The sequence below is a fragment of the Corallococcus sp. Z5C101001 genome (assembly GCF_007352635.1).
Taxonomy (GTDB): Bacteria; Myxococcota; Myxococcia; order Myxococcales; family Myxococcaceae; genus Corallococcus; species Corallococcus silvisoli.
The window spans coordinates 738,091-849,089 of the sequence record NZ_VKLU01000001.1; the positions used below are offsets into that span (position 1 = coordinate 738,091).

General features: G+C 70.8%; 104 protein-coding genes (1 of these 104 running past the window's edge). 38 read left to right on the forward strand and 66 right to left on the reverse strand.

Features of this window, described 5'->3' with window-relative positions; genetic code table 11:
* Together cysK and epsC are read right to left on the reverse strand one after the other, a co-directional pair.
* A protein-coding gene (gene cysK, locus FOF48_RS03095; RefSeq protein WP_143898555.1) for a cysteine synthase A crosses the window boundary here: on the reverse strand, positions 1-892 show its 5' portion. It extends 29 nt beyond the left edge of the window; only the first 892 of its 921 coding nucleotides appear in the window; it begins with the start codon at positions 890-892; its stop codon lies beyond the left edge, outside the window.
* Positions 893-934: 42 nt separating this feature from the next.
* Positions 935-1,780 (reverse strand): serine O-acetyltransferase EpsC, encoded by an 846-nt coding sequence (gene epsC / locus FOF48_RS03100; protein WP_143898557.1) that lies wholly within the window; start codon positions 1,778-1,780, stop codon positions 935-937.
* A 265-nt stretch (positions 1,781-2,045) separates the two neighbouring features.
* Here epsC and FOF48_RS03105 point away from each other — a divergent pair, with 265 nt between their 5' ends.
* Complete coding sequence (locus FOF48_RS03105; protein ID WP_143898559.1) at positions 2,046-3,689, forward strand: AMP-binding protein; 1,644 nt, start codon at positions 2,046-2,048, stop codon at positions 3,687-3,689.
* Here FOF48_RS03105 and FOF48_RS03110 read toward each other — a convergent pair.
* Together FOF48_RS03110 and FOF48_RS03115 are read right to left on the reverse strand one after the other, a co-directional pair.
* The gene (locus FOF48_RS03110; protein ID WP_143898561.1) at positions 3,676-4,191 is read right to left on the reverse strand and encodes a TfoX/Sxy family protein; all 516 of its coding nucleotides are present in this window, start codon (positions 4,189-4,191) and stop codon (positions 3,676-3,678) included. The two genes, FOF48_RS03105 and FOF48_RS03110, sit on opposite strands and share 14 nt — an antisense overlap.
* Positions 4,192-4,200: 9 nt before the next feature.
* Positions 4,201-6,201, reverse strand: a complete 2,001-nt coding sequence (locus FOF48_RS03115) for a PAS domain-containing sensor histidine kinase (RefSeq protein WP_143898563.1) — start codon at positions 6,199-6,201, stop codon at positions 4,201-4,203.
* Positions 6,202-6,392: 191 nt separating this feature from the next.
* Between FOF48_RS03115 and FOF48_RS03120 the strand changes: the two genes are divergently transcribed.
* Positions 6,393-7,766 carry an MFS transporter gene (locus tag FOF48_RS03120; RefSeq protein WP_143898565.1) on the forward strand — a complete coding sequence of 458 codons (1,374 nt, stop codon included), beginning with the start codon at positions 6,393-6,395 and terminating at the stop codon, positions 7,764-7,766.
* A gap of 20 nt (positions 7,767-7,786) precedes the next feature.
* On the opposite strand, the gene FOF48_RS03125 is transcribed toward FOF48_RS03120, so the two are convergent.
* The 5 genes from FOF48_RS03125 to FOF48_RS03145 form a co-directional block, all read right to left on the reverse strand.
* Entirely contained in the window at positions 7,787-10,024 is a 2,238-nt protein-coding gene (locus FOF48_RS03125) for a DPP IV N-terminal domain-containing protein (protein WP_143898566.1), read from the reverse strand.
* Positions 10,025-10,058: 34 nt separating this feature from the next.
* Complete coding sequence (locus tag FOF48_RS03130) at positions 10,059-11,450, reverse strand: PLP-dependent aminotransferase family protein (RefSeq protein ID WP_143898568.1); 1,392 nt, start codon at positions 11,448-11,450, stop codon at positions 10,059-10,061.
* A 102-nt stretch (positions 11,451-11,552) separates the two neighbouring features.
* Positions 11,553-12,125 (reverse strand): imm11 family protein, encoded by a 573-nt coding sequence (locus FOF48_RS03135; protein WP_143898570.1) that lies wholly within the window; start codon positions 12,123-12,125, stop codon positions 11,553-11,555.
* A gap of 11 nt (positions 12,126-12,136) precedes the next feature.
* Complete coding sequence (locus FOF48_RS03140; protein WP_143898572.1) at positions 12,137-13,468, reverse strand: AHH domain-containing protein; 1,332 nt, start codon at positions 13,466-13,468, stop codon at positions 12,137-12,139.
* 45 nt (positions 13,469-13,513) lie between these two features.
* On the reverse strand, positions 13,514-14,836 hold the full coding sequence (locus tag FOF48_RS03145) for a putative sensor domain DACNV-containing protein (RefSeq protein ID WP_143898574.1): 1,323 nt from the start codon (positions 14,834-14,836) through the stop codon (positions 13,514-13,516).
* Between the two features lie 210 nt (positions 14,837-15,046).
* On the opposite strand from FOF48_RS03145, the gene FOF48_RS03150 reads away from it, so the two are divergent.
* Positions 15,047-16,423: an amidohydrolase family protein gene (locus tag FOF48_RS03150; RefSeq protein WP_143898575.1), complete on the forward strand. Its 1,377-nt coding sequence runs from the start codon at positions 15,047-15,049 to the stop codon at positions 16,421-16,423.
* Between the two features lie 5 nt (positions 16,424-16,428).
* On the opposite strand, the gene FOF48_RS03155 is transcribed toward FOF48_RS03150, so the two are convergent.
* Positions 16,429-16,731, reverse strand: coding sequence for a hypothetical protein (locus tag FOF48_RS03155; RefSeq protein WP_143898577.1), 303 nt, complete (start codon positions 16,729-16,731; stop codon positions 16,429-16,431).
* Positions 16,732-16,933: 202 nt separating this feature from the next.
* On the opposite strand from FOF48_RS03155, the gene FOF48_RS03160 reads away from it, so the two are divergent.
* Positions 16,934-17,407: a YqaA family protein gene (locus tag FOF48_RS03160; RefSeq protein ID WP_143898579.1), complete on the forward strand. Its 474-nt coding sequence runs from the start codon at positions 16,934-16,936 to the stop codon at positions 17,405-17,407.
* Between the two features lie 184 nt (positions 17,408-17,591).
* On the forward strand, positions 17,592-19,307 hold the full coding sequence (locus FOF48_RS03165; protein ID WP_201755871.1) for a lamin tail domain-containing protein: 1,716 nt from the start codon (positions 17,592-17,594) through the stop codon (positions 19,305-19,307).
* 209 nt (positions 19,308-19,516) lie between these two features.
* Here FOF48_RS03165 and FOF48_RS03170 read toward each other — a convergent pair whose 3' ends face one another.
* The gene (locus FOF48_RS03170; RefSeq protein WP_143898583.1) at positions 19,517-21,262 is read right to left on the reverse strand and encodes a S28 family serine protease; all 1,746 of its coding nucleotides are present in this window, start codon (positions 21,260-21,262) and stop codon (positions 19,517-19,519) included.
* 148 nt (positions 21,263-21,410) lie between these two features.
* Between FOF48_RS03170 and FOF48_RS03175 the strand changes: the two genes are divergently transcribed.
* Entirely contained in the window at positions 21,411-23,573 is a 2,163-nt protein-coding gene (locus tag FOF48_RS03175; protein ID WP_143898585.1) for a peptidase, read from the forward strand.
* Between the two features lie 6 nt (positions 23,574-23,579).
* Here the strand turns inward: FOF48_RS03175 and FOF48_RS03180 are convergent, their stop codons facing one another.
* Positions 23,580-24,758 carry an AI-2E family transporter gene (locus FOF48_RS03180; RefSeq protein ID WP_143898587.1) on the reverse strand — a complete coding sequence of 393 codons (1,179 nt, stop codon included), beginning with the start codon at positions 24,756-24,758 and terminating at the stop codon, positions 23,580-23,582.
* Between the two features lie 139 nt (positions 24,759-24,897).
* Between FOF48_RS03180 and FOF48_RS03185 the strand changes: the two genes are divergently transcribed.
* Entirely contained in the window at positions 24,898-25,314 is a 417-nt protein-coding gene (locus FOF48_RS03185) for a DoxX family protein (RefSeq protein WP_143898589.1), read from the forward strand.
* A 6-nt stretch (positions 25,315-25,320) separates the two neighbouring features.
* Here FOF48_RS03185 and FOF48_RS03190 read toward each other — a convergent pair whose 3' ends face one another.
* Positions 25,321-26,604 (reverse strand): threonine/serine exporter ThrE family protein, encoded by a 1,284-nt coding sequence (locus tag FOF48_RS03190; RefSeq protein ID WP_143898591.1) that lies wholly within the window; start codon positions 26,602-26,604, stop codon positions 25,321-25,323.
* A gap of 209 nt (positions 26,605-26,813) precedes the next feature.
* Here FOF48_RS03190 and FOF48_RS03195 point away from each other — a divergent pair, with 209 nt between their 5' ends.
* Complete coding sequence (locus tag FOF48_RS03195; protein WP_143898593.1) at positions 26,814-27,626, forward strand: pseudouridine synthase; 813 nt, start codon at positions 26,814-26,816, stop codon at positions 27,624-27,626.
* A gap of 22 nt (positions 27,627-27,648) precedes the next feature.
* Here the strand turns inward: FOF48_RS03195 and FOF48_RS03200 are convergent, their stop codons facing one another.
* Positions 27,649-29,901, reverse strand: a complete 2,253-nt coding sequence (locus FOF48_RS03200) for a serine/threonine-protein kinase (RefSeq protein ID WP_143898595.1) — start codon at positions 29,899-29,901, stop codon at positions 27,649-27,651.
* A 189-nt stretch (positions 29,902-30,090) separates the two neighbouring features.
* On the opposite strand from FOF48_RS03200, the gene FOF48_RS37680 reads away from it, so the two are divergent.
* Positions 30,091-30,543, forward strand: coding sequence for a transposase (locus FOF48_RS37680; protein WP_143898597.1), 453 nt, complete (start codon positions 30,091-30,093; stop codon positions 30,541-30,543).
* Between the two features lie 168 nt (positions 30,544-30,711).
* On the opposite strand, the gene FOF48_RS03210 is transcribed toward FOF48_RS37680, so the two are convergent.
* On the reverse strand, positions 30,712-31,347 hold the full coding sequence (locus tag FOF48_RS03210; protein ID WP_143898599.1) for a TetR/AcrR family transcriptional regulator: 636 nt from the start codon (positions 31,345-31,347) through the stop codon (positions 30,712-30,714).
* 126 nt (positions 31,348-31,473) lie between these two features.
* Between FOF48_RS03210 and FOF48_RS03215 the strand changes: the two genes are divergently transcribed.
* On the forward strand, positions 31,474-32,445 hold the full coding sequence (locus FOF48_RS03215; RefSeq protein WP_143898601.1) for an SDR family NAD(P)-dependent oxidoreductase: 972 nt from the start codon (positions 31,474-31,476) through the stop codon (positions 32,443-32,445).
* Between the two features lie 56 nt (positions 32,446-32,501).
* Positions 32,502-32,618: a LysM peptidoglycan-binding domain-containing protein gene (locus FOF48_RS03220; RefSeq protein ID WP_255441839.1), complete on the forward strand. Its 117-nt coding sequence runs from the start codon at positions 32,502-32,504 to the stop codon at positions 32,616-32,618.
* Between the two features lie 57 nt (positions 32,619-32,675).
* On the opposite strand, the gene FOF48_RS03225 is transcribed toward FOF48_RS03220, so the two are convergent.
* Positions 32,676-33,071 (reverse strand): hypothetical protein, encoded by a 396-nt coding sequence (locus tag FOF48_RS03225; protein ID WP_143898602.1) that lies wholly within the window; start codon positions 33,069-33,071, stop codon positions 32,676-32,678.
* A 361-nt stretch (positions 33,072-33,432) separates the two neighbouring features.
* On the opposite strand from FOF48_RS03225, the gene FOF48_RS03230 reads away from it, so the two are divergent.
* Both FOF48_RS03230 and FOF48_RS03235 read left to right on the forward strand, forming a co-directional pair.
* The gene (locus tag FOF48_RS03230) at positions 33,433-33,726 is read left to right on the forward strand and encodes a transposase (RefSeq protein ID WP_143898604.1); all 294 of its coding nucleotides are present in this window, start codon (positions 33,433-33,435) and stop codon (positions 33,724-33,726) included.
* A gap of 90 nt (positions 33,727-33,816) precedes the next feature.
* Entirely contained in the window at positions 33,817-34,239 is a 423-nt protein-coding gene (locus FOF48_RS03235) for a transposase (RefSeq protein WP_186001744.1), read from the forward strand.
* 10 nt (positions 34,240-34,249) lie between these two features.
* Here FOF48_RS03235 and FOF48_RS03240 read toward each other — a convergent pair whose 3' ends face one another.
* From FOF48_RS03240 to FOF48_RS03255, 4 genes are all read right to left on the reverse strand, one after another.
* On the reverse strand, positions 34,250-36,217 hold the full coding sequence (locus FOF48_RS03240) for a serine/threonine-protein kinase (protein ID WP_143898608.1): 1,968 nt from the start codon (positions 36,215-36,217) through the stop codon (positions 34,250-34,252).
* 126 nt (positions 36,218-36,343) lie between these two features.
* A complete protein-coding gene (locus tag FOF48_RS03245) occupies positions 36,344-37,243 on the reverse strand; it encodes a glycoside hydrolase family protein (RefSeq protein ID WP_255441840.1) in 900 nt (299 codons plus the stop codon).
* Positions 37,244-37,303: 60 nt separating this feature from the next.
* Positions 37,304-38,374 carry an MBL fold metallo-hydrolase gene (locus tag FOF48_RS03250; protein WP_255441841.1) on the reverse strand — a complete coding sequence of 357 codons (1,071 nt, stop codon included), beginning with the start codon at positions 38,372-38,374 and terminating at the stop codon, positions 37,304-37,306.
* Between the two features lie 115 nt (positions 38,375-38,489).
* The gene (locus FOF48_RS03255; protein WP_255441842.1) at positions 38,490-40,010 is read right to left on the reverse strand and encodes an ELWxxDGT repeat protein; all 1,521 of its coding nucleotides are present in this window, start codon (positions 40,008-40,010) and stop codon (positions 38,490-38,492) included.
* Positions 40,011-40,185: 175 nt separating this feature from the next.
* Between FOF48_RS03255 and FOF48_RS03260 the strand changes: the two genes are divergently transcribed.
* Positions 40,186-41,556, forward strand: a complete 1,371-nt coding sequence (locus tag FOF48_RS03260; protein WP_143898614.1) for a TAXI family TRAP transporter solute-binding subunit — start codon at positions 40,186-40,188, stop codon at positions 41,554-41,556.
* Between the two features lies 1 nt (position 41,557).
* Here FOF48_RS03260 and FOF48_RS03265 read toward each other — a convergent pair whose 3' ends face one another.
* The gene (locus FOF48_RS03265; RefSeq protein WP_143898616.1) at positions 41,558-41,899 is read right to left on the reverse strand and encodes a TerB family tellurite resistance protein; all 342 of its coding nucleotides are present in this window, start codon (positions 41,897-41,899) and stop codon (positions 41,558-41,560) included.
* A gap of 240 nt (positions 41,900-42,139) precedes the next feature.
* On the opposite strand from FOF48_RS03265, the gene FOF48_RS03270 reads away from it, so the two are divergent.
* The gene (locus FOF48_RS03270; RefSeq protein WP_186001745.1) at positions 42,140-43,171 is read left to right on the forward strand and encodes a helix-turn-helix transcriptional regulator; all 1,032 of its coding nucleotides are present in this window, start codon (positions 42,140-42,142) and stop codon (positions 43,169-43,171) included.
* On the opposite strand, the gene FOF48_RS03275 is transcribed toward FOF48_RS03270, so the two are convergent.
* Positions 43,166-44,047, reverse strand: coding sequence for an alpha/beta hydrolase (locus tag FOF48_RS03275; RefSeq protein WP_255441843.1), 882 nt, complete (start codon positions 44,045-44,047; stop codon positions 43,166-43,168). The genes FOF48_RS03270 and FOF48_RS03275 overlap by 6 nt on opposite strands.
* 2 nt (positions 44,048-44,049) lie before the next feature.
* Complete coding sequence (locus FOF48_RS03280) at positions 44,050-45,009, reverse strand: TIGR01777 family oxidoreductase (protein WP_143898622.1); 960 nt, start codon at positions 45,007-45,009, stop codon at positions 44,050-44,052.
* 276 nt (positions 45,010-45,285) lie between these two features.
* Here FOF48_RS03280 and FOF48_RS03285 point away from each other — a divergent pair, with 276 nt between their 5' ends.
* Together FOF48_RS03285 and FOF48_RS03290 are read left to right on the forward strand one after the other, a co-directional pair.
* Positions 45,286-46,140, forward strand: coding sequence for an endonuclease I family protein (locus tag FOF48_RS03285; protein ID WP_143898624.1), 855 nt, complete (start codon positions 45,286-45,288; stop codon positions 46,138-46,140).
* A gap of 10 nt (positions 46,141-46,150) precedes the next feature.
* Positions 46,151-46,801 (forward strand): hypothetical protein, encoded by a 651-nt coding sequence (locus tag FOF48_RS03290; RefSeq protein WP_143898626.1) that lies wholly within the window; start codon positions 46,151-46,153, stop codon positions 46,799-46,801.
* Positions 46,802-46,811: 10 nt separating this feature from the next.
* On the opposite strand, the gene FOF48_RS36840 is transcribed toward FOF48_RS03290, so the two are convergent.
* The 7 genes from FOF48_RS36840 to FOF48_RS03325 form a co-directional block, all read right to left on the reverse strand.
* Positions 46,812-47,411, reverse strand: coding sequence for a hypothetical protein (locus FOF48_RS36840; RefSeq protein WP_255441844.1), 600 nt, complete (start codon positions 47,409-47,411; stop codon positions 46,812-46,814).
* The gene (locus tag FOF48_RS03300) at positions 47,408-48,430 is read right to left on the reverse strand and encodes a hypothetical protein (RefSeq protein ID WP_143898628.1); all 1,023 of its coding nucleotides are present in this window, start codon (positions 48,428-48,430) and stop codon (positions 47,408-47,410) included. The genes FOF48_RS36840 and FOF48_RS03300 overlap by 4 nt, the downstream gene beginning before the upstream one ends.
* A 4-nt stretch (positions 48,431-48,434) precedes the next feature.
* The gene (locus FOF48_RS03305; protein ID WP_143898630.1) at positions 48,435-48,866 is read right to left on the reverse strand and encodes a DUF2089 domain-containing protein; all 432 of its coding nucleotides are present in this window, start codon (positions 48,864-48,866) and stop codon (positions 48,435-48,437) included.
* A gap of 41 nt (positions 48,867-48,907) precedes the next feature.
* Positions 48,908-49,648: a YqjF family protein gene (locus FOF48_RS03310; protein ID WP_143898632.1), complete on the reverse strand. Its 741-nt coding sequence runs from the start codon at positions 49,646-49,648 to the stop codon at positions 48,908-48,910.
* Positions 49,649-49,732: 84 nt separating this feature from the next.
* Positions 49,733-50,881 (reverse strand): acyltransferase, encoded by a 1,149-nt coding sequence (locus tag FOF48_RS03315; protein WP_328700778.1) that lies wholly within the window; start codon positions 50,879-50,881, stop codon positions 49,733-49,735.
* A gap of 115 nt (positions 50,882-50,996) precedes the next feature.
* Positions 50,997-52,709 (reverse strand): fatty acyl-AMP ligase, encoded by a 1,713-nt coding sequence (locus FOF48_RS03320; protein ID WP_235685306.1) that lies wholly within the window; start codon positions 52,707-52,709, stop codon positions 50,997-50,999.
* Position 52,710: 1 nt separating this feature from the next.
* Positions 52,711-53,328 (reverse strand): outer membrane beta-barrel protein, encoded by a 618-nt coding sequence (locus tag FOF48_RS03325; RefSeq protein ID WP_143898636.1) that lies wholly within the window; start codon positions 53,326-53,328, stop codon positions 52,711-52,713.
* A 247-nt stretch (positions 53,329-53,575) separates the two neighbouring features.
* Between FOF48_RS03325 and FOF48_RS03330 the strand changes: the two genes are divergently transcribed.
* A complete protein-coding gene (locus FOF48_RS03330) occupies positions 53,576-54,904 on the forward strand; it encodes an amidohydrolase (RefSeq protein ID WP_143898638.1) in 1,329 nt (442 codons plus the stop codon).
* A 110-nt stretch (positions 54,905-55,014) separates the two neighbouring features.
* Positions 55,015-55,530: a hypothetical protein gene (locus tag FOF48_RS03335; protein WP_143898640.1), complete on the forward strand. Its 516-nt coding sequence runs from the start codon at positions 55,015-55,017 to the stop codon at positions 55,528-55,530.
* 6 nt (positions 55,531-55,536) lie between these two features.
* Here FOF48_RS03335 and FOF48_RS03340 read toward each other — a convergent pair whose 3' ends face one another.
* On the reverse strand, positions 55,537-55,995 hold the full coding sequence (locus FOF48_RS03340; protein WP_143898641.1) for a YaiI/YqxD family protein: 459 nt from the start codon (positions 55,993-55,995) through the stop codon (positions 55,537-55,539).
* Positions 55,996-56,091: 96 nt separating this feature from the next.
* On the opposite strand from FOF48_RS03340, the gene FOF48_RS03345 reads away from it, so the two are divergent.
* From FOF48_RS03345 to FOF48_RS03385, 9 genes are all read left to right on the forward strand, one after another.
* On the forward strand, positions 56,092-57,474 hold the full coding sequence (locus FOF48_RS03345; RefSeq protein WP_143898643.1) for a hypothetical protein: 1,383 nt from the start codon (positions 56,092-56,094) through the stop codon (positions 57,472-57,474).
* Between the two features lie 94 nt (positions 57,475-57,568).
* Positions 57,569-58,531 (forward strand): metallophosphoesterase, encoded by a 963-nt coding sequence (locus FOF48_RS03350; RefSeq protein ID WP_143898645.1) that lies wholly within the window; start codon positions 57,569-57,571, stop codon positions 58,529-58,531.
* Positions 58,532-58,638: 107 nt separating this feature from the next.
* Positions 58,639-58,833 (forward strand): hypothetical protein, encoded by a 195-nt coding sequence (locus tag FOF48_RS03355; protein ID WP_143898647.1) that lies wholly within the window; start codon positions 58,639-58,641, stop codon positions 58,831-58,833.
* Positions 58,834-58,965: 132 nt separating this feature from the next.
* Complete coding sequence (locus FOF48_RS03360) at positions 58,966-60,969, forward strand: TonB-dependent siderophore receptor (RefSeq protein ID WP_143898649.1); 2,004 nt, start codon at positions 58,966-58,968, stop codon at positions 60,967-60,969.
* Positions 60,970-61,000: 31 nt separating this feature from the next.
* A complete protein-coding gene (locus FOF48_RS03365) occupies positions 61,001-61,657 on the forward strand; it encodes an HmuY family protein (protein WP_143898651.1) in 657 nt (218 codons plus the stop codon).
* Positions 61,657-62,739, forward strand: a complete 1,083-nt coding sequence (locus FOF48_RS03370) for a hemin-degrading factor (RefSeq protein WP_143898653.1) — start codon at positions 61,657-61,659, stop codon at positions 62,737-62,739. Before FOF48_RS03365 ends, FOF48_RS03370 begins: the two co-directional genes overlap by 1 nt.
* Entirely contained in the window at positions 62,736-63,605 is an 870-nt protein-coding gene (locus FOF48_RS03375; protein WP_143898655.1) for a hemin ABC transporter substrate-binding protein, read from the forward strand. The genes FOF48_RS03370 and FOF48_RS03375 overlap by 4 nt, the downstream gene beginning before the upstream one ends.
* Positions 63,602-64,687, forward strand: coding sequence for an iron ABC transporter permease (locus tag FOF48_RS03380; RefSeq protein WP_143898657.1), 1,086 nt, complete (start codon positions 63,602-63,604; stop codon positions 64,685-64,687). The genes FOF48_RS03375 and FOF48_RS03380 overlap by 4 nt, the downstream gene beginning before the upstream one ends.
* Positions 64,684-65,487: a heme ABC transporter ATP-binding protein gene (locus FOF48_RS03385; protein WP_143898659.1), complete on the forward strand. Its 804-nt coding sequence runs from the start codon at positions 64,684-64,686 to the stop codon at positions 65,485-65,487. The genes FOF48_RS03380 and FOF48_RS03385 overlap by 4 nt, the downstream gene beginning before the upstream one ends.
* 103 nt (positions 65,488-65,590) lie before the next feature.
* On the opposite strand, the gene FOF48_RS03390 is transcribed toward FOF48_RS03385, so the two are convergent.
* On the reverse strand, positions 65,591-66,262 hold the full coding sequence (locus FOF48_RS03390) for a TetR/AcrR family transcriptional regulator (protein ID WP_186001746.1): 672 nt from the start codon (positions 66,260-66,262) through the stop codon (positions 65,591-65,593).
* Positions 66,263-66,332: 70 nt separating this feature from the next.
* Here FOF48_RS03390 and FOF48_RS03395 point away from each other — a divergent pair, with 70 nt between their 5' ends.
* Complete coding sequence (locus FOF48_RS03395) at positions 66,333-67,220, forward strand: SDR family oxidoreductase (RefSeq protein ID WP_143898663.1); 888 nt, start codon at positions 66,333-66,335, stop codon at positions 67,218-67,220.
* Positions 67,221-67,229: 9 nt separating this feature from the next.
* Here FOF48_RS03395 and FOF48_RS03400 read toward each other — a convergent pair whose 3' ends face one another.
* From FOF48_RS03400 to FOF48_RS03410, 3 genes are all read right to left on the reverse strand, one after another.
* The gene (locus tag FOF48_RS03400) at positions 67,230-67,934 is read right to left on the reverse strand and encodes a VOC family protein (protein ID WP_143898665.1); all 705 of its coding nucleotides are present in this window, start codon (positions 67,932-67,934) and stop codon (positions 67,230-67,232) included.
* Positions 67,935-68,004: 70 nt separating this feature from the next.
* Positions 68,005-68,832: an alpha/beta hydrolase gene (locus tag FOF48_RS03405; protein WP_143898667.1), complete on the reverse strand. Its 828-nt coding sequence runs from the start codon at positions 68,830-68,832 to the stop codon at positions 68,005-68,007.
* A gap of 34 nt (positions 68,833-68,866) precedes the next feature.
* Positions 68,867-69,574 carry a hypothetical protein gene (locus FOF48_RS03410; protein WP_143898668.1) on the reverse strand — a complete coding sequence of 236 codons (708 nt, stop codon included), beginning with the start codon at positions 69,572-69,574 and terminating at the stop codon, positions 68,867-68,869.
* Between the two features lie 92 nt (positions 69,575-69,666).
* On the opposite strand from FOF48_RS03410, the gene FOF48_RS03415 reads away from it, so the two are divergent.
* Positions 69,667-70,404, forward strand: coding sequence for a tetratricopeptide repeat protein (locus FOF48_RS03415; protein WP_143898669.1), 738 nt, complete (start codon positions 69,667-69,669; stop codon positions 70,402-70,404).
* Here the strand turns inward: FOF48_RS03415 and FOF48_RS03420 are convergent.
* The 15 genes from FOF48_RS03420 to FOF48_RS03485 form a co-directional block, all read right to left on the reverse strand.
* On the reverse strand, positions 70,401-70,868 hold the full coding sequence (locus FOF48_RS03420) for a carbonic anhydrase (RefSeq protein WP_143898670.1): 468 nt from the start codon (positions 70,866-70,868) through the stop codon (positions 70,401-70,403). The genes FOF48_RS03415 and FOF48_RS03420 overlap by 4 nt on opposite strands.
* Before the next feature lie 91 nt (positions 70,869-70,959).
* Entirely contained in the window at positions 70,960-71,784 is an 825-nt protein-coding gene (locus FOF48_RS03425) for an aminotransferase class IV (RefSeq protein WP_143898671.1), read from the reverse strand.
* A 2-nt stretch (positions 71,785-71,786) separates the two neighbouring features.
* On the reverse strand, positions 71,787-72,224 hold the full coding sequence (locus FOF48_RS03430; RefSeq protein WP_143898672.1) for a hypothetical protein: 438 nt from the start codon (positions 72,222-72,224) through the stop codon (positions 71,787-71,789).
* A gap of 58 nt (positions 72,225-72,282) precedes the next feature.
* Positions 72,283-72,441, reverse strand: coding sequence for a hypothetical protein (locus tag FOF48_RS36295; protein ID WP_186001747.1), 159 nt, complete (start codon positions 72,439-72,441; stop codon positions 72,283-72,285).
* Between the two features lie 337 nt (positions 72,442-72,778).
* On the reverse strand, positions 72,779-73,795 hold the full coding sequence (locus FOF48_RS03435) for a mechanosensitive ion channel family protein (RefSeq protein WP_143898673.1): 1,017 nt from the start codon (positions 73,793-73,795) through the stop codon (positions 72,779-72,781).
* A gap of 9 nt (positions 73,796-73,804) precedes the next feature.
* On the reverse strand, positions 73,805-74,611 hold the full coding sequence (locus tag FOF48_RS03440) for a MetQ/NlpA family ABC transporter substrate-binding protein (RefSeq protein ID WP_143898674.1): 807 nt from the start codon (positions 74,609-74,611) through the stop codon (positions 73,805-73,807).
* Positions 74,612-74,680: 69 nt separating this feature from the next.
* Positions 74,681-75,346 carry a methionine ABC transporter permease gene (locus FOF48_RS03445; protein WP_143898675.1) on the reverse strand — a complete coding sequence of 222 codons (666 nt, stop codon included), beginning with the start codon at positions 75,344-75,346 and terminating at the stop codon, positions 74,681-74,683.
* Positions 75,327-76,370, reverse strand: a complete 1,044-nt coding sequence (locus tag FOF48_RS03450) for a methionine ABC transporter ATP-binding protein (RefSeq protein WP_255441845.1) — start codon at positions 76,368-76,370, stop codon at positions 75,327-75,329. The genes FOF48_RS03445 and FOF48_RS03450 overlap by 20 nt, the downstream gene beginning before the upstream one ends.
* A 375-nt stretch (positions 76,371-76,745) precedes the next feature.
* A complete protein-coding gene (locus FOF48_RS03455) occupies positions 76,746-77,252 on the reverse strand; it encodes a hypothetical protein (RefSeq protein WP_143898677.1) in 507 nt (168 codons plus the stop codon).
* 196 nt (positions 77,253-77,448) lie between these two features.
* Positions 77,449-80,682, reverse strand: a complete 3,234-nt coding sequence (locus tag FOF48_RS03460) for a helicase HerA domain-containing protein (RefSeq protein ID WP_143898678.1) — start codon at positions 80,680-80,682, stop codon at positions 77,449-77,451.
* 23 nt (positions 80,683-80,705) lie between these two features.
* Positions 80,706-81,722 (reverse strand): hypothetical protein, encoded by a 1,017-nt coding sequence (locus FOF48_RS03465; RefSeq protein WP_143898679.1) that lies wholly within the window; start codon positions 81,720-81,722, stop codon positions 80,706-80,708.
* Position 81,723: 1 nt separating this feature from the next.
* Positions 81,724-82,920, reverse strand: coding sequence for an endonuclease domain-containing protein (locus FOF48_RS37485; RefSeq protein WP_143898680.1), 1,197 nt, complete (start codon positions 82,918-82,920; stop codon positions 81,724-81,726).
* 137 nt (positions 82,921-83,057) lie between these two features.
* On the reverse strand, positions 83,058-84,293 hold the full coding sequence (locus FOF48_RS03475; RefSeq protein WP_143898681.1) for an MFS transporter: 1,236 nt from the start codon (positions 84,291-84,293) through the stop codon (positions 83,058-83,060).
* Positions 84,283-85,224, reverse strand: coding sequence for an SDR family oxidoreductase (locus FOF48_RS03480; RefSeq protein WP_143898682.1), 942 nt, complete (start codon positions 85,222-85,224; stop codon positions 84,283-84,285). The genes FOF48_RS03475 and FOF48_RS03480 overlap by 11 nt, the downstream gene beginning before the upstream one ends.
* The gene (locus FOF48_RS03485) at positions 85,221-86,093 is read right to left on the reverse strand and encodes a lysophospholipid acyltransferase family protein (RefSeq protein ID WP_235685307.1); all 873 of its coding nucleotides are present in this window, start codon (positions 86,091-86,093) and stop codon (positions 85,221-85,223) included. Before FOF48_RS03485 ends, FOF48_RS03480 begins: the two co-directional genes overlap by 4 nt.
* Before the next feature lie 55 nt (positions 86,094-86,148).
* Here FOF48_RS03485 and FOF48_RS03490 point away from each other — a divergent pair, with 55 nt between their 5' ends.
* Positions 86,149-86,784, forward strand: a complete 636-nt coding sequence (locus FOF48_RS03490) for a hypothetical protein (RefSeq protein WP_143898684.1) — start codon at positions 86,149-86,151, stop codon at positions 86,782-86,784.
* 4 nt (positions 86,785-86,788) lie between these two features.
* Here FOF48_RS03490 and FOF48_RS03495 read toward each other — a convergent pair whose 3' ends face one another.
* Entirely contained in the window at positions 86,789-87,178 is a 390-nt protein-coding gene (locus FOF48_RS03495; RefSeq protein WP_143898685.1) for a VOC family protein, read from the reverse strand.
* 460 nt (positions 87,179-87,638) lie between these two features.
* Between FOF48_RS03495 and FOF48_RS03500 the strand changes: the two genes are divergently transcribed.
* On the forward strand, positions 87,639-88,544 hold the full coding sequence (locus FOF48_RS03500; RefSeq protein WP_143898686.1) for a hypothetical protein: 906 nt from the start codon (positions 87,639-87,641) through the stop codon (positions 88,542-88,544).
* A gap of 59 nt (positions 88,545-88,603) precedes the next feature.
* Here the strand turns inward: FOF48_RS03500 and FOF48_RS03505 are convergent, their stop codons facing one another.
* From FOF48_RS03505 to FOF48_RS03525, 5 genes are all read right to left on the reverse strand, one after another.
* Entirely contained in the window at positions 88,604-89,092 is a 489-nt protein-coding gene (locus FOF48_RS03505) for an SRPBCC family protein (RefSeq protein WP_143898687.1), read from the reverse strand.
* Complete coding sequence (locus FOF48_RS03510) at positions 89,089-89,424, reverse strand: helix-turn-helix transcriptional regulator (protein ID WP_143898688.1); 336 nt, start codon at positions 89,422-89,424, stop codon at positions 89,089-89,091. The genes FOF48_RS03505 and FOF48_RS03510 overlap by 4 nt, the downstream gene beginning before the upstream one ends.
* A gap of 95 nt (positions 89,425-89,519) precedes the next feature.
* On the reverse strand, positions 89,520-90,494 hold the full coding sequence (locus FOF48_RS03515; protein ID WP_143898689.1) for a 4-hydroxy-3-methylbut-2-enyl diphosphate reductase: 975 nt from the start codon (positions 90,492-90,494) through the stop codon (positions 89,520-89,522).
* An 89-nt stretch (positions 90,495-90,583) separates the two neighbouring features.
* The gene (locus tag FOF48_RS03520; protein WP_143898690.1) at positions 90,584-92,542 is read right to left on the reverse strand and encodes a M56 family metallopeptidase; all 1,959 of its coding nucleotides are present in this window, start codon (positions 92,540-92,542) and stop codon (positions 90,584-90,586) included.
* Entirely contained in the window at positions 92,542-92,925 is a 384-nt protein-coding gene (locus tag FOF48_RS03525; protein WP_143898691.1) for a BlaI/MecI/CopY family transcriptional regulator, read from the reverse strand. The genes FOF48_RS03520 and FOF48_RS03525 overlap by 1 nt, the downstream gene beginning before the upstream one ends.
* A 246-nt stretch (positions 92,926-93,171) precedes the next feature.
* Between FOF48_RS03525 and FOF48_RS03530 the strand changes: the two genes are divergently transcribed.
* Positions 93,172-93,777: a hypothetical protein gene (locus tag FOF48_RS03530; protein ID WP_143898692.1), complete on the forward strand. Its 606-nt coding sequence runs from the start codon at positions 93,172-93,174 to the stop codon at positions 93,775-93,777.
* An 8-nt stretch (positions 93,778-93,785) separates the two neighbouring features.
* Positions 93,786-95,048: a trans-acting enoyl reductase family protein gene (locus tag FOF48_RS03535; protein ID WP_143898693.1), complete on the forward strand. Its 1,263-nt coding sequence runs from the start codon at positions 93,786-93,788 to the stop codon at positions 95,046-95,048.
* 20 nt (positions 95,049-95,068) lie between these two features.
* Here the strand turns inward: FOF48_RS03535 and FOF48_RS03540 are convergent, their stop codons facing one another.
* A complete protein-coding gene (locus tag FOF48_RS03540) occupies positions 95,069-96,256 on the reverse strand; it encodes a bifunctional methionine sulfoxide reductase B/A protein (RefSeq protein ID WP_143898694.1) in 1,188 nt (395 codons plus the stop codon).
* Positions 96,257-96,440: 184 nt separating this feature from the next.
* On the opposite strand from FOF48_RS03540, the gene FOF48_RS03545 reads away from it, so the two are divergent.
* Positions 96,441-96,776 (forward strand): hypothetical protein, encoded by a 336-nt coding sequence (locus FOF48_RS03545; protein ID WP_143898695.1) that lies wholly within the window; start codon positions 96,441-96,443, stop codon positions 96,774-96,776.
* A 12-nt stretch (positions 96,777-96,788) separates the two neighbouring features.
* Here the strand turns inward: FOF48_RS03545 and FOF48_RS03550 are convergent, their stop codons facing one another.
* Positions 96,789-98,000 (reverse strand): VCBS repeat-containing protein, encoded by a 1,212-nt coding sequence (locus FOF48_RS03550; protein WP_143898696.1) that lies wholly within the window; start codon positions 97,998-98,000, stop codon positions 96,789-96,791.
* A gap of 194 nt (positions 98,001-98,194) precedes the next feature.
* On the opposite strand from FOF48_RS03550, the gene FOF48_RS03555 reads away from it, so the two are divergent.
* A complete protein-coding gene (locus tag FOF48_RS03555; protein ID WP_143898697.1) occupies positions 98,195-99,010 on the forward strand; it encodes a class I SAM-dependent methyltransferase in 816 nt (271 codons plus the stop codon).
* Positions 99,011-99,013: 3 nt separating this feature from the next.
* Here the strand turns inward: FOF48_RS03555 and FOF48_RS03560 are convergent, their stop codons facing one another.
* From FOF48_RS03560 to FOF48_RS03585, 6 genes are all read right to left on the reverse strand, one after another.
* Complete coding sequence (locus FOF48_RS03560) at positions 99,014-100,555, reverse strand: hypothetical protein (protein WP_143898698.1); 1,542 nt, start codon at positions 100,553-100,555, stop codon at positions 99,014-99,016.
* Between the two features lie 12 nt (positions 100,556-100,567).
* On the reverse strand, positions 100,568-101,227 hold the full coding sequence (locus FOF48_RS03565; protein ID WP_255441848.1) for a hypothetical protein: 660 nt from the start codon (positions 101,225-101,227) through the stop codon (positions 100,568-100,570).
* Entirely contained in the window at positions 101,217-102,644 is a 1,428-nt protein-coding gene (locus FOF48_RS03570) for a hypothetical protein (protein WP_143898699.1), read from the reverse strand. The genes FOF48_RS03565 and FOF48_RS03570 overlap by 11 nt, the downstream gene beginning before the upstream one ends.
* 99 nt (positions 102,645-102,743) lie before the next feature.
* Entirely contained in the window at positions 102,744-103,601 is an 858-nt protein-coding gene (locus FOF48_RS03575; protein ID WP_143898700.1) for a family 16 glycosylhydrolase, read from the reverse strand.
* Between the two features lie 45 nt (positions 103,602-103,646).
* On the reverse strand, positions 103,647-104,393 hold the full coding sequence (locus FOF48_RS03580) for a Type 1 glutamine amidotransferase-like domain-containing protein (protein ID WP_143898701.1): 747 nt from the start codon (positions 104,391-104,393) through the stop codon (positions 103,647-103,649).
* Positions 104,394-104,402: 9 nt separating this feature from the next.
* Positions 104,403-105,719 carry a family 16 glycosylhydrolase gene (locus tag FOF48_RS03585; RefSeq protein WP_143898702.1) on the reverse strand — a complete coding sequence of 439 codons (1,317 nt, stop codon included), beginning with the start codon at positions 105,717-105,719 and terminating at the stop codon, positions 104,403-104,405.
* Positions 105,720-105,832: 113 nt separating this feature from the next.
* Between FOF48_RS03585 and FOF48_RS03590 the strand changes: the two genes are divergently transcribed.
* On the forward strand, positions 105,833-108,421 hold the full coding sequence (locus FOF48_RS03590) for a LamG domain-containing protein (protein WP_143898703.1): 2,589 nt from the start codon (positions 105,833-105,835) through the stop codon (positions 108,419-108,421).
* A 60-nt stretch (positions 108,422-108,481) separates the two neighbouring features.
* On the opposite strand, the gene FOF48_RS03595 is transcribed toward FOF48_RS03590, so the two are convergent.
* Positions 108,482-108,916, reverse strand: coding sequence for a tautomerase family protein (locus FOF48_RS03595; protein ID WP_143898704.1), 435 nt, complete (start codon positions 108,914-108,916; stop codon positions 108,482-108,484).
* A gap of 85 nt (positions 108,917-109,001) precedes the next feature.
* On the opposite strand from FOF48_RS03595, the gene FOF48_RS03600 reads away from it, so the two are divergent.
* On the forward strand, positions 109,002-109,634 hold the full coding sequence (locus FOF48_RS03600) for a TetR/AcrR family transcriptional regulator (RefSeq protein WP_255441849.1): 633 nt from the start codon (positions 109,002-109,004) through the stop codon (positions 109,632-109,634).
* 3 nt (positions 109,635-109,637) lie between these two features.
* Here the strand turns inward: FOF48_RS03600 and FOF48_RS03605 are convergent, their stop codons facing one another.
* Positions 109,638-110,939: an MgtC/SapB family protein gene (locus tag FOF48_RS03605; protein WP_143898705.1), complete on the reverse strand. Its 1,302-nt coding sequence runs from the start codon at positions 110,937-110,939 to the stop codon at positions 109,638-109,640.
* Positions 110,940-110,999 lie beyond the last annotated feature (60 nt).

Sequence of the window (110,999 nt, forward strand, 5' to 3'; positions counted from 1 at the left end):
AGAGGTAGCGCTCGCCGGTGTCGTAGCAGAAGGTGAGCACGCGGCTGCCGTCCGGCATCTCCGCCAGCTTCTGGTTCACCGCGGACAGCGCGGCGCCGGAGGACACGCCCACGAAGATGCCCTCCTCGCGCGCGGCGCGGCGGGCGAACTCGAAGGCGTCCTTCTCATCCACCTGGATGGTGCCGTCGAGGATTTCGGTGTGGAGGTTCTTCGGGATGAAGCCCGCGCCGATGCCCTGGATGGGGTGCGGGCCCGGCTGGCCGCCGCTGATGACGGGCGACTTCACCGGCTCCACCGCGAACACCTTCAGCCTGGGCCACTTCGCCTTGAGGATCTCCCCGCACGCGGTGATGTGGCCGCCGGTGCCCACGCCCGTGATGAGGTAGTCCAGCCCGTCCGGGAAGTCGTTGAGGATCTCCTGCGCGGTGGTGCGCTTGTGGACCTCGATGTTGGACTCGTTCTCGAACTGCTGCGGCATCCACGCGCCGGACGTCTGGGAGACGAGCTCCGTGGCGCGGGCGATGGCGCCCTTCATGCCCAGCGCGCGCGGCGTCAGGTCGAAGGAGGCGCCGTAGGCGGCCAGCACGCGGCGGCGCTCGATGCTCATGGACTCCGGCATCACCAGGATGAGCTTGTAGCCCTTCACCGCGGCCACCATGGCCAGACCGATGCCGGTGTTGCCGCTGGTGGGCTCGATGATGACGCTGCCCTCCTTGAGGAGGCCCCGCTTCTCCGCGTCCTCAATCATGGCCAGGCCGATGCGGTCCTTGATGCTGCCGCCCGGGTTGGCGCGCTCCAGCTTCATGTGCACCGACACGCGCGAGGGGTACAGCCGGTTGATGCGCACGTGCGGCGTGTTGCCAATGGTCTGCAGGATGTTGTCGACCTTCATGGCGTCTCCGGTGTGGGGAACGGGCACTGCGTGAGGGAAAACTCAAATCTGGTAGTCGAGGACGTCCAGGCCTTCGTCGCCCTGTCGCGCCCGCACCTCGCTGCGGCGGGTGACGACGGACTGGGCGGGCACGCTCTGCGTGAGCCACGCGTTGCCGGCGATGATGCTGCCCCGGCCCACCACCGTCCCGCCCCCGAGGATGGTGGCGTTGGCGTACACCACCACGTCGTCCTCGATGGTCGGGTGGCGCTTCTTGTCCGCCAGGGCCTTCTCCACCATCAGCGCGCCCAGGGTGACGCCCTGGTAGATCTTCACGTTGTCGCCAATCACCGTCGTCTCACCGATGACGACCCCCGTGCCGTGGTCGATGACGAACTTGCGGCCAATGGTGGCGCCCGGGTGGATGTCCACGCCGGTGCGCTGGTGGGCGTATTCGGTGAGCAGGCGCGGCAGCAGCGGGAAGTTCAGCCGGTGCAGCGCGTTCGCCACGCGGTAGATGGCGATGGCGTAGAAGCCCGGGTAGGTGAGCACCACCTCGTCCACGCTGCGCGCGGCGGGGTCCGCCTCGAAGATGGCGCGAGCGTCCTGCTGGAGCCAGTCGTAGAGGTCCGGCAGCTTCGCCATGAAGCGCCCGGACATGCCCGCGTCCGTGACGGGGTAGTGCGGCGAGAGCAGGGCCTGGATGCGCTGGAGGCTCGCCTCCACGGCGGTGACGTCCCGGCGCACCGCGGCGGCGTTGCACTCCAGCCGCTCCGCGAAGTGGGGGAAGAGCAGCCCCAGCACCTGCGCGACGAACTCCGGCGCCGCCTTGCGGACGTCCGGGGGGAAGCAGTGGCGCTGTCGCGCCTCCAGCAGGGTGGCAACCAGTCGGGCGTTCGGATCGTCCATGGGGCGTTGCGTCAGAATAGCGTGCCGGTGCGGCGTTTTCCTTGTTTCCCGTGCTGGAACGACAGCGGAGGGCCCGGTGGGGGTTCTTCTGGGCGCCCGGGGCATCGCGACGGGGTTCCGGACGTGGATGCGGTCGCCGGGAAAACGTCGCGGTCGCTCGGCGGGCTGGGGTGGGGCTGCGCTCTGGGAGGCGGGCGGTCAGCCGGGGAACTCCCCGTCACGCTGGCGCTTGCCGGCGCGGGGCGGCCCTGGGGACGATGGGGGCATGACGACCGCCCTCTCCTACGCTCATGGCACCAGCGCCACCCCGCTGCTGGGGGAAACCATCGGTCAGAACCTGCGCCGCACCGTCGAGCGGTACGGCGAGCGCGAGGCCCTGGTGGTGGCCTCGCAGAACTACCGTGTCACGTGGCGCCAGTTCTGGGACGCGACGACGGAGGTGGCGAAGGGACTGCTGGCCCTGGGGGTCCAGAAGGGGGACCGCGTGGGCCTCTGGTCGCCCAACCGCTTCGAGTGGACGGTGGCGCAGTACGCGCTGGCGCGCACGGGCGCCATCCTCGTCAACCTGAACCCGGCCTATCGCACGTCGGAGCTGGAGTACGCGCTCAACCAGGCCGGCGTGAGCGTCCTGCTGCTGGCGAAGGGCTTCCGGCAGACGGACTACACGCGGATGCTGGAGGAGGTCCGGCCCCGCTGCGCGGGACTGCGCGAGGCGCTGGTGTTGGACACGGACTGGGACCGGCTGGTGCGGGCCGGAGCGAGCGTGGGGGACGACGTGCTGGAGGCGCGCGAGCAGTCGCTCCAGTTCGATGACCCCATCAACATCCAGTACACGTCCGGCACCACGGGCTTCCCCAAGGGCGCGACGCTGTCGCACCACAACGTGCTCAACAACGGCTTCTTCGTGGGGGAGGTGCTTCGCTACACGCCGGAGGACCGGGTGTGCATCCCGGTGCCCTTCTACCACTGCTTCGGCATGGTGATGGGCAACCTGGCCTGCACGTCCCATGGCTCGACGATGGTGATTCCGGGGGAGGCGTTCGAGCCGCTGGCGGTGCTCCAGACCGTGCAGGCCGAACGCTGCACGTCGCTCTATGGCGTGCCCACGATGTTCATCGCGGAGTTGGATCACCCGCGCTTTGGCGAGTTCGACCTGAAGTCGCTGCGCACCGGCATCATGGCGGGCTCGCCGTGTCCGGTGGAGGTGATGAAGCAGGTGCAGTCGCGCATGCACATGCGGGAGGTCACCATCTGCTACGGCATGACGGAGACGTCGCCCGTGTCCACGCAGAACCCCCTGGATGACACGCTGGAGAAGCGCGTGGCCACGGTGGGCCGCGTGCACCCGCACCTGGAGGTGAAGGTCGTGGATCCGGAGACCGGCGCGGTGGTGCCGCAGGGGCAGCCCGGGGAGCTGTGCACGCGGGGCTACAGCGTGATGCTCGGGTACTGGGACAACCCACAGGCCACCGCGGCGGCCATCGACCGGGCCGGGTGGATGCACACGGGCGACCTGGCGACGATGGACGCGGACGGCTACGTGAAGATCGTCGGCCGCATCAAGGACATGATCATCCGGGGCGGGGAGAACGTGTACCCGCGCGAGGTGGAGGAGTTCCTCCACACGCACCCGGAGGTCAGCGAGGCGCAGGTCATCGGCGTGCCCAGCGCGAAGTACGGCGAGGAGGTGATGGCGTGGGTGCGCCTGAAGTCCGGCGCCACGCTGTCCGCGGAGGTCCTGACGGCCTTCTGCTCCGGCCGCATCTCCACCTTCAAGATTCCCCGCCACTGGAAGTTCGTGGACAGCTTCCCGATGACGGTGACGGGCAAGGTGCAGAAGTTCCGCATGCGCGAGGTCTCCATCGCCGAGCTGGGGCTCGGCGAGGTGGCCGCCATCAAGACCGCCTGACGCGCGGCTGCTTCTTCGCCGCGGGTGGCTTCTTCGCGGCGGGCTGCTTCTTCGCCGCGGGCGCCTTCTTCGCGGCGGGCTGCTTCTTCGCCGCAGGTGGCTTCTTCGCGGCGGGCTGCTTCGTCGCGGCGGGCTGCTTCTTCGCCGCGGGTGCCTTCTTCGCGGCCTTCTTCATCGCGGCGCGCTGGGCGGCGTCCACGGCTCGGCGGGCCCAGGGCAGCAGCCTGCGGCCGTCGTCCTCCGCGTCCGTGGGGGGCGTCCAGTAGCCCAGTTGTTGGGCCTTGCCATGACTCTCGTAGACGAAGGGCCGGCATCCTTCGGCTTCGAAGGCGGGGCGGGTGACGTCATCCACCTTGAGGTAGAGCTGGCCCTGGATGATGAGCGCGAACATCCGGCCGCCGAAGTACAGGCCCCAGCCGCCGAACATGGCGCGCGCCTGCACCGGGCCGAGCGGCTCCATCAACTCCACCGTGTACTCCACGAAGCTGTCCATGCGGGGCATGCGGCCCTTCTAATCCAGTGGCAGCTCGAAGCTGAAGGTGGCACCGCGGCCGGGCTCGCTTTCGACCGCGATGGTCCCCCCGTGGCCCTGGATGATCTGCTTCGCGATGTAGAGGCCGAGCCCCAGCCCGCTGGCCTCGCTCGCGGACGTCGCCCGCTCGAACCGGACGAAGATGCGCTCGTGGTGCTCCGCGGAGATGCCCTGGCCTTCGTCCCGCAGGCTGACCCGGACGCGCCGCGCCCTGCGTTCGACCCTCGCGTGCACGGGCTTGCCGGGCGCGTACTTGATGGCGTTGATGATGAAGTTCGCCATCACCTGCTCGATGCGCGTGGCGTCGAGTGGGGCCACGATGCCACCTTCGATGTCCCGCTCCAGCGTGATTCCGGCCCCCTCCAATTGTGGGGCGAAGCGCTCCAGCACCTCCGGGACCAGCGCGGAGAGGTCCGTCCGCACGCGCGTCATGGACAGCTTCCCGGAGCTGATGCGGGACACATCCAGCATGTCGTTGACCAGGCGCCCCAACCGCTCCACCTGGAGCAGGGTGCTGTCGAGCAGCTTCTTGATCCGCGCCGGGCTGAACGCCTCCGCGCCCTGGCTGTCGAAGAGCCGCTGGCTCAGCTGCATCTGCAACTTGAGCGTGGTCAGGGGGGTGTTGAGTTCGTGCGAGGCGACGCCCAGGAACGTGTCCCGCGACACGATGGCCGCGCGGAGATTCTCCGCGAGCTGTTCGAACTCCTTCTGTTCGTTGACCTGATCGGTCACTTCGTAGATGACCACCAGGATGCCGTCGATGCGCCCGCACGGGTCGCGCTTCGCCTGGTAGGTGAAGTTGACGAACATCTCCCGCTCGGTTCCGTCGGCCTGGACAATGGAGGCGCGCTGCTTGGCGCCGTGGAAGCTCTTGCCCGTCTGGTACACGCTGTCGAGGAGCTCGTGATAGCCCTGGCCCTCCAGCTCCGGCAGCGCTTCGCGCACGGTCCGGTTCAGGAGGTCCTCCGCGGGACGGCCCCCGAACAGCATGGACATGAAGGGGGCGTTCGCGAAGGTGTAGACGTGGCGCGGACCGCTGAGGAGGGCGATGCCGAGTGGGGCCTGCATGAGGAAGCTCTGCAGCTCCTGTCGCGCGCGCCGGCCCTCTTCCTCGGCCCGCTTGCGCTCACTGATGTCGAGCGCCGTTCCGACGAACTGGAGGGCCTTGCCGTCCGCGTCGAAGGTCACCTGCCCGCGTGCCTCGACCCAGCAGGCGTGGGCGCCTGGCGCCGTCACCACCCGGTGCTCCATGAAGTAGCGGCCCTGGGGCCCTCCCGCGAGCGTGGCGTCGATGGCCCCGCGCAGGGCGTCGCGCTCATCGGGATGGACGCGCTCGAGCACCCGCCCGAGGTCGAATCCACCGGCCCGGGGGAGTCCGAAGATCAGGGCCATCCGCTCATCCACGTGCATCTGGCCGGAGCGGACCTCCAGCTCCCAGGTGCCTGCCCCGGAAGCCTCCACGACGCGGCGAAGGCGCTCCTCGCTCCGCTGGAGGGCCTGTCGGCTGAGGATTCGCGGGGTGGTTTCGGTGCAGACCACCAGCGTGCCGTGAATCGCGCCGGCATCGTCGAAGGCCGGCGAGTAGCCATAGGTCCAGTAGACGTCCTCGATGCGGCCGTTGCGGAAGATGGGGACGAGCTGGTCTTCGTTCCAGCTGGCCCTCCCCTCGCGCATCACGTCTTCGATCTGCGGTCCGATGATGGGCCAGATCTCCGGCCAGCACTCGCGGCCGGGCATCCCCAGCGCCTCGGGGTGCTTCCCCCGGCCGAAGCTGGGCACGTAGGCATCGTTGTAGAGCTGGATGAGCTGGGGCCCCCACCAAAGGAACATCGGGTGGCGCGAGTGGATCATCGTCCGCACCAGGGTCCGCAGCGAGACGGGCCAGCCCTCCACGGGCCCCAGCGGCGTGGCCGCCCAGTCCTTCGCGCGCATCCGGGCGGCCATCTCCCCCGCGCCGCTGAACAGCTCGTCCGCCTTCACGTGGTCCGGCCTCCAGCGCGCGCTTCGCGAGTCGTGTCTTAGGTGAAGCCCCGGCCTGGGGGAAGCGCCCGGGAATCACCTGCCCAGAGCCTGACTGCCTACCCGGAGCCAGGCGCGGGCCTCGGAGGCGAGGGGCGCGCGCGGCGACGAGGCGGTTTCCGTGGGGCCCTCCGGGGCGTATGGAAGAGACCATGGATGGAAGCGGTGGGACGGTGGACGCGGGCCGCAGGATGCCGCCCGGTGGGGCACGGCGAGTGGCCACGGGGGCGGTGTTGCTGGCCCTGGTGGTGAGCGCCTTCGAGGGCACGGTGGTGACGAGCGCCATGCCCACCATCACGCGGGAGCTGGGCGGGGACTCGCTCTACTCGTGGGTGTTCTCCGCGTTCCTCTTCGCGTCGACGGTGGGGGTGCTGGTGAGCGGCAAGCTGGCGGACCGCCTGGGCCGCAAGCCGGTGTTCTTCGCGGGGATGGGGTTGTTCCTGGTGGGCTCGGCGCTGTGTGGACTGGCGACGTCCGTTCCGGCGCTGGTGGGGTTCCGGGTCCTGCAGGGGCTGGGCGCGGGAGCGTTGCAGCCCACCACGCTGACCATCAGCGCGGACCTCTACACGCTGCGCGAGCGAGCGGCCATCCAGGGCATGTTCACCGGAGCGTGGGGCGCGGCGAACGCCCTGGGGCCGCTGATCGGCGGCTGGCTGGTGATGCACGCCTCGTGGCGGTGGGTGTTCCTGGTGAACCTGCCGGTGGGCGTGCTGTCCGCGCTGCTGTTGCACCTGTCGTACCGGGACCCGTCGCGGCACGGCGCGACGGCGCTGGATGCCTGGGGACCGGTGCTCGCGGGGAGCACGGTGGCGCTGCTGCTCTTCGCGCTGGAGCCGGGAGCGGCCCAGGCGCGCGGGGTGTGCGCGCTGGGGGCGGTGGGGATGGCGGCGCTGTTCGTGTGGCAGCAGCGCAGGACGGCGGCGCCGCTGTTGCCGGGAGCCCTGGTGATGGACCGGACGGTGGTCAGCGGCATCGCGGGAGGGCTGTTCGCGGGCGCGCTGCTGTACACGCTGTCCGCGTGGGTGCCGCTGTGGATGACGGAGCGGGGCGGCTATTCGCCCATCGGGGCGGGGCTGGCGCTGGTGCCGATGTTGCTGGGCTGGTCGGTGGGGTCGACGTTCGGGGTGAAGGTGCTGGTGCGGGGCGGCATGCGCGCGAGCGTGGGGCTGGGCTTCGCGCTGGCGGCGACGGGCGCGGGGCTGCTGTCGGTGGCGGCGCTGCGAGGGTGGGGCGTCCCAGCCACGTTCGCGGCGCTGGCGTTGGTGGGGATGGGCGTGGGCCCGGCGGCCAGCAGCTCGCTGTTGGGGCCGCAGTCGCGAGCCCCGTGGCAGTACCGGGGCATCGTGACGAGCACGCTCTATTCGATGCGGCTCCTGGGCGGTTCGCTGGCGGTGGCGGCGCTGTCGCTGGCGCGTGGGCACTTCGCCGTCCAGTTCGCCATCGCCGCGGGGCTCACGGCGCTGGCCGCGCTGGGCATGGCGCTGGGCGCGCCGGGGTTGGAAGGCAACGTCACGCGCGAGGGGTGACGCTGCCTCCCGGGGGCTCGTCAGCGGGGCTCGCCCAGCTCCCGCAGGAAGAACCGGCGCACGTCGTCCAGGAAGTACCGGCTGGCGGGCGGGCGGGGGCTGTGTGCCTCTCCGGGCAGGATGAGCAGGTCGAAGTGCTTGTTCGCGCGCACCAGCGCCTGGGCCATCCGCATCGTCGTGGACAGGGAGGCGTTCACGTCGCTCGTCCCGTGCATCAGCTTGAGCGCTCCCTGGAGCTTGTCCGCCAGCGCCTCGTTGGACCCCGCCGCGTAGCCCCGCGGGTTCTCCGTGAGCAGGCCCATGTTCGGCTCGTTGATGATGGCTTCCTCCGTCAGCGCCCCAGGCGCTCCCGCATAGCCGGCCTTGAAGAACTCCGGCGCGGTCAGCATCCCCCTCAGCGCGAAGTAGCCGCCCCAGGAGCTCCCCTGGATGCCCACGCGCTCCAGGTCCATGTACGGCCGGCTCGCGCCCGCCTGCTTGAGCGCCGCGACGTGGTCCGGAATCTCCGTCTGCCCCACGCGGCCGTAGTTCACGTCCTGGAACGCCTTGCTCCGTCCCGGAGTGCCCCGCGCGTCCAGCACCATGACGATGAAGCCCAGCTGCGCCAGCGAGTGCGCGACGAGCGACTCCGTCGTGCCCACGTAGGACCAGGGCACCACCGTGGTGAACGGTCCCGCGTAGATGACATCGATGACGGGGTAGCGCTTCTTCGGATCGAGGTCCCAGGGCTTGTACAGCACGCCGTAGAGGGGCGTGGTGCCGTCCGCCGCCTGGACCGTGAGGGGCTCCGGCGGCGTGTAGTGCAGCTCCGCCAGGGCGCGGGTGTCCGCCTTCGCGTAGCGGAAGGTCTGCCGCCCGTCCGCGGACACCACGTCCCAGACCCTCGGCTGCTCGCGCGAGGAGTGCCCATCCACGAAGTACCGCGTGGATGGTGACAGCACGGGCCGGTGCATCCCGGGCCCGGCGGACACCTGCTTCAGGGCGCCGCCCTCCAGCGAGGCCCGGTACACGTGGCGTTCATACGGGGCCCCGGGCTCCGCGGACGCGAGCACGAAGAAGACGTCCGCCTTCGGCGAGACGCCGGCCACCGCGTGGACCGGAAACGCGCCCCGGGTGAGCTGGCGCACGAGCTTGCCTGAATAGTCATAAAGATAGACGTGCCGCCAGCCGTCGCGCTCGGACATCCAGAGGAAGTGCCGGTTGTCGGGCAGCGGCGTCACCTGCCGGGACCACCCCTCCACCGCGAAGTCCAGCGCCCCCACGAAGGTCTCCTGGCGCTCCTCGCGCAGCACGCGGCGGTGCTTGCCCGTCGCCGGGTCCACCGCCACCAGGTCCAGCCGCTTGCCATCCCGGGAGAGCTGGAGCACCAGCGCCTCGCTGCCATCCGGACGCCAGCCCGCGAGCCAGTCGTAGCGCTCCGTCGCGTCACCGGGCGCGGCCGTCACCTGTCCCGTCGCCACCGTGACGAAGTTCAGCTCCGAGCGCATCAGCGGCGTCCCCGTCTTGGAGTAGGGCGCCCATGTCACCTGCTCCAGCGCGGTGCCGTAGTCGACCAGCGGAATCCGGTGCACGCCCCGCGTGTCCTCGCGCCAGACGGCGAGGAAGCGGCCTTGGGGAGACCACGCCGACGCGGGCAGCTTCCAGGTGGAGTCCTCCTCGCCGGTGCGCTCCATCCGGGTCACGCCCTGGGCGTCGACCACCTTGACGCCCGTGTCCCCTTGCACCGCGATCGCCCCGCCCTCCGGAGCGAGGAGGTTGTCGGGCCGGAGCGACAGCGCGACCGGATCCGTGGCGGGCCGCTCCACGACGCGGCGGTCCGTCAGCCCCAGCGTGAACGCCCGGCCCTGGACGGAGAAGACGATCCCCTTCGCATCCGGCGTGAGCGTGAAGGGCATGACGCCGGACACCGCGACCGGCTTGCCGAACAGCTGCGTGAGCTGGGACCTCAGGGACTCCGCGTCCAGCAGGGGCTGTTGGGTGCGCCGCCGCGCATCCACCAGGACCCAGGTCTCGCGATAGGGCTCGACCATGGACCAGTACACGAACCGTTCGCCCTCGGGCAGCCACCGGGGTGGAGTGAGGGTGTCTCGGATGCGCGTCGGCCAACGGAAGGAGGCGTCCGAGAAGTCGAGGCGTTGCTGGAGCGGGTCCCCGGCTTCCGCTCCCGTCGCCATCCAGGGAACGGTCAGCCCCATGAGGAGCAGCGCCAGGCGTGCTCGCGACAGGCGTCCACCACGGCGGGACAGAAGAGACGTCATGGGCACATCCAGGATGGAGGTGAGGGGTGATGCGTCAGACCAGTCGCCGCGGCGTCGGGGACGTGGCGCCAAGCAGGCTTGCCAGCGTCTTCAGCCCGCGCTCCAGCTCCGCGCGCGAGCTGGCCGCGCCGAGCGACACCCGGAGCGCATTGGGGGCCTGGCCCGGCCGGGCCGCGAACAGGTGCGAGGGGCCGATCAGCACGTCGTGCGCGGCGGCCTGTTCCACCAGCTCCGTGGCGCGGCGATGCCCGGGCAGGGGCATCCACAGGAAGTAGGCGCGGTCGTGCGCGACGTACGGGTGCCCCTTCAACACGCGGGCCGCCAGGGCCTGCCGCGCCGTGGCCTCGACCCGCCGCGCGTCGCGCAGGGACTCGGCGGTGCCATCCGTCACCCACTGCGTGGCGATCTCCGTCAGCAGCGCAGAGCCCGACCAGACCGTCGCCGCGGCCGCGTGCTCCAGCGCCTTCCGGGATTCGACGGGCGCCCGGATGTAGCCGACGCGCAGCGCGGGCAGCACGGCCTTCGACAGGCTTCCCAGGTGGTACGTCCGCTCGGGGGCCAGGGCCGCGAGCGGCGGCGGGGCCTTGTCGACGAGCGGCGCCAGCGCTCCGTTCTCGACGATCGTGACGTCGAACTCGCGGCAGACCTCCACCAGGGCCTGCCGTCGCTTCAACGGCATGATGGTCGTGGTGGGGTTGTGGTTCGTGGGGGTGCAGTAGAGCACCCGGGCCTCGCTCTTCCGGCAAGCCTCCGCGAGCGCCTCGGGAATGAGCCCCTCCGCGTCGAGCGCGACCGGATGGGTGGGCAGCCGCAGCCACTCCGCGGTGGCGAGGACCCCCGGATAGGTGATGTCCTCCACCAGCAATCCGCCCGGATTCGCGAGCAGGGACAGCACCATCAAGGTGGCGTGCTGGGCGCCGCCGCACACGGTGACTTCCTCGGTCGTGGCCGCGACCCCCGCGAGTGACAGCCAGCGGGCCCCCGCGCTCCGCTGGGCCTCGGTGCCCGCGTGCGCCTGGTAGCCACTGAGCCCGGTGAGGTCCGCGCGCTCCCCCAGTCGTCGGAGCGCGGCGGCGAGCGCGAGGTGCCCCAGGTCCCCGGGCACGAGGGGCGCGGCCGTGGGTCCCAGGTCGATGCGCAGCCGGTCGGGTTGGGGTGAGTAATGGTCTCCTTCCCGGAGGTTCTTCACGAACGTGCCGTTGCCCACCTGGCTCCAGATGAGTCCCCGCCGCTCCGCCTCCGCGTAGGCCCGCGTCACGGTCCCGAGCGAGGCCCCGGTCGTGCTCGCCAGCTCCCGGTGCGTGGGCAGCCGGTCCCCCGCGCGAAGCCGCCCCGAGCTGATGTCCGCGGAGAGCGCGTCGACGAGCGCCGCGTACAAGGGACCGCCGGACCGCTTCAGACGTGGCTTCCAGGTGGAGCGGGACATGCCCCAGATTGTATCATGACAATCTGGAGATTGTACCGGGACCTGAGGCGGAAGCTTGGGCCGGACGCAGGGCAGGGAGGCGATCGCGCGCGAGAGGGGGGCCTACACTTCGGTGAAGTGCATGCCGGTGGCGCCCGTGCGCTCCAGGGCGGTCTTGATGTCGTCGGAGACGATGAGGGCGATGGACCAGCCCCAGGTCCGGAAGACCTTGGCGTCGCCCACCTGCGACGGGTCGATGCGCATGCCGTAGACGGAACGGTACTGCCCGAGCTTTTCCGGCCGCCCGTCCTCGGGCTCCCAGTACCGGGCTTCCTCAGACGCATGAACATCAATGCAGCGGATCAATCGAGTGGCTACGAGCATGCTGAACTGTTCGGGCTGTCCCTGGATGTCCACCGAGAGCAGCTGGACGTCGTTGGGCGCAAGGGTCGCGAAAATGGTGGCCAGCTTGACGTGTAGGATGGGCGCCTGACCGATGCCGGCAGCCGAAAAGTCGAGGGGCCTCCCCGGCTCATCGATGGGTATCCGGAGGCGAGTTGGCACATGCACGGGTTTGCCGGCTCGGAACATCCAGGGGTCTTCGACCTCGACCCCTTGTTCATGGACGGGATCCCCCAGGTACCAGCGGCCTGGAATCTCAACGTCCTCTGACAAGTCAAAGTAGCGCTTCGCCATGGTCCGTTCCGTCAGCGCCCCTGGGTGAGCAGTCGGTTGATGACGGAGCCTTGAGTGGTTGCTTCGTTCGCCAGGGTCCGCAGTTCGATGGTCAGGGCCTTTCGGCATGCTTCCATGGTGCGGCAGCCAGCGGTGGCTTCGTTCAAACGGCGATAGACTCGTTCATGATACGCCCTGGGATGTGGGCCCCGGTGGCCGGGGATTTCGACGATGTTCTCCGGGTCCTTTAGCTCCATGCCCGCCTGCTTGAAGATGCGCCGGAAGAGCGGGGTCCAGGGTCCACCTTGTTTCGCGGACTTCTCATTCCGGATGGTGGCCAGGTGGTGGCGTTGGGCGCCACCGGGGCGCGATGACATCGCGACCGCGTTGGGCGCGAGCGCGACGGTGAAGCCCTCCGCGGTCATCGCCACGGAGCGTACGCTACCCATGGCTGCATATTGGAATCCCGCTTGGGTCTCCACCGCCAACGCGGCCTGCGCGGAGCCCGGCAGTGTCGGCGCCTTCATCGCGAGCCCCACCGTATTGCCCAGGGCCGCGGTTGCCAGCATCACGAAGATCCGCGCGGCGTTCCGTCCCAGCACCTCGCCGTATGCCTCACCCGCGTCATGGACCTGCATGAACGTGGTGGCCTGATCCACGTGGCGGACCAGCGCCACCCAGCCATCCAGCAGCGTCCAGACGGTGTCCACACCCAGGTACGCAATTGCCGTGGCGGTGAGGAGGGCGGCGAGCCCCTTGGACACTGGCTCTGGGAGTGCCCAGAGCAACAGGTACATCGTCACGGTGGACGTCACCGTGGCCATGAGGGCCTGGGAGTTCGTGATGCCTTCCAGGGCTTCGGCCGTCTCGTGCCAGACGGAGTCCATCGCGACGGCCATCGCCAGGGCGTACCGCCCGTCGCTTCCCAGCAACGGGCCTTCGTCCAACAGGCGCAGGCAATCACCGGCCTGCTCGCGCTTCTTCGCGCACCATTGTTTGTAGCCGCGCGTCAGGTCGTCCGATGCGTCAAGGAGGCGCAGTTCGCGGGATTCCGCCTCTCCGAGCGGGATGATTTGACGGGTCCGTTCCCGGAACCCGAACACGCCGCTGCGCTCCGGCAGGCCAAACAGCTCGCGCGCACCCCTCAATGGCTGGGCGAACGGCCGCACGTCCCGGGCGAGCGTCTTCACGGCGGCCGCGAACTCGTCTTCCTCCAGGCGCGTCGCGGAGAGTGACGCGCCTTCCCCTTCGTGAGGCGTGATGATGGCCCGTTCGCCGTCGTCGATCTCCAGACGCACGCCTCGGGTCGTCGCGCAGCCCGACACGAGCACTCCCAGCAGCAGCACCCACCCCAGCCGCTTCATGCCTGCCTCCCGGTCGCGCGCACGGTAGCAGGGCCGCCCGCACGCTCAGTCCTCCGTCAGCAGGAGGCTCCAGAGCAGCACCTTCTTCTTGCCAGGGGGCCGGTGCAGGCAGCGGAGCGGGCCGTCCTGGGACGCGACGAACACGATGGCGCCGGAGTGCTGGTTGGCGAAGACGGCCGCGGCGCGGTGGCGCGAGCCGTGCTGGCTGATGGGGTAGTGCGGCCCGGGCCTCCCCTGGAGCGTGCGCGCCTCGAACACCTGGGGCGGACCGCTGCGCGGGATGGCGATCTGATAGCCCGCGCACAGCACCTCCAGCTCCGGCCCCATCACCAGCGCGTTGTCCACCGCGGTGAACTGCCCGATGCTCTCCACCAACGCCTGGAAGTCGCTCTCGGTCGCCTTGTCGTCGTGCTCCGCGGCGGCCTTCTTCAGCTCCGGATCCTCTTGCTCCTCCTGCGACGCGGCCTTGCCGGCCTCCGCTCGCCACGCGCCGTTGATGAGGTCCGCTCTCGCCTGGACGAACCGCTGGAGCCGCTCCCGTAGGAGCGAGCCTTGCTCCTGTGGCAGGACGTACTTGCCGCGCGTGCGGAAGCGCTCCACGTCATGCTGCTTGGGCAGGAACGCGATGAGCCCCCCGTGGTGCAGCGCCCCCATCTTCCGGATGAGCCCCTGCACCGCGTTGGACACGTACCACTCGCGGTTGCCGCCCATCAGCGGCTGCACCCTGGGCAGGGACTCCACCAGCGACGAGCACATCTCCATCAGCGCCGCGCGCACCGCGCTGTCCTCGTGGAACAGCAGGTCGTGCAGCGCCACGCGCCGGCCCGGCGGCACCGGCGCGCCCTGCTCGTAGCGGAACACCTCGCGCCCCTGCGTGCTCACCACCAGGTGTCCCGGCTCCGGCGCGTAGAGGATGAAGACGTCCTCCTCGCCCTCGGCGTGGAACTCCGTGTACTCCACCCGGCGCGCCAGCCCCTGGATGCGCAGCTTGCCGTCGCGCGGGCCCACCACCACCGCCGTGCGCGGCAGGTACGCCGCGGGCGCGATCTTCACCAGCGCCTCCACGCTGAAGTCGGTGATGCTCGACTTGGGCTCCAGGGGCAGCGTCTCCCACGCCTGCCGCTTGCCCTTCGCGCCGCCAATGAAGACCGTCTCCCGCACCGCCTGGAGGCCCTGCAAGCCCTGCGCGTGGTAGGCGATGCGCACGCGCGTGGCCTCGCCTTCCTCCCGGCCCAGGCTCGCGAAGAACACCGTGTCCGCCAGGACGACCAGCAGGCGCAGCGTCGGTTCGGCCACGGGTGTCTTGGCGAACTGACGCAGCCAGCTGCGCAGGGCTTCTCCGGGATATTGCAGGCCGGGTTCATCCATCGGGCGCGCAGCATAATCACGGCGCCGTGCTTCTCGGAGGAAGTCATGAAATCGCCGCGATGCGCCGTCCTCTCCTCCTCGGGGCCGGCGCGAGCACCCGGCCTGTAGCACCGCCGCGTCCTGGACGCCTCGCACGTCAGCCCCGGCAGGGAAGGGTTGTCGCGAGCGCGGGCCGCTCCTAGGGTTCTTGGCCATCCTTTCGGAGACTTCATGCGCTCGCGCTTCCTGCCCGCCGCCCTGCTCGCCCTCGCGCTGATGCCGTCCGCCCACGCGGCGCCCCCCGCTCCCCGCACGCAGGTCTTCCGGGGCGGGACGGTGCTGGACGGCTCCGGGGGCACGCCGCTGGAGGAGGCCGCGGTGGTGGTGCGCGACGGGCGCATCGTCTCCGTGGGGCTCGCCATCCACATCCCCGTCCCCAAGGGCGCGGAGGTCATCGACTTCCAGGGCAGGACGCTCCTGCCCGGCCTCATCTCCGACCACAGCCACGTGGGACAGAGCGTGGGCACGTCCGTGGGGCCGGAGCACTACACGCGCGAGAACATCGAGCGGCAGCTGCGCCTGTACGCGGCCTACGGCGTCACCACCGTCACGGCGCTGGGCATGAACCGGCCGCTGTTCAACGAGCTCCGCAAGGAGGCGCACGCGGACACCTTCAGCGGCGCGGACCTGTTCGGCGCGGGGCAGGGCATCGGCGTGCCGGAGGGCGGGCCGCCCCAGGCGATGACGCGCAGCGCGCCGGATCAGCTCTTCCGCCCCGCCACCGTGGAGGAGGCCCGCGCGGCGGTGCGCACCCTGGCGAAGAACCGCGTGGACCTGGTGAAGATCTGGGTGGACAGCTTCCTGGGCAAGCTCCCGAAGATGCAGCCGGACATCTACAAGGCCGTCATCGACGAGTCCCACAAGCAGGGCCTGCGCGTCGCCGCCCACATCCACGACCTGGAGGACGCCCGCGCCGTGGTGGAGGCGGGCGTGGACATCCTCGCGCACGGCGTGCGCGACCAGCCCGTGGACGCGGCCTTCATCCAGGCGATGAAGAAGCGCGGCGTCTGGTACGTGCCCACGCTCGAACTGGACGAGGCCACCGTCGTCTACGCGGACCAGCCCCTGCTCGTGGGCGACCCCGTGCTGCGCCCCGCGCTGACCCCCGACCTGCGCGCGCAGTTCCAGGACGACGCGTGGCGGACGAAGACGCTCCAGGACCCCAAGGCCGCGGAGGCGCGCCACGCCCTCTCCACCAACCAGGCCAACCTGAAGGCGCTGTACGACGCGGGCGTGAAGGTGGGCTTTGGCACCGACTCCGGCGCCACGCCGCTGCGCATCCCCGGCTACGCGGAGCACCGGGAGCTGAAGCTGCTGGTCGGCGCGGGCCTCACGCCGGTGCAGGCGCTGGCCCTGGCCACCGGGAGCGCGGCGGACCTGCTGAAGCTCAAGGACCGGGGCCGCATCAAGCCGGGCCTCCGGGCGGACTTCTTCATCGTGGAAGGCGACCCCGCGGCCAGCATCGTCGCCGTGGACCGCATCACCGGCGTCTGGCGCCAGGGCCGCCAGGTGGCGGGGCCCCTGAGCGCGGCGGCCTCCGCGCCCTGACCCGGCTACTCCTCGATGGGCGGCTGGAGCGTGCCGAACCGCTCCACGCCCCGGTCCAGCGCGGAGCGCACCGCGTGGAGCACGGCGCCATCCGACATCCGCCGCACCAGGACGACGCCGGTCGCCACGAAGGACGGCGCGCCCCCCAGCCGCGCCTCCAGCGCCTCCAGGGTGTGCACGGTGAGCACGAAGCGGCGCCCGTCGCGCAGCCGCACCGCCACGTCCCTGGCCCCATCCGAGGGCGGCGCCGGGTCGTCGGCGATGAGCAGGGACGCGATTCGTTCGTCCTCGGTGTCGATGGACCGCATGCCTGTCCGCTCCCGGGTGGGTCGTCGCATGGCGGGGACGATGGGGACCCCTACCCACGCCTACAAGCCCCCTGGCGGTCGCGGCCCCTGAGTCCCCCGGCGCCGGACACCCGCTGGCCCTGAAGGGCAGGGCGGCGGGCGCGGCCAGGACACGGCGGACAAGACGCGCGGCCGGTCCTGGGTGTATGGCCCCAGGCCTCCCATGACCGCCGAGCCGTCCACCCTGTCCACCTGGGGCCTCCCCGGGATGTTCTTCGTCGCGATGCTGGCGGGCTCCGTGGTGCCGGTGCCCTCCGAGGCGATGCTCGCCGCGCTCATCTACAACGGCTCGCCGCCGGTGACGGCCACCGTGGTGGCCACCGTGGGCAACGTGCTGGGCGCGGTGACGCTCTACATCCTGGGCCAGTGGGTATCCCGCGGAGGCGGCGGGGCCGTGGGCCGCTGGGTGGCGCGCAGGCGGGAGAAGGAAGGCCCCCGCATGGCGCGCGTGGAGGCGAACCTGCGCACCTGGGGCGCCCCCGCGCTGCTCATGTCGTGGCTGCCCATCCTGGGGGACGCGTTCGTGCTCGCCGGCGGCTTCGTCGGCGTGCGCCCCGTGCCGTTTGTCTTCTTCGTCACCCTGGGCAAGGGCCTGCGCTACGCCTTCGTCGCCCTGTCCACCACGGCCGCGATGTAACAATGCGTAACAGACGGGCCGGCGCGCGGGCCGGGGACCGTCGTCACGCAACGTTTCGAGGAATGTGACGGATAAACGGCGGAGGCGTCGTGTACGCGGAATACTGCGTACGCGGCCCTGCCGTGACGTCCCTGAACCTCTATGGCTCCTGGGCTTCCCGGGAGCAGGATGAAACATCGTGAACCTGAAACAAGACCTCTTCCGGCGGCCTTCCGCCTCCTTGCGGGCGTGGTCCTTCACGCTGGCGTTCGCGGTGCTGGGCGCCTGCGGGGGTCCGGCGGAGCTGGACGACGGCGCGACGGCGCCCGAGCTCGTCGCTCGCGAGGATGGGCTGGCCAACGTGCGGCTGCGCCTGATGGCGGCGAACCTGAGCAGCGGCAACGGGCAGGACTATGACCCCGGGCACGGCATCCGCATCTTCCAGGGCACCAACCCGGACGTCGTGATGATCCAGGAGTTCAACTACAAGACGGACTCCGCGGCGGACATCCGCAGCTTCGTGGACACGGCCTTCGGCACGGGCTTCTCGTACTACCGTGAGGGGGGCGCGCAGATCCCCAACGGCATCATCAGCCGCTACCCCATCATCGCGTCCGGTGAGTGGGACGACACGCAGGTGTCCAACCGGGACTTCGCGTGGGCGCGCATCGACATCCCGGGGCCCAAGGACCTGTGGGCCATCAGCGTGCACCTGCTGACGACCAACGCCAGCGTCCGCAACACGGAGGCCACCAACCTGGTGAAGTTCATCAACGCCAACGTGCCGGCGGGGGACTACCTGGTCATTGGCGGTGACTTCAACACCAGCAGCCGCAGCGAGGCGGCGCTGAGCACCTTCTCCCAGGTGGTGAACACGGCGTCGCCGTACCCGGCGGACCGCAACGGCAACACCAACACCAACGCGGGCCGCAGCTCGCCGTACGACCACGTGCTGGTGGACAGCGACCTGCGCCCCTACCAGACGTCCGTCGTCATCGGCTCCAGCACCTTCGCCAGCGGGCTGGTGGTGGACACGCGCGTGTACTCGCCCATCTCGGAGATTTCGCCGGCGGTGGCGGGTGACAGCGGCGCGACCGGCATGCAGCACATGGGCGTCATCAAGGACTTCCTCATCCCGGGGGACGCCGTCTCCAGCTCCGTGACGGTGCTGTCGCCCAATGGCGGTGAGAGCTGGGTGGGCGGCTCGGCGCACACCATCACCTGGACGGCGTCCGGCATCTCCAACGTGAAGGTGGAGTACTCGCTGAACGGCTCCTCTTGGACGACGGTGACGTCCAGCACGAGCGCGTCCGCGGGCAGCGTGGCGTGGACGGTGCCCGGCAGCGCCAGCACCAACGCCTGGGTGCGGGTGAGCGATGCGAGCGATGCCTCCGTCAGCGACCTGAACAACGGGGCCTTCACCATCACCACGGGGGGCGGCTCGGGCGGTACGGGCACCCTGTTCATCAACGAGGTGCTGCTGAACGAGCCGGGCTCGGACGTGAGCGGCGAGTTCGTGGAGCTAGTCAACAGCGGCACCGCGGCGGTGGACGTGAGCGGCTGGACGGTGTCCGACAGCACGAACGTGCGGCACACCTTCGCCAGCGGCACCACGGTGGCCGCGGGCAAGGCGGTGGTGGTGTTCGGGGGCGCGTCCGGCATCCCGGCGGGCACGGTGGGCGCGGTGGCCGCGTCCACGGGGACGCTGGGCCTGTCCAACAGCGGGGACACCGTCACGGTGAAGAACAGCGCGGGCACCACGGTGGACTCGGTGGTGTTCGCGTCGTCGCTCGCGAGCACGGACGGCGTGTCCGCCAACCGCAGCCCGGACGTGAGCGCCACGGGCAGCTTCGTGCTGCACACGTCGCTGGCCAGCACGGGCAGCTCGCCCGGCAAGCGCGCCAACGGCACCGCGTTCTAGGCGGCGTCGCCGGGACGCGCTCCGCGTTCCGGCCGCCCGCGCCCGGCCCGGAAGTCCGCCTCTCGGGGCGGCCTTCCGGAGCCTTGGGGGCGGTCCCTGGCTGAGCCTCCTCCGCCCAGGCCGCGACGGCGCGGGGGCGGCTTCCAGGCTCTGGGCCGCTGACCCCGACGGGCCGCCCCGGCGTCATCCCGGGACGGCCTTGGGGCCGCTTACGGCTGCGAGCCCGCGCGCAGCCGGGGCGGCAGGCGCGGCGCGAAGAGGGGCGGCTCGTCCTCGAGCGACACCTTGGGGGCGCGCTTGAGCGGGGAGACGCCCATCCAGCGGTTGAGGGTGGCCTTCGCCTCCGTCTGCTGCTGCGCGGGGAGCTGGCTGATGCGCGCGCCGTGATTCCCGCCCTGCACGGTGTAGTAGTAGGAGTCCTGCGCGCTCCCCAGCGAGTAGGCCGCCGCCGTCCAGGGATCCAGGCTGCCGTAGATGAACATCAGGCGGTTGCCCTGGGTGGACACCCAGTCCTGGATGTCCGGCATGGCCTGGGGACGGAAGACGAACGGGATGCCGGGCGGCGAGTACACCTCGCCGGTGTCCGTGCCCGGGAAGTGGATGAGCGCGCCCAGGTGCGCCTCGTAGGGCTGGGGCCAGCCCAGCTCCAGGGCGGACTGGTAGTAGTAGGCCGCGTAGGGCGCGATGCCCGAGTCCGCGAAGGAGCCCATGCCCACCTCGTAGTCCATCGCGTCGAACAGCTCCTGATCCGTGGCATCGGTGCCGGGGATGTTCTGGACGCAGCGCGAGGGGGCGTCGTACTGCCAGAAGGCGAAGTACGTCTCGATGGCGGCGTGCTCCAGCACCAGCTCCCGGCCCAGCTGCGTGTACGTCAGCCCCTCCGTGCGGGCGTAGTCGTCCACGAGGGCGAGCATCCGCTCCCGCCGCGAGAGCACCTCGCGCTGGAAGGCCCACAGCCGCTCGCGGCAGGCGGCCTGCGCGGCTCCGCCCACGGTGTCCTGGAAGGCCGGGAAGCGCTCGTCATCGCGGCGGGCGATGGGCGCCACGTACGCCACCGTGGCGTCCACGTCATCCGGGTAGAAGCGGCGGAAGAACACCACCGTCTCACCGCCCTTGCTGCCGCCGGTGGACACCCACTTGCCGGTGTAGATGGGCTTGAGCGCCTGGGTGATGCGGTGGAAGTCATCCGCGGACTGGCGGATGGTGAGGTGGCTCCAGTCCGCGGGGGTCGGGATGCTGGGCGGGAAGAAGCGGTGCTCCAGGGCGATCTGGTTGCCTGCCAGCAGCTGTGCGGGCTCCGAGCGGCCGGTCCCCACCGAGACATTGTAGCCACCCGTGTAGAGCACCATCGGCTTCGCGTCCGACGTGTGCATCAGCGTCACGCGCTGTTCGAAGCGCTGGCATTCCGGGTGCGCGTGGTCCGCGGGCTGGTTGTACTTCATGACGAAGAGGCGGTAGCCCGTGGGCACGTTCACGCCGTTGGGGTTCTCCTGCACGGCGAGGCCCGGGATGGCGCGAAGCCGGACCAGGATGTCGAGCGACCGGTTGGTGATGACGCCCAGGTCCGCCGGCTCATCCACCCAGCCGCTCGGGGTGCACGCCACACCACCGTCGGTGCCCGCGTCCGCCTCCGTCCCCGTGCCCGCGTCGGTGCCGGCGTCCAGCTCCGTCCCCGCGTCCGACTCCGCGCCCGCGTCGATGCCGGCGTCCGACTCCGTGCCCGCGTCGATGCCGGCGTCCAGCTCCGGGCCCGCGTCGGCGCCCGCGTCCGTCTCCGCGCCAGGGCCTGCGTCATGACCCGCGTCGATGCCGGCATCCGTGCCCGCGTCCACGGTGTGGGAGCCGCTGTCGGGGGTGGGGGTGGTCGGCTCATCGTCGCCACAGGCCACCGTGCCGAGCAGCGTCAACAGGGGAAGCAACAACACCAGCCGGGGCAAGCGAGAAACACGCACCATGATGTCTCCAAGAGAAGGGCGCCCATCCTAGGACAGGGGGACCCCCCAACGGGCACTCTGTCCAGCCGCGGCGGGCTCGGCCGCGCGCCGCTTGAGTCCACCTCCCGCGCGCGGTAGCCACGACCCGTCACGTCTCCCTGGAGCCTTCATGAAGCCCCTGCTGCTGGCCGCCGTCCTCGCCGCCGCGCCCTCCACCCCACCCGATGCAGGACTCGCCCAGACCGCGCAGCCCACCCTCACGGTCCCTGGCGGAAGGTTCCTCCGGGCCCGCTCCGGAAACACCGCCGTCGCCCAGATGTTCGCGCCGGGCGTCGCGGAGCTGTCGCTCGCGGAGAAGCGCGTGGCGTGGTCCCTCACGCTCGCGGCGCACGCGGGGGAGGACATCGCGTATGACCAGCTGGGTTGGAAGCTGGTGCCGGCCAAGCAGCTGCTGGAGGGCGTCTGGCTGTTCGGCCGGGATGCGCAGAGCGCCGCGTCCGGCTTCGACGCGAAGCTGGCGGACTACCTGCTGCGCTTCTACGGGCACGGCGGCAACCACGACAGCACCACCGGCCAGAAGTTCGTCCCGGCCTTCACCGCCGAGCAGCTTGCCGCGGGCGCCTCCCGCGCCCTCGCGGCCGGCGCGCCCTGGACGGTGAAGGACGAGGCGGGGCTCCAGGCCTGGCTCCAGGAGCTGAAGCCCACCCTCTTCGACGCGGCCTTCGAGCCGCAGCTCACCTCCAAGGCCCCGCCGCCGGGCCAGGACCTGCTCACCGCCTCCTCCAACACCGCCTATGGCCCCGGCGTGACGGAGAAGGACCTGGTGGGCTTCCGGGAGAAGTACCCGCTCAACTCGCGCGTGGTGAAGCAGAACGGCAAGCTGGTGGAGCAGGTGTTCCGCGCGGGCACGCCGGACGGCAAGGTCAAGCCGGGCCTGTACGCGAAGGAGCTCTCGCGCGTCATCGCCCACCTCCAGGAGGCGATGAAGTCCGCGGAGCCCGCGCAGAAGGTCGCGCTGGGCAAGCTCGTGCGCTACTTCCAGACGGGCAGCCCGCAGGACTGGGACGCCTACAACATCGCGTGGCTCAAGGTGGACCCCAAGGTGGACGCCAACCTGGGCTTCATCGAGACGTACGTCGACCCCCGCGGCCACAAGGGGCAGTGGGAGGCGCTCGTCAACTACCGCGACGCGAAGGAGAACCAGATCATGGAGCTCATGGGCCGCAAGGCCCAGTACTTCGAGGACCGGCTGCCCTGGCCCGAGAAGTACCGCCGCAAGAAGGTCGCGCCGCCCGTCGCCAAGGCCATCAACCTCATCACGTCCAACCCGGAGCCGCCCGCGGGCATCAACCTGCCCAACGAGCAGCACATCCGGGAGAAGTACGGCAGCAAGAGCGTGATGATCACCAACGTCATGGACGCGGCCTCCGCCGTGACGCGGCTGCCCCTGGCGCTGGAGTTCTCCCGCACGGCCGAGGACCGCGAGCAGGCGCAGAAGTACTCCGTCACCGCGCGCAAGTGGCTGGTGGCCTTCCATGAGGTGCTGGGCCATGCCTCCGGGCAGGTGGACCCGAAGCTCAAGGGCCAGTCCCCGTCCGTCTTCCTCAAGGAGTACGACAACACGCTGGAGGAGGCGCGGGCGGACCTGGTGGCGCTGTGGCACGCCTTCGACCCGGCGCTCGCGGAGCTGTCGCCGGACCACGAGGCCATCGCGCGGCAGATGTACCGGGACTTCCTGGTGGAGGGGCTCACCAACCTGCGCCGCGTGGAGACGGGCAACGCCTTCGAGGAGGACCACCAGCGCGGCCACCAGATGACGGTGACGTTCCTGGAGGAGCAGGGCGCGGTGAAGCCGGTGGTGGAGAACGGCCGCACGTACCTGACGGTGCCGGACTTCGCGAAGATGCGCGAGGCGGTGGGCGCGCTGCTGTCCCGCCTGATGGTCATCAAGGCCACCGGTGACTACGAGGGCATCCGCGCGCTGGTCCAGGAGAAGGGCATCCACTTCGACCCGAAGCTGCGCGACGAGGTCGCCCGCCGCGTGAAGGCCGCGGATGTGCCCACAGTGCTGCTGCTCAACTCTCCGCGCGTGGTGCCGGTGCTGGACGCGAAGGGCGACATGGTGGACCTGAAGGAGGACACCACCCAGGCCTTCGTGGATCAGCACCTGGAGCGCAGCCTGCTGGGACGGCTGTCGCCCGCGGAGGCCCGCCGCGTCGCCGCGAAGGTGGCGGCCTCTCCGGAGGGGGTGCGCGACGCGTTCCGGGAGCTGGGCCCGGAAGCCGCTCCGGCGCCCGCGAAGGGGACCGCGCCGAGGAAGTCCGCGCCCTGACGGCGGTCAATGCTCGGGCGGCACGTCCACGTCGGCAAGGGGCTCGCCGGACTCCGAGGTGAGCACGGCGCGATGGCCGCCCGGCTCCACCGGCGGCCCGCCCGGCGTGGACGGGTCGCCCACCCGGCCGTTGGGCCGGCCGTAGTCGCGCTCGTAGATGCGGACCACGGAGAGGAAGAAGGCGACGATGAGCGGGCCCAGCAGCAGGCCCACGGCGCCGAACGCCGCCAGGCCGCCCAGCAAGGCGAAGAAGATGATGGCGCCGTGCAGGTTCATGCCCTTGCGGGCCAGCAACGGCTTCACGATGTTGTCCACGAGCCCCACCACGACGACGCCCCAGATGGCCAGGAAGAGCGCGGCCCAGGGGTGGCCGCTGAGGAACATCAGGCCCGCGGTGAACAGCACCACCACCGCGGCGCCCACGGCGGGGACGAGGGCGAAGAAGAACGTGAGGCCCGTGAAGAACACGGCCGCGGGCACGCCCACGATGAGGAATCCGATGAGCGCCGCCGCGGCCTGGACCCCCGCGGTGGCCACGGTGGAGACGAGCACCGACACGGACGTGTTCTTGAACTCGCGCAGCAGCTCCTGCGTCTGTCCGCGCCGCAGCGGTGACACGCTCTCCAGCCATTGCACCAGCCGCGCGCCGTCGGTGAGGAAGAAGTAGAGGGCGATGAGCATCAGCGTCGTCTGGAGGATGAGCGTGCCCGTGGCCGCCACCGCTCCCGTCACGGCCTTGGCCGCCGTGCCGCCCTGGCTCGTGACCTGCTCCTGGAGCTTCTGGTCCAGCTGGGCCTGCTCCAGCGGCAGCCGTTGGAGCAGCTTGCTCACCGGGGCCTGGAGGCCGTCGGGGAGCTTGCCCACCAGCCCCTCCACGCCGCTCTCCTGCACGGTCTGCGTCACGAACCGGGCGCCCGCGGACACCTCGGCGACAACGAACGCGGTGAGGCCGCCCAGGGGCAGCAGCAGCGCCAGCAGGACGCCGGTGACGATGACGCCCGCGGACACGGAGCCGTGGCCGCGCACCCGCCGCTTGAGCCGGGTGTAGAGGCCATGGAAGGCGCCCGCCAGCACGGCCGCCAGGAAGAGCGCCTCCGCGAACGGCCGGATGACCAGGCACAGCAGGAGGATGGACAGCAGGATGAGGCCGACGAAGACGCGTCGCGCAACCTGATCGGAAGCCATGGCCCCGGCAAGTTAGGGAGCCGGACCGCTCACCGGGAGCCCGCCTGGTCGGAATGTCACAAGGGAGATTCCCTGAAGGTCGGCCGGCTGGCTGCTCACCGGACTTGGGAGCGGCTTGGGCGAGGGTAGAGTGCGCGCCATGCCGCCTCTCGACTCCGCCCGCTTCACCCTCTGGCTCCCCCAGCTGCTGTGCGCCACCTTCCTGGCCATCCTCTTCCTCCAGTCCGGTCTGGACAAGGTCGTGGACTGGCAGGGGAACCTGGGCTGGCTGACGGGCCACTTCTCCAAGTCGCCCCTGAAGGGCGTGGTGACGCCGATGCTGGGGGTCATCACGCTGATGGAGCTGGCGGCGGGGGCGCTGAGCGCCGCGGGCGCGGTGGCGCTGCTGGTGAATGGCAGCCCCTTCCTCGCCTACCTGGGCGCGGTGCTCTCCGCGCTGTCCCTGCTGGCGCTCTTCTTCGGCCAGCGCATGGCGAAGGAGTACGCGGGGGCGGCGGTGCTGGTGCCGTACTTCGGGGTGGCCGTCGCGAGCGTGTATCTGCTGCGCCTGACGTAGCGGCGCTCAGAGCACCTTGCGCGGGGGCATGATGGCGTTGGCGGACAGCAGGCCCGCCGCCAGCGCCACCGCGACGAGCAGCATGGAGAAGGCCGTGTCCACGCCGGCCACCACGTCGCGCTCCAGCAGCGACGCGAGGCTGCGGAAGCCGACGCTGCCGGGGACGAGCAACATCAGCCCGGGGACGACGGTGGTGACGGACGGCCGGTTGCGAAGCCGCGCCAGCGCGTTGCTGCCAATGCCCAGCAGCAGCGCGCCCGCGAAGGCGCCCAGCTGCGGCCCCAGCAGCAGCGTCCCCAGGCGGGCGCCCCCGAACGCGGCGGCGCCGGCCAGGGCAATCCATCCCCAGTCGCGCGGCCGGGCGCGGAAGAGCACCGCGATGGCGAAGCCCGCGACGATGAGCGCGGCGACGGCGAGCTCCGTCGAAATCACCGAGGGCAGGGGGCCCGCGGGAACCGGCGGCAGCACCGTGGCGACGCGGCTGCCCAGCGCCGCGCCAAAGCCCAACTGGAGGAACACCAGCGCGGCGTGGGTGAGGCGCGACGTGCCGGAGATGAGGTTGCGCGTGGCCACCTCGTTGACGGCGATGGTGAGCGTGAGGCCGGGCAGCAGGACGATGAGGCCCGCGAGCGTGGCGACCTCCCCGTGCAGGGGGCCGAAGAAGTGGGCGGCGAGGCCCGCGAACGCGGCGGACAGCACGGCCGCCACGGGCTCCAGCACCCGCGCGGTGGTGGGCTGCTTGCGCGTCACCAGGTCCACCAGGCCAATGGCCAGGCTGCTGACGCCCGCGACGAGCATCTCCTTCCAACCCCCGCCGAACAGCAGGGCCGCGGAGCCGCCCGCCAGCATCCAGCAGAACAGCTGAAGGACGGGGCCGTAGCGCTGGGGCTGGGCGAGGATGGCCTCCACGCGGGTGGCGCCCTGCGACGGCGTGAGCCGCCCCTGGATGACGTCGTCCGCGAGCATGTCCAGGAGGATGAGGCGCTCCAGGTCCATGTCGCCGGGCTCCACGCGGATGAGGCTGGTGCGCAGGTCCTCGGGGGGGCCGAAGGAGGCGAAGATGGAGGTGGGCGTGGAGAAGAAGCGGGCCTCCAGGCCCAGCCGCTCGCTCACCCGCTGCATCAGCCCTTCCAGGCGGTGGGCGGGCGTGCCGTGGCGGTGCAGGGCATGGCCCAGGCGCAGCACGAAGGCCACCGCGGGGCCAGGAGGCGGCGGCGCGAGCGCGGCGAGGAGTTCAGGCGGGGCTTCGGCGGATTCGGAGGGACGCGTGGACACGGCGGGCGCGCACATGCGCAGAGCCGCCCGGACGAGTCAAACAGCGCGAGGTCGCCCCGCAAGGCCCCCTGCTTGCTCCCATGCGGCCGGTGTCTCGGGAGTCCGTGTCGTCACGCCGCTGATACAGCAACGACCTCCAGCGGTTCCGGGAACGAGTGCTCGCGGTCCCGGGAATCCTTGCCGTCACGCATCTGATACAGCGGCCGGGAACGCAGGGAGGATGCATGGCGCGCAAGCAGAAGACGCCGCGATGGCTGGAGGCCGCGAGGCGCAAGGGCCCGGAGGCCCCGGTGGGCCCGCGCGCGGACTGGCTGGCGCGCGCGCTGGGCCGGGCCGGGGTGTTGCCGCGCGCCGGAGCGGAGCAGGCGATCCGCGATGGCCGGGTGGAGGTGGACGGCCGGGTGGAGAAGGAGCCCTTCGCGCCCGTGGGGGCGGGGACGCGGGTACGCGTGGACGGCGTGGAGCACGCGCTGACGCGGCGGGTGTGGGTGCTGATGTTCCACAAGCCCGCGGGGCCGGTGGTGCACGGCTCGGACCCCGAGGGCGTGGGCACCGTCTTCGAGCGGCTGCGCGCGGTGATGCCTCCGGAGCTTCAAGGGTTCGAGTGGTACGCGGTGGGCCGGTTGGACCGGGACACCACGGGGCTGCTGCTCTTCACCAACGACGAACGCCTGGTGCGGCATGCGACGGAGCCCCGGACGCACCTGCCCAAGCGGTACGTGGCGCGCGTGGAGGGGCTGCCGTCGGAGGCGGCGCTGGCGCGGCTGCGGGAAGGGGTGCTGCTGGAGGACGGCCCCACGCGTCCGGCGGAGGCGGTGCTCCGGTCGCCCGGCGTGGTGGTGCTCACGCTCACGGAGGGACGGCACCATCAGGTGAAGCGGATGCTCGCGGCGGTGGGGCACCCGGTGCTCGCGCTGCACCGGGAGGGGGTGGGGCGGGTGGCGCTGGATGTGGCGGAGGGGGCCTTCCGGAGGCTCACGGACGCGGAGGTGACGCAGGGGCTGGGGTTCCCGTCGGGCGAGGACCTGCCGGAGTAGGACGACAGGAGGCTTCGCCGCTTCAGAAGTCCCGGAGCAGCTCTCGGGCCTTCTGCGGGCTCGAGTAGTTCCTGCGAATGAAGAGCTGCGCCCGGTCGTTGGCGCGCTTGGCCTTGGCGGGCTCGCCAATCAACGTATAGGCGGTCTCCAAGCCCACCCAGGCCCTCCGGTTGCTGGGGTTCTGACGGGTGACGTCCTCGAGGAGCCTCACGGCCTGCTTGCGCTCGGACGGGGTCGCCTTCTGGAGCTTGATGAGTGTCAGGCCCAACTCGAGCTTGGTATCGGCCGAGCCGGGCCTCATCGCGAGCGCGTTCCGGTAGGCGGTGGCCGCCTCCGGGTACCGCTCGTTGCTGAAGGCCGTGCGGCCGGCTTCCATCATGTCCGCGAAGGTCTCTGGCTTCGCGATCCGGCCCGTGGCCGACGACAGGGCGTCCGCCTCGTCGAGGATCTTCACCACCTTCTTGCGGCTGGGGTGAGTGGCGGGAGCGAACTCCAGGAAGCGTTGATAGTGGTTCACGCTGGTGCGGGTGTCATTGGCGCGCGCATACAGCGCCCCCAGCAGGAGCTGACACTCGGCCTCGCGCGGGAACCGCGTCCCGCATTGATGCGCCAGCGTCAAGGCGGCCGGGAGGTCGCCTTGCACCGTCAGCTCCTGGATGCGGCTTCGCAGTTCGTCCAGGGAGGGTTCGGAGGGCTGGGAGGCTGCCTCCACGGGAGGCGCGGTATCGCCTTCGAGGGCCCTCAGCTCGGCCGCCACCGAGGCCCTTCGGGAGTCCTCCGGCGGCATGAGGCTCAGGACGGCCCGGTAGTGGAACGCGGCCAGCGCGGTGTTCTGGCGCAGGGCGTGGGTGCTCGCGAGCATCCAATGGCAGTCGGGGCTCTGGGGCAGGGCGTTGAAGCACCGGGTCGAAAGCTGCAATGCCTCCTCCAGGTGTTGCTCCTTCTGGAGTTGAGTCACGGTCCACCGAGCCTTCGCGATCCCAGCTTCGTCCCATGTCTCCATGGGAGGCGCCTGGAGGGCTCCGGGTGGGCGCTCCATGGGGCGTCCCCCTCCGTGCGTGGCGGGGGGCGGGCTGGTCGACGTGAGCAGCCAGAAGCAACCGGCCCCCACGGTCAGGAGGGCGGTGCTCAACCCCACGGCCAGCTTCCTCGAACCAGGGGGCGCGAGCGCGTCAGGAGGGTCCGCCTCGGGCCCGGGCTCGGCGCGGGGGGACCTCCGGGTATTGCCCCGGACGTGGGAAGGCGTGGGCTTCCGGGCGAGCGCCGCCCCTGGTTCCCGCCAGGACCGCATCTCATCCAGGAAGGCATTGGGGATGGAGAGGTCCCGGCCCTGTTGCGTCAGGTCGTCCCGGAACATCACCCGCAGCAGGTGCGCGAGGCTGAGCGAGGAGAAGCGGGGGTGGTGGGCGTACAGGAACTCCGCCAGGGCTTCTCCAAACGCATGGCTGGACTCGAAGCGCTGGGACCGCTCGGGATGCAAGGCCTTGAGGACGATGGCGTTGAGCGCGGCCGGCAGGTCCGGCCGTAACTCCCCTGGGGGAGGAACCTCGCCATGGGCCACGCGCGTCATCACGACGTGGGGCGGTCCTTCCACGGGGAGCCTGCCGCAGAGCAGTTCATACAGCACGACGCCGGTGGCCCAGACATCGGTGCGAGCATCCACGTCTTCGCCGCGCGCCTGTTCCGGGGAGAAGAAGAGGTACTTGCCCTTCACCACGCCCGGCGCCGTCTTGAAGCCTCGCAAGAGCTGCGCCTTGGCGATGCCGAAGTCGACGATCTTGACCTGGCCTTCGTAGCTCACCAACACGTTGTCGGGAGAGATGTCCCGGTGGACGATGCCCAGGGGCGTTCCGCTGCCGTCCGTGCGCGTATGGGCGTAGTGAAGGCCGCGGCACATCTCCATCGCGATGAAGACAGCGACGGGGAAGGGCAGCGCGGGCATGCCCTCGCGCATCGCGCGCTTGAGGATGCGGTGGAGGGGCTGTCCGTCCACGAACTCCATGGCGAGGAAGTACTCCCCGTCCACGCGGCCGAAGTCGAAGACCTGGGCGACGTTGCCATGGGACAGCGTGGCGGAGATGCGCGCCTCGCTGATGAACATGGAGATGAAGGCTTCGTCGTTGGCGTACTCGGGGAGGACCTTCTTGATGAGGACAGGCTTGGTCACGCCCGCATCCCCTACCAACTGGGCGCGCCACGTCTCCGCCATGCCGCCCCGGCCCAGCCAGGACACCAGCTCATACCGCCCGAAGGTGTCGCCCGCTTGGAGTGCCATGGACTGGCATCCTATTGCCAGATTTCCATGGGGAGAAATGGCGGAATGCCTGACGGGAATGAGGGCCGCGGTAGGCGGATCCGGGAGGGGCCGGGGGCTAGAGTTGGTATAAATTTAATGAGCAGGCATGAAGGCGCAGGCCGGGCCGCTGATCGACATGGAGGGGATGGCCATGTTCGAAGCTGACCGGTGGACCTGACGAATGACCAGTCGAGCCTGATTGAGCCGCGCCTGCCCGCGCGGAGGTTGAAGCGCGAGGACCGGCCCGGGCGAACGCCCACGCCCTCACGGGCGCTGTGGGACGGCATCCTGTGGATTCTGCGGACCGGCGCGCAGTGGAGCGAGTTGCCGCGGGAGAAGTACCCGCCCTACAAGACGGTCCACCGCTGGTTTCAGGGCTGGGTGAGGGACGGTACTTTCAGGCTGCGGGCGAAAACCTCGCCGGCCTCTACGCGCTGGTGGCCACCTGCGTTGCAAGCCGCTGGACTGAGTGCTTGGGCAGCCCCAAGATTCCGAGGATGGATGACGAGTTGCCATCTGCTGACCTTGTTCGACGCTTGGCCACGGGCTCACAGTTGGAGTGCATCGAAGCCGCAAAGGAACTCGCCCGCAGGAAGGATCGTACGGTGCTTTCCGAAGTGACCAACGTCCTGCAACGAGGCGATTCCAGGCATGGCCGGGGGGGGGCCGCGTGGCTGCGTAAGAACTCGCCGTGCCCCCTTCCAGCGCGTGCCGACCGGGCCGGAGCGCGCAGGACGGTCGGCGGTCAGTCGAGGCTCTTCGGCAAACGGCACGCGCGCTGTGGGTAGCTCAGGCTCCTTTCGGCCTGCGCGTCTTCGATGGTAGCTGGAGCAGCAAGTCGGCCGCTTCCTCAGCATCTTTGAGGAGCGTCTTGCGCGGCGTGCCTATCCGCGCACGCACAGTCAGTCCACGCGCAAAATCCGTGACCTGGATCGCGCGCACGGCTACCGGAAAGTCAGGCGGGATGTCTCCCGCGCTGATCCCGTCCCGGAAACGGCGCTCCACCAACGCCGCGCCGCCAGCGACCGTGCTTTGCAGGAATTGCTGAACCTCGGCGTCGTTCACAAGCGGCGCGACGCACACCACAAGGCAGCCCTGGGCCGACCCTTGCTGGGTCGCACTTTCGACGGCGTGCCTCAGAAAGCCAGCGATCGAGTCCCGAAGACTCTGTGGCGAGAGGAGTGCCTTCGCGGCTGATCCGCCCTTCCGTTCTGCGTACGCCCTAAGGACGCGCAAGAATATCGCCCGCTTGTCCCCGAAGACGGCATACAGGCTCGGCCGTCCCACGCCCATCCCGGCGACGAGGTCGTCAATCGTCACTCCGTCGTAGCCTTTCGACCAGAACACCTGAGTCGCCTTTTCCAGCGCCCCCGTCTCATCGAAGCTGCGAGGTCGACCCCTCGGCCTGGCGGTATTTTGAATCATTTAGTTCAGAACTCGTTGACTGTGGTGTTGTCCTAATATATAACCGAACAGTTCATAAATGCCAACCGGGCCCTAGCTGAGCTGGGCCCCACGACTCGACTTTACCTCTCCACCACGGAGCCGCCCTTGAAACATTCGATCGCTCTCGTCACCGGCGCCACCTCGGGGCTCGGTCATGCGGCAGCCCGCCTTCTTGCCGAAGAGGGCTGGGGGGAGACCATCGTCACTGGGCGCAGCCTCGCTCGGGTCAAGGAAACGGCCGCTCAACTCGCGACTGAAACCAGGAAGCAGGTCTTCACACCGCTGGAGCTGGAGTTGGACGCACCATCCAGCGTTCAGTCCGCCCTCGCTACGTTGGTCAAGCGAGGTCAACCGATCGATTTCCTGCTGCTCAATGCAGGACTGGTTCCCTTCAAGAAGCGAGTCCTTACTGCGGACGGAGTCGAGGCTTCCCAAGCTCCTCTCATCGGCCATCATCAACTGACCGTCGGCTTGCTCCGCGCTAACTTGCTGAGCCCCGACGCACGGATCGTTATCGCGGGTGCAGAACCTGCTCGAGGGGGCGTACCCATGTTCAAATACACCGACCTGCCTGCCTTCGCGGACAAGTACCACCAAGGTGATCGAACCGCTGCTGTTGAAGCCCTTATCCACAACGGGCCGAACGTAAAGTACGTGCCGAACAATGCGTATGCCGATGCCAAGCTCATCATCGCGTGGTGGACCGCGGCGCTGGCCCGCCGGCTGCCCTCCGGCATGGCCGTGTACGCCGTGTCGCCCGGGGGCGCAACCGCCACCAAGGTGGTGCGAAGCGCGGGCTGGGCGTTGCGGCATATATTTATCCCAATCGTGAACCTCATTCCCGGCATGAATCAGACCCCGGAGACCGCGGCTCGTCGCTACCTCCAGGCATCGGAATTTGGGACGGACGTTTCAGGGCAATTCTTCGCCTCGGCACAAGGGAAATTCTCGGGCCCAATTGAGGTGCAGCGCCACCCACACCTCCACGACCGCGCTAGCCAGGAAGCCGCGTGGCAGGCCGTCGTTAAGGTTTCTGGCGTTGATTTCACCTCTCTCAAACCCGCGTCGCAGCCATAAGCTCCGCCGATAAAAACCAGCCCATAGGCAAGCTCGCCAAGGACATCTACGGAGACATGAAGCTGTACACGAAGATCTTCGAGGCCAACAAGGATCAGCTCAAGGACCCGGACCACATCAAGGTGGGCCAGGTCCTCAAGCTGCCGCCGAAGACGATCGCCCACCGCGCCTGAGCCGTCAGCGCTCGACGTACCGGTGGACCGCTTTCACGCGGCCCGCCGGCCTCAGGCTCAAGGGCAGTACGGGGAGTCCACCGTTGCCTCGAGCGAGTCGTAGACGAGGCAGTTCTGGTCCGCGGCGCTGTCGTTCTTCTGCTGGCAGCGGTAGTTCCACACGGACGCGCACTGCGTGTAGACCTGTGCGTCGCCGGTGGGCCCCTGGTACGTGGGCGTGCAGGTGCCGCCCGAGCTTCCACCCGACACGGTGCAGGTGTTGGGGTCGGTGTTGCTCGTGCACTTCATGCCGGAGCAGCTGGTGCCTTTGCCCATCCACTTGCCCGAACAGCTGGACGCACTGGTGCGCTGCTCACAGAGCACGCGGTTCAGGTTCCCGTCGTAGTAGGCGCACGCGCCGCTGCCGCTTCCGCCCCCCCGCTCGGGCCGCCAGAGGGCGTTCCCCAGCTCCACTCCGGCGTCCTCGGCTCGGAGAAGCTGTTCAGCGACACCTCGGAGAAGCCCACGTCCTCGCACGAGTCGCCGTCGAAGTAGCCGCAGTAGGCCCAGCCGTCGCACCAGAAGTCGCGGCACTCGTCCTCGGTGTCCTCATTGCAGAAGTAGATGGACGAGCCATGGACGCAGGCGCCCTGGACAGGGAATCACCCTGGCAGCACGAGGCCCACGGCGAGGGACAGGAGGACGGCGGACACAACGCCCGGGAGCCGACGACGGGATGGGGCCATGCCGCCGGATGGTAACGGCAAGTAGGTGACGAATTCACCAAGGGTGGCAGGCCCTCGGGCCTAATATGTGGCGGCCATGAGCCACGGTCGTGATGACACCCGCGCAGCTCAAGAAGCTGGATGCGGCGCTGGGCGCCTACCTTGAGGAGATGGTCGTCGGCATGGGGCGGCTGGAGCGCAGGCGCGCCATGGAGGCCTACGTGACGGGCCTGCTGCTCGTCGCGGTGCCGGGGCAGCACAAGGTATGGCCTCCGGGTGCGACGCCGCACCTTCCGGTGAAGAAGGCGGGAGCGTACGGACGTCCCCGGACACGCTTCGTCGACGACAGCGGCGCGCAGCCCTGGACGATTGAAGAGCTGGCGCTCCAACTCTCCGAGGATTAGTACCGCCGCATCAGCTGGCGCGAGGGCAGCCGCGGTACGCAGTCCTCCACCTTCGCCGCCGTGAGAAACCAGGTCGCTGAAGGCCATGTCGTGCGCAAGGCGCCCGGCGCTCCCGAGTGGCTGCTGTGTGAGTGGCCGCCGGGCGAGGCCGCGCCAACGACGTACTACCTCTCGTCTCTGCCGGAAGACACGCCTCTCAAGCGCCTCGTCACCCTGGCGAAGCTGCGCTGGCGCGTCGAGCGCGACTCCCAGGAGATGAAGGGCGAAGTCGGCCTGGACCACTTCGAGGGCCGCACCTGGAGAGGCTTTCACCACCACGCCACGCTGTGCATGGTGGCCCATGGATTCCTCGCGCTCCGTCGAGCGCTTTTCCCCCGGAGGAAGACACCGTGGACACTGCCCCAAGTGCGCCAGCGGCTTCAGTATCTGCTGCTACGCCGCATCGGCCATTGTCCGCTGTGCCTCCGCAGACTCGGTGCTCGCGCTCCTCCTCGAGGACCGTCGCGCATCTGATCAAGTAGTACTACCGGGATGTCTTCTTGGTGCTGCCGAGGATGTTGATGACGCGCGCACGTTTGGGATGGTCGATGGGGGCGATTCCCAAGAACTTCTCGTAGTGCTGTTCGCTCTGCTGGGCGTTGCCTAGCTTTGAGTGGATGTAGCCCAGGGAAAACTCGCAGTCCGCGAACGTGGGGTCGGCTTGGATGCAAAGCTCGGCTTTCGCGAGCGCGGCAACGTACTTCTGCTTCGTGGTCAGGTCGTCGGCTTGTTGGCGCAGGTTCGCGGACGCCTGGAGGGGGCTTCCGGTGGGAGCTTGGGGAGGGCTCGTATCCGCCGCTCTGCCTTCGACTTCGAGTTTGCTCAGGGCTTTGATGACGAGGTCCCTTTTCGGGTAGCCGTTCGGTGTGAGTTCCACGAACTTCATGTAGTGCGCGTGTGATTCCTTGAAGTCCTTGAGGACGGCATTGACGACGCCCAGCATCAGATGGCACTCGGGTGTCTGTGGATAGCGCCTCAAGCAGTCATTCGCGAGCTCCTGTGCCCTGGGTACCTCATGCTCGCGAAGTGCCAGACGGACCGCTTCTTGAACCTCCTGGAGATACGTGGGGGGCGCTTGAGGGGAGGCCTTCGCGACGACTGTCTTTTCGTCGAAAAGCGGCGGTCTGGCAGGAGCTGGCTCGGCGACCTTCGTCTCGGTGGGCGGCTCGACCTTGACGGTGGGGAGGATGGGACGGGGCGGGGGAGCCGCGGACTCGATCCGCGATGGGTGCGGCTCCATCAGGATCAGGAACCACAGGCACGCCCCCACGGTCAGCAGTCCTCCCGCGCTCAGTCCGTAGATCAGCCGGCGCGAAGCACCGGACGAGGCTTCGAGGGCGTGGGGCTCCGTCGTCTCGGTGGGGACGGGCGGACTGACAGCCTTCAGTCGCCGGGTCTGCCGCTCGCTCACGGGCGGCAGTGGGGGCGCGGGCTCGGGCAGGGGCGTGGGCTCGCGCCAGGACTTCATCTCCTCCAGGAAGGAGCCCGGGACGGACAGCTCCCGGCCTTCCTGCACCAGGTCTCCGCGGAACAGCACCCGCAGCAGGTGCGCGATGCTCATGGAGGAGAAGCGCGGGAAGTTCGAATACAGGAACCCGGCCAGCGCATCCCCGAACGCATGGCTGGATTCAAAGCGCAGCTCCCGGTCCGGAGTCAGCGCCCGCATCACGATGTCATTCAACTCCTGCGGCAGGTCCGGTCGGAGCACGCTGGGCGCGGGAATCTCTCCGCGACCCAGGCGCATCATCACGACATGGGGAGCCCCCTCCACCGGGAGCTTTCCGCACAGCAACTCGTAAAGCACGACGCCGGTGGCCCAGACATCCGTGCGCGCATCCACGTCTTCGCCGCGCGCCTGCTCCGGGGAGAAGAAGAGGTACTTGCCCTTCACCACGCCCGGCGCCGTCTTGAAGCCTCGCAAGAGCTGCGCCTTGGCGATGCCGAAGTCGACGATCTTGATCTGACCTTCGTAGCCCAGCAGCACGTTGTCCGGAGAGATGTCCCGGTGGACGATGCCCAGGGGTGTTCCACTGCCGTTCGTGCGGGTGTGCGCGTAGTGCAGCCCCCGGCACATCTCCAGCGCGATGAAGACGGCGACGGGGATGGGCAGCGCGCTCATGCCACTCTTCACGGCGCGCTTGAGGACGCGGTGGAGGGGCTGTCCGTCCACGAACTCCATGGCGAGGAAGTACTCGCCATCCACGCGGCCAAAGTCGAAGACCTGGGCGACGTTGCCATGGGACAGCGTGGCGGAGATGCGCGCCTCGCTGATGAACATGGAGATGAAGGCCTCGTCGTTGGCGTACTCGGGGAGGACCTTCTTGATGAGGACGGGCTTCGTCACGCCCGCATCCCCTACCAGCTGGGCACGCCACGTCTCCGCCATGCCGCCCCGGCCCAGCCAGGACACCAGCTCATACCGCCCGAAGACGTCTCCCGCTTGGAGTGCCATGGGCTGGCATCTTAAGCCAATATTTCAAGGAGCCCACGAAACGCCGAATAGTCTCCTTCGCGTCTGTTTAAACCCGGAGGATTGCCCTTGTGCCCACGGGGCCGTGTGGGGCGGAGACTCACCCCGTCAAGGGGACGGCTTGGAGCCATTCGCGGCCAGCGTGACGTACAGGTGTCCCAGCTCCGTCAGCACCCCGGAGGCGCCCAGCAGGTTGATGGAGGGGATCTCGTTGTTGCGTCCGGAGAACCACGCATAGCGCTCGATGGCGGGCTCCGACTCCAGATACTCAATGGCAGTCACCATGTACTGCTTCTGCACTTCGACGGTGATTTCATTGTGGGGGCGGTCGCCGCAGGCGAACTCCGTCAGCCACAGGGGCTTGTTGTACTTCTTGAACTGGCCCACGTACCACTTGAGGGCGCCCACGTCGCACGCGTACCAGTGGATGGCGATGGCATCCACCTGGCAGTTCGCGCAGGCCTTGAAGAAGGCATCCAGGTACACGACCGGGTCGGTGAAGGTGACGCCATCCTCCGAGACGCAGTCGCCGCAGTAGTTCACCGCCGGGGACACCAGCTTCAGTCCCTTGCGGCGGGCCACCTCCTCCAGGACGGGCCAGAGCGCCGCGGCCTGCCGGGGCGTCTTGTTCGCTTGGAACTTGAAGTTGGGCTCGTTGAAGCCCAGCAGGTGCGTGGCGCCGGCTGGAATCTCCGACTCGAGCTGGGCCACCGTGGGCGTGCCGCCCCAGGCCATGGGCACGAAGGAGACGTTCTGGGAGGAATAGACGCTCGCCGCGCCGTCCTCGGGCCGGGGCGACCAGTTGTACCACCAGCTCATCCCGGGGGAGAGCGCCTTCAGGTCCGCCGCCGAGTGATAGCCATACGCGATGCCCCGCTTCGAGCTCTTCGCGACGCTGGCGGGTGGCGTCTGCGTCTGGGGTTGCGCTTCCGACGCGGGGTCGCATCCCATGAACGAAGACAGCAGGACGGCCAATGGCAGCGCGAGGACCAGCCGGGAGCGGTTCATGGCGCGGACTCTACGCCCCCGCGACGGGTGGGCGTCGAGTCCTCTCCCTGTCGCCAGCCTTCAAGGGGCTGGCTGCGCCACCAGCCGCGGCTCGCCCACATCGCGCCACCACGGCGTCACGCCCTCCACGCGCGCGGGCTCCAGGCTCCGGCCCAGGCCGGGCGTGAACAGGCGCACCTGCTGCTCCGTGGCCAGCTTCACCAGCGTCTCCGCGGGCTCGTCCCACGCATGCAGCGCCAGGTTGAAGGTGCCCCAGTGCACCGGCATCAAGACGCCGCTGCCCAGCATCGCGTGCGCCTTGAGCGCGTTCTCCGGGCCCAGGTGGATGCCGCCCCAGCTCGGGTGGAACGCGCCCACCTCCATCATCACGAGGTCGAAGGGGCCGTGACGGCGGCCAATCTCCTCGAACTCGGAGGTGAGGCCGGTGTCTCCGCTGAAGAACAGCCGGTGCTTGTCGGTGGTGAGGACCCAGGACGCCCACAGCGTCGTGTTGCGGTCGCCCAGGCCGCGGCCGGAGAAGTGCTGAGAGGGCGTCGCGGTGAAGCCCACCAGGCCCACGCGGTGCTCCTCCCACCAGTCCAGCTCGGTGATGAGCTCCGGCGCCACGCCGAACGCCTCCAGGTGGCGCCCCACGCCCAGCGCGGTGATGAAGGGCACCCGCCGCTTCGCCAGCGCGTGGATGGTGCTCCGGCACAGGTGGTCGTAGTGGTCGTGGGACACCAGCACCGCGTCCAGGTCCGGCAGCGCTTCGACGGGCACGGGCGTGGCGTGGAAGCGCCGGGGACCCGCGAAGGACAGGGGCGAGGCCCGCTCGCCGAAGACGGGGTCGGTGAGCACACGCGCCCCGTCCACCTCCAGCAGCATCGTGCTGTGGCCCAGCCAGGTGACGCGCAGGCCCGTGTCTGGCGCGCGGGCCCAGGTGCCGCGCGGGTCGTCCACGGGCAGGGGGCCGGGCGGGGTGCGCTGCGTGCCGCCGAAGAAGTACTCGCCCAACAGGGGCAGCGGGTTGCCCTGGAGGCCGGCCGCCACCGGGGCGGTGTTGCGGAAGCCGTGGCCTTCGAACTGGCGGGAGGCCCGGCTGCGCTCCTGTCGGAGTCCCGCGCGGCGTGCACTGTCACTGGGAGTCGGCATGCGCGTGTGTCTAACACCCATGTGTCCTCCCGGCACGGTCACTCGCCTGGAGCCCCGGCGGGTGGGGCACCGTCCCATCGTCCGGCGTGGGACGGCGCGAAGAGGCAGCAGGTGCCTAGTGTGCGTCCTTGGCCCTCACGCACCCGGTCCGCATCGTGGCGGACCAGAGCTGGCCGGCCAGGGTGTCGTCGTAGGCGCTGAAGTAGACGCGGGTGCCCAGCAGGAAGTACTCGCGCGGGTAGGAGGACGGATCGAAGCCCTGCGTGCTGATGTTCTTGAGGCGGTAGGTCCCGGAGGGCGTGCCGTTGCTCACCCAGGGCTCGATGCCAAACTTGCCCCCCTCGTCCGAGCTGAAATAGACGAGGTTGTCCGCCACGGCGAGCAGCGGCGAGCCGTACTCGTCCGACAGGCTCAGCGGCCTGCGCAGCAGCGTGGTGCCCCCGGCGGTGCCATCCGTCACCCAGAGCTGCGTGTCGCGGGGCGCCGGACCTTCGCTGCCGATGTTGACGGCGAAGTAGAGCTTCGTGCCCCCCGGGGCGATGCTCACGGCGTCGATGCTGGGGAGCGCCACGCCCTTCGTGGCGTAGTCATTGGGCAGCGTGACGACGGGCGTGGGATTGCCGCCCGTGAGCGGCACCCGATAGATGACCATGTACTGGGTGCTGTAGGAGGTCGACGTGAAGTACGCGAACCCGCCCAACTCACCCAGCACGCGCACCGCGCGCGTGGGACCGAAGGACGCCAGCCGCACCGTCCCACCCTCGGTGCCGTCCGACTTCCACAGCTCCGTCAGGGTGCTGTTCTCGTCCAGCGTGAAGAGGGCGAGCGTGCCCGAGCTGCGCACCTCGGAAGGGTAGGTGTAAGGGCCCGCGTCCAGCCGCTTCAGCTGGAAGGTGCCCCCGGCGGTGCCGTCCGTCCTCCACAGGAGGGTAGCGCCGCCGCTCTCCCGCACGAAGAGCAGCCGCGCGTTGCCCACCTTCGTGTCCGCGAAGCTCACGTATACGTTGGAGCCGAAGTCGCGCAGCAGCTGCGTGCCCGCGCTGGTGCCGTCCGACTTCCACAGCTCGAAGCGGGGAGAGGACGTCGCGGGGTCGGGCCGCTCCCTCACGAACACCAGGGTGTTGCCCACCGCGGACAGGTCCGCCAGCGTCGAGTCCTGCGGGCCCGGCGTCAGGTCCTTGACGAGCCGGGTGCCCGCCGTCGTTCCGTCACTCACCCACAGCTCGCTGCCGGTCGCCGTGTCCGTCGCCTGGAAGAAGAGCTGGGTGGAGGTGGGGGTGAGGTGCGCCAAGAAGGGCGTGAAGTTGCCCGCCGTCGCCGGGAAGGCCCTCACCTGCGTGGTGCCCGCGTCCGTGCCGGTGCTCCGCCACAGGGCGCCGCGGCCGTCCTCGTAGTTCACCGCGAAGTGCAGCGTCCCCTGGAAGTTCACGAAGCTGCTCGGCCCCAGCGCATAGCGCGGGAGGCCAATCTGCGAGGGCGGGAGGATGGTCTTCACCCGCTGGGTGTTCGCGGCGGTGGGGGCGCAGTACGCCTGCGCCTCCACTCCTGGCTCGGAGGTGGGCTCCTGTACGAGGCCGTCCTCCGCCCCGTCCGGAATCGGGCCCCCGCAGCCCACCCCCACCACCAGCAAAGACATCACCCACCCGCCGCGCCACCCCATGCGACACCCCTTCAAGAAAGGCCTGGGAGGGAGGGTGTGTCGTGAAGTCGGAGGCGCCAAGTGCCCCCGGGTCGGGACGTGCTCGCCTGCCTGGGCCGACGCGGCGTGTGGCGCGGCCTCGCACGGCGCGGTCGCTATACTGCGCATCCCCATGAAGACGGACACGCTGAAAACGCAGCTCAAGCGCACGCTGCGGCGCGACCTGTGGTTCGCCATCGCCCCCGCGGTGCTCGTCATCGCGGCCGCGTTCGCGGTGACGTTCTACTTCGTCAAACCGGCGCCGCCCAAGACGCTGGTGATGGCGCTGGCGCCGGACGAGGGCGGCTTCAACTACATGGCGAAGCGCTACCAGAAGTTCCTCGCGCAGCACGGGGTGACGCTGGAGCTGCGCACCACGCAGGGGTCGGTGGGCAGCGTGGCCCAGCTGAACGCGGAGGACAGCGGGGTGGACATCGCCTTCGCGCAGAGCGGCACCACCGGCGGCAAGGGGCAGGAGGCCCCGGAGCACGTGGTGTCGCTGGGCAGCCTCTCCTACGTGCCGCTGTGGGTCTTCTACCGGGGCGAGCCCCTGGACGACGTGCGCGGCCTCGCGGGCAAGCGCGTCGCGGTGGGCCCGGAGGAGAGCGGCACGCGCGCGCTGGCGATGACGCTCCTGAAGGCGAACCGCGCGGACGCGGCGCCCACGGAGCTGCTGCCGTTGGACCGGGACGCCGCCATCGACGCGCTGACGCAGGGGAAGATCGACGCGGTGTTCCTGGTGGCCCCGGCGGAGTCGCCGCGCATCCAGAAGCTGGCCGCGGTGAAGGACGTGCGCCTGCTCAGCTTCACGCGCGCGGAGGCGTACACGCGCCGCTACCCGTACCTGTCGCGCCACGTGCTGCCCCGGGGCGTGTTCGACTTCGCGCAGGACGTGCCCGGACAGGACGTGGTGCTGCTCGCGCCCAACGCGCTGCTGCTGGCGCGGGACTCCCTGCACCCCGCGCTCGCGTACCTGCTCATGCGCGCCGCCAGCGAAATCCATGGCACGGCGGGCCTCCTGGACAAGACGGGGGAGTTCCCCGCGCCGCTCGCGGCGGGCTTCCCCTTGAGCAGCGAGGCGAAGCGCTACTACGCGTCCGGCGTGCCGCTGCTCCAGCGCTACCTGCCGTTCTGGGCGGCGAACCTGGTGGACCGGCTGTGGGTGATGCTGGTGCCCATCATCGCGGTGGTGGTGCCGCTGGGGCGCGCGGTGCCCGCGGCGTTCCTCTGGCGGGTGCGCTCGCGCATCCATCGTTGGTACGCGCGGCTGAAGGAGATTGAAATCCAGCTGGAGGAGGACCCGGACCAGGAGATGCTCCAGGCCATGCTCAAGCGGCTGGAGGAGGCCGAGCGCGAGGTGAACCGCATCGCGGTGCCGCTCGCCTACGCGGAGAACCTGTACTTCTTCCGCGAGCACGTGGACGTCGTGCGCCGCCGGCTCACCCGCAGGCTGGCGGGCGCGCCCGAGCACAAGGACGCGCCGCCGCTGCAGGTGACGGGCTGACTCAGGGCACGAGGCCGAGCATCTGGCGCAGCTGCCGGACCATCTCGATCTCGGCTTCGTGCACGTGGCCGTCCTTGGTGATGAGGGCGTGGACGGCTTCGAGCACGGCCTTCGGGTCCTCGCGCAGCACGCCCAGGTTCGGGGGCGGGAGGGGCAGGCCGTCCTGGAGGCAGCGGGTGAGGGCGCTGAGCTCCGTCAGGGGGACGCTGAAGCCACGCGCGGTGTCGATGATTTGATCGATCTCCTCGCGGGTGACGCGGTCGTCGCTGGTGGCCACCTGGAGCAGCAGCTTGATGACCTCGATGTGGAAGTGGTGGGTGTCAGGGGACGACGGGGTGGCCATGTGGGTTGGATCCTCCAGGGCGGTCCAGGCTGACCTGCCTGGGGGGGACACGTCCAGGGGGAGATAAGGGCGCCGCCCGCCCGGGGAAAGGGGTGAGGGCCCCGGGGTCGCCGCTGACATACCTCCTTGGGGGGATGGGCATGGGGGCCATGCGTGTCATGCTCACGAGGTAGGGATTGCGACTCGGGGGAGGTACCCAACATGGCCAGGGCACGGAGATTCACAGCGCAAGACGATGCCTTGCGCTTCGCGATGTACCAGGACCTCATCGGCGTCCGGACCTACGAAGACATCCATGTCGCCATCGAGAGCCGGATTGCCCAGCTGTGCCGGGCGGATCACCTCGCGGTGGGGTTCGCCAACCTGGATGGCTCCGTGGGGCTGGAATGGAAGACAACCACCGCCATGCCCTTGCTCAAGGACTACAGCGAGTGGGCCCCCAGGGACTTCGTCTTCCAGTCCACGGTGACGCAGCCCAACATCGTGCTCAATGACACGCAGATGCTCCGGGGGCTGCCGTTGGAGCGCACGGAGACCTATCAACGCAGCCGGGACGCGAGGCTCCGGCTCGAGCATGTGATGGCGGCCCTGCTCTTCGAGGACCAGCAGGGGCTCAAGGGCGGCCTCGCCGTCTACAGCGAGTCCCGGCCCTTCTCCGAGCTGGAGCAGTCGAAGCTCCAGGCGCTCATCCCGGTCATCAAGGCCGCCGTGACCTCGGTGCAGCACCAGTACGCCGTCCGCTTCGAACGGGACCTCATGAAGGCTCTGTCACTTGAACTGGGCGCCGCGATGGTGCTGACGGCCATGGGGCGGGAGCTGGTCCGGACGGAGGCGGCCACGCGGCGGGTGTCGAAGTGGTTCGCCCCCAGCGAGCTGGGCGCGGGGGGCGTGCCGGAAGAGTGGGCGACCCGCGTGAAGAGGCTGTCGAGCATGGACGGCCCGCCGGAGCCGGAGTGGACCCACTCCGTGAAGAATGGCAACGGCGAACAGCTGTTCGTGACGTTCACCCCGTCCACGGTGCTCTATGGCGGGCGCCTGACCTGGCAGCTGCGCATCGAGGAGCGCGTCGTGTCTGTCTTGCAGGGGTGGCGCGAGAGCCTGACGCCCAAGGAGCGCGAAGTGGCGGAGTGTCTGCTCAAGGGCCTGGCCAACAAGGACATCGCCGGCTCGGTCGAGTGCAGCGAGCAGACGGTGAAGAAGCACGTGGCCAGCATCTTCCGGAAGGTGGGCGTCGGCTCGCGGGCGGAGTTCATCGCCCTGGCCCTCTCATAGCGCCGGGTCGAAGAACTCGCGCAGGTGCCGGGCGTAGCCCTCGGGGTCCTTCTGGGCGTACTCCCCGTGGGCCGCCTCCGGCACCACCCACTGCCGCCGGGGCTCGCAGGCGGCGCGGTAGAGGCTGCCGTCCTTCTTCAGGGGGCCGTCGGGGTCGCTGCCCCCGTTGATGAGCAGGAGCGGCCGCCCCTCCAGCCGGCACATGCCGTCCACGGGCCGCACCGCCCCCACGTCGATGCCCGCCCGGCGCAGCCCCCACAGCACCGCCCAGGTGCTCAGGCCGTAGTGCGAGCCCATGTCCCCCGCGAGGTCCGGGAACGCGCCCGCCACCGCCACCGCCTTCACGCGCGGGTCCTCCTGGGCCACCAGCAGGGCCGTGGTGCCCCCCAGGGAGAAGCCGAACAGGCCCACCCGGCCAGGGGTCACGTCCGGCCGGGCCCGCACGAAGGCCAGCGCCGCGCGCACGTCCTCGCGCTCGCTGTCTCCCCAGCCAATCGCGTCGCCTTCGCTCTCTCCCTGGCCGTGCAGGTCGAAGAGCAGCACCCCGTGCCCCGAGCCCGCCAGCACGCGCGCTTCGAAGAGCAGCCGCGTGCGGTTGTCCGCGAAGCCGTGCACCAGCACCACCGCCGTCCCGTCGCGCGACGGCCGGTACCACCCGCGAAGCTGGCGCCCCGCCGCCGGGAAAGACACCTCCTCCAGGTCCGTCAGCGCGTCCGGGCCGGAGGGCCGTGTCACCGGGAGGCATGCCGGGTGCACCAGTCCCCGCGCGATGCGCAGGCCCCGCACCGCCGTGAACCCTCCCACGCCCACCGCGCCGACGACGAGCGCCAGCGCCAGCAGGCGGACCCAATGGACGCGGTACTTCCTCGAGGACACGGTCAGCTCCGGACGGCCCCGCCGCCCCGCCAGCGCTCGACGAGGTTTCGCACGGCGGCTCCCCATTCGGGGTACTCGAAGGCGAAGCCCGCGTCCAGCAGGCGCCCGGGCACCACGCGGCGGCTCTTCAAGAGCAGCTCCGTGTCCGTGCGCATGAAGAACGCGCCCACCTCCAGCATCCACTTCGTGGCGGGCAGGCCCACGCTCACGTTCGCCGCCTCGCGCAGCCTCGACATCAGCTCCCGCTGGGGCAGGGGATTCGGGGCCGCCAGGTTCACCGGCCCGTCCAGGTCGTCCCGCTCCAGCAGCAGCTGCACCGCGCGCACGAAGTCCTGGTCGTGGATCCACGACACGTACTGCCTGCCGCTGCCCGCCGTGCCGCCCAGCCCCCGGCGCGTCAGCCCCAGCAGCACGTCGAAGATGCCCTCCCGGTCCGGGCTCATCACCATCGCCGAGCGCAGCGCCACCCTGCGCGTCTGGGGCGTGGCCGCCTCCATCAACGTGCGCTCCCAGGCCCGCGCGATGTCGATGCTGCGCTTCCAGTACGCCGGCACGCCCGGCTCGTCCCCGCCAATGAGCCCCGTGGCCTCGTCGTTGGGCGCGTCCAGCCGGTGCGCGTACAGCGTCGCGGTGCTCATCTGCAGCCAGACGCGCGGCGGGCGCGCGGCCCGCTGGATGGCCTCGCCCACCACCCGCGTGGAGTCCACCCGCGAGTCCATCATCTGGCGCAGGTTCTCCTCCGTGTAGCGGCAGTTCACGTTGCGCCCCGCCAGGTTGATGACCGCGTCGGCGCCGTCCACCTCCTTCGCCCAGTCTCCCAGCGTCTTCCCATCCCAGGGCACCGTGCGCGCCTCACCCCGGCCTCCCCGGCTGAGCAGGACCACGTCATCCCCCCGCGCGACGAGCGCCCTCGCCAGCAGCGCGCCCACCTGCCCCGTGCCACCCGGAATCACGACCTTCACGGACGAACCCCCTCGTTCAGCGTGTCGCCGGAAGCCATAGCGCGCCCCGCGCCCGCGCCGCCCGGCGCCAGAATCCAGGCCCCCCGCTCGTCCTGGTCCCGCCGATGAGCCCTGCTTTTCCGGCCTCCAAGGGCCCGGTGATGGGCGTTTCCCGGGATGTCACGGGTTGGATGGAGGAAACCAACCGCCGCGGAGGGAAAATGCGACGCGTCACGCAACTGGGGACCCGTCCCGTCGAAAATGGGTCATCCCCCACCTCGAATCATGAGGGCCGTCATGATCATCTCGTCCCGCCCGCTCTCCGCGCCCCGTACCTCGACGGCGTCCTCGTCGGCCTCCAACTCCGCGACTCGCACCCCGACGGGAGCCTCGTCGGTCTCCAGCTTCGAGGCGCGCGCCCCGGCGAAGACGAAGACGCCCCCGACGAAGACGCCTCCGACGAAGACGCCCCCCGCGCCTCAGGGGCCGGTGGAGACGCCGACGCCGGAGCCCACGCCGTCGACCGGCTCGGATCCGCGCTACGACGGGCTGAAGGACCAGGCGCTGATCAACGCGCTGCACGACGCGGTCTCCAAGCACAAGGACCTGGGCTACAACCAGGCGCGGAAGATCATCTTCACCACCCTGGACAACCACGACGGCATCGTGAAGTGCGTCTACACGGGCAAGGAAACGAAGACGAACAAGATTCCCAGCAGCAACGTGATGAACACCGAGCACACCTGGCCCCAGTCCAAGGGCGCCACGGGCGCGGCGAAGGCGGACCTGCACCACCTGTTCCCCACCGACAGCAAGGCGAACTCCGTCCGGGGCAACTACCCGTTCGGCACGGTGAAGAACGTGAAGTGGGAGGAGAACGGCGCCAAGTTCGGCACCGACGAGAAGGGCCGCACCGTCTTCGAGCCGCCGGATTCGCACAAGGGCAACGTGGCGCGGGCGCTGTTCTACTTCTCCACCGTCTACAACAAGCACATCCCGGCGGACGACGAGGCCGTGCTCAAGCAGTGGAACAAGCTGGACAAGGTCGACGCCGCGGAAGTGCAGCGCAACGACGCCATCGAGACCTACCAGCAGAACCGCAACCCCTTCGTGGACGATCCGACGCTGGCCGACCGCATCGCGGACTTCTAGAGTCCGCGGCATGTCCCCACCGTTCGTGCCCTTGTGGGCGCTCGTTCCTGGCCTCACCGGCGTGCCCCTCTTGAAGGTGGGGGGGACGCCTGACGCGCCGGGGCCCCTGGAGTGGCCGGCCTGCGCGATGTGCGGCGGGCCGCAGCGCTTCCTCTTCCAGCTCCCGCACGTGGAGGGGCGGCTGGACCTGGCGCCGTACGCGTCGGTCCACGTCTTCCAGTGCGAGAACCCCGACACCGTCTGCTTCCGCTGGGACCCCGAGGAGGGCGCCAACGCCGCGGTGCCGGTGACGGCCGGGGCGCCTTCCGTGAGCGCGCCCCCGGCGCCGGTGAAGCCGTACGCGGAGTGGACGCTCGGCTTCGAGCCCGCCACCGAGGACACCGAGGCCCTGTCGGTGGACGTCAACGAGGCCACCGACGAACAGCTGGCCGAACTGGACCGCGCGCAGGCGGAGGCCCCGGAGAGCAAGGTGGGCGGCGTGCCCGGCTGGCTCAACGGCGAGGCGACCCCCGAGTGCTGTGACGCCCCCATGCGCTTCGTCGCGCAGCTCTCCGCGATGCCGTATGGCCTGGACTTCGGGGACAACGGCCGGGGCTATCTCTTCCGGTGCACCCGGGAGGACTGCGCGCGCCCCTTCCGCTTCCTGACCCAGGGGGCCTGAGCGCGCGCGGTCAGCGGAGGTCCTTCAGGCGCTTCGCCATCAGCGTCGACGAGTCCTCCAGCCACTGGATGCAGAACTCCGCGTTCACCCAGATGCCCTGGGCCACTACCTCGACAAAGGCAGGCGGCACCCAGGCGATGAGGTAGTCCTCCGACTGGGTGGGCGACTCCGGATCCTCGCGGAACATGCCGACCCAGGTGTCCCAGGGCGGCACGTTGTCCACGTCGAAGTAGCCGCCCGTCGCGAGCTCGGCGGCGCCGTCACAGGTGTTGTCGTCCGGGAAGTACACGAGCAGCCTGCCGCCCTGGAGCAGGCCCTCCGTCCGGGGCGGCTCGGACGGCGCCGGCATGCCGCGCAGGGCATGGCACCGCTCGTCGATGACCCGCTCCATCATCTTGAAGCGGTTTTCATCCACCATCACCCTGGGCTGGAAGGTGTTCGTGCGCAGACAGGTGGCCGCCGCTTCCGGCTTGGCCTTGGGGCCGCACCAGCGGATCGTCTCCGCCAGCACCTTCAGCAGGGCGTCCTGGCCCCACGCGCCATCGGGGATGTCGTACAGCAGGCGTGATGGACCGGGCTCCCGTCCCGGGGGACGCGCGAGAAACCTCATCGCTGCATCGCCTTCAGCAGCTTCTGGGCATCCTCGGCGCTGAGCTTCCCGGCTTCCACCAGGTCCAGCACGCGGCGCATCTCGTCGTCGGGGATGCCTCGGGGCGGCGCGGGGGGCTGGGGCGGCATGGGCGGCTGGGGCCGGCCGCCGGGGTTCGCCCAGGGCGGAGCGCCCCACGAGTTCGCCCACGCGTGCGCCCACCGGTTCGCGTGGCGCTCGGCGCGGCGCTGCCAGCGCTCCGCCTGCCGCTGCCAGCGCAGCGAGTCCTCCTCCCACGACTCCGCCTCGTCCTGGCGCGAGCGTCCCGACTCGCGGACGCGCACCGAGCCCAGCTCCGTCTCCAGCACCAGCGTGGTGGCCGCGCGCGGGTTGGAGGGGTAGCGCGTCTGCTCCGAGCCCAGCTGCGTGCGGGCCGTGATGTGCACGTCCAGCCCCGGCACCAGCCGCAGCTCCACCGCGCCCACCTGCGTCCGGATGCGGTGCTCGCCCTCGTCCAGCGCGTCCACGTCCACCTTCACCACGCCCGCATGGGCCTCGATGTCGAGCGTGCCGCCCATGCGCTCACCGAGGATGCGGCCCGCGCCCGTGCGCAGGCGGAGCTTCCCGTGGACGTCGCGCAGGTTCGCCGTGCCTGCGTCGGTGGACAGCTCCAACTGGCAGTCCTTCAGGCCGGAGACCCGCACCGCTCCCGCGTCCAACTGGAGCTTCGCGCGGACGTTGGCCGGCACGAACAGCTCCGCGTGGCCGTCCTGACGCCAGAACATGGACAGGAAGCCCGCCTCGCGCGGCACCAGCTCCACCTTCGTCAGCCGGCCGTGCTCGTGGATGCGCGCCTCCACCCGCCCGTGCGTGACCAGGTAGGGCTTCTCTCCCTCCGGCAGCGGCGACACGACGAGCGCCGCGGCCGTGGCGTGCAGCTCCAGCTCCGCGTGCTGTCCCCAGGGGATCGCGTGGCGCTGGGCGCCGTCTCGCGGAGGGGCGGAAGGGTCGGAGGACGGCGTGACTTCAGGGTCCATCATGGGGTTACTCCCGTGTCTTCTTGAGACGTTGGGCGGCCTCGTCCGCGTCGATGAGCCCGGCCGCGAGGTCATCGAGAATCTGCGCCCGGCGCGAGGAACCCCGCTCGCGGGCCGGAGGCGGCGGGGGCGGCGGAGCCGGAGGCGGCGGCCCGCCGGGCGCGTGTCCCAGGGCCTCCACCACGTCGTCCAGCCGCGCCACCACCGTCGGATAGGAGAGGCCCAGCGCCTGCTCCACGTCCTTGATCTTCCCCCGGCAGCCCATGAACACCCGCACGAACGCGAGCTGCTCGGGCGACAGCTGCTGCACCCAGCCCGTCGTGAAGCGCCCCTCCACCGCGCAGGCGCACCCGTCGCAGCGCACCCGTTCGATGACGGTGCCTCCTCCACAAACGGGACAGCGGGTCGGTACGGGCCAGGTGGGCTTGGAAGTCGTCATGGGGTTCAGAAAATCAATTCGTGAATTGAGAATATTGATTTCTACGGGCTTGGCAAGGGCGAGAATTCATTCCCAGGAAGAACGGACACTTCCGAGCCGGTGGCCACGAAGGCGGACGAGGGCGTGCCCTGGAGGACTCCGGCGAACGTGGGGCCGTAGAAGCGGGCCACGTCGCAGTCGAAGGCGGTGTCCGTGGCCTGCCAGACGCTCCAGCGCGGGTGCTCCACGCGGTACTCGGCGCAGCCGCCATCGCGCTGGGCGGTGTAGCCCCAGTAGTGCTCGGTGATGAACTCCTCCTGGGAGCCGGGCTCGCTCTGGGCCGGAGCGCCGAGCGTCCGGGCGGACAGTTGGTGCCAGCGGCCGTGGGCCTTCCAGGCGTACTCGACGTGGCCGGGGGCGCCCGTGTCCGCGCCGTCCATGGCCACGGTGTGGCGCATGGGGTGCGCGACGTAGGGCTCGTTGTAGAGGACGCGCGCCACGGTGGCGATGGCGAGCCGGGGGACGACCTCCCGCACGAACACGACGCCCCGCCGCCAGCCGTCGGGGCCCCGCCGGCGCACGTAGAAGCGCAGGTTCACTTCATCGAAGTCCCGGTGGAGCGGCACCGCGAACCCTCGCACGCGCGTGTCGAGGAAGCGGAAGCCGACCATGCTCGCGAACGTGTGGCCCTGCCACGTGTCGAGCTCGGTGCCCCGGGGCACGAGGGGCCGGAGCACCGCCGGATCCACCTCGTAGTTGAGCATCAGGAGGTACCGCCACGTCGCCGTCAGGAAGGGGCGCATGCGCGACGTTTAGCGCGCGCGCGCCCCCAAGGCCCAGGCCGTGCCCCCTCCGCGGCTTCTGTCGCGCAGAAGCGCGGCGTGCCTTCAGGAGGTGGCGGACCGCAGCGGCCGCGGTTCGCGCACGAGCCGCCGCTCCAGCCGCTCGCGCCACTTCAGCGCGGGCTTCTCCACCCCCTGGTGCAGCGCGAGCGAGGCGAGCAGCACCGCCACGACGCCCCCCACCAACGTGACGGGATGGAACGCGTCCATGCCGTGGGGCTCCAGCCAGACGCGCACCCCGTGCTGCATGGCCTTGTGCGTGAGGTAGACGGTGAAGCTCAGGACCGCGAAGGTCCGCACGCCCGGGATGCGGGCGCAGACGCGGGAGACCGCCGGGCCCGCCATGGGCATCAGCAGGGCCGCGTAGCCGAGCGCGGCCAGGGGGAACGCCAGCACGGCGTAGGGCAGGTACCGGAAGTGCTCTTCGTTGAGGTACGTCACCCCGCCCAGGCACGCGAGCCCGGCGAGCCCCAACCCCAGCGCGGCGCGGCCTCGCGTCCAGCGCTCCCACGCCTGGGGCCGGAAGGCGCGCAGGGCCGCGATCAGCACGCCGCACGTCAACCCATCGAGCCGCGCGTACGTCGGGTAGTACAGGAGCATGTCGTAGTCGCGCCAGCCCGCGTCGTCCGGACCCAGGGCGCCGAAGTAGCGCAGCCACAGGCCGCCCCGCAGCAGCATGCCGGCCAGCAGCAGGGCCACCGCGCCCGCGATGAGGTGCGGCGCCCGGATGCGCCCGCGCAGCGCGAGCACGGTGAGCGGCAGCACCAGGTAGAAGTGCTCCTCCACGCACAGCGACCACGCGTGGGAGAAGCCATTGATGCGCAGGCCGAAGTTCTGCGTGAAGGTGAGGAAGCGCCACGCGGCGGTTTCGACGGGGCGCTCGCTCCAGGCCGGGACGAACAGGTACAGGCCCAGGACGATGAGGAAGGGCGGCAGGATGCGCAGCGACCGCCGCAGGTAGAAGCGCCGCAGCGACGGGGTCTCGCCTCGCGCCACCTGCTCCAGGAGCTGCGAGCCGATGAGGAAGCCGCTGAGCACGAAGAAGAGCTCCACGCCCGTCCAACCGAAGTTGGCGATCATCCGGTAGGTCTCGTGACCCTCCGGACGCGGGTAGTGGAAGAGCATGACGGTGACGATGGCCAGGCACCGGAGCAGGTCCAGGCCGGCGAGGTGGCGCGGTTCGGTGGCGTTCAGCGGAGTGGGCTTTCAGCGGGGGGATGGAGCGGATGCTAGCAGCGCCCGGCGCTTCCGCCAGGGCGCCTCCGCGCTCCCTTCCGTGCGACTTCAGCGACTCGCTGACGGTTGCTTGCTAGGCGTGGATTTCACGAAGCCCACCGGAGAGGAACGCCTCGCGCGTGGCCTGTCGTTGGACCTTTCCGCTGGAGGTCTTGGGCAGGCTCCCCGGTTCGATGAGCACCACCGCGTGGGGCCGCACATCATGCGTCGCCGCGAGCCTCCCCCGGATGGCGCTCAGCACCGGCGCCGCCAGGCCGTCCCACCTGCTGGGGTCCACCTCCTGCACCACGACGAGCTGCTCCTGGCTCTCCAGCTCCACGCCGAAGGCCACGCCGCAGCCGGGGCGCAGCGCGGGGTGGCTCTCCTCCACCACGATCTCCAGGTCCTGTGGGTACAGGTTCCGGCCCCGCACGATGATCAAATCCTTCGACCGTCCCGTGACGTACAGCTCCCCGGCGTCCAGGAAGCCCAGGTCCCCGGTCCTCAGGAAGGGCCCGTCCCCCGTGGCGGTCCTCGCGCCGAACACCCGCACGGACTCCTCCTCCCGCCGCCAGTAGCCCCGCGCCACGCTGGGCCCCTTCACCCAGACCTCGCCCACCTCGCCCGGTGGCAGCACGCGGCCGGTGTCCGGCTCCACGATGCACAGGGATTGATCCGCCAGCGTCACGCCGGAGCCCACCAGCGTCCGGGGCCGCTGCTCGGGGGCTCGGGCCTGGCCCGCCTCCAGGGCGGCGACATCCACGTCGCGCAAGCGAGGGGCCGCCTCCTTCGCGCCGCCGGACACGATGAGCGTGCCTTCCGCCAGGCCGTAGCACGGGTAGAACGCCTCGCGCCGGAAGCCGCACGGCCCGAAGGCCTCCGTGAACCGCGCCAGCGTGTCCGGGCGGATGGGCTCCGCGCCGCAGAACGCCACCTCCCAGCGGCTCAGGTCCAGGCCCTGCCGTTCATCCGGCGGAATCCTCCGCACGCACAGGTCGAACGCGAAGTTGGGGCCGCCGCTGATGGTGCCGCCAAAGCGGGTCAACGCCTCCAGCCAGGCGCGGGGCCGCTTGAGGAACGCCAGCGGTGACATCAAGGCCGTGTGGAACCGCTGGGCCAGGGGCACCAGCACGCCTCCGATGAGCCCCATGTCGTGGTACGGCGGGAGCCAGATGACGCCCACGCTGTCGTCGCGCGTCTGGAAGGCGCGGCGGATGGCGTCCAGGTTGTGCAGCAGGTTGCCGTGGCTGAGCATCACGCCCCGAGGCGTGCCGGTGCTGCCGGACGTGTACTGGAGGAAGGCCAGGGAGTCCGCCGTCACGTCCGGCCGCCTCCACGCGGACGCATCCCCTGGCTCCAGCGCGTCCGTCGCCAGCCACTTCAGCTCGCGCAGCTCGGGGGCGTCCGTGAAGAGGAACTCCGCCATCGACAGGAGGGTGGACGTGGTGAGCACCACCGTGGCCCCCGAATCCGCGATGAGCGCTCGCAGGCGGGGCAGGGTGCGCTCCAGCCGCGACGGCACGGGCGGATAGGCCGGCACCGCCACCAGCCCCGAGCAGACGCAGCCGAAGAAGCCGGTCAGGTAGTCCACGCCGGGCGGATAGAGCAGGACCGCGCGCTCGCCCTGGGGGGCGAGCCCCTGGAGCGCGGTGGCGATGCGCCGGGCGCGGGTGGCCAGCTCCCCGCGCGTGAGCGTCACCTCCGTGTCGTCCTCCTCCAGGAAGGTGTAGAGGCGCGGTTCCGGCCCCGGGCCGCCAGGGGCTTCGAGCAGGTCGATGAGTGTGTGGGGCATGGTCGTGGTGGGCATGTCAGTAGCTGCCGCCAATCATCAGCAGGCCCGTGTAGCGGCCGTCGCCCGCGCCCAGGTTCCGCGCGGGCGCGAAGTCCTGGCCGAAGAGGAAGCTGTACGTGCCGCGCACCTCGGCCGTGAGCGTGGGGTTGATCTTGAAGCGCACGCCCGCTCCCACCGGCGCGTAGCCTCCGGTGTCGTCGATGAACTGGTAGAAGTTCCCCTCGCGGACCGAGTAGCGCTCGAGCCCGATGCCTCCCAGCACGTAGGGCTGCAGCCGCGTGGGCGTGAGGTTCACGGTGACCGCCGCCTGCCCGCCGTTGCGCACGATGTCCGGCGTGACGAACGAGGGGTTCTCGGAGACGGACATCCCGGCGACACCGCCGCTGTAGCCCAGCTCCATGCCCAGGTAGTCATTGACGCGGTAGCCGACGACGACGCCGTAGGACGGCCCGGCCTCCAGGTTGGGCGCGAGCTTCCCCGTGTAGCCCTCCACGCCCAGGCCCAGGAGGAAGTACGGCCCCCTCCAATCCACCCAGCCCACCCGGGTGGGGGCGTCCGGTGGTGGATCCTGGGCCTTCGCGGCTCCACCCGCCAACCCCGCCAGGCAGAGTCCCCATGCAATGCCTCGCCTCATGACCGCTCCCTTCGTGTGTTGCCTGTGCGTCCTCAACGTGGCCGTTGAGGGAGGGGCGGACAACGAACGGACGGGCGGTACCTCGCTGGCCCACGGCACCCCGGAGGGTGGGACAGGCATCGCGGCGGGACGGGCCCCTGACCGCCGCCCTGGCGCCACCCTGTGAAGCCCGGCCCGTGGCTTCCACCTTGAGCCGTGGCCCGGCACCCGCCGCACTCCCCCGCGCCTGGGCCAGGGAGCCACCGCCATGAATGATGCCCATCCCCAGCCTCCCGTGGAGCGGGGGCCTTCGGGGCTCAAGGCCCGCGCCCGCCGCGTCCTCGCGCACCTGGACGCGGTGCTGCCAGACGTGGACTCGCTCTATGGCGACCTGCACGAACACCCGGAGCTGTCCGGCCACGAAGCGCGCACGGCGGCGGCGCTGGCGAAGCGCCTGGAGGCCGCCGGCTACACGGTGAGCCGGGACTTTGGCGGCCACGGCGTGGTGGGGCTGCTGCGCAACGGGGACGGCCCCACGGTGCTGCTGCGCGGGGACATGGACGCGCTCCCCGTGGAGGAGCGGACGGGGCTGCCGTACGCGAGCCACGTGCGCACGAAGGACGGCGAGCCGGTGATGCACGCGTGCGGCCACGACGTCCACACCGCGTGCCTCGCGGGCACGGCGGCGCTGCTGGCGCGGTCGCGCGACGCGTGGCGCGGCACGGTGATGGTGGTGGGGCAGCCCGCGGAGGAGACCCTCCAGGGCGCCAGGGCGATGATGGACGCCGGCCTCTATGCGCGCTTCGGCACGCCGGACGCCGTGCTCGGCCAGCACACGGCGCCGTTGCCGGTGGGGGCCTTCATGCACCGCGAGGGCGTGGCGATGATGGGCTCGGCGAGCGTGCGCATCCGCCTCTTCGGCCGGGGCGCGCACGGGGCGCAGCCGGAGCTGTCGGTGGACCCCGTGGTGCTGGGGGCCAGCGTGGTGCTGCGGCTTCAGACCATCGTGTCGCGCGAGGTGCCGCCGCTGGAACCGGCGGTGGTGACGGTGGGCCACTTCCAGGCGGGCTCGCGCGCCAACGTGATTCCGGACGAAGCCCTGCTGGAGGTGACGGTGCGCACGGCGGACGACGCGGTGCAGGCCCGTGTCCTGGCCGCCATCGAGCGCATCGTGAAGGGCGAGGCCGCGGCGGCGGGCGCCCCGAAGCCTCCCCAGGTGGAGGTGATGGCGAGCACGCCGGTGAACCGCAACGACCCGGCGCTGCTCCGGCGCGTCCGGGCCGCGCACGCGGAGTGGTTCGGGCGCGACGCGCTGGTGCCGGGCGTGCTCGCCACCGCGAGCGAGGACTTCCCCCGGTTCGCCCAGGGGCCGGAGCACCCGGTGCCCACGGCGTACTGGTTCGTGGGCGTCACGCCGCCGCACGCCTGGAACGCGGCGCCCGGGACGACGCCGCAGCAGAAGGTGACGCACCTGCCGGGGCCGCACTCGCCCCTCTACGCACCGGATCGCGCGGGCTCGCTGCGCAAGGGCTGCGAGTCGCTCACGGTCGCGGCGTTGAGCTGTCTGCACGGCGGCGAGGCACCCCGCGACCACTGACGAGGCTCCTGGCTGGAGCAGGGCCGCTGGACCGGCCGGCCCCTGTCGCTTGCCCCGGACGCAAGTGCCTCCACCTTGAGTGACGGACGACACTTCTGGAGGACACCCCGATGAAGCTTCCGCTCATGGCCACGCTCACCGCACTCCTGCTGGGAGGATGTGCCCACGAGGGAACCTCACGTGCGTCGGAGGACGTCAGCGGCACGGGAGGTTCGGGGAAGCAGCCCCGGGAGCATCCGGTGGGGGCCAGCGACGAGCTGTCCTGGGACGCGGAGGCGTCACCGGCCACGCAGTCGATGCTGAAGGACCACGGCATGGACTTCTACGGCGTGACGGCGCCCGGCGGGGACTCGGGCGCCTCTGGATCCTCCAAGCAGGTGGCCACCGGCGAGTTCGAATGCGTGGACTCCGAGCTCGTGGGCTTCGGCGGTTCGGGGGACGTGGCTTCGTCCTACGGCTCCGTCACCGCGACGCCGCTGATTCCGCTCGTCTCGCCGGGCAACCCGGGGGCGCGGCTGGACATCTCCCCGGACGCCTGGAAGAAGAACAAGTCCATCGGCACGAGCCCCGTGTCCCCCTCGACGGGCACGCCCGCGGTGGAGGGCAGCGGCGGCGCAGGCCGGTAGTCCGCCTCAGCCCTGCTGCTTCACGAGCCGGGTCAGCTCCCGGTCCAGCGTGGCGGCGAACTGCTGACGGTCCTGCTGCGAGAAGCTGCTGGGGCCGCCGGTGGTGACGCCGCTGTCGCGCAGCTCCTGCATGAAGTTGCGCACCGACAGCCGCTCGTCGATGTTCTCCGCCGTGAAGAGCTCGCCGCGCGGGTCCATCACCACGACGCCCTTGGGCACGAGCAGCGCGGCCAGCGGGATGTCCTGCGTGACGGCCAGGTCCCCGGCTTGCGCGGAGGTGGCGATGTGCCGGTCCGCCACGTCCGCCCCCGCGCCCACCTGCACGGTGGAGACGTACGCCAGCCTCGGCAGCGCCAGCGGCTTGTTGGCCACGAAGACGATGGGGACCTTCAGGCGCTGCACGGCGCGCAGGAGGATGTCCCGCACGGGCCCGGGACACGCATCGGCATCGACCCAGATTTGCATGGGGCCCATCCTCGCCCATCCCCCCGCCAGGGAAAGAAGAGATGCGGCGAGTCACGGCCGCGCGCACGGAGCGTGGATTCGCTAGAAGAGGGGGCCGTGAACGCCATCCCGGTCCCATCGTCGCGCCGCGACTTCGCGGCCTCGCCCCTCGCCCTCGGGTTGCTGTGCCTGGGGCTGTTCATCGTCTACAGCGTGAGCCAGGTGCGGCTCCAGACGGACTCGCTGTGGTCCATCCCGTCCGCGGCCAGCGTCCTCCATGAGGGCAACGCCGACCTGGACGAGTTCCGGCCCACGTTCTTCCCGGGCACCGCCTACGCCCGCCGCGAGGCCGGCGCCCACACGTATTACGAGTACCCGCCCGGCGTGGCGCTCGCGGCGCTGCCCTTCGTGGCGGGGGCCGAGGCGCTGTTCACGCTCCTGCGGCCGGTCCTGCCGAACCTGGGCACCGCGGGGGCCGACGCGCTGGCGTGGCTGGCGCTGTTCCAGGGCACGGGACTCGTGGACCTGGGCGCGTACAACCGCACCGAACAGCTCATCGCCTCGTTCTACGTCTGCGCCGCCGCGGGCGTGCTGCTCATCGCGCTGCGCCGGCGGGTGTCTCCGCGCGCGGCGCTGCTCACGGTCGCCCTCTTCGGGCTGGGCACCACCGCGTTCTCCACCGCCAGCCGCGTCCTCTGGCAGCACGGCCCCGGCCTGCTCGCCATCGCCTGCATCATCCTCATGCTGGCCCGGCCCACGCAGACCGCGCGCACCGCGCTGCTCACCGGACTGGCCGTCGCGCTCGCGTATGTCTGCCGGCCCACTCACTCCCTCAGCGTCATCGTCGTCACCGGGCTCTTCGTGCTGCGCTTCCGCCGGCTGCTGCCGGCCTACTTCGCGGGCGCGGCGCTCGTGGCGGTGCCGTTCTGCGCGTACAACCTGCACATCTACGGCGCGCTCCTGTCGCCCTACTACCGCCACGTGCTGGAGATCTCCGGCCCGCGCTTCTTCCTGGCCCTGGCCGCCAACCTGGTCAGCCCGTCGCGCGGGCTGCTGATCTTCTCCCCGTTCCTGGTGCTGGCGGGGGTGGGGTTCTTCCAGAAGTGGCGCGGCCGGACCTTGGAGCCGTACGAGAAGGCCTTCGCCCTCATCGTGCTCCTGCACTGGGGGGCCATCTCCGCCTTCGCCATCTGGTGGGCGGGCCACTCCGTGGGGCCGCGCTTCTTCACCGACGTGCTGCCCTACGTCGTCTACTTCCTCGCGTTCCCCGTGCAGGCCGTGCTGGAGGCGCCGCGAAGGCACGCGGTCCTCACGGGCGTGCTCGTGGTGACAGCCCTCTTCAGCGTGCTGCTCCACTGGCGCGCCTCCAACTCCTATGACGTGCACGGGTGGAACTCCGTCCCCGTCAACGTGGACAGCGACCCGTCGCGGTGCTGGGACTGGAAGGATGCGCAGTTCCTGCGAGCCATCCCCGCCCGCATCCGGGGCACACGCTGGTAGGGCAGGGGGCCTGGTCGCCTGCCCGCCTGAGACGCGGCGGCGGCCTCGCGCGGGACGTGCGGTAGGCTTCCTCGCCCTTGATGGAAGGAAGCCCGTGCGTCCCGTCCTCCTCTGCCTGCTGTTGCCCGTGCTCGCCAGCGCCGCCGCCCCGAAGGCGCAGGACCCCTTCGTCTTCCAGGGGGTGGAGCGCATCGTCGCCGTCGCGGACGTGCACGGGGACGTGGACGCGCTCAAGGACGTGCTCCGGCTCGCGGGCCTCATCGACGCGAAGGACCACTGGGTGGGCGGCAAGACGCACCTCGTGCAGACGGGGGACCTGCCTGACCGGGGCGACCGCACCCGCGACGCGTTCGAGTTGCTCATGCGCCTGGAGACCGAGGCCCGCAAGGTCGGCGGCCGAGTGCACCCGCTCCTGGGCAACCACGAGCTGATGAACATGCGCGGGGACCTGCGCTACGTCACCCCCGGTGAGCTCGCGTCCTTCGCGGACCAGTCCCCCACCGCCGACGGTCCGGGGGAACCCCCGGGGGCTCGCGGTCACGCCGCCGCCTACGCCGCGGACGGGCGCTACGGGAAGTGGCTGCGCACGCACCCCGCCGTCATCCGCATCAACGACACCCTCTTCCTCCACGGTGGCCTGGCGCCGACGGTCCCGGGCACCACGCTGGACGACGTGAACCGTTGGGTGTGGCAGGACCTGACGCCGGGGCAACCTCCGGGCGGCGGCGTGGATCCTCAGGGCCCGGTGTGGTTCCGGGGCTACGCCCTCGACGACGAGGCGAAGTGGGACGCCGGCCTCACCCAGGTGCTGGAGCGCTTCGGCGCCCGGCGCATGGTGATGGGCCACACGCCGTCGCAGGACGGCCGGCTCTCCATCCGCTTCGGGGGCCGCGTCATCGTCATCGACACCGGCCTCAGCACCCACTACGGCCGCCACCTGGCCGCGCTGGAGCTTCGCGGCGACCGCCTCACCGCCCTCTACCCGGAAGGCCGCGTGCCCCTCCTCGTCGCGCCCCGGCCCGCCCTCCGCCCGGAAGCGAACACGGGCACGAAGTAGACGGTTTCCCTCCGGACACCCACCCCCCCTGGGGAGTTCACTGCAAGTCTTTTGACTTTGATAGTCAGTATCAATATCGTCCTTCCCATCGAACGCAGGGAGCCGCGATGCACGAGGGATGCGGAGCGCAGGGTGGTTCCGAGGAGCTGCGCTGCATGTGCGGCAGCCTGTTGGCGCGGCTGGTGCCGGGCGGCGTGGAGCTGAAGTGCCGGCGCTGTCACCGGACACAGGTGGTGCCCCTGGAGTCCTCGTCTCCGGCGGAGTCCCGGCGGGGCCCCGCGCCCCGGGGTGAGCGTGGCTGAAGTGCCTTGAAGGACCGGGTCCCGGAAGGGGCCCGCAGTGGTGCGTTTCCTGAGGCCCGAGGCCCTTGAGCCCAGCGCCCGACAGGCTTCCCTTCCGCGGAGGCCCCCGGCTCCGTGCCGGGAGGACCTGGGATGTCCGGGCGTTGGTGGCTGTGCGCGCTGTTGTGGAGTGCCCTGTCCGGCGTGGCCCGGGCGGAGGACGCACCGTCCGAGGACGGCGGCGTGGCGCAAGCCGCGTCCGAGGCTCCGGCGGTGGAGCCTCGGTCCGCGGTGGACGCCACCGCCTCGCTTCCCCCGGACGACCTCCCCGCGCTCCAGACGGTGGTGACGGGCTCGCGCACGCAGGAGCGTCTGCGCGAGACGCCGGTGGCGACGGAGGTCATCACCCGCTCGGAGATCATCGCCAGCGGGGCGCGTGACGCGTCGGAGCTGCTGGCCACGCGCCCGGGCCTGGTGGTGCAGCAGGGCTTCGCGGGCGCCACGCTGTCGGTGCAGGGGCTGGCGCCGGAGTACGTGCTGGTGCTGGTGGACGGCGAGCGCGTCACCGGCAAGGTGGACGGCAGCGTGGACCTGTCGCGCCTGTCGCTGGAGGACATCGAACAGGTCGAGATCGTGAAGGGCCCGTCGTCCGTGCTGTACGGGAGCGACGCGGTCGCGGGCGTGGTGAACTTCATCACCCGGCGCGCGCAGCGCACCCTGGGCGCGGACCTGCGCGCCGCCTACGGCACGCTCCAGCGCCTGGACCTGGACGCCACCGGCGAGACGCGCGGCGATGCCTGGGGCCTGCGCCTGAGCGCGGGGCTCCAGCGCCGCGCGTCGTATGACCTGGACCCCTCGGACATCGGCACCACGGGCAGCAGCCTGGACGGCTATGACGTGTCCGCGCGCGGCGACTGGCGCGGCTCGGAGACGCTCTCGCTGGAGGGCACCGCGTCCTTCTCCCACCGCATCCAGCGCGGCGTGGACCTGGGCGCCGGGAACGCGGTGTTCGACCGCGCGACCCGCGACAACACCTTCGCCTCGCGCCTGTCGCCGTCGTGGCGGCTGTCGAGCGCGGCGACGCTGCGCGCGGACGTGTCCTACGGGCACTACGAGCGGCGCTACCTGCGCGACCAGCGCAACGCCTCCGCGCTGGACACCGTGGAGGACACCCGCGACCAGCAGGCCCGGGTGGGCGCGCAGGTGGAGGCGCGGCCCGGCGGCGGACACGCGCTGGTGGCGGGCACCGAATACCTGGGGGAGTGGCTGCGCTCGGACCGGTTGGAGGGCGGGCGCGGGCGTCGCGGACGTGGCTCCGTGTACGCGCAGGACAGCTGGACGCTGGCGGAAGGGGTGGGGCTGGTGCTGGTGTCCGGCGGACGGCTGGACGTGGACTCGCAGTTCGGGCTCGCGGCCACGCCCCGCGTGGCGCTGAAGGCGGACCCCACGTCGTGGCTCACGGTGCGAGGCAGCTACGGCTGGGGCTACCGCGCGCCCAGCTTCCAGGACCTGCTCATCGACTTCGAGAACCCCTCCGTGGGCTACACCGTGCGCGGCAACCCGGACCTGAAGCCGGAGCGCTCGCGCAGCGTCAGCATCAACCTGGAGGCGCGGCCCACGCGCGACTCCATGGTCTGGGTGGGCGCGTTCCAGCATGGGCTGCGCGACATGATCGCCGCGTCGCTCCAGTCCGAGGGCGACTTCCTGCGCTACTCGTACATCAACATCGCGCGGGCGCGCGTGCGCGGCGCCGAGCTGGGGCTGCGCCAATCGCTGCCCGGCCGCATCCAGCTGGAGCTGGGCTACACGCTCACCGACGGCACCGACCAGGAGCTGGACCGCGCCTTGGAAGGGCAGGCGCGCCACCGGCTCACCGCGCAGGCCACGTGGCGCCACCGGCAGTGGGGCCTGGAGGCCAACGTGCGCGGCGCGCTCACGGGCGAGCGTCCTTTCTATCCCGATACCAACGGAGACGGTGTGGCGGATTCCTACCGTGCCAGCCCCACCGTCTCCCTGGACGCCCGAGTCGCCTGGCAGCTGCCGGCGGGCGGGCTCCAGCTTTTCGTTGTGGGCAGCAACCTCACCGGTGCGGGCAATCCGAACGATCTGCCCATTCCTCCCCGCACCCTCCAAGCCGGTGTCTCCACCCGGTTCTGAAGCACCTCCCATGCACCCTGAAGGAGTCCGCATGTCTCTCCAACCCTTCCGTTCCCGCCTGCTGAGCCGGGCCTGCGCGGCGCTGCTCCTCGCGGGGCTGAGCACCGCGTGCGGTGATGACCTCCAACCCAAGCCCGGGCCCCAGGATCCGGACCCCATCGTCACGCCGCAGGACGGCGCGAACCTGAAGCACCAGGACAACGGCGACGGCTCCTTCACCACCGTCGTCGACGCGACCGACACGGCGGCGTGGGTGGGGATGGATCTGGATACAGGCAAGCAGGTGAGCGCGGCGGACGACGCGCTGTGGGACCTGGCCTTCCAGCGCTACACCGTGAAGTCGCGCGGCGGCGTCAGCGGCACGGGCGGCGTGCAGGTGGCCATCGTGCAGGGCACGACGTTCGCGGCGCTCACCCAGGCGCCGGCGTCCGGCTACCTGACGGACGCGCCAGATGGCGATGACCCCGGCGACAGCCCGGACACCGTCTTCAACGTGGGGGACGGCTGGTACGTCTACGACCTCAAGTTCCACACGCTCACGCCGCGCCCGCAAATCTACGTCGTCCGCTCCGACCAGGGGACGTACTTCAAGGTGGAGCTGCAGTCCTACTACGACGCCGTGGGGACGCCCGCGATGCTGAAGCTGCTCTGGGCGAAGGTGGCCGCGCCGGCCGGGGGGCAGCCGTGATGGACCGCTCGCAAGAGGTCGTGAGCCCCAATGCCGCGCTGAAGGAGCGCTGGCTGGCCCTGCGTGAAGCCCAGCCGCGCATGCGCATCCGCGACGCGGCGGAGCAGCTGGGCGTGAGCGAGGCGGAGCTGCTCGTCACCGGCGTGACGGGAGAGCTGGTGCGGCTGGAGCCGCGCTTCGACGTGCTGCTGCCCCGCCTGGAGTCGCTGGGCCGGGTGATGGCGCTCACGCGCAACGCGTCCGCCGTGCATGAGAAGAAGGGCGTCTACCGCAACGTGGAGCTGAGCGGGGCGCGGGCGCTGGTGCTGGACGAGGACATCGACCTGCGCCTGTTCCTGTCGCGCTGGTGCTTCGTCTTCGCGCTGCGCGAGGACGTCTCCGGTGTGGTGCGCCGCAGCTTCCACGTCTTCGACGCGGCGGGCACGGCGGTGCATAAAATCTACCTCCAGGACGACGCGAACGTCGCCGCCTTCGAGGCGCTGGTGCGGGAGCTCCAGCACGAGGACCAGCGCCACGCGCTGGAGGTGGTGCCGGTGACGCCGCCCGCGGCGCCGCGCCCGGACTCGGAGATCGACGCGCCGGGGCTGGTGGAGGGCTGGCGGGCGCTCCAGGACACGCACGAGTTCTTCTCGCTGCTGATGCGCTTCAAGGTGGCGCGCACGCAGGCCCTGCGGCTGGCGGGCAAGGAGTTCGCGACGCCGGTGGCGCCGGACGCGCTGGCCTGGACGCTGGAGCGCGCCGCTTCCTCCGCGATGCCCATCATGGTGTTCGTGGGCAATCCCGGGGCGATTCAAATCCACACCGGCCCGGTGCGCACGGTGCGGCCCATGGGCCCGTGGATGAACGTGTTGGACCCGGGCTTCAACCTCCACCTGCGGACCGACCACGTCCACACCGCGTGGGTGGTGCGCAAGCCCACGCGCGACGGCGACGTGACATCCCTGGAGCTGTTCGACGCGGCGGGGGAGAACATCGCGCTGCTGTTCGGCAAGCGGAAGCCGGGCGAGTTGGAGTCCCCCGCGTGGCGGGCGCTGATGGAGGAGCTGAGCCGGGCGCTGCCCGCGGTGGAGGTGGCGTCATGAGGCGCGGGGCCTGGAAGGCGGGGCTGCTCGCGGCCCTCTTCGCCGTGTCCGCGCACGCGGCGCCGCCCGCGCCCGCGCCGAAGCTCGTCACCATCGGGCCGGCCGTCACGCAGACGGTGTTCGCGCTGGGCGCGGGCGACCGCGTGGTGGGCGTGGACGACTCCAGCACGGCGCTGCCGGAGGCCTCCAAGCTGCGCTCGGTGGGCTACCAGCGCGCGCTGTCCGCCGAAGGGGTGTTGTCGCTGGGCGCGGTCATGCTGCTGGGCTCGGCGGAGGCCGGGCCCCCCGGGGTGCTGGAGCAGCTCAAGCAGGCGGGCATGAAGGTGGAGACGTTCACCAACGAGCCCACGGTGGAGTCCGCGCGCTCGCGCATCCAGACGATCGCGGAGCGGCTGGGCATCCCGGAGCAGGGCAAGGCGCTGGTGGCGAAGCTGGACGCGGACCTGGCGCGGGCGTCCGGCCGCGCGGCCCAGGTGAAGGGCACGAAGCCGCCGCGCGTCCTCGCCATCTATTCGCGGGGCGCGGGCACGATGATGGTGGCGGGCGCGGGCTCGGTGGCGGACACGCTCATCCGCCTGACGGGCGCGGTGAACGCGGCGGGGGACCTGCAGGGCTACAAGCCGCTCGGCGCGGAGGCCGTGGTGGCGGCGGCGCCGGACTTCGTGCTGCTGCCGGCGGGCTCGGTGACGACGGTGGGGGGCGAGGAGGGGCTGGCGAAGCTGCCCGGGCTGTCGCAGGTGAAGGGCTGGAAGCTCGTCACGGTGGAGGACGTGGACTTCATGGGGCTGGGGCCCGGCCTGGGGAAGGCCGTGGTCCGGGTGCAGGACGCGGTGGCCCCGGCGGTGGCGAAGGGCGGCGGCAAATGAGCGCGTCGGAGGCCATGTCCGCGCCCGCCACGCACCCGGTGCCCTCGCGGCTTCCGGGCGCGGGCCCCTGGGTGACGCTGGGGCTGCTGCTGGCGCTCATCGCGCTCGCGTCGCTGGCGGTGGGCACGGTGCCTGTGCCTCCGTCCGCCATCCTGGGCAGTGTGTGGGAGTCGCTGGGGTTGGGAGAGGCCTCCCACCGGTTGGAGCCGATGCAGCGCGCGGTGCTCCTCACCCTGCGCCTGCCGCGCGTGGTGCTGGGGGTGTTGGTGGGCGCGGTGCTCGCGACGACGGGCGCCGCGCTCCAGGCCCTCTTCCGCAATCCGCTGGTGGAGCCGGGCCTGCTGGGCACCTCCAGCGGGGCGGCGCTGGGCGCGGTGCTGGCCATCGTGATGGACGTGGCGCTGGCCGCGCACGTGGGCGGCTTCCGGATGCTGGTGGTGCCGGGCGCGGCCTTCCTGGGCGCGCTGGCCGCGACGCTGCTCGCCCTGCGGCTGGGGTCGGGCGGCGGCCGCACGGACACGCCGCGCGTGCTGCTGGCGGGCGTGGCGGTGAGCGCGGGCGCGTTCGCGGGCATGGGGCTGCTCACGCACGCGGCCTCGGACGCGCAGCTGCGCACCATCACGTTCTGGAGCCTGGGCAGCCTGGGCGGGGCGTCGTGGGAGGCGGTGGGCGCCGCGTCGGTGCCGCTGCTGGCGACGCTGGGGTTGTTGCTGCGTGAGTCGCGCGCGCTCAACCTGATGCTCCTGGGGGAGCGCGAGGCGTGGCACCTGGGCGTGGACGTGGAGCGGCTCAAGCGCCGGCTCATCCTCGCCGCGGCGCTGGGCGTGGGCTCGGCGGTGGCCTTCTGCGGCATCATCGGGTTCGTGGGGTTGTTGGTGCCCGCCCTGCTGCGCATCGCGCTGGGGCCGGACCACCGGCGCTTGCTGGCCGCGTCCGCGCTGTCGGGGGCGTCGCTGCTGCTCGCGTCGGACCTGCTCGCGCGCACGCTGGCGTCCCCGTCGGAGCTGCCCGTGGGCGCCCTCACGTCCGTGCTGGGCGTCCCGGCCTTCATCGCGCTCCTGGCGCGCAAGGGGGCCGCATGAGCCTGGAGGCGCGCGACATCGAGGTGTGGCGCGGCCGGGGCCGGGTGGCGGGCCCGCTGTCACTGGAGCTGCGGCCCGGCGAGGTGCTGGCCGTCGTGGGCCCCAATGGCGCGGGCAAGTCCTCCCTGCTCGCGGCGCTGTCGGGCGAGCTGCGCTGCAAGACCGGTGAGGTGTCCCTGGAGGGCCGCGCGCTGCACCAGTGGCCCTTCGTGGAGCGCGCGCAGCGGTTGGGCGTGCTGCCGCAGGAGTCCTCCCTGGGCTTCGGCTTCACGGCCCTGGAGGTCGCGCTGCTGGGCCGCAGCCCCCACGCCCGGCGGGGTGGCGCGCAGTCCGACCTGGACATCGCCCGCGCCGCGCTGGACGCCACCGACACGCAGCACCTGGCCTCCCGCGCGTACCCCACGCTGTCGGGAGGTGAGCGGCAGCGGGTGCAGCTGGCGCGGGTGCTGGCCCAGCTGTGGACGCCGCCCGCGCACGGCCACCGCTACCTGTTGCTGGATGAGCCGACGGCGAGCCTGGACCTCTCCCACCAGCATTTGGTGCTGGAGCGCGCCCGGGCCTTCTCCCGCGAGGGCGGCGCGGTGCTCGCCGTCTTGCATGACCTGAACCTGGCCGCGCGGTACGCGGACCGGATCGCCGTGCTGGCCCAGGGCCGGTGCGTGGAGACGGGCGCCCCGTCGAGCGTGCTCACGCCCGGCCTCATCGCGAACACCTTTGGATTGCAGGTGGAGGTGCTGGTCCGCCCGGACCTGCCCGGCCCGCTGGTGATTCCCATGGGCCGCGCGCTGGCGCCTCCCTGACGCAGCCGCTTCCTCCCGCGAGGAGGGGGTCCACGCGTGCGAACGCCCCTCCAAGGCCACGCGTCGGACCCTCCTCGCGGAAGGGCGTCGCGCGTGGCGGCCTTCACATCCGGGCCGCGCGCTCGCGGGTCGCGCGCCGGGGGCGTGCCAGGGCCGGCTCCGGGCGCAGGTAGCCGAGCGCGAGCGCGGCGATCTCCTCCACGAACGCCTCGTCCTCCAGGTAGTCCGGCCGGTCCGTCACCGCCGAGTGGCAGAGCGCCTCCACCGCGTTCACCAGGATGAAGACCGCCATGTCCAGGTTCCGGGGGCGCAGGTCCTCGAAGCGCGGCGCGAGGAAGGCCCGCACCAGCCGGAACAGGCGCTGTGAATACGCGTCCGACAGCCCCCACTGGCGCATGCGCGGCATCAGCTCATGCAACACCTGATGCAGGCGCGGGTTCTCCCGCTTCACCGCGAGCACCTGCCGGATGAGGGCCCGCATCGCCACCGGGAGCGGTTGCCCGGCCAGCGGCACCAGCCCGGCCTCGAAGTCCGCCAGCCCCCGCGCGCGGTGCTGCTCCATCAGCGCCGTCACCAGCCCCTCCTTGCTCGGGAAGTACTGGTAGAGCGAGCCCACGCTCACGCCCGCCTCCTGGGCGATGCGGTTGGTGCTCGCGGCCTCGTAGCCGTCCCTGAGCAGAACGCGAGCGGTCGCGGTGAGGATGGCGTCGCAGGTGGCCTGCGCCCGCTCCTGGCGGGGCGCCCTGCGACGGGACGGCGGGGGACGGCGGGGCATGCGGCCTCCAGGACGGAATGTGAGCACCACGCGAGTTGTGAACGTGAGCGCTGGCTCACATTCTAACCCCATGCAAACGACTTCGTCTCCGGCTGCTGGCCGTCCCCCTGTCTCCTCTCCCGCCCTTCGGGGTGGAGCCTTCCCCTACGCGGGCCACCGCGCGCTCGTGACGGGCGCGTCGTCTGGCCTGGGGGAGGTGTTCGCCCGCGAGCTGGCGGCGCGGGGCATGGACCTCATCCTGGTGGCGCGCTCGGAGGAGCGGATGCGCGCGTTGGCGGCGGAGCTGGTGAAGGCGCACGGCATCCAGGCGGAGGTCATCGCGCTGGACCTGGGCCGCGAGGGCGCGGGCCGCGAGCTGCACGCGCGCTGCCAGCAGAAGGGGCTGCGCGTGGATCTGCTCGTGAACAACGCGGGCTTCGGCACGCACGGGGCCTTCGACGCGGCGCCCTTCGCCCGGCAGCACGAGCAGGTGATGCTCAACGTCACGTCGCTGGTGGACACCAGCCACCTGTTCCTGCCGGACATGCTCGCGCGCGGCGTGGGGGGCATCCTCAACGTGGCCTCCACCGCGGGCTTCCAGCCGGTGCCGTACATGGCCGTCTACGGGGCCAGCAAGGCGTTCGTGCTGTCCTTCTCGGAGGCGCTGTCGGAGGAGACGCGCGAGCGGGGCGTGCGGGTGCTCGCCCTGTGCCCGGGGCCCGTGCGGACGGCCTTCTTCGACGTGGTGGGCACGAAGCAGGCCGCCGTGGGCCCCATGGCGACGGCGGAGGAGGTGGTGCTGCGCGGCCTCAAGGCCCTGGACCAGGGCCGCGCGTCGGTGGTGCCGGGGTGGCGCAACTGGCTCCAGGCCAACCTCACGCGCTTCACGCCGCGTTGGCTGAACCTGCGGGTGGCCGGCGGGATGATGCGGCCCCCCGAGGCGTCAGCGGGCGGGGGCGCCGCGAGGCTCGCGCCGTAGCGGAGGGCTTCAGGGCGCCGGAGGGTTCCTCGGCACCGGCGGCGTGGGCGAGTCCAGCGCGGCGGCGATCTGCGCGTCGGTGAGCTGGAAGAAGGCCTCGCCGCGCGGAGCCCACTCGCCGGTGAAGACGAAGTTGGGGCGCGTGGTGGGCGCCGGCTGCGGCACCTTGCCGCCCTGGGACGTGAAGGGCGGCGGGCTGACGAAGGACTCCAGCTCCGCCGCGCTGATGCCACAGAAGGCCACCACGGCCGGGTCGATCCACTGCGCCACGTCGATGGCGCCCTCCGCCGTCGCGAACTCCAGGATGAGCCCTTCCGGCGCCTGGACATACATCGACTTGCACATGTTGTGATTGACCGGCCCCGCGACCCAGTACCCGTGCGAGCGCAGCCGGTCGCGCAGCGCCAGCAGCTCCACCTCGCTGGGGACGCTCAGCGCCAGGTGCTGCATCGCGCCCGGCGCCACCGAGCCGGCGCTGAAGCCCGGGTGCGAGACGCCAATCACCGGCTCGATGCCCGCCATGTCCGGCGCCTGCACGAAGCTCAGGGAGCAGGTGTCCCCCAGCCGCAGGAAGGCGTGCACGGTGTTCTCCACGCCGTGCATCCAGTACAGCGCCTCCAGCTCCATGCCGACGACCTGGGTGAAGAACGCGAGCTGCGCCTTCATGTCCTTCGTCGCGAGCGCCAGGTGATGGACACCATCGGGTAGACCCATTGAACACCTCCACGAAAGTTGGGGAGAGGGTGTTCTACCGGGTTTCCCGGTGCCGGGACCATCCAGGAGGCTAGGGGGCCGTCTTCGCGGCCTCGGGCGCGAAGGCCTCGCGCAGCACCTTCGCCTCCATCGAGCGGTAGATGTTGCCGTGGAGCAGCTCCGGCCGGGGCTCGTACTTCCACCGGACTCCGGTGGGTGCGTTCGCCTGGAGCGCTTCGGCCAGGCGCCCGACCTCCGGCCCGACGTCGTCGCCCGCGGACGCGAGGAAGAGCGTGCCCTTCGGCGTGGGACGGCTCCTGAGCCGAGCGCCGGCCGAACGCACCAGCTCCTCCTGGTTCCACCAGAGGCTGGGGCTCAGCGCGATGAAGGTGCCGAACAGCCCCGGCTGGAGGAAGAACGACTCCACGACGAAGAGCCCCGCCAGCGACTCGCCGATGATGGCCGTCTCCTGCGTGACGCGGTAGCGGCGGCGCACCTGGGGCATCAGCTCGTCGCCGATGAAGTTGCGGAACGCCCTCGAGCCTCCCACGCGCGGAGCGATCTCCCGGTCACTGTCGACCTGCGTGGGGCCGGTCATGTCGCGGCGCCGTTCGGTGTTCTCGATGCCCACCAGGATGAGCGGCCGCATCTCGCCGGCGCGGATGGCCGTGTCGATGGTGGTGGCGACGTGCGGGAAGTCCTCCTGCTCGCCGCCGTCGGGCATGTAGAGCACGGGGTAGCGCGTGTTCTTCGCCTCGGCGTACCCCGGCGGCAGGTAGACGTTGATGCGCCGCTGCTCCTTCAAGAGCTCGGACTTGAGGGTGAACGTCACATGGGGCGGCATCGGCTCCGCCTCGGTGGCCTGTCCCACGCTGCTCACCAGCACCACGGCGAGCACGAACCCACGCAAACTCTTCATCACCCCGTACCTCCAGGAACACTGCGTTGGATGTTCAGCGCCGCGACGACGGGCCGCGGGAAGCGGAGGACTTGGGCACGCGACGGGCGACGAAGAGCGTGTGCTTGGGGCCCTTGGTGCCGTGCGCGTTGGGGTGCAGGAGCTGGACGCTGAAGCCCACCTCCTCCAGCCGCCGCACGTACGTGGGGGAGGGCCCGGCGCTCCACACCACCAGCGTCCCGTTGGAGCGCAGCGCGTTGAAGGCGTGCGACACACCGGTGAGGTCGTAGAGGCTCTCGTTGTCGGGGTGCGTGAGCGCGGAGGGGCCGTTGTCCACGTCGAGCAGGATGGCGTCGAAGGCGCCCTGCTGCCTGCGCATCAGCCGGCCCACGTCGCCCTCCACCACCGTGACGCGCGGGTCCTCCAGCGGAGCTTGGGCCAGGGGCGCGAGCACGCCCCGGTTCCACGCCACCACCACGGGCAGCAGCTCCGACACCACGACCCGGGCGCCCGGGCCCAGCCGGTCCAGCACCGCGCGCGCCGTGAAGCCGAAGCCCAGGCCGCCCACGAGCACCCGGGCGGGCGCTCCCTCCGTGAGGTGCGAGCAGCCCGCGTCGGCCATGGCGAACTCGGAGCCATGCTGGCGGCTGGACATCAGCGTCTGGCCGCGCACGCGCAGCACGTATTCGTCATCCCGCCGGGCGAGGACGACCTCTCCCACCTCCGGCACCTGCGCGCGCTCCACTGTTTCCCAGGGCTTCATGCCAGCGCTCTTCGCGCGACCGGGCTCGCGGGTCAAGTCGCCTTGACACCCCTGGGACCCGCCTGCGAAATCGCCGGGGAGGCCCCCACCGCATGGAACGCAACGGACGTCAGGCGTGGCCCCCGGAGCTGTCCGAACCCCTCCGCGAGGTGGACCGCCTCCGCCGGGGCGGCCGCTACGCGTCGGCGCTCGCGCTGGCGAGGAAGCTGGCGGAAGCCCACCCGGCGCAGGTGCGGGTGCTCGTGGAGGTGGGGCTCACGCTGGGCGTATGGGGCGGCCAGCCCGCGGAGGCGCTGCCCTGGTTCGACCGCGTGCTCGAGCTGGCGCCGGGGCACGTGGCCACGCGCTACCACCGGGCGCTCGCGCTGGCGCGGCTGGGGCGGCACGCGGAGGCGGTGGAGGGCTTCACGCAGGTGGAGGCCGCGGGCTTCCGCAAGGCGCTGGTGCTGCACATGAAGCGCGCGCAGTCGCTCGGGGCGCTGGGCCGGTGGGAGGAGGCCGAGTCCGACTGGACGGCGGCCCTCGCGGAGGACCGGGGCAATCCGTGGCTCCTCCAGCAGCGAGCCGGGGTCCGCGTCCGGGCAGGACGGCCGGAGGACGCGGAGCGCGACCTCACCACCGCGCTCGAAGCCCAGTCCGGCGAGGCCGTGGACCCCGAATTGCTGTACGAGCGGGGCATGCTGCGCCTCCAGCGAGGGGGGCTCGCGGAGGCGCGCGGGGACTTCGACGCGGGGCTCGCGGCCTTCCGCGTGGGGGATCCGCCGTCGTTGCTGGACGCGCTCCGTCAGGGGCTGCGGGAGGCAGCGTCGCGCGGAGGCGGTGCGCGTTAGCCTTCGCGAGGAATGGGCTCGAACTCGACGGTGGTGCCCTTGGGGTGCGCGTAGAAGAGGTGGATGCGCAGGTGGGGGTACGCGTTCTGGAGCTCCTTCGCGCCGAAGTGGAGGTCCTTCAGCTGCTGCTCCAGGGCGATGGCGGGGCCCAGCGCGCCGTGCTTGGCGTTGTAATAGCCACAGGTGGCGTGGGCCAGCAGCAGCACGTCCTCGATGTGGTGGCCTTCGATGAGGAAGCGCGCGGCGCGGGTGATGCCCTCGCTCTCCAGGTAGTCCGACGCCCAGCGGTTGAGGAGCGCCGGGCCGCCGGGGAGGGTGAGCGTGTCGATGCGAGGATGGCCCAGGTGGTGGGCCAGGTCCTCCACGGCCTCGGTGAAGCGCCCGTCCGAGCAGTACACGGCCAGGGCCTTCGGGTGGACCGACTCGAAGGGGACGCGGGAGACGTAGGGGGCGGGAACGGACATGCCCCCCAGGTTAACGGCTTCCCGCCTCCGCGAAAGCGCCATCGCGCCTATCCCGGGTGTCAGCCGTGTGTCGCCCCCGGGAGGCGCATGCTCAGCCTTCGCGACCGGCCCGGGCTCCGAGGAGGGCGCGTGCCCGTTCCGCGAGGCGCAGGCTGCCAGGGAGGTCCTGGCCCAGGAGCTGGGGCACGCCCACGGTCAGGGTCACCGCGTTGCTGTAGAAACACGCCTGCGCCCGGGAGAGGTCCGCGAGCGGCAGCGCGCGTTCCACCACGGGAAGCCCGTCCACGGAGCCCTCATCCAGGAGGACCGCGCGCGCGATGCCTGGAAGGCACGGTGCGGAGAGGGGTGGGGTGACGAGCGCGCCGTCGAGCTGCACGAAGAGGTTGGCGGTGGGCAGCTCGCAGACCTCGTCGGCCTCGTTGGTGAGCAGGGGCAGACGCGGTAGGAGCGAGTGCTGGCGGAAGTACGCGAGTCCCTTGTGATTCACCGTGCGCTCCGCGCGCCGGTAGGCCCCTGACTCCACGCTGTCGAGCGCTCGGCCTTCACGGTGCAGCGCCTCCAGGTCCGGAGGCAGGGCTCGGAAGGTGCAGAGCACATGGCCGTCGCTGACCGCGAGCTTGCCCACACCCGTGAACCGGGGACCCAGCGAGGCATCCGCCTCCAGGCAGCGGCGCAGGGCGTCCCGCACGGCGCTGTCGTGGAGGAGCGGAGGAGGGGGGGCGCGCACGGCGGATGAGAACGCGTCGAGGCTCGCGCGCAGCCGGGTGAGGTGCCGAGCGAGAAACCACGGCTGTCCGGCGTCGATTCGGAACGTGGTGAAGAATCCCGCGCCGAAGAAGAAGCCCTGCGCGAAGTCGTGGAGGCGCAGGTCCTCCCATCGCTGGACGACGCCATCGACGGAGACGGTGGCGTGCATGATCAGCCCGAGGAGACTTCTGGCAGATAGCAGTCGAGCGGCGCCGTGGCCGAGCTCTGGACGCGGAGCTTCACGCGGTCGGGTCCCAACTCGAAGGTGTCCCAGCTCGTGAAGAAGCTCCGCTTGCGGCGCCGGTCGCGGATGTCCGACCAGGGAATGCACAGGGGCGGGTGCCCGAGGCGGAAGGGGAGCAGCGTCGCGAGGTAGAGCCCCCGCTCATCGCCGCCCACGGTGAGGCAGCCCCGGTATTCCACCCAGCCCATGTCGCCGGAGACCAGGTGCTTGCAAGGAAAGCCCCCGCCCCGGTCCAGGCGGTAGAGCTGGGCAAGCCCCCTCCAGCCTCCCAACCAGGAGAGGAAGAAGGAGATGAGCATGAACATCCCCGGGATGAGGACGATGGGGAACCAGAGCCATGCGTGAGGCGCGGACTGCGAGAACATGAGCCCCCAGTCTAAGCCACGGTGGCTGAATCCCGAACGGGCCCAGGAGGCCCGGCGCTCACCGCGGTCGGATGCCGTCGATCACCAGCGCTTCTTTCTTCCCCTGCCTCTTCCAGAGGTTCACCAGCACCGAGTCCGCCGGCTTGTTCGAGTGGACCCGCGCCTGGAGTTGCATGCCCGGCTTCACGAGGTCGGCCTCACTCTGGGTGAGGAGCACGGGCTGCGCCTGGACGGTGTGCTTCTTCAGGGGGCCTCCCTCCCTGCACTCCTGGCGAAAGACAGGCTTGAGGGTGCGCCCCACGACGGTGAAGCGCAGCAGCTCGGACGATGGCCATGGGGGCCTCCGCGCCTTGCACTTGATTGACCAGGTCGCGTGACGCGCTCGCCGTCAAGGCGACCTGGGGCAGGGGGCTCGAGAGACGCCCAGTTGGGAATGGCCTGCAAGCGCTGCTCCTCCGTCGTTCGATTCGGTGGGCTCAGTCACGCCTCGGCGGATTGGGATATGGCCGGCACAGCGTCCTCGGATGGTGCGTGCACAGCCGCTGCCCGCGCGGTCAACGCACCAGTTGGATGCGCGGGGCCGCGAGGCCGATGCCGTGCTCCGCGAGCAGCTCGAGCGCCCGCGTCTGGTAGGCGTCACCGATGGTGTACTGGCTTCCGTAGTCGGTGACGAAGTTGATCATCTTGAGGGTGGTCCAGGACTCCGTCGTCTCGATGATCAAGGGGACGGGCGCGGGTTCGGGGACCACCCCCTTCGTCTCCAGCGCGGCCTGCGTGAGGAGCTTCTTCACGAGCGCGAGGTCCGCGTCGAGCGGCACGCGGAAGACGTGCCCGCGCACGAAGGGGCGCTCTCGACCCGAGAAGTTCAGCACGAGTCCTTGCGCCATCGTCTTGTTCGGGATGGTGATGAGCTCTTCACTGACCGCGAGCAGCAGCGAGGCGCGCCACGAGACTTCGAGCACCTGACCACTGATGCGCTCCGTGCCCGTGCGCACCTCGATCCAGTCGCCCAGCCGGAACGGGCGGTCGAGCTGAAGCGAGATGCCCGCGAAGAGCTGCCCCAGCGTGTCTTGCAGCGCGAGGCCCAGCACCACGGACACCACTGCCGAGGTCGCGAGCAGGGACGCGACCTCGATGAGGAAGACGGCGTGCAGGAGCGCGCCGAAGAGCACCGCCGCGGCCACCAGGGTCGCGATGTCGACCAGGAGCACCGGCACGCCTTCGCGCTCGCTGTGCGCGAACAGCCACTGGAAGACGAAGACGCGCGCGACCCGCAGGAGCATGTTCATCCATCCCACGACGGCGATGAAGCCCGCGCCGATGACCAGCCACTCCGCGGCATCGCTCCACACCAGCGCCCGACTGGCGAGCCAGAGCATGACGGACAGCCCCAGCGCGTTTCTCAGGGCATGGAGCTGCGACGCCATCAGGCGCCGCCGCGACGGATTCCACCGCCGCCGCTGGACCACGCTCACGAGCCACGCCACGAGCGAGAGCGCGGTGATGACGAGGAGGATGTGCCAGCGCGTGAACTCCAGGATCCTGTCGAGCAGCGAGGGGCCGAGCACCATGACGGCGCGTCACCAGGACGCCACGAGGGCGCCCTTGAACGTCCGCTCGATGAAGGCCCGCACCTCGGGCGAGTGGTAGGTCTCCACGAGCACCTTCACGTCGGGTCGCCCCGCCTCGCCCGCCCGCACGGCGATGATGTTGGCGTACGGGGACCGGGGTGATTCGCGCAGCAGGCCCTTGAAGGGATCGAGCCCCGCCTCGAGCGCGTAGTTGGTGTTGATGATGGCCAGGTCGACGTCGCCGAGCGCCCGGGCGAGCTGGGCCGCGTCAAGCTCCCTGAGCTGGTATTCGCCGCGCGTCCATTCCACGTCGAGCGGCGTCACGTTGGCATCCTGGACCTTGCGCAGGCGGAGGAGCCCCGCGTCCTCCAGCAGCTTGAGCGCGCGCGCGCCGTTGGTCGGGTCGTTCGGGATCGCCAGGACCGCGCCCTTGGGCAGTGCGTCGAGGCTCGAATGGCGAGAGCTGTACGCCGCGATGGGGAACGTGACCGTGGTCCCCACGACGTCGAACCGATACCCACGGTCCTTCTGCTGCTGCTCCAGGTACGGGAGGTGTTGGAAGCTGTTGGCGTCGAGGCTGCCATCCGCGAGCGCCGCGTTCGGCTGAACGTAGTCGGAGAACTCCACGACCTTCACGCGCACGCCACGCTTCAGCGCTTCGGCGGCGACGACCTCCATGATCTGCGCGTGGGGGCCGGAGGTGACGCCGACACGCAGCGGTTTCTCGGTTTCTTTCGTGCAGCCGTTCGACGTGAGCGCCACGGTCAGCAAGAGCCCTACGGAGAACAGCATGACAGACGCCATTTGCTTCATCATGGAAGACGGGCTCCTTGCGCGGACCGCCGTGAGAGTCGGTGAGGGTGGAAAAGACAAGGTGTTCCGCCGTCAGGGCGTGCGTGCGCCCCTGGCGGCGCGATGGGCGAGCCGGTCTCCGACCCACTGAATGGCGTTCACCAGCAGCATGAGCACGAGCACGACGACCGCCATCACCACGGGCTGGAAGCGCTGGTAGCCGTAGCGGATTCCGAGGTCCCCCAGGCCTCCGCCCCCCACCGCGCCCGCCATGGCCGACGAGCCCACGAGGCTCACCACCATCACCGTGGTGGCCGTCACCAGTCCGGGCACGGCCTCCGGTAACAGGACGCGCGTGACGATCTGCCAGCGGCTCGCGCCGAACGACCGCGCCGCTTCGATGGCCGCCGGATCGACCTGACGCAGCGCCTCTTCGTAGAGGCGCGCGACGAAGGGCGCGGCGGCGAGGGCGAGCGGCACGATGGCGGCGGTGGTGCCGATGCTGGTGCCCACAAGCCACCGCGTCAGCGGGATCACCGACACCAGCAGGATGATGAAAGGCACCGAGCGCGTGGCGTTGACGACGAGGCCCAGGGCCCGGTGCGCCGCCCCGTGGGGGGCCAGATGGCCCGGTCCGGTGACGAGCAGCAAGAGCCCCAGCGGGAGCCCCATGGCCACGGCGATCGTCGACGACGCTCCCACCATGAAGAGCGTCTCGAGCAGCGCTGACACCAGGGCTTCACGCAGCGGAGCGGACATGGCCGACGACCTCGACAGGGATGGTCTGCTGTTCGAACGCGGCGATGGCTTCCTGGATGACCGCGGGCGCGCCGTGGACCAGCAGCGAGAGCGAGCCCGTCGAGTGGCCTCGCGTGGACTCGATGTTGGCGCCGACGACGTCGACGTGCAGTTGCGGGTAGCGGAAGAGCATCTGGAAGATGGTGCTGGTCGCGTCGGTCGACGAGATGGCGAAGGTCAGCAGCGTCGACGGCCCCACGCCGGCATGTCGGCGGGCCTCATCCACGAGGTGATGGGGGAGCTTCATCTGGGCCTCCGGAGTCAACAGGCGCCGGCCGGCCGCGGAGCGGGGCTGCGCGAGGAACTGGGTGATGGGCGTGAGCTCGCTCAGTGCGCCGCCGTCGAGGACGGCGACGACATCCGCCAGCGCGCGCACCAGCTCGAGCTGATGGGTGACGAAGACGAGGGTGAGGTTCAGCTCCTTCGACAGCTCGTCCAGCAGCGCCACGACGTGCCGCGCGGTCTCCGCGTCGAGCGCGGACGTCGGCTCATCGCACAGGAGCACGCGTGGGGAGTGCGCGAGCGCCCGGGCGATGCCGACGCGCTGTCGCTGCCCCCCGGAGAGCTGCGCGGGATACGCGTCGGCCTTGTCGAGGAGCCGCACGCGCTCCAGGAGCGAGTCGACGCGCTGGGAGATCTTCGCGCGCGGGACCCCCGCGAGCTCGAGCGGCAGCGCGACGTTCTCCCGGATGGTGCGGCGGTGGAGCAGCGCGAAGTGCTGGAAGATCATCCCGATGTGGTGACGGGCGAGCGTGAGCTCCTTGTGGCCGAGCGAGGTCAACACCTGCCCATCGACCTCGACCGAGCCGTGCGTGGGCCGCACCAACAGGTTCAAGCAGCGCAGCAGCGTCGACTTGCCCGCGCCGCTCTCTCCGACGATGGCCAGCCGCTCCGCCTGTCGAAGCTCGAAGCTCACGTCGCGCAGCGCGACAACGCGCTGGCGGTCCGACGTGTAGGTGCAGCCCAGCCCCTGGACACGGAGCACGGGGTGCGATGCACCAAGAGAACGACCTGGAACGGACATGCACGAACTCGGGTTTCGGGGCTCGAGTCGCCGCATCGGGGGCGACCACGAATGCCGTGAATGGGGTCAGGTGAACGCGAGCGCGCTCAACAACACCGACACCAATCGCGGGCGAAACCGGGCTTCATGATGGTTCAGTGCGGTAACACGGATGATTTTCCGCCGTCAAGCGTGGGCCAGATTCGCGTGAGACGAAGGGCTCGACGACGCCATGGGGGAGGAGTGGAGGCAGGCGGCCGGGCGGGGGTTGCCGCGGAGCCCCACCGGCCCCGCGTATGGGACCTCCCAGCAACACACTGGGAGGCCCGCAAGGAACGGGACCGCGGGAGCAGCGGGCTACTGGATGCGCGCCTCCACGAGCTGCTGGACTCGCTCGTGGTACTCATTGATGTGGTACTCCTCCTTCAGCTCGCTCAGCTCGGCGTTGAGGGAGCTCTCCTGCTCCTGTGTCCAGTTGACAGTGCTGGCGCCGAGTTGGAGGACCCGCCCCATGCTGGGCGATGCGCATTCGCAGACGCGCAGGTTCGTGTTGACCAACCAGTTGGTGTTGGGGTCATTGACGTAGAGGTTGACGAGCCTCATGCATTCGGCGGGAGTGGCCGCGGCGACGGTCATCCAGTTGTGAGGCAGCGACTGGGTGGTCACTACGGCGTCCCACAGCTGAAGGTAGGCCCTACAGTTGCCGGAGAACTCCGGGTTGGGATTGGTGCCCGTTCCACCGCCGTAGATGGTGACAACCCCAGTCGCGGCTCCAGGCTGCGCTCCGCTGATATTGGCGTGAACGGTCGCGGCGAAGCCCAGGGCGAGACAGGCGCCCGCGAAGATTCCAAGAGACTTCTTCATTTGTATTTCCTTCAGGTGAACGGCCAAACCCTGCTCACAAGGCAGGCCGGGAGTTGGCGCACGCGTTGTGCACGGTGCATGCCATCAGCGCCGCGCCTGGCGTCACGAGGCCGCCCTTCACCAGAAGTAACCCGCGATGTCACAATCCGTGTTTTCTTGTGACACTGGGAGCAACAGGTGGACGTGACGATGGGGGCTATTGCACGAGGGGGCGGTGCGCGAGCTGGAGGATTTCGTCCTCGGCCAGTTGCTCTGTCTTGATGATGTTCCGGTCCGCCTTGAGCTGCTCCACCTGCCCTTCGCGCAGGACGTGGAACTGGCCCATCTTCTGGGGCGGCAGCCGCACGGACGCATCCACCCGCGCATCGGCGAACATCGGCTTGAGCTTCTTGAGGGCGACTTCTTCCTTCACACGCCCCGCGAACCAGGTGCGCACGTTGTCGCGGCACTTGTAGTCGAGGTCACCCGGGCTCTGCGTCGCGAGCATCACCCCGATGCCCGCGGAGCGTGCGCGCCGGAGCAGGTTCTCCATGGGCTGCTTCGTCGAAGGACTGCTCATCGCTGGCAGGTAGATGTCCGCTTCATCGAAGAGCAGCACCGCCTGGAGCTTCGGCGACGGGTGCTGACTGGCCCAGCGGTTCGCTTCCACCAGGAGCTGCGACACCCAGAAGAGCGAGCCCTGCAATCCACCGAGGAACTTGGTGCTGATGATCGTCAGACGGGTCTTGCCTGGCACTCGCGAGGCGCCTTGGCCCAGCAGTTCGCTCATGTCGAGCTTCTCTCCCTGGGGGGAGAGCAGGGCCTGGGCATTGAGCCGCAGCGTCGCGAGATCCTGGGCCAGCTTGGTGAAGACCTTGTCATCCAACCCATGGGCCTCCTGAACGAGCGTGATGTCCTGGCCCGCGACGAAGCGCTGGATGAGGTCCAGGGTGATTTCCTTCCCGGAGGGCCGCTGCACCAACAGCCGCAGTGCCTGTGCCAGCAGCGCCTTTGAGGCCCGGTCCCGGGGGCTGTTCTTGTACTCCATCATGCTGGCGATGGCGTCCGCCGCCTGCTGGATGACCTGATCGCGCTCCTCCGGAGGAAGCTTGTCGAGCCCCCCGGGCACCACCGGAAGCGCGAGCGTCCGTCCGTCCGAACGGCCCGGTGTGAAGAGCGCCACGTCCACGCGCTCCCGCAGCAGCCGCCGGCGCTCCACCATCACCGGGTCGTCCAGCTCCTCCTCCCAGGCCTCTTCCCGCGCGTACGCGGCGAGGTCGCCCTTGCGGTCGACGAGCAGCGCGGGGATGCCTTGAATCACCAGCTGCTCGATGAGGTTCAGCGCCAGGGTCGTCTTGCCACTGCCTGGACCGCCGAGGAACGCGCTGTGCTTCGTCAGTTCGTCTGGATTCACGTAGACGGTGTTGGAGAAGACGCCTTCGGACACGCCCAGACGCATCTGTCCCTTGGGCGCTTCCACCGTCTTCGGCTTGGACGTGACCGGTCCCGACTGCGCGGGCTTGGGCGGCAGGATGGAGCTCGCAGGAGAGACCTTCCACTCCGTGTCCCCGTCGGAAAGGACGGGCTCGTTCGCGTCGGAGGGCTTGGGGGCGACAACGGGCGCGGGCGGCGTGACCGGGACTGCGGTGGGAAGGTTCTTCTCCAGGGAGAGCACATCCGTGATGCCCTGGAGGCGCGTCACGGGGCGCGAAGCGCGGCTCCACCCGAGGAACACCGGCTCCTCATACTGCTTGCGGAACGCCTGCAACGCGAGCAGCTCACGCAGGTCACTGGGGCCCACCACCGCCCGCCGTCCTCCTTTGCGCATCAGGGCGGTGGTCTGATCCTCCACCAACGTGCCCAGGCTGTTCGGGAAGTCGGTGGTGCGGACCAGCACGGGCAGCTTGCCTGCGGCGGTCTTCAGGGCGTTCGCCATCTGGCGGCCCAGATGCCCGCCACGCGAGGAGTGGTTGCAGAGCGTGACGAAGAGCTGCGCGTTGCCCGGCTGCACCGTGACGTCGAGTGACTCCTCGTCGCGAGCCTTCACCTTGAAGCGGGTGGCTCCCCCCAGTTCATCCGCGCTGACCTCGATGGCCCAGGCCAGAAGCGAGGCGATCTCCGAGTCCTGCTTGGGCACCTGCTTCTTGAAGTTGGCCTTGAAGTCCGTCCACGCCTGATCCAGGTCCAGGACCGGTGCGGGGGGCTGCACGGGGGGAGGTTGCGTCGGCGGGTGCTGCCCCTTCTCAGGCAGCGGAAACACCGCCGGGAGCTTGCCGTCCTGGACGGCCTGCTCGCGGTAGCGATGGCAGGCGTTCAGGATGTCACGCGTCCGCTGGCCGCTGAGCGGCTCAAAGCCGCTGGCCGGGATGGGGTACGTGGGCTGCGAGGGGTCGAACGCGATGCCCTTCTGCTCATACAGGGACTTCAGTCTCCGGGCGGCGATGTCCCGCGCGGCCTGCGCGGTGACGTTGATCGCCAACTCCACCGGCTCGGGATTCCGTTCGATGCGGTCCGTCATCGCGCGATTGAGCTTCGTGCGCATGGCGGTCCAAAAGTCCGTGAGACACACCACCACGATGGCGGACGGGACCTGCCCCGCGAGCGCGACCAGACAGCCCATGGCGCGGCGGAATGAAGGCTCCATCTGGGGCTTCTGCTCGAAGTCGTTCATGTCCTCCACTTGATCGACACAGAGGACCATGGCCTGTCCGAAGATGCCCATGAGCAGGCCCAGCTGGATGAGCATCCTGCTGGGGGCCTCGTCGGAAGAGCGCGGCACCAGGTTGCCGATGATGGCCCGGTCCTCGGGCGACATCTCCTCGCAGCGCAGCCACTGGACGATGCGGTGATGGAAGCGGGCTTCGCGGCGCTGGAGGCAGAGCAGCGCGCGCAGGAGGTTGACGTCGATCTGCCGGAAGTCCGGATCCGAATGCAGATCATCCGCGACCGCCCGGATGTTGCCGTGGAGGTCCGCGTCGTCCAGCACGTCCTCTCCCGGGATGTGGGCCGCGAAGATGTTCTTGCAGCGGTCCAGCACGGCCTTCGACAGGAGCATCAAGCCCGTCTCTTCGACGTGGCCATGGTCGTACGGCTTCTCCAGGGAGTCGATGAACTCCGACAGGATGTAGCGGTCGTAGTGCGTCACATCGACCGTCATCGGCAGGTAGCCGACGTAGCCCTTGTGCTGCTCATGCACGCTGTTGCGGAAGGCCCGCACCAGGTGGGTCTTGCCGCTGCCGGAGTCTCCCTTCAAGAGGAGGATCTTCCCGGAGTCTGGAGCTGGCAGCTGGGTCGCGCGCTTCAAGAGCTTCTCGAACGCCGCGCGCGCCGGAGCGTTGAGCGAGGGCACGTCGAACGGGTCACGCTTCCACAGGGTCTGGCCCTGCTGGACGCTGTTGAAGATCTCGTGACCCTCGGAGAGGAACGCTTCGAGACGGGCGTCTTTGGCCATGGGGGAGCTCCAGAGGGTTCAGGCTAGAGGACGACGAAATGGAAGCTGGCGCCGTACGAGCGCACTTCGGACTCGGCTACGTCCCGGGGATCCATCACGGCCAGGAGATCCGCCCGGCCCAACGAGAGGTGATGCGCGCGGTTGGCTTCAATCAATGCCGCGTCGAACGCCGCGCGGCTGGCCCACTCGGGCTGCAAGGCCCTCCACACATGGGAGATGAAGACCTTGTTGTCGCCGAACCGGCCCGTGGACGAGGTCCGGGCCACGTCCAGGACGCGCTTGGCGAAGGACGCCGCATCCGTGGGCAGGGATTCGCTCCGAGCCTCCTTGCGCAGGGGCTTTGGGGCCTCCTTCGGTGGTGTCTTCTCTCCTTCCTTCAACACCCACTCGCGCAGGGCCGCCAGCCGCACCACCTCCGCATCCACGCGGGATGCGCCCACGGCTCGCGCGGCCAGCTGCTCCAGGCCCCGCTTCGGATGGCTGACCTCCTGTCCCAGGAGCTTGCCCAGCAGGTGTGCCTTCACCGCGGCGAGGGTGAGCTTCTCCTCCGTCTCCACGCCCAGCTCCCGCCACAGCAGCCGGTCCTCGACCTGCGTCAGTGTCGGTGTCTCCGGCCCCGGGACCTGGTGCGCCCGCTTGAGCAGCAGCGCCCGCACGCCGTCCGCGTCCGCCAGCCGTCCCAGCGCCGCCTTGGAGTTCGGCAGGCCCAAGCTTTTCGCCAGCAGGTGCTGCTGCTTCACCCGCTTCCACGTCAGCCCCTTGGGTGAATCCACCCGCAGGAACTTCAGCGCGCGCTGGCGCCCCGGGCCCGTCAGCGCCAGGGCCGCGCGGCCTCGTGGCTCCACGAGCTTGCCGTCCAGCAAGCCGGCCAGCAGCGAGTCGAACCGCTCGCTCCACTCACCACGGCTCCAGCGGTGCTCCACGAAAGCATGCAGCGTCTTCGCCAGCGCGGCGCGCGTCCCCGGGCTCTTCTCCGTCCGCGTCGCGAGCCAGGCCAGGGCCAGTCCCTGGAGTCGGGTGTCAGGGGTCTCGGTATCCATGTCAGGGCGTCCTTCCGGCAAGCTCTCGCCTGCGGGCTTCAATCAACGTGTCGAGGGTGTGGAGGATGTGCTCCAGCCGAGACAGCACGTCCGTCGCGAGCAGCCGGTAGACCCAGTAGCCCGCGCGCTGCAGGTCCAGGTCCTTGCGCCGGTCGCGGCGGAACCGCTCCGGGTCCTGGAAGTGGAAGTAGCCGTCGATCTCCACCGCGATGCGCAGCTCGCGGCTCAGGAGGTCCACCTCCCAGGAGCGCTTGTCTCCGGCGTCAAGCCGGGCGTTCAGCGCGAAGAGGCCCGCCGTGGTCGCGTGCTCCTCCAGCCGGTCGCGCAGGTACGCCTCCGCCTTGCTCCGGGCCCGGTCCGCGGAGGACTCCCCCGCGCCCGTGAGCACCGCCAGCGCGACCTCCGCCGCGCGGGCCCGCTGGGCCTCCGGTGCCCCCGCCTGCTCCAGCTTCCGGAGCGCTTCCACCGCCCCTCGCGCCCCGGACGCCGCCTCCGGCACCTCCAGCCGGCCCTCGCGTACCAGCGCCTTCAGCTGCGTCTCCGGCCCCGCGAGGAACGCCTCCAGCGCCTCGGTGGACACGACGCACGCCACCGCGAGCGCGGGCACCGCGTTGCTCAACACGCGCGCCACCTGGAGCCCCCGGAGCGACGGCGCCACCCCCGCGGGCACTCGCACCACCGGCGCGTTTCCCGGGGGCACGAGCGCATGCAAGGCCTTCAGCCCCGTGGCCACGTTCTTCGCCAGCGCCGCGCGCACCGCTTCCGGCAGCGCCCCCGGCGCCGTGGCCTCCCGCTCAATGACAAGCGTCCGGCACAGCGCCCACGTCGCCTCTGGCAACATCGCGGGAGGTGGCAGCGCGTCCAGCAGCACGCGCCTCTCGTGGGCTGTCTTTCCAGCGAACGTCGGCGTGCGCCGAGGGGCCGACGCCGTCAGGCTGAACGTCGCCAGCGCCTCCGCGTCCGCTCCCAGGTCCCGGGCCGCCGCCAGCGCCTGGGCCCAGCCCAGCGCCGCGGTGTGCGGATCCTCCCCGGAGACCTCCACCACTGTCTGGCCATGCCGCGCGGCCCACTGGTTCCAGAGGGCGCTCCCCGGCTCCACCGGCCCTTCCAACACGCTCAGGGTCGCGATGCCTTCCGTCCGGCGCCGGGCCTGACGGTCCAACGCATCCAGCAGCGCGACCTCTCCCTCCCGTGCCAAGCCCTACCCCCCGGGAGTGGTATGGCTTCACCGCCCCTCGTGAGCAAAAGCCTGCTCCCATGGGTCGGGTGCTGACAAGACCCCCAAAAGAGGTATGGCGTTTGGGAGGGAATGGACCCGGGTGGGTCTGAAAGGCTTTACCGCCCCGCGTCCTCCAGCGACTCCCGACTCAGCAGCACCCCCAGCCCCGCCGCCGCGAGCGCCGACACCATGCCCGTCAGGAAGGGGGCCTGGGTGCTCCAGGACGCATACATCCAGCCGCTCGCGACAGGGCCCACCGTGCGGGCCAGCCCCCCGCACGACTGCGCCAGACCCAGCACGGCGCCCTGCTGCGCCGGGGGGGCGACCTGCGAGGCCAGGCTCGAAATCAGCGGCTGCAGGAAGCCCATCCCCGCGCCCACCAGCACCACGGAGGCCATCATGGGAATCGCCTGCTGCGACACCGCGAGCCCCACCATGCCGCCCGCCAGGATGAGCGCCCCGGTGATGAGCAGCCGGAACTCGCCCACGGCGCGCGCCAGCGGACCAATCAGTCCCCCCTGGATGATGAGCCCCAGTCCGCCCACCACCGCGAACGTGTAGCCCACTTCCTTGGAACCCCAGCCCAGCCGCGCCTGCACCAGCAGCGCGAACGCCACCTGGAGCGTGGTCATGGCCAGGAACACCGCGAAGAACAACCCCAGCACCATCCCCAAGGCCTTGCGCCGGGGCGAGTCCTGCAACGCGGACCAGCGCGTCTGGGCCTTCGCCGCCACGCGCAGCTCCGCCGGGTGCGTCTCCGGCATGGCCACCAGCGCGCCCGCGAAGCCCACCAGCGCCAACCCTCCGGCCAGCAGCGGCGGCACCCACGCGCCCAGGCCGGAGAACAGCCCGCCCAGCGTGGGCCCCAACACCATGCCCAGCCCGATGCCCGCGCCAATGCGGCCCATCGCCTTGGCGCGCGTCTGCTTCGTCGTCACGTCCGCGAGCGCCGCCTGACACGCGGCGATGTTGCCGGACGTCGCCCCCGCCAGGATGCGCGAGGCGAACAGCAAGGGCAGCATCCGTTCGAAGCTGGCCAGCGCGAACAACCCCATGGCCACCGCGTTCGCCAGCAGGCTCAGCAGGATGACCGCCCGCCGCCCATGCCGGTCCGAGTACCGCCCGAGCAGCGGCGTCGCCAGCAGCTGCGTGAGGCTGAAGCACCCCAGCAGGATGCCCACTGTGCGCGCCGAGCCGCCCATGGACTGCACGTAGAAGGGCAGCATCGGGATGACGATGCCGAAGCCCACCAGGTCCAGGAACACGGTGAGGAACACCACCGCTTCCACCCGGCGCACGAGGCCGGGCGTGGCCTGGGCGGCCGCGCCCACGCTCGCGGTCTCAGCCGCCATGGCCCGCCCGGTCCACCGGCAGCGCGTCCGCGTACGCGCGCAGGATGCGGCCCTCGTCGTAGGTGGCCTGGAAGCCCGTGGCCTCCAGGAAGCGCTTGTTGTCCACCACGATGGGGTAGCGCAGGTGGTCCGTCGCGCCCACCGACAGCCGGGGGAAGCCCGCCCGCCCCATCAGCACCGAGAGGAGCGCCGACGGCAGCGGCACCGGCGTGCGGCCCGTGCCCTTGATGATGACCGACAGCGGCACGGGCGGCGGCCCCGCGACGTTGAAGATGCCGCGCACCTTCTTCTCCAGCGCCAGTTGCAGCGCCGTCACCACGTCCTCCTCCTGGAGCATGTGGAAGAGCGGGTCGTAGCCCAGCACCATCGGCACGCGCTTGCCGCGCAGCAGGTTCGCGAGCGTGCCCGTGCCCGGCGTGCCCAGCGTGTACACGAGCCGCAGCACCGCGGTGGTGACGTCCGGCATGCGCCACAGCGCCGTCGCCGCGTACAGGTCCGCGGCCACCAGGTCCGCCAGCTCCGGGATGGCCTCCAGCGCGCGCGGCGGCTCGTCCTCGGAGTGGTACAGCGGCGAGTCCGGCGCCGCCCCGTAGAACGTGTGCCGGCCCACGAAGAGCACCTGCTTCACGCCGTGCGTCGCGCAGTGGTCGAACAGCGCCTTGGTGCCGTCCAGGTTGATGCGGCCCCGCTCGCCGCCCGGCACGGTGAACGCCGTCACCGTGGCCATGTGCACCACCGCCTCCGGCTTCCAGCGGCGGAAGACGTCCTCCGCGGCGCGCTTGCGCACGTCCACCGGGTGGACCTCGATGCCCTTCGGCGCGTCCCGCCACGGGCGGATGTCGATGCCCGCGACCTGATGGCCGCTGTCGCGCAGGCGCAGGGCCAGCCTCCGCGCGATGCCTCCGGAGATGCCTGGAATCAACACCCTCATGGCAACAGCCTCCGGGTCCGGCGCAGGTGGCGCTCGGCGCGGTTGTCCTCGATGAGCCGCTGGATGCTGGCCTTCACTTGGTCCACATAGCCCTGGATGACGTGGTCCTCCTCGTCGCCCGTGCCCTCGAAGACGAGCGGCGGGCCGTAGTGGATCTCCAGCCCCACCGGCAGCGGCAGCGGCAGCAGGTACGGCGTCAGCGGGACGTACGGGACGCCCAGCAGCTTGCCCAGCGCGTACGCGTTGGTCACGGTGGGGATGGCCGCGCCGCCGCCCAGGAACGCGAAGGGGATGATGGGCGAGCGCGTCTGGAGCGCCAGCCGGATGAAGCCCGTGCCGAAGTCCACCAGCGAATAGCGCTCCGTGTAGAGCTTCGCGGTGCCCCGGGCGCCCTCCGGGAAGATCATCAGCAGCCGGTCGTCCTCCAGCAGGCGCACGGCGTGCTCGGGCAGGCCGGTGAACTGGCCGGTGCGGCTGGCCCACAGCGAGGCCACCGGGAACTTGTGGATGAAGCGCTCCAACATGCCCTGCGCCAGCCGGGGCGGGTCCATCTCCAGCAGGGTGGAGGTGAGCACCATCATCCCGTCCACGGCGACGCCGCCGGAGTGGTTGCCCACCAGCATGCCCCGGCCCGTCTTCGGGATGTGTTGCACGCCCGTGCAGCGCACCCGGAAGTAGTTCCGGTAGAGGAAGGCGAAGAACTCCAGCGCCAGCTTCAGGTGCTTCTTGGAGATGCCGTACGGGTCGACACCGTATTCGTTGAAGGGCAGCTGCAACCGCTCCACCCGCTCTGACAGTGACTCGCTCTGGGGCACGGGCGCACCGTAGCACCGCGCGTGCGCTTTGCACGGGGGGCCCGCGTCCCCCATTGTTCGGCCGGTGGGCGCCCGGATGGGATGGGGCCCTTCGGACGAGGCAGGCGCGATGGCGGTGCAGTCGTGGACGGGAATGCTGGAGGGGGTGCTCGCCTGGGCGAAGGCGCTCCCAGAGGGGCTGTCCGCCCAGGTCGCGGTGGACGTGTCCGGACGGCGGGTGCGGCTGGCGCACACGCGGGTGGAGGCGCTGTCGCGCGGCGTCCTGCGCAACGTGAAGGGGCTGGAGCTGCGCTCCTGGGGCACCACTCCCACCGTGTATGACCTGCGCCTCGACGTGCGGGGCTGGAAGCTGCGGGTGGAGACCACCCCCCAGCGCGTGGAGCTGGCCCTGGGGCGCTACACGCTGTGGCTGTCCACGCCGGGGCGGGTGGAGCTGGAGGAGTCGCCCGGCGCGTCGTCGCTGCTGATGGGGGCGCTGCGCACGGGCGCCGGCAGGGCCGCGCTCAAGGCGCTGGCCCAGAAGCTGTTGCCGCCGACGCTGGCCTGGGATGGGCAGGTGCTCCGGGTGGAGGGCCGGCTGCCGAAGGAGGGGGCGCTGGCGGCCCGCCTCTTCGAAGCCTCCGCCCTGCGGATGCGCGCGGAGCACGCGCCCGAGGGGCTGTGGCTGTCCGCGGACGAGTGGCCGGGGCTGCTGGACCTGCTCCAGGCCGCGCTGGGCCCGGACTCGAAGGCGCCGCCCGCGTGAGCTTCTAGCGGCCCTCGCCGTCCCACACGTTGGCGCGCCCCTCCAGGGGGCCCCGCTGCGGGCGGACGATGCAGAAGCGCTGCCCGGTGGGGGACTCCATCACCCACCAGCGCTGCACGTAGGCGATGCGCCGGGCGCCCAGCGCCTCAAGCCGCTCCAGCTCCGCGTCCAGGTCATCCGACTCGATGTCCAGGTGGATGCGGCTCTCGTGCCCCACCTGCTGGATGAGCAGCATCGGTTCGTCGGCGCGGACCTCCAGCTCCCGGTACGTGGGCGAGTCCGGCTCCGCCGGCTTCAGCGCCCGCCCCAGCGCCGCGCTCCAGAACCGCGCGGCGGCGTCGAGATCCTCCACCTTGCAGTCGATGACGAACGTGCTGAGTCGGCTGTGGTGCATGACGGCTCCTGGAAGTGTTGGGCGGTGGGGGGATGCCCGTTGAGGGGGAGCCAGGGATACACCGAAAAGCAGGGGGTGGGTATGGCGGAGTGGAAGGGGAGGGGGCCCGCCTGGGGGCCGGCCCTGGCGCGTTCCGGTGACCGGGGCCACGGGCTTCGCGGGGGCGGAGTCGAGGGCACCAGCGCATGGCCTGGAGAAGGACGCTGTGCGCGGCTGGGCGGCGCGCTCCCTGCCTCCCTCTGAGAAATTGTTACGTGCCCTGCGAGCCTCCCGGATGTTCCGCACCGGACCTGCCTGGGCGCGGCGGGAGCCCCGAAGGGCGGAGGCGTCCCCGGGACGAAACAATCACAGACAGGGGTGTGTGAAATGGATGATTCAATACGTGAAAAAGCAGCCTTCCCGGTCGTTGGTGGTGAGGGGGGGCGCTAGGTTCTGGCACCCCCATTCCAAGGAGTGTCACATGAAGCTGCGCAGCCGCTCCCCCTCACCATCGCCCTCATTCTCGAGCCCCTCGCCGTCCCCTTCGCCGGCCGCGAGCGGCGCTTCGTCGCCCGGCCGTGGCAGCCTGAAGCGGGCGCGCGAGGACGATGGGACCGCGCCTTCCCCGGAGCTGGCCAAGCGGCCCCGGCAGGAATCCGAGGGCTCCAGCGTGGAGGGGCGGACCCGGCCCCAGAACGCCTATGACCGGGCCTCGAAGCGGACCCGTGAGAAGACGCGCCTCGAGGAGGACAGCTTCAAGAGCCAGACCTCCAACATGAGCCGCAGGAACAAGACGGAGAACGCGGGCACCTACTCGACGCCCTTCGGCCCGGTGACGGTGGCCAAGGGCAACAACCGCGACCCGGCCAACTTCATCATGACCCGGAAGGACAACTACGACGGCAACGCCGTGGGAAACGAGTACGCGAAGATGGCCAAGGCCCTGGTGCCTCCGGGCACCGACGAGAAGGGCGTCGCGAAGGACCTGCTCAAGGCCTCCAGGAGCAAGGAGGTCTTCCGCGACTTGAAGGAGCATCAAGGGGATGCCTCGAAGCTCCAGCACCACTTCCCGAACATCCAGACCCCGGCCCAGCGCAACGCCGCGAGCAAGTTCCTGACGGCCACCCACCTGTCGGAGGAGCAGCGGGCCGGCGGCAGCGCCAAGAACGCCCGCGCCACGCTGGAGCTCATCAGCACGGGCAAGTCCTCCTTCCAAGAGGGCTTCGGCAAGAAGCAGCCCACGTTCGGCATGGCGGATCGGGCGGACTACTACCGGCACCACTACGACGTGGGCGAGGTGAAGAACGCGAAGAAGACGGACACCACCGCGCCCCACCACAAGGACAAGGTGGAGGGCGCCTACTCCGACAGCAGCGACGGGGAGTAGCCCCTGGGCGTGCGGGGGCGCGTTCCGCGCGAGGTGTGCCCCCGCCACGCCTGCTCGGCTCAGTTGGGAAGCGCGAGCAACTTGTCGAGCGCCGCGTAGCTCTGGTTGAGGCCCTCCTCCATCCCGGACTGGGCCATCCCCTGGAGGTCCTCGGCGGTGTGGAACAGCGACACGGTGACGAGCTTCGTGCGGCCGTCGCCCAGGTCCTCCAGGGTCATCGTCTCCACCACGACGTGGCCGGGCGCGCCGTCCCACTCGAAGGTCTGCTCGATGCGCTCCGGGGGCTTCACCTCGCGGTAGCGGCCCTCGAAGCCGTGCGTGCCGTCCGGCGTGTGCTCCACGAAGCGCCAGTGCCCACCGCGCTGGATGTCCATGCGCTCGACGACGAGCTTGTTGCCCCGGCCCCACCACTGCGCGACGAGCGCGGGGTCGGTCATCGCCTTCCACACCCGCTCCCGGGGCGCGTTGAAGATGCGCTCGATGCGAAGCTCCCGGTCGGAGGGCTGTGTCACCAGGGCCTTGGGCGAAGTCGCGATTCGGGTCGTCATGGCGTTCCTTTCGTGCGCTCGAGGAAGTCCTCGAGGTGATCCAGGCGCTGCTCCAGCTGGTTCCGGTAGGACGTCAGCCACTTCGTCACGTCCTCCAACCGCCGCGGGCCCAGCCGGCAGTGGCGCACCCGCCCGACCTTCTCCGTCGTGACGAGGCCCGCTTCCTCGAGGACGCGCACGTGCTTCTGCAGCCCGGTGAGCGTCATCGCGAAGTGCTCGGACAGGCTGCCGACGGACGCACCCGCCCCTCCCAGTCGCAACAGGATGGCCCGGCGCGTCGGGTCCGACAGCGCGGCGAAGGAACGGTCGAGCGCGGCTTGAGACTGAACCATTTGGTTCAGTGATAGGCCTTGAAGGACGCGGCGTCAAGTCCCCCTGGTGGGGCGCGCGAGGGGGCTCCCCTGGCAGGGGAGCCAGCGGGGGGCGGCTACTTCCGCGTGCCGCCGTCCGGCTTCGACATGCCGCGGACGAACAGGGAGTCGATGCCGTGGATGCGCAGCGAGACGAAGTCGTCCGCGGTGGCGTTCGTGTAGCCCAGGTCGCGCATCTCCTTGACGAACTCGGGCGTGACGCCGTGGATGCGCATGGCCGTGAAGCCCTCCGCGTCCACGTCCTTGAAGCCCAGGCCGCGCATCGCCTTGACGAACTCCGCCGTGACGCCGTGGATGCGCATGGACACGAGGCCGTCCGCGTCCTGGCCCTTGAAGCCCAGGCCGCGCATCTCGCGGATGAAGTCCGGCGTCACGCCGTGGATGCTCATGGACAGCAGCGAGTCCAGGGGAAGGCCCTTGAAGCCCATGGTGGCCAGCGCCTGGATGCGCTCGGGCGTCACGCCGTGGATGCGGGACTGGACGGTCTCGTCCAGGGACAGCTTCGGATAGCCCGCGGCCGCGAGCGCACGGACGTACTCCGGGGTGACCGCGAAGAGGCCCACCTGGATGAGGTCATGCAGGGTGGTGATCTTCTGGCCCAAGGCCGCGAGCCCCTGGATGCGCTGGGGGCCCGCGTCGAGCGCGGCCAGCAGTTGCTGCTCCCGCGCGTTGGGGCGCGCGATGCCCAGGTCCGCCAGCTTCTTCACGTAGCCTGTGTCGGGGGTGAAGCGCCAGGTGCCCACGCCCTGTCCGTCCGCGAAGCGGCCCTCGAAGTCGAAGGTGCCCGCCTCGCGCACCAGCTTGAACGGGGCGCTGGCGCCGTCCGCGGTGGACAACCCCTGGAAGGCGGTGAACGGCGCGGAGAAGCCCGACTGGGAGCCGGGGTCGTCCTTCGGATGCAACGACAGGTGGAGCTCCTTCTCCCGCACCGCCGCGACCCAGGCGCCGGTGTCGGAGGCGTTGGCGGCGAGGACGGGAAGGGCGAAGAGCACCACCAACGCGGTGAGCCACGGTGAGAGGCGGGACGTCATGACAGCGACTCCTTTTCGGGCAAGGCGCGGCCCGCACGCGCGCTCGGGGAGCAGCGCGCGGTGGGGGCCGCGTGGGAGGGATGGGGGGATTACTTCCGGGGCTTCTGCATGCGGCGGATGAAGTCCGCGTCGATGCCGCTGGTGCGCAGGCGCACCAGGTCATCCACCGTGGAGGGCTTCAGGCCCGCCGCTTCCAGTTCGCGGATGTAGCTGGAGGTGACGCCCACCGCGCGCAGGCCGCTGGCTTCCTCCAGGTCCTGGACACGGAAGCCAGCGGCCTTCAGGTCGTTGAGCCACGCGGCGTCGATGCCCAGCGCCTTCGCGCTCATCAACTCGTCGGCGTCCGCCTTCGCGAAGCCCAGGGCGGCCATCTGGCCCAGCCATTCCGGGGTGATGCCCAGGTGCTTCATGCTCACCAACTGGTCGGCGGGCAGCGCCCGGCCGAAGCGGGCCGCCATGGCCTTCGCGTACTCCGGCGTGATGCCCGCGTGGCGGAACGCGACCAGCGTGTCCACGGTGGGCACGTAGCCCATGGCGGCGATCTGGTCGACCACCTCCGGCGTGACCCCCGCGATCTTCAGCGCGACCAGTTGATCCACCGTGAGGGGGTCCACGCCCACGCGCGTCGTCTCGTCATCGGCCTCCGCGCTCGCCGCCTTCGCGCTGGCTGCCACCTTCGGAGCAGGAGCAGGAGCAGGAGCAGGAGCAGGAGCAGGAGCAGGAGCAGGAGCGGGAGCAGGAGCAGGAGCAGGAGCAGGAGCAGGAGCAGGAGCGGGAGCGGGAGCGGGAGCCGGGCGGGCCACTGGGGCCGGCGCCGCGGCGACGCGTGGGGACATGGCGCCGGCCGGAGTCATCGCGACCGTGGACGGGTGCGTGTTGGCGGCGGGCGCGGGCGGCGCGGCGGGGTCACGCGGGTGGACCGAGCTGGCCATCGCCGGCGGGGTGCCGGCCACGTCGCGGGTGACGGGCTTCCTCTCGGATTCCTTCGAGTTCTGCACGGCGAGCGCGGTGAGCGGCATCGCCAGCGCGAGGCTGCTGGCCAGCGTGACGATGGAGACCCCCGCCGCCCAGCGCGACGAGCACCGCGACTTGGGTGGCACCACCAGCCGCCGCACGCGGTCCTTCAGCGAACCTCCCAGCGCGGACAGCGCGGGGCCCTGCGCCTCCATCCCTTGCAGCCGCAGCGCCGCCAGGGCCGTGAGCGCACGGGCGTAGGGGAGGGCGCCAGGGCCATGCTTCACGGCGAGGTCGTCACAGCAGTTCTCCCGCTCCACGCGGATGACCTGGGACATCCACCACACGGCCGGGTGGTAGAAGAGCAGCGTCTCCACCAGCGTCTGCGCCACGTTCACCACGAAGTCGTGACGGCGGATGTGGGCCAGCTCGTGGGCGAGCACCAGCTCCAGCTCCCGCACGGCCAGCCCGGTGAGCGTGGCGGTGGGGACCAGCACCACCGGCTTCAGCCAGCCCAGCGTGGACGGCACATCCACGTTCGACGACACCAGCAGGCGCACCGGACGCGTGAGGTTCATCCGCCGGGCCAGCGCCTCCAGTCGCTCCTGCCACTCCCACGATGCGTGCACCGCCGCGTCCACCTGCCGGCGCAGCCCCACCCATCCCTTCAAGAGCCGCAGCGACGACGCCGCGACCCCCATCCCCCACGCGAGCACCAGCCAGGGCAGGTGCTCACCCACCTGCTCCAGCATCCCCTCCAGCGGCGGCAGCGACGCCGTCCCCGTCACCGGGGCACGCGCCACCTGCTCCGTGCGCGTGAGGGTCACCGTGGCCGTGAACGGGGTCGCGGTCCGCCGGACGGACACCGTGCGCACCGGCCGGACCTCCTTCGCGCGCGAGGCGTGCCGCAACGCCGTGGCCACCGGCAGCGCCAGCATGATGCCCAGCGCACCGCACGCCAGCGCGTAGCGCAGGTTCGCCGAACGCCGGCCCACCCACCGCAGCGCCAGGGCCAGCGCCGCCGCGACGAGCGCGCCCTGCCACACGAGGTGCAGGAGCGCCCAGCCCACCGACTCCAGGACAAGACCGTTCATCACTCCGCCTCCTGCTCGAGCGAATCCAGCAGCTGGCGCAGCTCCGCCAGCTCCTCCGGGGACGTCTTCTTCGAGGACAGCGCCTGCAGGGCGAGCCGCGCCGGGGAGCCGCCGAAGACGCGGTCCACCAGGTCGGTGACCAGCTGCTGCTGCGTGCTCTCCCGGGGGAGCCGGGTGCTGTAGACGTGCGCCCGCTGCGACTCGTCGCGCGTCACCAGCCCCTTCTCCGTCATGATCTGCAGCGTCTTCAGCACGGTGGTGTAGCCGCTCCCGTCCTGAAGCGTCTCGTGGACCTCGCGCACCGTGCGCGCCCCCTGGTCCCACAGCACCCGCAGGATGGCCAGCTCGGCATCCGTGGGGCGCGGCAGCTTTCCTCGGCTCATGGCGTCCTCACTCCTCGGTTCTGACGACGGATTAGTTATACGAACAATTTCGTAGATGTCAACGAAGCCCTTCGTAGTTCAAGCGGGAGGCGCGGCACCGTCCTGATGTGGGGCGATGCACGGGAGACGGGAACCTCCAGGAATCCCGCTTGCGCTCACATGCAGGGTCCGACTACGGGCAGCCGTCGAAGCCGAACTTCCGTGCGCGAGGGCCAGGGCCCCGCGCCCGATGACTCCGAGGCAGCCATGAACTGGAAGCGTTCGCGGTATCCGGCCGGTGCCGTCGTCGCCGTGCTGATGGTGGGCTGTGGGGGCGCTGACTCCCAGGAGGACGCCAGCGCCTTCACCGTGTCCCGGGCGGGCCTGACGGACGCGAACGCGGTGCGCCCGAACGCGGTGGTGGCGCGCTCCGGCGTGCGCGGCGTCCCCGACGACGTGGACCTGCTCAACGACGTGACGGACCCGGTGCAGCCGGACTTCGACGCGACGTACGTGGAGGGCAACGGCTCCAGCAGCTCCGTGGACTTCGCCTACCCGGCCCTCGGCGCGAGCGACGTGCTGGTGACCCAGGTCAACGTGAAGTACTTCATGCGCAACGCCAGCTGCACCGCGCCGCTCATGTGCGGCCAGGGTGGCAGCGTGCTGCTGCGCGGCGACGCGGTCCTCGCGCGGTCGACGGTGACGCACAACCTGCCGGACATGACGCAGGGCTGGTATCTCTTCAACGACACGTACACCCTGTCGCCCGCCGTGCCGCTGTCGCAGCTGCGCACCCGCGTCACGATGACGTGGCCCGGGCGCTCCACCTTCGGCATGCGACTGTCGACCGTGGCGGCGGACTTCCGGTACTAGGAGACTTCATGGCCCGCGAGAAGAAGACCGCATTCGACATCATCCTGTGGGGGGCCACGGGGTTCACCGGCCGCCTGGTGGCGGAGTACCTGGCGCGCACGCAGGACGCGCATGGCGCGAAGTGGGCGCTGGCCGGCCGGGACACGGCGAAGCTGGAGCAGGTCCGCTCGGAGCTGGCGCGGGTGCGGCCCCAGTTCGCGGACCTGCCGGTGGTCCTCGCGGACGCGAAGGACCCGGCGTCGCTGGACGCGCTGGTGGCGCGCACGCGCGTCATCATCACCACCGTGGGGCCCTACGCGCGCTACGGCTCGGAGCTGGTCGCCGCGTGCGTCCGCGCCGGCACGGACTACTGCGACCTGACGGGCGAGGTGCAGTGGATGCGCAAGATGATCGACGCCCACGACTCGCGGGCGCGGGAGACGGGCGCGCGCATCGTGCACACCTGCGGCTTCGACTCCATCCCCTCCGACCTGGGCGCGCTGATGCTCCAGGACTACATGCGGGAGAAGCACGGCGGGCACTGCGACCGCATCCGCTTCCACGTGACGCGCATGCGCGGCGGCTTCAGCGGCGGCACCATCTCCAGCATGCTGGACACCCTGGACGCGGTGAAGGCGGATCCGGCGCTGAAGCGCCTGCTGGCCAGCGCCCACGCGCTGGACCCCGAGCCTGGCCGGGGCACCCCGGAGGAGCGCGACCTGGCCACGGTGAAGAAGAGCCCGGACACGGGCGGGTGGACGGGGCCGTTCGTGATGGCGTCCGTCAACACGCGCGTGGTGCGGCGCTCCAACGCGCTGCTGGGCTTCCCGTGGGGCCGCGACTTCTTCTATTCGGAGGTCTCCGACTTCGGGCCCGGGCCCAAGGGGTTCGCCCTGGCGGCGGGGACCACCGCGGGCCTGGGCGGCTTCATGGCCGCCACCAAGGTGGACGCGGTGCGCGGCCTCCTGGAGAAGCACGTGCTGCCGGCGCCCGGCGAGGGGCCGTCCGCCACGGTGCGCGAGCGTGGCCTCTTCGAGGTGCGGCTGTTCGGCGAGGGGCTGTCCCCCAAGAGCGGCCAGCGCGTGAACGTGGAGGGCCGGGTCGCGGCCCAGGGCGACCCGGGCTACGCGGCGACGGCGCGCATGCTCTCGGAGTCCGCGCTGTGCCTCGCCTTCGGCGCCATCCCCAGGCAGGGCGGCGTCCTCACGCCCGCGTCGGCCATGGGCATGGTGCTGGTGGAGCGCCTGCGCAAGGCGGGGATGACGTTCGAGGCGCACGACCGCGCCGCGTGACGCGCCCCCGCGCGCGTGCCTCAGTCGCGCAGGTAGTGGCAGGTGTAGCCGCCGGGGTTCTTCACCAGGTAGTCCTGGTGGTAGCCCTCGGCGGGGGTCCACTCCCCGGCGGCGGAGATCTGCGTGACGACGGGGCGGGCCCACTTGCCGGACGCGTTGACGCGGGCCTTCACCGCCTCGGCCGTCTGGCGCTGCGCGTCCGTCAGGTAGAAGATCGCGGAGCGGTACTGCGTGCCCACGTCATTGCCCTGGCGGTTGAGCGTCGTCGGGTCGTGCATGCGGAAGAACCACTTCTCCAGCAGGCCCTCGTACGTGAGCAGCTTCGGGTTGAAGACGACGCGCACCGCCTCCGCGTGGCCCGTCTCCCCGGTGTGCACATCCTCGTAGGTGGCGCCGCGCTTCGCGCCGCCCGTGTAGCCCACCTCCGTGTCGATGACGCCGGGGATCTTGCGCAGGATGTCCTCCATGCCCCAGAAGCACCCGCCCGCCAGGTACGCCGTCTCCCGGGGGGCCTCCGTCGGCGCGGCGGCCTTCGCCAGCACGGCGGCGCCCGCCGCGGGGACGAGCGCGCCCGTCGAGTCGCCGGGCGCCTTGCGCCCGAAGGAGGGCAGCCACGCCCCGTAGCCCTGCGCGGCCAGCTCGTTCACGGGGATGAAGCGCAGCGACGCGGAGTTGATGCAGTAGCGCAGGCCGGTGGGCTTGGGGCCGTCCTCGAAGACGTGGCCCAGGTGGGAGTCGCCGTCCTTGGAGCGGACCTCCACGCGCTCCATGCCCAGGCTGTCGTCGCGCTTCTCCACCACGTGGTCCTTGTCCAGCGGGCGGGTGAAGCTGGGCCAGCCCGTGCCGGACTCGAACTTGTCGCGCGAGGAGAAGAGCGGCTCGCCGCTGACCACGTCGACGTAGAGCCCCTCCTCGTGGTTGTTCCAGTAGGCGTTGCGGAAGGGCGGTTCGGTGCCCCCCTTCTGGGTCACCTGGTAGGCGGTGGGCGACAGGGTGCGCTTCAGCTCCGCGTCGGAGGGCTTCGCGTACTCGCGGCCGTCCCGCACCGGAGCGGACTGCGTGACGGCGGCCTTCGTGTCGGGCGGCGCCCCGCGCGCCTCGGTGCACGCGCTCAGCGCCGCGGCCAGCGCCAGCGCGACGGGCCACAGCCGGCGCGGCGACGGCGCGGCGCGGCGGATGCGAGGGGATGCGGTTCGGGCGGACGTCATGGGACGCGAAGCCTCCGGACGCGCCCGGTGCGGGCGCTCCTTCCTGGTACGCGGGACCCCAGCGGACGGTTTCAGCGATTGTGGGCGGACGGCCGGGCGGGCCATGCCGTGGCCTCCCGGAGGCCCGGGCAGTGGCCGGGGAGCCCCGTCGGCGCTACGGTGTCAGGGCCGGGAGGGTGCGCGCATGGGCCATGGACGCGGACCGCGAGGTCCCATCGGACGGGTGACGGGCATCTCCCGGGCGGAGGGGGCCAACGTCATCCTTCGGGTCCGGGCCCTCCAGGGCGTGGAAGGCGCGGCGCCCGTGTCCGCCCGGAACACCCCCCAGCGCTCCTTCGCGGAGGTGATGGAGCGCCATGCCCAGGGGCTGAACTCCGCGGAGCCCCTGCCGTCGCCCGTGGCCCCCAAGCCCCTGCCTCCACCCGTGCGCGGCCACGAGGACGCGGAGCTGATGACCGCGGAGCCCGCGCCCGACACCTTCGTCGGGCTGATGTGGTCGAAGCTGAAGCGCCCTCGCTGAACGCCCGCGCCGCTAATCGCACTTGCCCGCGAGCCCCGTCGGGGAGCCGCAGCCCGGGTCCAGGGTGTCGAGCGTGGACCGGGGCGCGCGCATGGCCGTCGTGGTGGTGGCGCCCAGCAGCACGGAGACGCCGTGGGCCCTCGCGTCCGGCGTGACGACGTCTGGCTTCAGGTCCCCGTTGAGGCGCCCCACCGCGACCGCGTAGGGCCCGGCTCCCGTGGACAGCAGCGTGTCCTCGCCGAAGGTGCCGTTGCCCATGCCGGGCAGCAGGGACACCGTGTCCTCGCCGAAGTTCGCGGTGACCAGGTCCAGCTTCCCGTCGCCGTTGAAGTCCCCGGGCGCGACGAAGTACGGCCCGCCCCGCACCTTGAAGTCCGAGCGCGCTGGGAACGCGCCGGTGCCCGTGCCGCGCAGCACGGACACGCTCCGGCCCAGGAAGTTCGCGGTGACCAGGTCCAGGTGCCCGTCGCCGTCCACGTCCGCCGCCACGACCGAATAGGGCGCGTTGTCCGTCGCGAAGTCCGCGTGCGGGCGGAACGTCCCGTCGCCCACGCCGAGCAGCACCGACACCGTGTCCACGAAGTTCGCGGTGGCCAGGTCCAGCTTCCCGTCGTGGTTGAAGTCGCCCACCGCCACCGCGAAGGGCGACGTGCCCGTGGTCACGTCCTTGCGCGGCTGGAAGGTGCCGTCCCCCCGGTTCAGCAGCACCGACACGGCGTCGTTGAACGCGCTGGCCGCCACCACGTCCAGCTTCCCATCGCCGTTGAAGTCCCCCACCTCGACCGCGGACGGCTCGCCGCCCACGGGCAGGTCGGTCCGCGAAGCGAACGTCCCATCCCCCCGGCCCAGGAGCAGCGACACCGTGCCGCCGAAGTTGCTGGTGACCGCGTCCAGGTGGCCATCGCCGTTGAAGTCCCCCACCGCGACCCCCGTGGGCCGGTCCCCGAGAGGCATGTCCATCCGGGCCGCGAACGTCCCGTCGCCCGAGTTCAGCAGCACGGACACGGTGCTCGCCGTGTGGTTGGCCGTGATGACGTCCAGGCGGCCGTCCGCGTCGAAGTCGCCCAGCGCCACCGCGTGGGGCCCCAGCCCCGTGGGCACGAGCAGCTGCGCCTCCAACAGCGGCCGGGGTGTGTCGCCCGTCAGTCGCGGCAGGGCCATGCCCACCAGCCCCGCCACGCTGAACAGCAGCACGCCCGCATGGGCCATTCCGTGGTGTCGCATGTCCGCCCCCCTGGCGGCCTTTGAACCTGCAAGGCCGTACGAACGCGGTTTCCTTGATATCCCCGCGCGAAGGCCAAGAGGTAAGAAGGCGCGCCGTGGGGGACCATGCGCCTGGGGGGAGGGGTGGGGGCGCGCGGGTGACAGCGGGCGGCCCCGGGGGACGGCTTGCGCGCGGGGTAGGCTGCGCGGTGCCCATGCGCCCCCCGTCCTTGCTCCCGCCGTCCCCGTCGCGCCAGGCCCTGGTGGTCACCACGTCGGACCGGGTGGACGTGGCGCTCGCACAGCGTGCGCGGAGCGCGGCGGAGGAAGTGGGTGTTCCGTATGTGGAGCGCCACCACAAGCTCCCCTTGAAGAAGCTGCTCACCGACATGGCGGATGCGCTGGTCGTCTTTGAGTCCACGGCGGTGTCGCTGGTGGACGCGGAGGGCACGCTGCGCTTCTCCCCCGGGCTGGCGCACCTGCGCGTGAAGCAGCTGGACGCGGGGGTGGAGGAGGACATGCTCCTGCGCATCGCGGGGCTGCGCGACGGGGAGCACGTGCTGGACTGCACCCTGGGGTTGGGCGCGGATGCGCAGGTGGCGGCGCGGCTGGTGGGGCCCTCGGGCCGCGTCACCGCGTTGGAGAAGCGCCCGGCGCTCTACCTGCTGGTGCGCCACGGGCTCTTGGGCCTGCCGCGCCACCCGGCCTCCTGCGCGGTGGAGGTGGTGCACGCGGACGCGGCGGTGCACCTGCGCGCGGTGCCGGACGGCGCGTTCGACGTGGTGCTCTTCGATCCGATGTTCGAGCGCGAGCGCAAGTCCTCCGCCGCGTTCGAGGCGCTGCGCCGCCACGCGGACCCCGCGCCGCTGACGCGGGAGATGGTGGAGGAGGCCCGGCGCGTGGCTCGCCGGGCCGTGCTGATCAAGGGGGCGCGCTACTCGAGTGACTTCAAGAAGCTGGGCATCACCCCGGAGCCCGCCCGGCCCAACGCCACCGTGCTGTGGGCGAGGCTGCCAGGGCGGGGGGCGTGAGCGTCAGGCGCGCTTGAAGGCGCTCGCGTCCGGCAGGCCGCTGCCGCCCAGGTCCGCGCCCATGGCGGTGAGGATGCCGGAGTAGATGTCCGGCTCGTTGGACGTGAGCTTGCCGGGCTGGGCCTCGCCGGTGCGCGCGTCGAAGCCGTAGGTGAGGGTGGTGTCAGGGTCCACGCCTCCCAGGACGGTGTTGCCCTTCACCATGGGGGACAGGAGCAGGAAGCCGTTGTTGAGGTCGTGCCCGGATCCGAACTCCGTGGCGCCCGAGGGGCGCGGTCGCGTGCGGCCGAACTCCGTGGCCACGTAGAGCATCGTGCGGTCCCACATGGACTCGCCGGTGTCCGCGTCGAAGGGCTCCGCCTTGAGCAGGGTGATGAGCGAGTCCACCGTGGACAGGATGCGCGCCCACATGAAGGCCTGCCCGCCCCGGTGGTCGTTGTGGCTGATGTCGAACGCGAGCGGCGGGTTGGCGATGCCGTTGGGCCCGCCCACCGCGACGTTGAAGTCGGGCCCCAGCGTCACCGACACCGACACCCGGTACTTGAGCAGGAGGAACGCGAGCGCCGCCTGGCCCTGCACGGGGTCGGTGAGGAACGCGGGGAACGCCGCGCGCAGCCGCGCGCCGTCCGGCGAGCTCTCCAGCCCGTACCGCGACAGGGGAATCTGCGGCAGGTCGGGCAGGATGTTGAGCCGGGTGATGAGGTCCATGGCCTCCAGCTTCGGCTGCTGCACGCCGCGCTGTTCATTCCAGCGCCGGAGCGCGGCGCTGTCCTGGAAGGTGCGGCCGAAGACGGACTTCTGGTCCAGCGCGTCCCGCGTGCCGCGCGCCAGGGCGATGACGTCCTTGGATGGCGCGCCCGCGATGCCGCGCGAGCCGTCCAGGCCCAGGGGCCAGAGGGAGGGGTTGACCACGCTCTCCCCGAAGCAGGAGAGGGGCAGGGCGTCGTCGGTGCCGCGCTCGGCGTAGCCGCCGGTGCCCATGTTGACGTTGGGCAGGGGCAGGCCGCTTCCCCACTGGAGCGCGACGGCCTCCTGGAGCGTGCGCCCCCGCCACGCGGCGTTGCCGGTGAGCGAGCGCTTCTGCGCGATGCCGTGGTTCACGGACGTGCCCACGGAGGTGGCCACCAGCATCTCGTGCTGGTGCTTCTTCACGAACGCCAGCTGGTCCGTGTTGACCGGGATGTTGATGCTGCCCAGGCGCGTGTTGCTGTACTTCACGGCGCGGAAGGGGCTGCCCGCCACGGCCTGCACCTGCGCGTCCGGGAAGGTGTTGACCGCGCTCGCGTTGGCGGACTCGGACTGGCGCACCGCGAGGAAGCTGTCCACGATGGACGCGCCCCCCGCCGCACCGATGACGATGAGGAACTTCGGCTTGCCGTCGAGCGCGTCGCGCTTGCGGCCCAGCTTCTCCAGCGCCTCGGGGGTCTGCAGGGATTCACGGCAGCCGGAGAGCAGGGGGCCCAGGGTGGTGGAGCCCGCGGCGCAGAGCGACAGCGCCCGCAGCAGCTCCCGACGCGACAGCCGGCCGGTGGTCTTGAGGGTCATGGACGGGGTTCCTCAGTAGAAGACGGCTTCGGCGGAAGAGAAGACGGCGAGACAGGAGGCCTGCATCCACGCGACGCCCGGGCGGGCCGCGCCGGTGGCCGCCACGTCGCCGGCCAGCCGCACCAGCGCGTCGCGCTCCTCCTGGGTCGGGTCGCGCAGCCACGCCCGACGCACCAGGGACGTCATCGCCGTGGCGACGGCGGGGCTCGCGGCGTCCGCCAGCTTCCCGTCCGCCGTCAGGGCGACGTCCTTGAACACCACCGCGGCGGCCGGCGCGCTCACGTCCAGCGAGACGCGGGCGTTGCACGCGGAGAGCACGGTGCGCTCCACGGCGAGGGGCGCGGTGGCGCCCGTCACCGGGGCCGTCTCGTAGACGCTGTGCTGGTAGGGGTCCACGCCGCCCAGCGCCACGCCGTGCACGTTCTGGCAGGGGTACAGGCCCAGCTCGTTGCACACGGAGGCGGCGGGCAGCTCCAGCGCCTGGGCCAGGTCGAGCGACAGGCGCTCGGGCCCCTTGAAGCGCAGGTTTCCCTTCTGGGACTTCGCGACGCCGCCGTCGTACGTGGGCGTCACGCCGGGGTTCTCTCCCGGGCCCAGGTCGACGGCGACGGGGAGCGCGTCGGAGCAGCCCGTCAGCAGGAGGCAGGTCAGCAGCAGGCGTTCAGGGCGCACCGTAGGCCTCCGTGCGGATGAGGTCGTGAAGCATCTTCTGCACGCGGTAGCCGTGCGTGGAGCGGAAGGCCTGCCAGGTGCGGACGAACTCCTCGTTCTCTTCCGGGAGGGGCGCGTGGCCGACGAGCAGCTTCCAGTAGTCGGTGACGGTGGAGATGGCGAAGGCGTCGCTGTTGGCGGCCACCCGGGCCCACTCCAGGAGGTTGTTCACCGGCTGGCCCAGGATGACGCCCTTCTCCGGCGTGTTCTTCAGGGTGGCCACGTCGTTGGGGAACAGCAGCTCCAGGCGGTTGGGCAGGTAGCGGTTGGACAGCACGCCGCTGATGCCGTTGTAGTTGCGGTACGGGTACGACAGCGGGTCGAGCGTCGCGTGGCAGGCGGCGCACTGCGGCGCCTGGACGCCCTTGGCGTCGTAGTCACGCGGCTCGCTGGCCACGCTGTGCAGGCCCTCCTGCTTCGCGATGTCCAGGCCGAGGTAGGCGCGGTACATCTGGGACGCGGCGTTGCGCGGCAGCGCGGTGAACATGACGAACGAGGTGAGCGTCCACGCGCTGGTCATGTTGCCGGCGCGGTGCGCGGCATCCACCGTCTGCGAGGGCAGGCTGGGGGTGGAGGTGTACGTGGTGGGGTTCGTCCCCGCGCGCTTCACGTGGAAGGTGGCGGTGAGGACGTCGCGCGCGTCGTGGTCATCCGTCTGGGACCAGGTGAAGAGCGCGTAGTCGTCGTCGTAGTCCGCCAGCGGAATCTGGCCCGCGTCCTCACCGGACTTGATGGAGCCGATGGGGCGGATCTTCGGGTGGGCGACCTTCCAGAGCTGCCCGTGCTTGCCGCGCCAGAAGTCGGACTGGAGGCAGCGGTCCAGCTCCTGGTCGATGAAGGCGCGCTGCGTGTCCGGGTTGCCCAGCTCCACGAACGTGGCCACCTGGACGTAGGTGGGGGACGTGCCGCAGAAGTCGCTCAGCATGCGGCGGTACACGAAGCGCGGGTCGTACTGGCAGACCTTGAACTGGGGGTTCTCCCCGCCGCCGCAGACGCCGCTGGGCGGGACGCTGGTGGCGTCACCGGGCAGCGAGCCCTGCTCGACCTCGAACTGGTTGGGGGCACCGTCACCATCGGCGTCCGCGGTGGCGATGGCCCGGAGCGCGGCGGGGAGCGCCGCCGCGAAGTCCTCGTCGGACAGGGGGCGGGGCTTGCCGGGGGCCAGGTGGGGCTCCAGCGCGGCGCCGTAGGCGTTCCGCTGGGGCGGCGCCACGTGGCAGTAGGTGCAGGCGGGCTGGGTGCCCTGGCACGCGGGGGCCGTGGGGTACTCGGCGCAGAAGGCCGCGGGGCCCGTGGGCTTCGCCAGGGCTGGGGTCGCCAAGCCCAGCAGCAGCCCGAGCAGCCACCAGCGGCGCGGGGGTTCAGGAAGTGGGGGCACGCGGGCTCCGGAAACGGGGGACGTTCCTTGATGGACACCCCAACCCCGGAATTCAGAAACAGTTTCGGAGATTCGTGCGAAGAGGAGGCGGTCGGACCCTCAGCGCGGCCGTCGTTCCGACACGCGCACCCAGTCCACTTCCATCGTCTGGGGCCCCTGGCGCAGCAGGTCCGCGGTGGCCTGGGGCACGCCGAAGTAGGGCTCCTTCGCCTTGTTGACGCCCTCCGGGTAGCCGCCCCCCACGGCGAAGTTGAGGATGATGAACAGCGGCTTGTCGTAGGCCCACGCGCCGTGGCGCTCCACCTCCTCGCGCGTCGCCGTCTTCACGCGCTCGCCGTCGACGAACCAGTGGATGGCGTCGGGCGAGGTCTCCACGCCGTACTCGTGCCAGTCGCTCACCGGCGTGCGCGGCGTGAAGCGGCCGTTGATGGGCGTGTCGCCGGAGTAGCCCGGGCCGTGCAGCGCGAAGGAGACCCAGTCGCCGTAGCCGACGTTCTCCATGATGTCGAGCTCGCCACACGCGGGCCACCCCGTCGAGTGGATGTCGCTGCCCAGCATCCAGAACGCGGGCCAGAGCCCCACACCCACCGGCAGCTTGATGCGCGCCTCGACGCGGCCGTGGCGGAACTCCCGCTTGCCCGCGCTCTCCACCCGGCCCGACGTGAACGGGTAGCCGTTCGCGGCCTGCATGCGCGCGGTGAGCTTCAGCGTCCCGCCGCTCACCGACACGTTGGCGGGTGACGTCGTGTACTGCTGCTGCTCGTTGTTCACGTGCACGTCGGTGTTGAGGATCCAGTTGCGCTCATCCACCGCGTCGCCGTCGAACTCGTCGCTCCACACCTGGACCCAGCCGCCGCCCGCGTCCGGTGCCGCCGCGTGCTTCGGTGTGCCCGCGCAGGCCGTCAGTCCCGCCGCCAGCGTCCACGCCATCGTCGCCATGCCGCGTCTCGCCGCCATCGCTGTTCCTCGCACGTGTGGGTCGGGGGCTTCGGAAAGGAGAGGCTATTGGAGCGTCCGCCGGTCCACGGGGGCCGTGGGGGCCTCGCCCCGGTAGGGCGTGGCCGGAGGCAGCAGCAGCGATTCGCGCGGCGTGCCGTCCACGTCCAGCGACACGTCCACCACCGGCTGCCGCACGGGCTCCACGCTGCCGTCCGCGTGCAGCAGCACGCCGCCGCCCCTCGGGATGCCCAGCCCGCGCGTGGGCAGCCCCATGCGCTGGACGGCGAGCTTGAGCCCGGGCCACTCGGGGGGCTCGTGCACCCCGATGAGGTACGGCGTCAGCCCCAGCACCGGGAAGGGCTCGCCCTCTCCGGGCAGGTCGTCGCACCACGCGCCCAGGCCCAGGTGCATGGCCCCGGCGGACACGCCCATGAGCAGGGCGCCCGCCTGGTGCCGCTCGCGCAGGAGCGCGTCCACGCCGTGCGCCTGGAACGCGTCCCAGCCCACGCGCGGGTCGCCGCCCGCGAGGAGGATGACGTCGGCGCTCCCAAGCCACGCCAGGTCCCGCGCCGAGGGCGCGGCCGGGATGCTCCGGCACCGCGTGATGCCGATGCCCTCCATGGCCGCGACGAAGATGTCCTGGAACTCCGGCGCGTCGCCGTTGGAGGCGCCCAGGTACGCGGCCGTCACGGGCGGAACGCGCAGCTCCGCGCCGGTGAGCACGCGCACGAAGTCCAGGAAGGGGCGCCCCTCCACGCGCCAGAACAAGGGGGCGCTGTCAGCCAGCAGGAGGAGGGGCGGAAGCGGCATGCCGCGAGCCTACCGCCACTGGTAGGCGCGCACCCAGTCCACTTCCATCGTCTGCGGCGCGTTGCGCACCAGGTCCACCGTGGACTGCGGCACGCCGTAGTACGGCGACGTGGCGCCGTTCTGGCCGAAGGGGTAGCCGCCGCCCACCGCGAGGTTGAGGATGATGAACATCGGCTTGTCGTAGACCCACGCCCCGTAGCGCGTCACCTCGGCTCGCGTCGTGGTCTTCACCAGCGCGCCGTCGATGTACCACTTGATGTCCGCGGTCGAGTACTCCGTGCGGTACACGTGCCAGTCGCTCACGCTGGAGGACGGGTAGAAGCGGCCATTGATGGGCGTGTTGCCGGAGTAGCCCGGGCCGTGGAGCGCGCCGGACACCCAGTCGCCGTAGCCGACGTTCTCCATGATGTCGAGCTCGCCGCACGAGGGCCAGCCCACCGAATTGATGTCATTGCCCAGCAGCCAGAACGCCGGCCAGAGGCCCGCGCCCACCGGCATCTTGATGCGCGCCTCGATGCGGCCGTGGCTGAACTCCCGCTTCCCCGCGCTCTCCAGCCGCCCGGAGGTGAACGGGTAGTTGTTGTTCCATTGCAGGCGCGCGGTGAGCTTCAGCGTGCCGTTGCTCACGGAGATGTTGTCGCCGGACGTGGTGTACTGCTGCTGCTCGTTGTTCACGTGTACGGACGTGTTGGGCGTCCAGTTGGCGGTGTTGACGCTGGTGCCGTCGAACTCGTCGCTCCAGATCTGCACCCAGCGGTCCGCCCCGCCGCCCACGACGCCAAAGGAGAACGCCTCCCAGCAGCCGGCGGTGGCGCGGTTGGCGTACAGCGGCGCGGTGCCGCCCTGGTTCGCGTCCGCGGACACGTACAGGCCGGTGCTCTTCGCCCTCAGCCCCACGGTCCCGTCGGGGAAGGGCACCCAGGTGAAGCGCTCCCAGTCCCCCACCGCCGTGCGGAAGCCCGTCACCTGTCCGCCCGCGTTGGGATCCGCGGACACGTACAGGCCCGTCTCCAGCACGCGCAGCGAGATGAAGTCATTGCCCGCGTCGCCCACCTGGAACTGCTCCCAGCCCTGGGCCGTGTCCCGGTTGGCGACCAGTGGCGCGGTCGCGTGGAGGTTCTTGTCCGCCGACACGTACTTCTGCGTCGCGCACGCCTTGAGCCACACCGTCTGCCCCAGCGGCGCCGCGGTGGCGGACTGCTCCCGCGCCGCCACCCGGGGCGTCGTCAGCGCCCCCTCCATCGCGGGGGCAGGGGGCTCGCCACACGCCGTCAGCCCCACCGCCACCACCAGCGTCCACAGCGTCTTCCCGGCTCTCGATGCCATCGTCATCCTCGGTTGGGACCCGGTGCTCACCGCACGACGCCAGCCCCCGGCGCGGAGGCCCCCGGACCAGGTCCGCTTGGGTGGGGCGCTGAAAGTGGATTATCCTAGTTTTCATGCAAAACAAACTTACCTGGAGTCTAGGGGTGCTCCTTGGCGCGGCGCTGGTGGGCGTGCCCCTGGCGGTGTTCGCGGAGGGCCGGCCTTCGCTGGTGAACACCCGCATCGCGACGCCGTTCGGGGCCAACGGGCACTCGTCGACGGTGGACGGGCGCGTCTTCGTGGGCAACATCGGGGAGGACCACGCGACCACGACGACGACGTGGATTGCGCGGGTGTTCCGTCCGGAGGCGGTGACGTACGACGCCGCGGGCAAGCCGTCCTTCGCGGGGACCTTCTCCGCGGGCAAGACGGTGCAGGTGCGCAACGGGGAGAACGCGCTGGCGTTCTGCTTCACGAACCCGGCGCAGCCGTACACGCTCTCTGGCGGGGTCGCGGTCTATCAGCCGTTCATCTTCGACTCGATGATGTTCAACGGGGACAACGTCTTCCGGCGGCGCACGGCGGACCTTCGCGTGTCCCAGCCCTTCACGCCCCAGGCGGAGGTGGCGTCGTTCACCACCGGCGCGCTGGAGACGCTGCGCACCGTCACGGGCGCCACGCTTCGCGGCATCGAGCCGACGATGACGTCCGACGGCCGGCTGCTCATCTACCAGGGCGCGCCCGCGAACACGGGCGGCATCGACCACATGATGTACGCCTACAACCCCACGCCGTGCCTGGCCACCGGCTGGAGCAACCCGCGTCCGCTGTCGATGATGTTCAACGACCCGGATGCGGGCGTGAAGCGCTACCCGCTGGCGTGGAAGCGCTTGAAGGCGGCCACGGGTGAGGACTTCGGCGACACGGCCTCCGGTCCCCTGGTGCGCGGCGCCTACGCGTGGGTGGACCACGAGGGGCGCAACCTCCTCTACATCGCGGTCACCTACACGGATGGGGCGCGGCGGGAGGCGGTGAGCCTGGTGGGCGCGGACACGAACTGGACCGCGTACCACATCGATGGGGCCATCAACACGGACCGGATGGACATCGCGCACCTCTTCTACTCAGGGCCGATGTGGAACTTCGAGCAGGAGCGCCTGCCGTCCCAGAGCTTCCCGCCGGGGCAGGGCAACGAAGCGCACTACCTGCCCGTCACCAAGACGCACGACGTGCTGTCCCTCTTCGGCAGCAACACGGGCGACTACAACGAGGTGGACCTGGGCGAGCTGATGGACCCCTTCCACCTGCTCTTCCTGCCCATGAACGAGCTCGTCACGCGCGCGGGCGCGTACGACCTGACGCGCACGCCGGACCTGTCCGGCCACTTCTTCACCGGCGCGCTCGTGGGCAGCGCCTCCATCTCCCCGAGCAACGCCGTCACGCGCGCGTCCCCGGACTCGCTGTGGCAGCCGCACGGCAAGGGCAAGGCGCTGGTGGTGCCCGGGGGGAGCGCGCTCGCGGTCCCCCTGGCGGATCCTCCCGGCGCGCCGCTGCCCGGCGTGGGCGCGGACGTGCGCGCCCTGTCGGTGGAGTTCGCGGTGCGGCCGGACGCGGACATCCAGCAGGGATGCACCACCGGCAATCCCTACCGCTACCTGATGCAGAAGGCGGGCGGGCTGGACGTCATCTACGAGGCGGGCAACCAGCTGCACTTCTCCCTGGTGGTCAACGGCCAGCGGGTGCGCCTGGGCTTCAGCCCGGCGCTGCCCGTGGGGCAGTGGACCCACGTGGCCTATACCTGGGACGGCACCACCGGCGTCTTCCATGAATACTTCAACGGCGTGCCCACGAATCGCGCGCTGCCGGTCGCGCCGGGCTCGGCCCGGCTGGGCGCGGGGACGCTCTACATCGGCGCGGGCGCGAACCTGGACACGCAGCGCTGCCCGGCGAACGGCGAGGGCTCGTTCCGGGGCGCCATCGACGAGGTGCGCATCTTCACGCACGCGCGCTCCAACCGGAGCATCTGCCTGACGGCCCACGGCGCCAACTGCCGCGAGGAGGCCATCCAGCACGCGCCCTCCGCCGGCCAGTTCGTGATGAGCGCCCAGGCTCCGGCGTGCAGTGGCACCCAGGCCCTGAACACGGCCGCGTGCCAGTCCGCGATGCACCGGGTCTGCGCGCAGCGCGGCGCGGGCGACGCGATGGCGAACACCACCAACACCTGGGACACCATCCAGCAGCTCGTCAGCAACCGCCCGCCCATCTCGCTGGCGGGCGTGCCGGTGTCGTCCACGGCCACGGACCTGACGGTGGCGTGCGCGCCCATCCAGCACCAGAGCGTGGCGGTGACGTTCGAGGAGCTGGCGCGCATCCACGCGGGCTGCACCGACGACCGCGTGGTGACGGGCACCCACTGCGCCGCGGCGGCGCACCGCTTCTGCAACAGCCAGGGGTGGACCACGGGGCAGATCTTCGAGCTGACGTCCCGCCCGTGGGTGGGCTGCTTCAACTCCGGGCTGCGGGTGGACGTGGAGAAGTCCGTGCTGGGGCCGGTGTCCAACCTGGGCGACTACACCGCCCCCGGCTCACGGCTGGAGGTGAGCCAGTGGTGCCGCACGCAGGGCTACGGCGCGGGCGTCGTCCAGGAGATTCCCAGCGGCACGAAGGCCCACGTGCATTGCTTCCAGCCCGCGGTGACCGCGGCGTGGAAGTACACGCCGTGAGGCCTCGCGCGCCGCCGGGGCCGCAGGGTCGCCCTGGCGGCGCGGGGGGGCTTCATGGCTTCAGCGCCGGGCGGCGATGGCGCTCGCGCGGACCGCGTCCACCAGCTCCCCGTTGGTGAACGCCTTCCCGGCGATGCCCCAGCCGCCGTCGACGGCCTCGTGGAACAGCACCCAGGTCCGCTCGCGGACGCCCGGGTCGGCGGCCAGCTCGCCCACGATGTCGGTGAGGCCCGCCGCGATGCCCGTGCGCTGCTCCTGGCTGAGGGACTTCGCGGGCGTGAGCACCTGGATGCGCACCACCCCCGCGGGCTTGCCCCCCGCGGCGGCCCGCCCCTGGGGCAGCATGTTCAGGAACGCGCCGGTGTTCGCGACCGCGTAGGGGATGCCCGTCACCTTCTCCCACTGGAGGAGGCAGGCCGTCGCGCGCTCCAGCAGCGCCGCCTCGCTCGCCTGCGGAAAGGTTCCTTCGGTCGCTGCGATGTCGATCATGGGCATGGTTCGGGTCCCTCCAGGACTATGACGGTTGTCATAGTGGCGGCCCAGAACTAATTAAGATGGTCGTCATAGTCAATGGGGTGCGATGGCCGAGCGTGTGAAGGGTGGGGCCCGGGAGCGCGTGCGGGGCTCCGCGAAGAAGGAGGAGGAGGCGCCGGTGGCCTCCGAGCGGACGCCCCGGGAGCGGATGGTGTACGCGGCCGCCTCGCTGCTGAGTGAGCGGGGGCTCGCGGGCACGTCGTTCTCGGAGATCATCGAGCGCAGCGGCGCGCCCCGGGGGTCTATCTACCACCACTTCCCGGACGGGAAGGACGCGCTCACGGCGGAGGCCCTTACGCTGGTGGGGGAGCGCGTGCTCCTGGCCCTGCGCGCGGGGGAGGGGGGGACGCCGGCGCAGGTGGTGCAGCGCTTCTTCGAGGCGTGGCGCAAGGTGCTGCTGAAGACGGACTGTCAGGCGGGGTGCGCCATCGCGGCGGTGGCGAACGAGCGGCTGGCGCACCCGGAGCTGGGCGCGCGGGCGGCGGCGGTCTTCATCTCCTGGGAGCGCGAGCTGGAGGCGCGGCTGGTCGCGGCGGGGCTGGCCCCCGCGAAGGCGGGCAGCGCGGCGGCGCTCATCCTGGCCTCGGTGGAGGGCGCGTTGATCCTCTGCCGCGCCCGCCGGGACATCGCGCCGTTCGACGCCATCCGCGACGCGCTCGTGGCCTTCGTGGGGCCGTGAGGCTCAGGCGTGGTGGAGCAGCGTCTCGAAGACCATCAGGTTGAGGCCCACGCCGACCAGCCCCACCATCGCCACGGCCAGCAGGGCGGTGGACACGCGCCGCCGGAAGCCGGCCTCCTGGGCCATGCTCCGGATGAGCGGGATGTTCACCACGATGCTGGTGAGGCTGGAGAGGATGACGCCGTTGACGCCGGTGACCGCTGAAATCTCATGGTGGCTGATGAGCGTGGCGGCGGAGGCGATGGAGGAGGCGCTCGACAGGAAGCCCCCCAGGATGCTGACGAAGTAGAAGCTGGCGGAGCCGAAGTTGCGCTGCGCCAGCGCGCCCGCGACGTTGAGCGCCAGGAACACGAGGCCGAACTTGATGGCCGCCATCAGGCGGAAGGGCGACTCCAGCGCGAGCTGGGGCGTGCCCTCCGCGGGGGCCTGCACGGGCGAGCGGCGCCACAGCACCGCGCTCACCAGCAGCATCAGGGTGAACGGGATGGCGCAGTGCACGGCCGCCTGCGACGCGAAGATGACGACGATGAGGCCGTTGCGCAGCAGCATCGCGCCGGTGGCCAGCAGGATGCCCCGGTACGCGGACGGCAGCAGCGGGGCGCCCACTTCCTTCAGGCGCGTGGCCAGCTCCACGATGACCTTGCGGCTGTTCACCAGCCCGCCGAAGAACGCCGTCACCTCCATGCCTCGGGGCCCCAGCGTCTTCAGGAGCATGTAGTTCACGAAGCCCACCGCCGCGATGATGATGACGCTGGCCCAGTTGGACTGCGGCTCGATGAGGCCCCACGGGTCCACCGGGTGCGCGGGCAGGATGGGGAAGATAACGAACGTCAGCACCGCGAGCAGGATGGCGGAGCGCAGCTCCTTGTCGGACAGCCCGCCCACGAAGCCCGCGATGGACTGCTTCCAGGCGAGCAGCGCGGCCGTCAGCACGCCCACCACGATGGGGGTGAACGTGTGCCCCATGCCGCACAGGATGCCGCAGAAGGCCACCACCATCAGGGCGGTGGAGGTGGTGAGCGCCAGCCGCCGGTGCAGCAGCAGCTCCCGCCCGTTCATCATCACCACCAGCAGCGTGACGAAGCCCGCGGCCACCAGCGCGAAGGCCTGACCCGTGAGCCCGCCCAGGCAGCCCATCAGCGCGGTGAGCGCGAAGGTGCGCACCCCCGTCTTGCGGCTGTGCTCGCGCTCCAGGCCGATGAACAGGCCAATGGCGATGGCCAGACCCACGCGCGTCAGCACGGGCACCACGGGCCAGTGTGACGCCTGGGCCAGGAGGGTGGGCAGGTCGGCGGGGGAGTCCATGGGGCGCCTCCAGGCTGGCATCACGGCCCGGGAGGACGCCCGGGCCGCGCGCCCCATTGC

What these genes read in the sequence shown, in the direction of transcription:
- epsC (WP_143898557.1), bottom strand. Translation starts at nt 1,780, where the DNA reads ATGGACGATCCGAACGCCCGACTGGTTGCCACCCTGCTGGAGGCGCGA.
- FOF48_RS03105 (WP_143898559.1), top strand. Translation starts at nt 2,046, where the DNA reads ATGACGACCGCCCTCTCCTACGCTCATGGCACCAGCGCCACCCCGCTG.
- FOF48_RS03110 (WP_143898561.1), bottom strand. Translation starts at nt 4,191, where the DNA reads ATGCCCCGCATGGACAGCTTCGTGGAGTACACGGTGGAGTTGATGGAG.
- FOF48_RS03120 (WP_143898565.1), top strand. Translation starts at nt 6,393, where the DNA reads ATGGATGGAAGCGGTGGGACGGTGGACGCGGGCCGCAGGATGCCGCCC.
- FOF48_RS03125 (WP_143898566.1), bottom strand. Translation starts at nt 10,024, where the DNA reads ATGACGTCTCTTCTGTCCCGCCGTGGTGGACGCCTGTCGCGAGCACGC.
- FOF48_RS03130 (WP_143898568.1), bottom strand. Translation starts at nt 11,450, where the DNA reads ATGTCCCGCTCCACCTGGAAGCCACGTCTGAAGCGGTCCGGCGGTCCC.
- FOF48_RS03135 (WP_143898570.1), bottom strand. Translation starts at nt 12,125, where the DNA reads ATGGCGAAGCGCTACTTTGACTTGTCAGAGGACGTTGAGATTCCAGGC.
- FOF48_RS03140 (WP_143898572.1), bottom strand. Translation starts at nt 13,468, where the DNA reads ATGAAGCGGCTGGGGTGGGTGCTGCTGCTGGGAGTGCTCGTGTCGGGC.
- FOF48_RS03145 (WP_143898574.1), bottom strand. Translation starts at nt 14,836, where the DNA reads ATGGATGAACCCGGCCTGCAATATCCCGGAGAAGCCCTGCGCAGCTGG.
- FOF48_RS03150 (WP_143898575.1), top strand. Translation starts at nt 15,047, where the DNA reads ATGCGCTCGCGCTTCCTGCCCGCCGCCCTGCTCGCCCTCGCGCTGATG.
- FOF48_RS03155 (WP_143898577.1), bottom strand. Translation starts at nt 16,731, where the DNA reads ATGCGGTCCATCGACACCGAGGACGAACGAATCGCGTCCCTGCTCATC.
- FOF48_RS03160 (WP_143898579.1), top strand. Translation starts at nt 16,934, where the DNA reads ATGACCGCCGAGCCGTCCACCCTGTCCACCTGGGGCCTCCCCGGGATG.
- FOF48_RS03170 (WP_143898583.1), bottom strand. Translation starts at nt 21,262, where the DNA reads ATGGTGCGTGTTTCTCGCTTGCCCCGGCTGGTGTTGTTGCTTCCCCTG.
- FOF48_RS03175 (WP_143898585.1), top strand. Translation starts at nt 21,411, where the DNA reads ATGAAGCCCCTGCTGCTGGCCGCCGTCCTCGCCGCCGCGCCCTCCACC.
- FOF48_RS03180 (WP_143898587.1), bottom strand. Translation starts at nt 24,758, where the DNA reads ATGGCTTCCGATCAGGTTGCGCGACGCGTCTTCGTCGGCCTCATCCTG.
- FOF48_RS03185 (WP_143898589.1), top strand. Translation starts at nt 24,898, where the DNA reads ATGCCGCCTCTCGACTCCGCCCGCTTCACCCTCTGGCTCCCCCAGCTG.
- FOF48_RS03190 (WP_143898591.1), bottom strand. Translation starts at nt 26,604, where the DNA reads ATGTGCGCGCCCGCCGTGTCCACGCGTCCCTCCGAATCCGCCGAAGCC.
- FOF48_RS03195 (WP_143898593.1), top strand. Translation starts at nt 26,814, where the DNA reads ATGGCGCGCAAGCAGAAGACGCCGCGATGGCTGGAGGCCGCGAGGCGC.
- FOF48_RS03200 (WP_143898595.1), bottom strand. Translation starts at nt 29,901, where the DNA reads ATGGCACTCCAAGCGGGCGACACCTTCGGGCGGTATGAGCTGGTGTCC.
- FOF48_RS03210 (WP_143898599.1), bottom strand. Translation starts at nt 31,347, where the DNA reads ATGATTCAAAATACCGCCAGGCCGAGGGGTCGACCTCGCAGCTTCGAT.
- FOF48_RS03220 (WP_255441839.1), top strand. Translation starts at nt 32,502, where the DNA reads ATGAAGCTGTACACGAAGATCTTCGAGGCCAACAAGGATCAGCTCAAG.
- FOF48_RS03240 (WP_143898608.1), bottom strand. Translation starts at nt 36,217, where the DNA reads ATGGCACTCCAAGCGGGAGACGTCTTCGGGCGGTATGAGCTGGTGTCC.
- FOF48_RS03245 (WP_255441840.1), bottom strand. Translation starts at nt 37,243, where the DNA reads ATGAACCGCTCCCGGCTGGTCCTCGCGCTGCCATTGGCCGTCCTGCTG.
- FOF48_RS03250 (WP_255441841.1), bottom strand. Translation starts at nt 38,374, where the DNA reads ATGCCGACTCCCAGTGACAGTGCACGCCGCGCGGGACTCCGACAGGAG.
- FOF48_RS03255 (WP_255441842.1), bottom strand. Translation starts at nt 40,010, where the DNA reads ATGTCTTTGCTGGTGGTGGGGGTGGGCTGCGGGGGCCCGATTCCGGAC.
- FOF48_RS03260 (WP_143898614.1), top strand. Translation starts at nt 40,186, where the DNA reads ATGAAGACGGACACGCTGAAAACGCAGCTCAAGCGCACGCTGCGGCGC.
- FOF48_RS03265 (WP_143898616.1), bottom strand. Translation starts at nt 41,899, where the DNA reads ATGGCCACCCCGTCGTCCCCTGACACCCACCACTTCCACATCGAGGTC.
- FOF48_RS03285 (WP_143898624.1), top strand. Translation starts at nt 45,286, where the DNA reads ATGATCATCTCGTCCCGCCCGCTCTCCGCGCCCCGTACCTCGACGGCG.
- FOF48_RS03290 (WP_143898626.1), top strand. Translation starts at nt 46,151, where the DNA reads ATGTCCCCACCGTTCGTGCCCTTGTGGGCGCTCGTTCCTGGCCTCACC.
- FOF48_RS36840 (WP_255441844.1), bottom strand. Translation starts at nt 47,411, where the DNA reads ATGAGGTTTCTCGCGCGTCCCCCGGGACGGGAGCCCGGTCCATCACGC.
- FOF48_RS03300 (WP_143898628.1), bottom strand. Translation starts at nt 48,430, where the DNA reads ATGATGGACCCTGAAGTCACGCCGTCCTCCGACCCTTCCGCCCCTCCG.
- FOF48_RS03305 (WP_143898630.1), bottom strand. Translation starts at nt 48,866, where the DNA reads ATGACGACTTCCAAGCCCACCTGGCCCGTACCGACCCGCTGTCCCGTT.
- FOF48_RS03310 (WP_143898632.1), bottom strand. Translation starts at nt 49,648, where the DNA reads ATGCGCCCCTTCCTGACGGCGACGTGGCGGTACCTCCTGATGCTCAAC.
- FOF48_RS03320 (WP_235685306.1), bottom strand. Translation starts at nt 52,709, where the DNA reads ATGCCCACCACGACCATGCCCCACACACTCATCGACCTGCTCGAAGCC.
- FOF48_RS03325 (WP_143898636.1), bottom strand. Translation starts at nt 53,328, where the DNA reads ATGAGGCGAGGCATTGCATGGGGACTCTGCCTGGCGGGGTTGGCGGGT.
- FOF48_RS03330 (WP_143898638.1), top strand. Translation starts at nt 53,576, where the DNA reads ATGAATGATGCCCATCCCCAGCCTCCCGTGGAGCGGGGGCCTTCGGGG.
- FOF48_RS03335 (WP_143898640.1), top strand. Translation starts at nt 55,015, where the DNA reads ATGAAGCTTCCGCTCATGGCCACGCTCACCGCACTCCTGCTGGGAGGA.
- FOF48_RS03340 (WP_143898641.1), bottom strand. Translation starts at nt 55,995, where the DNA reads ATGCAAATCTGGGTCGATGCCGATGCGTGTCCCGGGCCCGTGCGGGAC.
- FOF48_RS03355 (WP_143898647.1), top strand. Translation starts at nt 58,639, where the DNA reads ATGCACGAGGGATGCGGAGCGCAGGGTGGTTCCGAGGAGCTGCGCTGC.
- FOF48_RS03360 (WP_143898649.1), top strand. Translation starts at nt 58,966, where the DNA reads ATGTCCGGGCGTTGGTGGCTGTGCGCGCTGTTGTGGAGTGCCCTGTCC.
- FOF48_RS03365 (WP_143898651.1), top strand. Translation starts at nt 61,001, where the DNA reads ATGTCTCTCCAACCCTTCCGTTCCCGCCTGCTGAGCCGGGCCTGCGCG.
- FOF48_RS03370 (WP_143898653.1), top strand. Translation starts at nt 61,657, where the DNA reads ATGGACCGCTCGCAAGAGGTCGTGAGCCCCAATGCCGCGCTGAAGGAG.
- FOF48_RS03375 (WP_143898655.1), top strand. Translation starts at nt 62,736, where the DNA reads ATGAGGCGCGGGGCCTGGAAGGCGGGGCTGCTCGCGGCCCTCTTCGCC.
- FOF48_RS03380 (WP_143898657.1), top strand. Translation starts at nt 63,602, where the DNA reads ATGAGCGCGTCGGAGGCCATGTCCGCGCCCGCCACGCACCCGGTGCCC.
- FOF48_RS03385 (WP_143898659.1), top strand. Translation starts at nt 64,684, where the DNA reads ATGAGCCTGGAGGCGCGCGACATCGAGGTGTGGCGCGGCCGGGGCCGG.
- FOF48_RS03390 (WP_186001746.1), bottom strand. Translation starts at nt 66,262, where the DNA reads ATGCCCCGCCGTCCCCCGCCGTCCCGTCGCAGGGCGCCCCGCCAGGAG.
- FOF48_RS03395 (WP_143898663.1), top strand. Translation starts at nt 66,333, where the DNA reads ATGCAAACGACTTCGTCTCCGGCTGCTGGCCGTCCCCCTGTCTCCTCT.
- FOF48_RS03400 (WP_143898665.1), bottom strand. Translation starts at nt 67,934, where the DNA reads ATGGGTCTACCCGATGGTGTCCATCACCTGGCGCTCGCGACGAAGGAC.
- FOF48_RS03405 (WP_143898667.1), bottom strand. Translation starts at nt 68,832, where the DNA reads ATGAAGAGTTTGCGTGGGTTCGTGCTCGCCGTGGTGCTGGTGAGCAGC.
- FOF48_RS03410 (WP_143898668.1), bottom strand. Translation starts at nt 69,574, where the DNA reads ATGAAGCCCTGGGAAACAGTGGAGCGCGCGCAGGTGCCGGAGGTGGGA.
- FOF48_RS03415 (WP_143898669.1), top strand. Translation starts at nt 69,667, where the DNA reads ATGGAACGCAACGGACGTCAGGCGTGGCCCCCGGAGCTGTCCGAACCC.
- FOF48_RS03420 (WP_143898670.1), bottom strand. Translation starts at nt 70,868, where the DNA reads ATGTCCGTTCCCGCCCCCTACGTCTCCCGCGTCCCCTTCGAGTCGGTC.
- FOF48_RS03425 (WP_143898671.1), bottom strand. Translation starts at nt 71,784, where the DNA reads ATGCACGCCACCGTCTCCGTCGATGGCGTCGTCCAGCGATGGGAGGAC.
- FOF48_RS03430 (WP_143898672.1), bottom strand. Translation starts at nt 72,224, where the DNA reads ATGTTCTCGCAGTCCGCGCCTCACGCATGGCTCTGGTTCCCCATCGTC.
- FOF48_RS03435 (WP_143898673.1), bottom strand. Translation starts at nt 73,795, where the DNA reads ATGGTGCTCGGCCCCTCGCTGCTCGACAGGATCCTGGAGTTCACGCGC.
- FOF48_RS03440 (WP_143898674.1), bottom strand. Translation starts at nt 74,611, where the DNA reads ATGATGAAGCAAATGGCGTCTGTCATGCTGTTCTCCGTAGGGCTCTTG.
- FOF48_RS03445 (WP_143898675.1), bottom strand. Translation starts at nt 75,346, where the DNA reads ATGTCCGCTCCGCTGCGTGAAGCCCTGGTGTCAGCGCTGCTCGAGACG.
- FOF48_RS03455 (WP_143898677.1), bottom strand. Translation starts at nt 77,252, where the DNA reads ATGAAGAAGTCTCTTGGAATCTTCGCGGGCGCCTGTCTCGCCCTGGGC.
- FOF48_RS03460 (WP_143898678.1), bottom strand. Translation starts at nt 80,682, where the DNA reads ATGGCCAAAGACGCCCGTCTCGAAGCGTTCCTCTCCGAGGGTCACGAG.
- FOF48_RS03465 (WP_143898679.1), bottom strand. Translation starts at nt 81,722, where the DNA reads ATGGATACCGAGACCCCTGACACCCGACTCCAGGGACTGGCCCTGGCC.
- FOF48_RS03475 (WP_143898681.1), bottom strand. Translation starts at nt 84,293, where the DNA reads ATGGCGGCTGAGACCGCGAGCGTGGGCGCGGCCGCCCAGGCCACGCCC.
- FOF48_RS03480 (WP_143898682.1), bottom strand. Translation starts at nt 85,224, where the DNA reads ATGAGGGTGTTGATTCCAGGCATCTCCGGAGGCATCGCGCGGAGGCTG.
- FOF48_RS03485 (WP_235685307.1), bottom strand. Translation starts at nt 86,093, where the DNA reads ATGGGGGACGCGGGCCCCCCGTGCAAAGCGCACGCGCGGTGCTACGGT.
- FOF48_RS03490 (WP_143898684.1), top strand. Translation starts at nt 86,149, where the DNA reads ATGGCGGTGCAGTCGTGGACGGGAATGCTGGAGGGGGTGCTCGCCTGG.
- FOF48_RS03495 (WP_143898685.1), bottom strand. Translation starts at nt 87,178, where the DNA reads ATGCACCACAGCCGACTCAGCACGTTCGTCATCGACTGCAAGGTGGAG.
- FOF48_RS03500 (WP_143898686.1), top strand. Translation starts at nt 87,639, where the DNA reads ATGAAGCTGCGCAGCCGCTCCCCCTCACCATCGCCCTCATTCTCGAGC.
- FOF48_RS03505 (WP_143898687.1), bottom strand. Translation starts at nt 89,092, where the DNA reads ATGACGACCCGAATCGCGACTTCGCCCAAGGCCCTGGTGACACAGCCC.
- FOF48_RS03510 (WP_143898688.1), bottom strand. Translation starts at nt 89,424, where the DNA reads ATGGTTCAGTCTCAAGCCGCGCTCGACCGTTCCTTCGCCGCGCTGTCG.
- FOF48_RS03515 (WP_143898689.1), bottom strand. Translation starts at nt 90,494, where the DNA reads ATGACGTCCCGCCTCTCACCGTGGCTCACCGCGTTGGTGGTGCTCTTC.
- FOF48_RS03520 (WP_143898690.1), bottom strand. Translation starts at nt 92,542, where the DNA reads ATGAACGGTCTTGTCCTGGAGTCGGTGGGCTGGGCGCTCCTGCACCTC.
- FOF48_RS03525 (WP_143898691.1), bottom strand. Translation starts at nt 92,925, where the DNA reads ATGAGCCGAGGAAAGCTGCCGCGCCCCACGGATGCCGAGCTGGCCATC.
- FOF48_RS03530 (WP_143898692.1), top strand. Translation starts at nt 93,172, where the DNA reads ATGAACTGGAAGCGTTCGCGGTATCCGGCCGGTGCCGTCGTCGCCGTG.
- FOF48_RS03535 (WP_143898693.1), top strand. Translation starts at nt 93,786, where the DNA reads ATGGCCCGCGAGAAGAAGACCGCATTCGACATCATCCTGTGGGGGGCC.
- FOF48_RS03540 (WP_143898694.1), bottom strand. Translation starts at nt 96,256, where the DNA reads ATGACGTCCGCCCGAACCGCATCCCCTCGCATCCGCCGCGCCGCGCCG.
- FOF48_RS03545 (WP_143898695.1), top strand. Translation starts at nt 96,441, where the DNA reads ATGGGCCATGGACGCGGACCGCGAGGTCCCATCGGACGGGTGACGGGC.
- FOF48_RS03550 (WP_143898696.1), bottom strand. Translation starts at nt 98,000, where the DNA reads ATGCGACACCACGGAATGGCCCATGCGGGCGTGCTGCTGTTCAGCGTG.
- FOF48_RS03555 (WP_143898697.1), top strand. Translation starts at nt 98,195, where the DNA reads ATGCGCCCCCCGTCCTTGCTCCCGCCGTCCCCGTCGCGCCAGGCCCTG.
- FOF48_RS03560 (WP_143898698.1), bottom strand. Translation starts at nt 100,555, where the DNA reads ATGACCCTCAAGACCACCGGCCGGCTGTCGCGTCGGGAGCTGCTGCGG.
- FOF48_RS03575 (WP_143898700.1), bottom strand. Translation starts at nt 103,601, where the DNA reads ATGGCGGCGAGACGCGGCATGGCGACGATGGCGTGGACGCTGGCGGCG.
- FOF48_RS03580 (WP_143898701.1), bottom strand. Translation starts at nt 104,393, where the DNA reads ATGCCGCTTCCGCCCCTCCTCCTGCTGGCTGACAGCGCCCCCTTGTTC.
- FOF48_RS03585 (WP_143898702.1), bottom strand. Translation starts at nt 105,719, where the DNA reads ATGGCATCGAGAGCCGGGAAGACGCTGTGGACGCTGGTGGTGGCGGTG.
- FOF48_RS03590 (WP_143898703.1), top strand. Translation starts at nt 105,833, where the DNA reads ATGCAAAACAAACTTACCTGGAGTCTAGGGGTGCTCCTTGGCGCGGCG.
- FOF48_RS03595 (WP_143898704.1), bottom strand. Translation starts at nt 108,916, where the DNA reads ATGCCCATGATCGACATCGCAGCGACCGAAGGAACCTTTCCGCAGGCG.
- FOF48_RS03600 (WP_255441849.1), top strand. Translation starts at nt 109,002, where the DNA reads ATGGCCGAGCGTGTGAAGGGTGGGGCCCGGGAGCGCGTGCGGGGCTCC.
- FOF48_RS03605 (WP_143898705.1), bottom strand. Translation starts at nt 110,939, where the DNA reads ATGGACTCCCCCGCCGACCTGCCCACCCTCCTGGCCCAGGCGTCACAC.